106 protein-coding genes and 1 tRNA gene (2 of these 107 cut by a window edge) are annotated in these 112,520 nt (G+C 70.2%); 59 read left to right on the forward strand and 48 right to left on the reverse strand.

All coding sequences use genetic code 11. The features are described 5' to 3' along the window. Both ACFY1L_RS39580 and sodN read right to left on the reverse strand, forming a co-directional pair. Positions 1–446, reverse strand: the 5' portion of a protein-coding gene (locus ACFY1L_RS39580; RefSeq protein WP_388835882.1) for a patatin-like phospholipase family protein. The gene continues 397 nt to the left of window position 1, outside the view; only the first 446 of its 843 coding nucleotides appear in the window; the start codon lies at positions 444–446; the stop codon falls past the left edge of the window. 189 nt (positions 447–635) lie between these two features. Beyond that, positions 636–1,031, reverse strand: a complete 396-nt coding sequence (gene sodN, locus ACFY1L_RS39585; protein ID WP_023546844.1) for a superoxide dismutase, Ni — start codon at positions 1,029–1,031, stop codon at positions 636–638. Between the two features lie 145 nt (positions 1,032–1,176). On the opposite strand from sodN, the gene sodX reads away from it, so the two are divergent. Next, complete coding sequence (gene sodX / locus ACFY1L_RS39590) at positions 1,177–1,611, forward strand: nickel-type superoxide dismutase maturation protease (protein ID WP_388836315.1); 435 nt, start codon at positions 1,177–1,179, stop codon at positions 1,609–1,611. On the opposite strand, the gene ACFY1L_RS39595 is transcribed toward sodX, so the two are convergent. Next, entirely contained in the window at positions 1,515–2,144 is a 630-nt protein-coding gene (locus ACFY1L_RS39595; protein ID WP_388835886.1) for a CGNR zinc finger domain-containing protein, read from the reverse strand. The two genes, sodX and ACFY1L_RS39595, sit on opposite strands and share 97 nt — an antisense overlap. Positions 2,145–2,244: 100 nt before the next feature. On the opposite strand from ACFY1L_RS39595, the gene ACFY1L_RS39600 reads away from it, so the two are divergent. Beyond that, complete coding sequence (locus ACFY1L_RS39600; protein ID WP_388835889.1) at positions 2,245–3,003, forward strand: class I SAM-dependent methyltransferase; 759 nt, start codon at positions 2,245–2,247, stop codon at positions 3,001–3,003. 69 nt (positions 3,004–3,072) lie between these two features. Here the strand turns inward: ACFY1L_RS39600 and ACFY1L_RS39605 are convergent, their stop codons facing one another. Genes ACFY1L_RS39605 through ACFY1L_RS39615 form a run of 3 tightly spaced genes read right to left on the reverse strand, consistent with a single transcriptional unit; the run spans position 3,073 to position 5,803 of the window. Further along, positions 3,073–3,879, reverse strand: coding sequence for an amino acid ABC transporter ATP-binding protein (locus tag ACFY1L_RS39605; protein ID WP_388835892.1), 807 nt, complete (start codon positions 3,877–3,879; stop codon positions 3,073–3,075). Further along, the gene (locus ACFY1L_RS39610) at positions 3,876–4,814 is read right to left on the reverse strand and encodes an amino acid ABC transporter permease (RefSeq protein WP_388835895.1); all 939 of its coding nucleotides are present in this window, start codon (positions 4,812–4,814) and stop codon (positions 3,876–3,878) included. The genes ACFY1L_RS39605 and ACFY1L_RS39610 overlap by 4 nt, the downstream gene beginning before the upstream one ends. A gap of 32 nt (positions 4,815–4,846) precedes the next feature. Then, positions 4,847–5,803 (reverse strand): ABC transporter substrate-binding protein, encoded by a 957-nt coding sequence (locus ACFY1L_RS39615; protein WP_388835898.1) that lies wholly within the window; start codon positions 5,801–5,803, stop codon positions 4,847–4,849. Positions 5,804–6,373: 570 nt separating this feature from the next. On the opposite strand from ACFY1L_RS39615, the gene ACFY1L_RS39620 reads away from it, so the two are divergent. The 4 genes from ACFY1L_RS39620 to ACFY1L_RS39635 all read left to right on the forward strand — a co-directional run bounded on the left by ACFY1L_RS39620 (position 6,374) and on the right by ACFY1L_RS39635 (position 9,744). Then, positions 6,374–7,594, forward strand: a complete 1,221-nt coding sequence (locus ACFY1L_RS39620) for an NADP-dependent malic enzyme (protein WP_388835901.1) — start codon at positions 6,374–6,376, stop codon at positions 7,592–7,594. Positions 7,595–7,875: 281 nt separating this feature from the next. Further along, positions 7,876–8,841 carry a zinc-binding dehydrogenase gene (locus tag ACFY1L_RS39625; protein WP_388835904.1) on the forward strand — a complete coding sequence of 322 codons (966 nt, stop codon included), beginning with the start codon at positions 7,876–7,878 and terminating at the stop codon, positions 8,839–8,841. A 127-nt stretch (positions 8,842–8,968) separates the two neighbouring features. Beyond that, entirely contained in the window at positions 8,969–9,178 is a 210-nt protein-coding gene (locus tag ACFY1L_RS39630) for a helix-turn-helix domain-containing protein (RefSeq protein WP_016437953.1), read from the forward strand. Next, positions 9,178–9,744 carry a Clp protease N-terminal domain-containing protein gene (locus ACFY1L_RS39635; RefSeq protein ID WP_388835907.1) on the forward strand — a complete coding sequence of 189 codons (567 nt, stop codon included), beginning with the start codon at positions 9,178–9,180 and terminating at the stop codon, positions 9,742–9,744. Before ACFY1L_RS39630 ends, ACFY1L_RS39635 begins: the two co-directional genes overlap by 1 nt. A gap of 20 nt (positions 9,745–9,764) precedes the next feature. Here ACFY1L_RS39635 and ACFY1L_RS39640 read toward each other — a convergent pair whose 3' ends face one another. The 7 genes from ACFY1L_RS39640 to ACFY1L_RS39670 form a co-directional block, all read right to left on the reverse strand. Then, complete coding sequence (locus tag ACFY1L_RS39640) at positions 9,765–10,823, reverse strand: helix-turn-helix transcriptional regulator (RefSeq protein WP_388835910.1); 1,059 nt, start codon at positions 10,821–10,823, stop codon at positions 9,765–9,767. Position 10,824: 1 nt separating this feature from the next. Beyond that, a complete protein-coding gene (locus ACFY1L_RS39645) occupies positions 10,825–11,850 on the reverse strand; it encodes a DUF4097 domain-containing protein (protein WP_388835913.1) in 1,026 nt (341 codons plus the stop codon). A gap of 142 nt (positions 11,851–11,992) precedes the next feature. Then, the gene (locus ACFY1L_RS39650) at positions 11,993–12,172 is read right to left on the reverse strand and encodes a DUF6104 family protein (protein ID WP_028420339.1); all 180 of its coding nucleotides are present in this window, start codon (positions 12,170–12,172) and stop codon (positions 11,993–11,995) included. Between the two features lie 84 nt (positions 12,173–12,256). After that, a complete protein-coding gene (locus tag ACFY1L_RS39655) occupies positions 12,257–16,039 on the reverse strand; it encodes a multifunctional oxoglutarate decarboxylase/oxoglutarate dehydrogenase thiamine pyrophosphate-binding subunit/dihydrolipoyllysine-residue succinyltransferase subunit (protein ID WP_388835916.1) in 3,783 nt (1,260 codons plus the stop codon). Positions 16,040–16,331: 292 nt separating this feature from the next. Next, on the reverse strand, positions 16,332–17,444 hold the full coding sequence (locus tag ACFY1L_RS39660; protein WP_388835919.1) for an ATP-binding protein: 1,113 nt from the start codon (positions 17,442–17,444) through the stop codon (positions 16,332–16,334). Beyond that, positions 17,441–18,178, reverse strand: a complete 738-nt coding sequence (locus ACFY1L_RS39665) for a response regulator transcription factor (RefSeq protein ID WP_208785792.1) — start codon at positions 18,176–18,178, stop codon at positions 17,441–17,443. The genes ACFY1L_RS39660 and ACFY1L_RS39665 overlap by 4 nt, the downstream gene beginning before the upstream one ends. A gap of 133 nt (positions 18,179–18,311) precedes the next feature. Then, positions 18,312–18,989: a spermidine synthase gene (locus tag ACFY1L_RS39670; RefSeq protein ID WP_388835923.1), complete on the reverse strand. Its 678-nt coding sequence runs from the start codon at positions 18,987–18,989 to the stop codon at positions 18,312–18,314. A gap of 204 nt (positions 18,990–19,193) precedes the next feature. Between ACFY1L_RS39670 and ACFY1L_RS39675 the strand changes: the two genes are divergently transcribed. The 4 genes from ACFY1L_RS39675 (at position 19,194) to ACFY1L_RS39690 (ending at position 24,175) form a co-directional block, all read left to right on the forward strand. Further along, on the forward strand, positions 19,194–22,394 hold the full coding sequence (locus ACFY1L_RS39675; RefSeq protein WP_388835926.1) for an ATP-binding protein: 3,201 nt from the start codon (positions 19,194–19,196) through the stop codon (positions 22,392–22,394). Positions 22,395–22,477: 83 nt separating this feature from the next. Continuing rightward, the gene (locus tag ACFY1L_RS39680; protein WP_388835930.1) at positions 22,478–22,852 is read left to right on the forward strand and encodes a hypothetical protein; all 375 of its coding nucleotides are present in this window, start codon (positions 22,478–22,480) and stop codon (positions 22,850–22,852) included. Further along, a complete protein-coding gene (locus ACFY1L_RS39685; protein WP_388835933.1) occupies positions 22,849–23,262 on the forward strand; it encodes a hypothetical protein in 414 nt (137 codons plus the stop codon). The genes ACFY1L_RS39680 and ACFY1L_RS39685 overlap by 4 nt, the downstream gene beginning before the upstream one ends. A gap of 145 nt (positions 23,263–23,407) precedes the next feature. Next, a complete protein-coding gene (locus ACFY1L_RS39690; protein ID WP_388835936.1) occupies positions 23,408–24,175 on the forward strand; it encodes a rhomboid-like protein in 768 nt (255 codons plus the stop codon). Positions 24,176–24,193: 18 nt separating this feature from the next. On the opposite strand, the gene ACFY1L_RS39695 is transcribed toward ACFY1L_RS39690, so the two are convergent. Continuing rightward, positions 24,194–25,711 carry a sulfatase gene (locus ACFY1L_RS39695; RefSeq protein WP_388835939.1) on the reverse strand — a complete coding sequence of 506 codons (1,518 nt, stop codon included), beginning with the start codon at positions 25,709–25,711 and terminating at the stop codon, positions 24,194–24,196. A 215-nt stretch (positions 25,712–25,926) separates the two neighbouring features. Here ACFY1L_RS39695 and lon point away from each other — a divergent pair, with 215 nt between their 5' ends. After that, on the forward strand, positions 25,927–28,341 hold the full coding sequence (gene lon, locus ACFY1L_RS39700; protein ID WP_388835941.1) for an endopeptidase La: 2,415 nt from the start codon (positions 25,927–25,929) through the stop codon (positions 28,339–28,341). Positions 28,342–28,411: 70 nt separating this feature from the next. On the opposite strand, the gene ACFY1L_RS39705 is transcribed toward lon, so the two are convergent. Beyond that, positions 28,412–29,236, reverse strand: coding sequence for a lysozyme (locus tag ACFY1L_RS39705; RefSeq protein ID WP_388835944.1), 825 nt, complete (start codon positions 29,234–29,236; stop codon positions 28,412–28,414). A 228-nt stretch (positions 29,237–29,464) separates the two neighbouring features. Here ACFY1L_RS39705 and ACFY1L_RS39710 point away from each other — a divergent pair, with 228 nt between their 5' ends. Continuing rightward, positions 29,465–29,956 (forward strand): MarR family winged helix-turn-helix transcriptional regulator, encoded by a 492-nt coding sequence (locus tag ACFY1L_RS39710; RefSeq protein ID WP_388835947.1) that lies wholly within the window; start codon positions 29,465–29,467, stop codon positions 29,954–29,956. Positions 29,957–29,974: 18 nt separating this feature from the next. On the opposite strand, the gene ACFY1L_RS39715 is transcribed toward ACFY1L_RS39710, so the two are convergent. Then, the gene (locus tag ACFY1L_RS39715; protein WP_388835950.1) at positions 29,975–30,763 is read right to left on the reverse strand and encodes a protein phosphatase 2C domain-containing protein; all 789 of its coding nucleotides are present in this window, start codon (positions 30,761–30,763) and stop codon (positions 29,975–29,977) included. 415 nt (positions 30,764–31,178) lie between these two features. On the opposite strand from ACFY1L_RS39715, the gene ACFY1L_RS39720 reads away from it, so the two are divergent. Genes ACFY1L_RS39720 through ACFY1L_RS39740 form a run of 5 tightly spaced genes read left to right on the forward strand, consistent with a single transcriptional unit; the run spans position 31,179 to position 36,688 of the window. Beyond that, positions 31,179–33,896, forward strand: a complete 2,718-nt coding sequence (locus tag ACFY1L_RS39720) for a nitrate- and nitrite sensing domain-containing protein (RefSeq protein ID WP_388835953.1) — start codon at positions 31,179–31,181, stop codon at positions 33,894–33,896. Further along, the gene (locus tag ACFY1L_RS39725; RefSeq protein ID WP_388835955.1) at positions 33,893–34,396 is read left to right on the forward strand and encodes a roadblock/LC7 domain-containing protein; all 504 of its coding nucleotides are present in this window, start codon (positions 33,893–33,895) and stop codon (positions 34,394–34,396) included. Before ACFY1L_RS39720 ends, ACFY1L_RS39725 begins: the two co-directional genes overlap by 4 nt. Beyond that, on the forward strand, positions 34,393–34,800 hold the full coding sequence (locus ACFY1L_RS39730) for a DUF742 domain-containing protein (protein WP_388835958.1): 408 nt from the start codon (positions 34,393–34,395) through the stop codon (positions 34,798–34,800). The genes ACFY1L_RS39725 and ACFY1L_RS39730 overlap by 4 nt, the downstream gene beginning before the upstream one ends. Continuing rightward, positions 34,781–35,419, forward strand: a complete 639-nt coding sequence (locus ACFY1L_RS39735) for an ATP/GTP-binding protein (RefSeq protein ID WP_388835961.1) — start codon at positions 34,781–34,783, stop codon at positions 35,417–35,419. Before ACFY1L_RS39730 ends, ACFY1L_RS39735 begins: the two co-directional genes overlap by 20 nt. A 15-nt stretch (positions 35,420–35,434) precedes the next feature. After that, positions 35,435–36,688 (forward strand): styrene monooxygenase/indole monooxygenase family protein, encoded by a 1,254-nt coding sequence (locus ACFY1L_RS39740; protein WP_388835964.1) that lies wholly within the window; start codon positions 35,435–35,437, stop codon positions 36,686–36,688. On the opposite strand, the gene ACFY1L_RS39745 is transcribed toward ACFY1L_RS39740, so the two are convergent. From ACFY1L_RS39745 to ACFY1L_RS39760, 4 genes are all read right to left on the reverse strand, one after another. Next, positions 36,661–37,734 (reverse strand): NlpC/P60 family protein, encoded by a 1,074-nt coding sequence (locus ACFY1L_RS39745; RefSeq protein WP_388835967.1) that lies wholly within the window; start codon positions 37,732–37,734, stop codon positions 36,661–36,663. The genes ACFY1L_RS39740 and ACFY1L_RS39745 overlap by 28 nt on opposite strands. 101 nt (positions 37,735–37,835) lie before the next feature. Beyond that, positions 37,836–38,147, reverse strand: coding sequence for a hypothetical protein (locus ACFY1L_RS39750; protein WP_388835970.1), 312 nt, complete (start codon positions 38,145–38,147; stop codon positions 37,836–37,838). 10 nt (positions 38,148–38,157) lie between these two features. After that, positions 38,158–38,805, reverse strand: coding sequence for a TetR/AcrR family transcriptional regulator (locus tag ACFY1L_RS39755; protein ID WP_388835973.1), 648 nt, complete (start codon positions 38,803–38,805; stop codon positions 38,158–38,160). Positions 38,806–38,865: 60 nt separating this feature from the next. Further along, a complete protein-coding gene (locus tag ACFY1L_RS39760) occupies positions 38,866–39,804 on the reverse strand; it encodes a diiron oxygenase (protein ID WP_388835976.1) in 939 nt (312 codons plus the stop codon). Positions 39,805–39,930: 126 nt separating this feature from the next. On the opposite strand from ACFY1L_RS39760, the gene ACFY1L_RS39765 reads away from it, so the two are divergent. Continuing rightward, the gene (locus ACFY1L_RS39765; protein WP_388835980.1) at positions 39,931–41,040 is read left to right on the forward strand and encodes a ferritin-like domain-containing protein; all 1,110 of its coding nucleotides are present in this window, start codon (positions 39,931–39,933) and stop codon (positions 41,038–41,040) included. Between the two features lie 64 nt (positions 41,041–41,104). Beyond that, positions 41,105–41,959, forward strand: a complete 855-nt coding sequence (locus ACFY1L_RS39770; RefSeq protein ID WP_388835983.1) for a hypothetical protein — start codon at positions 41,105–41,107, stop codon at positions 41,957–41,959. A 19-nt stretch (positions 41,960–41,978) separates the two neighbouring features. Here ACFY1L_RS39770 and ACFY1L_RS39775 read toward each other — a convergent pair whose 3' ends face one another. The 7 genes from ACFY1L_RS39775 to ACFY1L_RS39805 all read right to left on the reverse strand — a co-directional run bounded on the left by ACFY1L_RS39775 (position 41,979) and on the right by ACFY1L_RS39805 (position 48,536). Next, positions 41,979–42,494 carry a DUF3291 domain-containing protein gene (locus ACFY1L_RS39775; protein WP_388835986.1) on the reverse strand — a complete coding sequence of 172 codons (516 nt, stop codon included), beginning with the start codon at positions 42,492–42,494 and terminating at the stop codon, positions 41,979–41,981. 67 nt (positions 42,495–42,561) lie between these two features. After that, on the reverse strand, positions 42,562–44,037 hold the full coding sequence (locus ACFY1L_RS39780) for a penicillin-binding transpeptidase domain-containing protein (RefSeq protein ID WP_388835988.1): 1,476 nt from the start codon (positions 44,035–44,037) through the stop codon (positions 42,562–42,564). After that, positions 44,034–45,395, reverse strand: a complete 1,362-nt coding sequence (locus tag ACFY1L_RS39785; protein WP_388835991.1) for an FtsW/RodA/SpoVE family cell cycle protein — start codon at positions 45,393–45,395, stop codon at positions 44,034–44,036. The genes ACFY1L_RS39780 and ACFY1L_RS39785 overlap by 4 nt, the downstream gene beginning before the upstream one ends. A gap of 44 nt (positions 45,396–45,439) precedes the next feature. Next, the gene (locus ACFY1L_RS39790) at positions 45,440–45,898 is read right to left on the reverse strand and encodes an SH3 domain-containing protein (RefSeq protein WP_388835994.1); all 459 of its coding nucleotides are present in this window, start codon (positions 45,896–45,898) and stop codon (positions 45,440–45,442) included. Positions 45,899–45,996: 98 nt separating this feature from the next. Then, a complete protein-coding gene (locus ACFY1L_RS39795) occupies positions 45,997–47,232 on the reverse strand; it encodes an ATP-binding protein (RefSeq protein ID WP_388835997.1) in 1,236 nt (411 codons plus the stop codon). Next, positions 47,232–47,960, reverse strand: coding sequence for a hypothetical protein (locus ACFY1L_RS39800; protein ID WP_388836000.1), 729 nt, complete (start codon positions 47,958–47,960; stop codon positions 47,232–47,234). Before ACFY1L_RS39800 ends, ACFY1L_RS39795 begins: the two co-directional genes overlap by 1 nt. A 69-nt stretch (positions 47,961–48,029) precedes the next feature. Beyond that, positions 48,030–48,536, reverse strand: a complete 507-nt coding sequence (locus ACFY1L_RS39805; protein ID WP_388836003.1) for a dual specificity protein phosphatase family protein — start codon at positions 48,534–48,536, stop codon at positions 48,030–48,032. Positions 48,537–48,636: 100 nt separating this feature from the next. Here ACFY1L_RS39805 and ACFY1L_RS39810 point away from each other — a divergent pair, with 100 nt between their 5' ends. Continuing rightward, positions 48,637–49,440 (forward strand): nuclease-related domain-containing protein, encoded by an 804-nt coding sequence (locus tag ACFY1L_RS39810; protein ID WP_388836006.1) that lies wholly within the window; start codon positions 48,637–48,639, stop codon positions 49,438–49,440. A gap of 3 nt (positions 49,441–49,443) precedes the next feature. On the opposite strand, the gene ACFY1L_RS39815 is transcribed toward ACFY1L_RS39810, so the two are convergent. The 3 genes from ACFY1L_RS39815 to ligD form a co-directional block, all read right to left on the reverse strand. Continuing rightward, positions 49,444–50,754, reverse strand: a complete 1,311-nt coding sequence (locus tag ACFY1L_RS39815; RefSeq protein WP_388836009.1) for a vanadium-dependent haloperoxidase — start codon at positions 50,752–50,754, stop codon at positions 49,444–49,446. Between the two features lie 102 nt (positions 50,755–50,856). Next, on the reverse strand, positions 50,857–52,149 hold the full coding sequence (locus tag ACFY1L_RS39820; RefSeq protein ID WP_388836012.1) for a vanadium-dependent haloperoxidase: 1,293 nt from the start codon (positions 52,147–52,149) through the stop codon (positions 50,857–50,859). Between the two features lie 151 nt (positions 52,150–52,300). Beyond that, positions 52,301–53,182 (reverse strand): non-homologous end-joining DNA ligase, encoded by an 882-nt coding sequence (gene ligD / locus ACFY1L_RS39825; protein ID WP_388836016.1) that lies wholly within the window; start codon positions 53,180–53,182, stop codon positions 52,301–52,303. Positions 53,183–53,244: 62 nt separating this feature from the next. Between ligD and ACFY1L_RS39830 the strand changes: the two genes are divergently transcribed. Continuing rightward, on the forward strand, positions 53,245–54,297 hold the full coding sequence (locus ACFY1L_RS39830; RefSeq protein WP_388836019.1) for a Ku protein: 1,053 nt from the start codon (positions 53,245–53,247) through the stop codon (positions 54,295–54,297). A 314-nt stretch (positions 54,298–54,611) separates the two neighbouring features. Here ACFY1L_RS39830 and ACFY1L_RS39835 read toward each other — a convergent pair whose 3' ends face one another. The 3 genes from ACFY1L_RS39835 to ACFY1L_RS39845 form a co-directional block, all read right to left on the reverse strand. Continuing rightward, a complete protein-coding gene (locus tag ACFY1L_RS39835) occupies positions 54,612–55,730 on the reverse strand; it encodes a hypothetical protein (RefSeq protein ID WP_388836021.1) in 1,119 nt (372 codons plus the stop codon). Between the two features lie 755 nt (positions 55,731–56,485). After that, on the reverse strand, positions 56,486–57,355 hold the full coding sequence (locus tag ACFY1L_RS39840) for a hypothetical protein (RefSeq protein ID WP_388836024.1): 870 nt from the start codon (positions 57,353–57,355) through the stop codon (positions 56,486–56,488). Positions 57,356–57,548: 193 nt separating this feature from the next. After that, positions 57,549–57,620: transfer RNA gene (locus tag ACFY1L_RS39845), tRNA-Arg, on the reverse strand. Between the two features lie 454 nt (positions 57,621–58,074). Here ACFY1L_RS39845 and ACFY1L_RS39850 point away from each other — a divergent pair. The 26 genes from ACFY1L_RS39850 (at position 58,075) to ACFY1L_RS39975 (ending at position 85,917) form a co-directional block, all read left to right on the forward strand. Next, entirely contained in the window at positions 58,075–58,542 is a 468-nt protein-coding gene (locus ACFY1L_RS39850; RefSeq protein ID WP_388836026.1) for a response regulator, read from the forward strand. 155 nt (positions 58,543–58,697) lie between these two features. Beyond that, positions 58,698–59,684 (forward strand): ArgS-related anticodon-binding protein NrtL, encoded by a 987-nt coding sequence (gene nrtL / locus ACFY1L_RS39855; protein ID WP_388836028.1) that lies wholly within the window; start codon positions 58,698–58,700, stop codon positions 59,682–59,684. Positions 59,685–59,700: 16 nt separating this feature from the next. Next, positions 59,701–61,092: a diaminopimelate decarboxylase gene (lysA, locus tag ACFY1L_RS39860; RefSeq protein ID WP_388836031.1), complete on the forward strand. Its 1,392-nt coding sequence runs from the start codon at positions 59,701–59,703 to the stop codon at positions 61,090–61,092. Positions 61,093–61,244: 152 nt separating this feature from the next. Next, the gene (locus ACFY1L_RS39865) at positions 61,245–62,537 is read left to right on the forward strand and encodes a homoserine dehydrogenase (protein WP_388836034.1); all 1,293 of its coding nucleotides are present in this window, start codon (positions 61,245–61,247) and stop codon (positions 62,535–62,537) included. 6 nt (positions 62,538–62,543) lie between these two features. Further along, positions 62,544–63,602: a threonine synthase gene (gene thrC / locus ACFY1L_RS39870; RefSeq protein WP_388836037.1), complete on the forward strand. Its 1,059-nt coding sequence runs from the start codon at positions 62,544–62,546 to the stop codon at positions 63,600–63,602. A gap of 284 nt (positions 63,603–63,886) precedes the next feature. Next, a complete protein-coding gene (gene thrB / locus ACFY1L_RS39875; protein WP_388836040.1) occupies positions 63,887–64,804 on the forward strand; it encodes a homoserine kinase in 918 nt (305 codons plus the stop codon). Positions 64,805–65,220: 416 nt separating this feature from the next. Further along, positions 65,221–67,230 (forward strand): transcription termination factor Rho, encoded by a 2,010-nt coding sequence (gene rho / locus ACFY1L_RS39880; RefSeq protein WP_388836043.1) that lies wholly within the window; start codon positions 65,221–65,223, stop codon positions 67,228–67,230. Between the two features lie 123 nt (positions 67,231–67,353). Next, the gene (locus ACFY1L_RS39885) at positions 67,354–69,198 is read left to right on the forward strand and encodes a trypsin-like serine protease (protein WP_388836047.1); all 1,845 of its coding nucleotides are present in this window, start codon (positions 67,354–67,356) and stop codon (positions 69,196–69,198) included. A 203-nt stretch (positions 69,199–69,401) separates the two neighbouring features. Beyond that, positions 69,402–70,541 (forward strand): LCP family protein, encoded by a 1,140-nt coding sequence (locus ACFY1L_RS39890; RefSeq protein ID WP_388836050.1) that lies wholly within the window; start codon positions 69,402–69,404, stop codon positions 70,539–70,541. A gap of 249 nt (positions 70,542–70,790) precedes the next feature. Further along, positions 70,791–71,015: a 50S ribosomal protein L31 gene (gene rpmE, locus ACFY1L_RS39895; protein WP_019753312.1), complete on the forward strand. Its 225-nt coding sequence runs from the start codon at positions 70,791–70,793 to the stop codon at positions 71,013–71,015. Between the two features lie 105 nt (positions 71,016–71,120). Continuing rightward, entirely contained in the window at positions 71,121–72,197 is a 1,077-nt protein-coding gene (prfA, locus tag ACFY1L_RS39900) for a peptide chain release factor 1 (protein ID WP_388836055.1), read from the forward strand. 38 nt (positions 72,198–72,235) lie between these two features. Then, the gene (gene prmC / locus ACFY1L_RS39905; RefSeq protein ID WP_388836058.1) at positions 72,236–73,081 is read left to right on the forward strand and encodes a peptide chain release factor N(5)-glutamine methyltransferase; all 846 of its coding nucleotides are present in this window, start codon (positions 72,236–72,238) and stop codon (positions 73,079–73,081) included. A gap of 52 nt (positions 73,082–73,133) precedes the next feature. Continuing rightward, entirely contained in the window at positions 73,134–73,781 is a 648-nt protein-coding gene (locus ACFY1L_RS39910; protein WP_388836061.1) for an L-threonylcarbamoyladenylate synthase, read from the forward strand. Then, a complete protein-coding gene (locus ACFY1L_RS39915; protein ID WP_388836064.1) occupies positions 73,778–74,458 on the forward strand; it encodes a protein-tyrosine-phosphatase in 681 nt (226 codons plus the stop codon). The genes ACFY1L_RS39910 and ACFY1L_RS39915 overlap by 4 nt, the downstream gene beginning before the upstream one ends. 70 nt (positions 74,459–74,528) lie before the next feature. Beyond that, positions 74,529–75,767 (forward strand): serine hydroxymethyltransferase, encoded by a 1,239-nt coding sequence (gene glyA, locus ACFY1L_RS39920; protein WP_388836066.1) that lies wholly within the window; start codon positions 74,529–74,531, stop codon positions 75,765–75,767. A 139-nt stretch (positions 75,768–75,906) separates the two neighbouring features. Next, positions 75,907–77,232, forward strand: coding sequence for an MraY family glycosyltransferase (locus tag ACFY1L_RS39925; RefSeq protein WP_388836069.1), 1,326 nt, complete (start codon positions 75,907–75,909; stop codon positions 77,230–77,232). Between the two features lie 303 nt (positions 77,233–77,535). Continuing rightward, positions 77,536–77,973, forward strand: a complete 438-nt coding sequence (locus tag ACFY1L_RS39930; RefSeq protein ID WP_388836072.1) for a hypothetical protein — start codon at positions 77,536–77,538, stop codon at positions 77,971–77,973. A gap of 273 nt (positions 77,974–78,246) precedes the next feature. After that, positions 78,247–79,017, forward strand: a complete 771-nt coding sequence (atpB, locus tag ACFY1L_RS39935; RefSeq protein ID WP_388836319.1) for a F0F1 ATP synthase subunit A — start codon at positions 78,247–78,249, stop codon at positions 79,015–79,017. A 72-nt stretch (positions 79,018–79,089) separates the two neighbouring features. Then, positions 79,090–79,326: a F0F1 ATP synthase subunit C gene (locus ACFY1L_RS39940; protein ID WP_266799537.1), complete on the forward strand. Its 237-nt coding sequence runs from the start codon at positions 79,090–79,092 to the stop codon at positions 79,324–79,326. A 39-nt stretch (positions 79,327–79,365) separates the two neighbouring features. Beyond that, on the forward strand, positions 79,366–79,914 hold the full coding sequence (locus ACFY1L_RS39945; RefSeq protein ID WP_388836075.1) for a F0F1 ATP synthase subunit B: 549 nt from the start codon (positions 79,366–79,368) through the stop codon (positions 79,912–79,914). Next, positions 79,911–80,726: a F0F1 ATP synthase subunit delta gene (locus ACFY1L_RS39950; protein WP_388836078.1), complete on the forward strand. Its 816-nt coding sequence runs from the start codon at positions 79,911–79,913 to the stop codon at positions 80,724–80,726. The genes ACFY1L_RS39945 and ACFY1L_RS39950 overlap by 4 nt, the downstream gene beginning before the upstream one ends. A gap of 128 nt (positions 80,727–80,854) precedes the next feature. Next, positions 80,855–82,447: a F0F1 ATP synthase subunit alpha gene (atpA, locus tag ACFY1L_RS39955; RefSeq protein ID WP_388836081.1), complete on the forward strand. Its 1,593-nt coding sequence runs from the start codon at positions 80,855–80,857 to the stop codon at positions 82,445–82,447. 20 nt (positions 82,448–82,467) lie between these two features. Beyond that, positions 82,468–83,385 (forward strand): F0F1 ATP synthase subunit gamma, encoded by a 918-nt coding sequence (locus ACFY1L_RS39960; RefSeq protein WP_388836085.1) that lies wholly within the window; start codon positions 82,468–82,470, stop codon positions 83,383–83,385. Then, entirely contained in the window at positions 83,385–84,821 is a 1,437-nt protein-coding gene (gene atpD / locus ACFY1L_RS39965) for a F0F1 ATP synthase subunit beta (RefSeq protein WP_388836088.1), read from the forward strand. The genes ACFY1L_RS39960 and atpD overlap by 1 nt, the downstream gene beginning before the upstream one ends. 132 nt (positions 84,822–84,953) lie before the next feature. Beyond that, positions 84,954–85,328 (forward strand): F0F1 ATP synthase subunit epsilon, encoded by a 375-nt coding sequence (locus tag ACFY1L_RS39970; RefSeq protein WP_232026824.1) that lies wholly within the window; start codon positions 84,954–84,956, stop codon positions 85,326–85,328. A 142-nt stretch (positions 85,329–85,470) separates the two neighbouring features. Then, the gene (locus ACFY1L_RS39975; protein ID WP_388836091.1) at positions 85,471–85,917 is read left to right on the forward strand and encodes a DUF2550 domain-containing protein; all 447 of its coding nucleotides are present in this window, start codon (positions 85,471–85,473) and stop codon (positions 85,915–85,917) included. 356 nt (positions 85,918–86,273) lie between these two features. Here the strand turns inward: ACFY1L_RS39975 and ACFY1L_RS39980 are convergent, their stop codons facing one another. From ACFY1L_RS39980 to ACFY1L_RS39990, 3 genes are all read right to left on the reverse strand, one after another. Further along, the gene (locus ACFY1L_RS39980; RefSeq protein ID WP_388836094.1) at positions 86,274–88,100 is read right to left on the reverse strand and encodes a glycosyl hydrolase family 18 protein; all 1,827 of its coding nucleotides are present in this window, start codon (positions 88,098–88,100) and stop codon (positions 86,274–86,276) included. 148 nt (positions 88,101–88,248) lie between these two features. Further along, positions 88,249–88,890, reverse strand: coding sequence for a response regulator (locus ACFY1L_RS39985; protein ID WP_388836097.1), 642 nt, complete (start codon positions 88,888–88,890; stop codon positions 88,249–88,251). Beyond that, a complete protein-coding gene (locus ACFY1L_RS39990) occupies positions 88,887–90,059 on the reverse strand; it encodes a sensor histidine kinase (protein WP_388836101.1) in 1,173 nt (390 codons plus the stop codon). Before ACFY1L_RS39990 ends, ACFY1L_RS39985 begins: the two co-directional genes overlap by 4 nt. A 152-nt stretch (positions 90,060–90,211) precedes the next feature. Here ACFY1L_RS39990 and ACFY1L_RS39995 point away from each other — a divergent pair, with 152 nt between their 5' ends. Genes ACFY1L_RS39995 through ACFY1L_RS40015 form a run of 5 tightly spaced genes read left to right on the forward strand, consistent with a single transcriptional unit; the run spans position 90,212 to position 93,614 of the window. After that, positions 90,212–90,790 (forward strand): hypothetical protein, encoded by a 579-nt coding sequence (locus ACFY1L_RS39995; protein ID WP_388836104.1) that lies wholly within the window; start codon positions 90,212–90,214, stop codon positions 90,788–90,790. 12 nt (positions 90,791–90,802) lie between these two features. Further along, the gene (locus tag ACFY1L_RS40000; protein ID WP_388836107.1) at positions 90,803–91,498 is read left to right on the forward strand and encodes a response regulator transcription factor; all 696 of its coding nucleotides are present in this window, start codon (positions 90,803–90,805) and stop codon (positions 91,496–91,498) included. Beyond that, positions 91,495–92,958, forward strand: a complete 1,464-nt coding sequence (locus ACFY1L_RS40005; protein ID WP_388836110.1) for an ATP-binding protein — start codon at positions 91,495–91,497, stop codon at positions 92,956–92,958. Before ACFY1L_RS40000 ends, ACFY1L_RS40005 begins: the two co-directional genes overlap by 4 nt. 54 nt (positions 92,959–93,012) lie before the next feature. Then, positions 93,013–93,420: a hypothetical protein gene (locus ACFY1L_RS40010; protein ID WP_388836113.1), complete on the forward strand. Its 408-nt coding sequence runs from the start codon at positions 93,013–93,015 to the stop codon at positions 93,418–93,420. After that, the gene (locus ACFY1L_RS40015; protein ID WP_388836116.1) at positions 93,420–93,614 is read left to right on the forward strand and encodes a hypothetical protein; all 195 of its coding nucleotides are present in this window, start codon (positions 93,420–93,422) and stop codon (positions 93,612–93,614) included. Before ACFY1L_RS40010 ends, ACFY1L_RS40015 begins: the two co-directional genes overlap by 1 nt. On the opposite strand, the gene ACFY1L_RS40020 is transcribed toward ACFY1L_RS40015, so the two are convergent. The 3 genes from ACFY1L_RS40020 to ACFY1L_RS40030 are packed head-to-tail and all read right to left on the reverse strand — an operon-like array spanning position 93,611 to position 95,754. Then, positions 93,611–94,198, reverse strand: a complete 588-nt coding sequence (locus tag ACFY1L_RS40020) for a cob(I)yrinic acid a,c-diamide adenosyltransferase (protein WP_388836119.1) — start codon at positions 94,196–94,198, stop codon at positions 93,611–93,613. The genes ACFY1L_RS40015 and ACFY1L_RS40020 overlap by 4 nt on opposite strands. A gap of 13 nt (positions 94,199–94,211) precedes the next feature. Next, positions 94,212–94,961 (reverse strand): ABC transporter permease, encoded by a 750-nt coding sequence (locus ACFY1L_RS40025; protein WP_388836122.1) that lies wholly within the window; start codon positions 94,959–94,961, stop codon positions 94,212–94,214. A gap of 7 nt (positions 94,962–94,968) precedes the next feature. Next, complete coding sequence (locus ACFY1L_RS40030) at positions 94,969–95,754, reverse strand: ABC transporter ATP-binding protein (RefSeq protein ID WP_388836125.1); 786 nt, start codon at positions 95,752–95,754, stop codon at positions 94,969–94,971. 81 nt (positions 95,755–95,835) lie between these two features. On the opposite strand from ACFY1L_RS40030, the gene ACFY1L_RS40035 reads away from it, so the two are divergent. The 4 genes from ACFY1L_RS40035 to ACFY1L_RS40050 all read left to right on the forward strand — a co-directional run bounded on the left by ACFY1L_RS40035 (position 95,836) and on the right by ACFY1L_RS40050 (position 100,744). Beyond that, complete coding sequence (locus tag ACFY1L_RS40035) at positions 95,836–96,477, forward strand: TetR/AcrR family transcriptional regulator (protein ID WP_388836128.1); 642 nt, start codon at positions 95,836–95,838, stop codon at positions 96,475–96,477. A gap of 137 nt (positions 96,478–96,614) precedes the next feature. Next, on the forward strand, positions 96,615–97,463 hold the full coding sequence (locus ACFY1L_RS40040) for a 3-hydroxyacyl-CoA dehydrogenase family protein (RefSeq protein WP_388836131.1): 849 nt from the start codon (positions 96,615–96,617) through the stop codon (positions 97,461–97,463). Positions 97,464–97,632: 169 nt separating this feature from the next. Beyond that, positions 97,633–97,956 carry an STAS domain-containing protein gene (locus tag ACFY1L_RS40045; RefSeq protein WP_123997713.1) on the forward strand — a complete coding sequence of 108 codons (324 nt, stop codon included), beginning with the start codon at positions 97,633–97,635 and terminating at the stop codon, positions 97,954–97,956. A 259-nt stretch (positions 97,957–98,215) separates the two neighbouring features. Beyond that, a complete protein-coding gene (locus ACFY1L_RS40050; protein WP_388836135.1) occupies positions 98,216–100,744 on the forward strand; it encodes an ATP-binding protein in 2,529 nt (842 codons plus the stop codon). 77 nt (positions 100,745–100,821) lie between these two features. On the opposite strand, the gene nucS is transcribed toward ACFY1L_RS40050, so the two are convergent. Then, a complete protein-coding gene (gene nucS, locus ACFY1L_RS40055; RefSeq protein ID WP_388836138.1) occupies positions 100,822–101,493 on the reverse strand; it encodes an endonuclease NucS in 672 nt (223 codons plus the stop codon). Between the two features lie 255 nt (positions 101,494–101,748). Between nucS and ACFY1L_RS40060 the strand changes: the two genes are divergently transcribed. Beyond that, positions 101,749–102,141: an SCO5389 family protein gene (locus ACFY1L_RS40060; protein WP_059192310.1), complete on the forward strand. Its 393-nt coding sequence runs from the start codon at positions 101,749–101,751 to the stop codon at positions 102,139–102,141. A gap of 100 nt (positions 102,142–102,241) precedes the next feature. On the opposite strand, the gene ACFY1L_RS40065 is transcribed toward ACFY1L_RS40060, so the two are convergent. Then, positions 102,242–103,270, reverse strand: a complete 1,029-nt coding sequence (locus tag ACFY1L_RS40065; protein ID WP_388836141.1) for an LLM class flavin-dependent oxidoreductase — start codon at positions 103,268–103,270, stop codon at positions 102,242–102,244. Between the two features lie 221 nt (positions 103,271–103,491). Between ACFY1L_RS40065 and ACFY1L_RS40070 the strand changes: the two genes are divergently transcribed. Next, on the forward strand, positions 103,492–103,833 hold the full coding sequence (locus ACFY1L_RS40070; protein ID WP_388836144.1) for an ATP/GTP-binding protein: 342 nt from the start codon (positions 103,492–103,494) through the stop codon (positions 103,831–103,833). A 7-nt stretch (positions 103,834–103,840) separates the two neighbouring features. On the opposite strand, the gene ACFY1L_RS40075 is transcribed toward ACFY1L_RS40070, so the two are convergent. From ACFY1L_RS40075 to ACFY1L_RS40095, 5 genes are all read right to left on the reverse strand, one after another. Continuing rightward, positions 103,841–104,716: an ABC transporter permease gene (locus ACFY1L_RS40075; protein WP_388836147.1), complete on the reverse strand. Its 876-nt coding sequence runs from the start codon at positions 104,714–104,716 to the stop codon at positions 103,841–103,843. After that, the gene (locus tag ACFY1L_RS40080) at positions 104,713–105,984 is read right to left on the reverse strand and encodes an ABC transporter ATP-binding protein (protein WP_388836150.1); all 1,272 of its coding nucleotides are present in this window, start codon (positions 105,982–105,984) and stop codon (positions 104,713–104,715) included. Before ACFY1L_RS40080 ends, ACFY1L_RS40075 begins: the two co-directional genes overlap by 4 nt. Positions 105,985–106,097: 113 nt before the next feature. Then, on the reverse strand, positions 106,098–106,868 hold the full coding sequence (locus ACFY1L_RS40085) for an ABC transporter permease (protein WP_388836152.1): 771 nt from the start codon (positions 106,866–106,868) through the stop codon (positions 106,098–106,100). A gap of 2 nt (positions 106,869–106,870) precedes the next feature. Then, positions 106,871–107,836 carry an ABC transporter ATP-binding protein gene (locus ACFY1L_RS40090; RefSeq protein WP_388836155.1) on the reverse strand — a complete coding sequence of 322 codons (966 nt, stop codon included), beginning with the start codon at positions 107,834–107,836 and terminating at the stop codon, positions 106,871–106,873. A 9-nt stretch (positions 107,837–107,845) separates the two neighbouring features. Further along, positions 107,846–109,234: a DHA2 family efflux MFS transporter permease subunit gene (locus ACFY1L_RS40095; RefSeq protein ID WP_388836158.1), complete on the reverse strand. Its 1,389-nt coding sequence runs from the start codon at positions 109,232–109,234 to the stop codon at positions 107,846–107,848. Positions 109,235–109,336: 102 nt separating this feature from the next. Between ACFY1L_RS40095 and ACFY1L_RS40100 the strand changes: the two genes are divergently transcribed. Continuing rightward, complete coding sequence (locus ACFY1L_RS40100) at positions 109,337–109,897, forward strand: TetR/AcrR family transcriptional regulator (RefSeq protein WP_388836161.1); 561 nt, start codon at positions 109,337–109,339, stop codon at positions 109,895–109,897. A 63-nt stretch (positions 109,898–109,960) separates the two neighbouring features. On the opposite strand, the gene ACFY1L_RS40105 is transcribed toward ACFY1L_RS40100, so the two are convergent. Then, positions 109,961–110,896, reverse strand: a complete 936-nt coding sequence (locus ACFY1L_RS40105) for a cellulose-binding protein (RefSeq protein ID WP_361264817.1) — start codon at positions 110,894–110,896, stop codon at positions 109,961–109,963. Positions 110,897–111,091: 195 nt separating this feature from the next. Continuing rightward, a protein-coding gene (scy, locus tag ACFY1L_RS40110; protein ID WP_388836165.1) for a polarized growth protein Scy crosses the window boundary here: on the reverse strand, positions 111,092–112,520 show its 3' portion. Its footprint extends 2,450 nt past the window's final position; the window shows 1,429 of its 3,879 coding nt (coding positions 2,451–3,879); the start codon falls outside the window, past its right edge; it ends in the stop codon at positions 111,092–111,094.

Consider the following 112,520-nt stretch of genomic DNA (forward strand, 5'->3'; position numbering starts at 1 on the left):
GTGGCGGCGTTCACGGCGACCACGGCCAGCGCGCGCTCCGGCCAGCTGTGGGACGGCAGCCGCCCCTCGATGACGGGACGCCGCTCGGCCTCGGCCACCGTCTCGGCGGCCAGCGCCATCTCGCCCATCCGGCGCAGCCGTTCCACCGGGTCGGTGACCTCGGCGTTCAGCTTCTCGGCGAACTCGAAGACGGCGGCGAGGGCACCCTCCCGCGGCTTCAGCTCCTCCTTCTGCAGCGCGGGGTCCACCTGGGCCCGCAACAGTGCGGACAGCGCCGTACCGCTGCCGATCTGCGCGGCCACGACGGACCCGGCCGAGGTGCCGAGCAGGAAGTCCGCGTCGGTGACGTCGACCCCGCCGTCGGCGAGCCCCGCCAGCACGCCCGTCGCCCAGGCGATGCCCGCCACCCCGCCCCCACCGATGACCAGCGCGCGCCCGTCCTTCATCCCCGCCCCCAGTGCTCGACCACGGTGCAACATCACTGCCAAGTCGCCGCCGGGCGGCGGTATTCCCGCTGCGGGAACGCCGAAGGGGCCCGCCCGGCAACCCGGTCGGACCCCTTCGGGAAACCCTCGGACCCGCGATGGTGCACCGATCGCCGGTCCCCGCGAACCTTCTCGCGAACGGGGCGTTCGTCAGGCCTTCTTGGTCTCCCAGAAGATCTTGTCGATCTGGGCGATGTAGTCCAGAGCCTTCTGGCCCGTGGCCGGGTCGGTGGACGCCTTGGCGGCCGAGAGGGCCTTCAGGGCGTCGTTGACCAGCTGGTGCAGCTCCGGGTACTTCTCGAAGTGCGGGGGCTTGAAGTAGTCGCTCCAGAGCACGGAGACGTGGTGCTTCGCGAGCTCGGCGCGCTGCTCCTTGATGACGGTGGCGCGAGCCTGGAAGTGCGGGTCGTCGTTGCCGGCCATCTTTTCCTGGACGGCCTTCACCGACTCCGCCTCGATGCGGGCCTGGGCCGGGTCGTACACACCGCAGGGCAGGTCGCAGTGTGCGCTGACCTTGACCTTGGGGGCAAACAGGCGGGAAAGCATGGAGCATTCCTTCCTCGTGATCGTCTTCTCAGGTGCGACATTACTCCCTGGGAGAGGCGATTTCGCGAGTGCCCCCATGGGCTTAGGACAAAAGTCCAGGGTCAGACTGAGACTGGTGGAGGAACGGACCGGGGAGGTGCCGGGGATGCCGGAGCTGTCGCAGGACATCGAGCGCGGGAGGGCTCTGCTGCCCTTCGGGGCGGCCGAGGTGACCGGGCCGTCCATGGTGCCCACGCTCCACCACGGGGACCGTCTCGTGGTCCAGTACGGCGCCCGGATCCGCCCGGGTGACGTCGTCGTCCTGCGCCATCCCTTCCAGCAGGACCTGCTGGTCGTCAAGCGTGCGGCGGAGCGCCGCGAGGGCGGCTGGTGGGTGCTCGGCGACAACGCCTACGCGGGCGGTGACAGCACGGACTACGGGACCGTCCCGGAGGACCTGGTCCTGGGCAAGGTGCGCTTCCGCTACCGGCCGCTGCGGCCGGATCAGCGCTCGCCGTTCGCGGTCGCGCGCTGGGCGCTGTCGGCCGCCAGGCCCGTCCTGTCCGACCGGTCGGCCTCCAGGCGCTTGCGGGCACGGTAGGCGGCCACGTTGGCGCGGGTCGCGCACCGGTCGGAGCAGTAGCGCCGGGAGCGGTTGGTCGAGGTGTCCAGGTAGGCGTTGCGGCACGGGGGCGCCTCGCACAGGCCCAGACGGTCGACGCCGTACTCCGTGAGGTGGAACGCCAGGCCCATCGCGGCGATGGCCGCGTAGCCGGCGGTCGCGTTCGACGGGTGGTCCGCCAGGTGCATGTGCCACAGCGGGCGGCCGTCGTCGTCCCGGAAGTCGTGCCCGGAGATCTGCGGGCTCACCGGGAACTCCAGCAGCAGAGAGTTCAGCAGGTCCACCGCGAGCGTCTCGTCGCCCTTGTCCGCCGCCTCGAAGACGGCCCGCAGCCGGGCCCGGACCGAGCGGAAGCGGGTGACGTCGGCGTCGGTGGCGCGCCGGGCCGCCGACTGGTTGCCGCCGAACAGGTCGCGGACGGCCTCGACGGAGGTCAGCAAGTCCTTGCCCCGGGCCGGTTCCTCGCTGTTGACGAGTCGTACGGCGTAGTCCGAGTAATAGGCCAGTTCCACTTGTAGTCCTTACGCATGCGCTCTATGGTCGTGTGCGGGAGCAGGTAACGACTGCCTGTCCTCCCAGGGTATTACGCGGGCGCGGAGAAAAGGGGACTCCATGACCATCACGGCCGGAACCGACTGGCAGGCCTGGCAGGAGAGCTGGGACCGGCAGCAGGAGTGGTACATGCCGGACCGGGAGGAACGCTTCCGGATCATGCTGGACATGGTCGAGGCGCTCGTCGGCACCGCCCCGCGCGTCCTGGACCTCGCTTGCGGCACCGGCAGCATCACGGCCCGGCTGCTCGCCCGTTTCCCGGAGGCGACGAGCACCGGAGTCGACCTCGACCCCGCGCTGCTCGCCATCGCCCAGGGCACCTTCGAGGGCGACGACCGGGTCGCCTTCGTCGAGGCCGACCTCAAGGACGCCGAGTGGCGGGCGAAACTGCCGTACGACTCCTACGACGCCGTCCTCACCGCCACGGCCCTGCACTGGCTGCACAGCGAACCCCTCGCGGCTCTATACGGTCAGGTCGCGGAACTCGTCCGCGACGGCGGTGTCTTCATGAACGCGGACCACATGATCGACGACGCGACGCCACGGATCAACGCGGCCGAGCGTGCACAGCGGCACACCCGCATGGATCAGGCCAAGCGGGACGGGGCGCTGGACTGGGCGGAGTGGTGGCAGGTGGCCGCCGAGGACCCGGCCCTCGCCGGGCCGACCGCCCGCCGCTACGAGATCTACGGGGAGCATGCGGACGGGGACATGCCGTCCGCGGCCTGGCATGCGCGGGTACTGCGGGAGAAGGGGTTCGGGGAGGCTCGGGCGGTTTGGTGCTCGCCGTCGGACACGTTGTTGCTGGCGCTCAAGTAACGGCCTGTCAACGGCCCATGAGGAAGGGGCGGTACGGGAATCCCGTACCGCCCCTGGCCGTCGAATCGCTTACAGAACCTTCGACAGGAACGACTGCGTCCGCTCGTGCTGAGGGTTCGTCAGGACGTCGCGCGGGTGGCCGGACTCGACCACCACGCCGCCGTCCATGAAGACCAGGCTGTCGCCGACTTCGCGGGCGAAGCCCATCTCGTGGGTGACGACGATCATCGTCATACCGGACTCGGCCAGGTCGCGCATGACGTCGAGGACGTCGCCGACCAGCTCCGGGTCGAGCGCCGAGGTCGGCTCGTCGAAGAGCATCAGCTTCGGGTCCATGGCGAGGGCCCGGGCGATGGCGACGCGCTGCTGCTGGCCGCCGGAGAGCTGCGAGGGGTAGCTGTCGGCCTTGTCGGCGAGGCCGACCCGGTCCAGGAGCTGCCGTGCGCGCTCTCGCGCTTCGGCCTTGTTCTTGCCCTTGACCTGGACCGGCGCCTCGATGATGTTCTCCAGCGCGGTCATGTGCGGGAACAGGTTGAAGCGCTGGAAGACCATGCCGATGTCGCGGCGCTTCAGCGAGACCTCGTTGTCCTTGAGCTCGTACAGCTTGTCGCCCTTCTGGCGGTAGCCGACCAGCTCCCCGTCGACGTACAGCCGCCCGGCGTTGATCTTCTCCAGGTGGTTGATGCACCGCAGGAAGGTCGACTTGCCGGAGCCCGAAGGGCCGATGAGACAGAAGACCTCGCCGGACCTCACCTCCAGGTCGATGCCCTGGAGGACCTCGAGGGGGCCGAAGGACTTGTGGACACCCTCGGCCTTGACCATCGGGATGCTGGAGTCGCGCACGGTCGTGTCCGACTTGCTGAGCTTGTCTGTCATGCCGTGACCCCCTTCCGGTTGAACAGGGGCACGAGGTTGGCCTTGATCCGCTGCAAAGGCGTCGGCGGCAGCGCGCGGCTCGAGCCGCGCGCGTAGTACCGCTCGATGTAGTACTGCCCGACGCTGAGGACCGAGGTGAGGATCAGGTACCAGGCGGCGGCCAGGAACAGCATCTCCACCGGGGCGCCGGAGGTCTGGCCGATGTCCTGGGCGTAGCGCAGGAGCTCGTAGTACTGCACCGCCGAGACCAGCGAGGTGGTCTTCAGCATGTTGATGACCTCGTTGCCCGTGGGCGGCACGATCACGCGCATGGCCTGCGGGATGACGATGCGCCGCAGGGTCTTGCCGTGGCTCATGCCGAGGGCGTGCGACGCCTCCGTCTGCCCTTCGTCGACCGAGAGCAGACCGGCACGGCAGATCTCCGCCATGTACGCGGCCTCGTTCAGGCCGAGGCCGAGCAGCGCCGTCAGGAACGGCGTCATGAAGTCCGACCAGTAGTTCTTGTAGATCGGACCGAGGTTGATGTACTCGAAGACCAGACCCAGGTTGAACCAGACGAACAGCTGGACCAGGACCGGGGTACCGCGGAAGAACCAGATGTAGAACCACGCGATGGACGAGGTCACCGGGTTCTTCGACAGGCGCATGACGGCGAGCAGGATGCCGCCGGCGATGCCGATCACCATCGACACCACCGTCAGGAGCATCGTCTGGCCGACGCCCTTGAGGATGCGGTGGTCGAAGAAGTAGTCCGGAACGGCACCCCAGTTGATCTTGCCCTGGGCGAACGCGTAGATGATCGCGACCAGGACCCCGATCGCGATCACGGCGGAGACGTACCGCCCGTAGTGCCGGACCGGGATGGCCTTGATGGCCTCCGGTCCGGCCGGGGGAGTGTCCTCGGGACCCGCCGTCTTTTCGATGTCAGCAGTCACGGGAATTGCCTTTCAGTGGCCGCGGACCGCGGTCACTTGCCGCCGTTGACGGTGGCTTCCTTGACGGCGCCGTCGGCGACGCCCCACTTCTGGATGATCTTGTCGTACTCGCCGTTCTTGATGACCGCGTCGAGCGCGGCCTGCAGGGCGTCCCGCAGCTGGGTGTTGCTCTTGGCGACCGCGATGCCGTACGGGGCGGCCTCGACCTGGTCGCCGACGATCTGGAAGTCCTTGCCGCCGCCGGAGGTCTTCACGGCGTAGGCGGCGACCGGGAAGTCGGAGGAGCCTGCCTGGGCACCGCCCGCGCGGACGCGGGTCTGGGCCTGCTGGTCGTTGTCGAAGGACTCGATGGCCAGCTTCTTGCCGCTCGGGCACTTCTTGGCCTCGGCCTTGGCGAGGTCCTCGGAGACCGTGCCGCGCTGCACCGCGATCTTCTTGCCGCACAGGTCGGACCAGCTCTTGATGCCCTGGTCGTTGCCCTTCTTGGTGTAGATCGAGACACCGGCGTTGAAGTAGTCGACGAAGTCGACGCCCTCGCCGACCTTCTTGCCGGTCTCGGAGTCGATGCCCTCCTGGCGGTCCTTGGTGTCGGTCATCGCGGACATGGCGATGTCGTACCGCTTGGAGCGCAGACCCGTGATCAGGGTGTCGAAGGTACCGTTCTCGAACTCGAACTTCACGCCGAGCTGCTTGCCCATGGCGGCCGCGAGGTCGGGGTCGATGCCGACCGTCTGGCCGGAGCTGTCCTTGAACTCGACCGGCGCGTACGCGATGTCGGAACCGACCTTGACGACGCCCTTGTCCCGGATCGACGCCGGCAGCTTGCCGGCCAGCGGCGCCGTGCTCGCGGATGCGCTGCCGCCGGTGTCCTTGTCCTTCGTCTGGTCACCGCAACCGGTGAGGATCAGCGCGCCTGCGACCGCGATCGCACCGACCGCTGCCAAACGGTGGTGCGCGGCGGTCGTACGACGGGTGGAGCTTGCGGTCATTTTGGGTTCCTCCGGCGGATGGGTGGAGTTGCCGATGGGTCGACGAGAACACACACCTTCGGGTGTCGCGACCTCGTGGGTTTACGGCATCTTGCCATTCGGACTGAGCCGTTCAGGGGACCCGTGATGTCAAAATCGGATAACGGGCGACCCCCGAACCGCACCACTTCGGTACAACATGTCCGGACCATCTACGGGAATCATCCGTTCCGGCCGGAAGATCTTCGGTACATCTCATGATACGGACCAGGGCTCCGAGGTGTTGATCACTGTTTGAGTGCTGGTCAGGCGATCGTCGAGGACGTGTCCCCATATTTCGTGACGATTTGTTGTCACCGAGACGTGACCTTCGGGCCCCGGGATGTGACCTTGCACTTAATGGACTCGTCCTCGTGCGGTCCGTCCGGTAAGAAGGTTCTTTACACCCCTCATCCGGGGCTCGGGGCGCGTGTGCGGCGCGCCCGTCGCGTATGACCCGTACGCATCAACAGATCGGGCATGCGCGGTCCCGCCCACCCCTCACCAGGAGTGGCCACCCTCAACCAATGAAGACTTAAGGGGTAAAACAAAGTGGCAGCGGAGATCGTCAATCCTCGCAGCGACAGCAATACGGATCAGGACGGGGCCGAGCCCCTCGATTCCTTCGATCCGGCGTTCGCGCTGCACCGCGGCGGCAAGATGGCCGTGCAGGCCACCGTGCCGGTCCGTGACAAGGACGACCTGTCCCTGGCGTACACGCCCGGCGTCGCGAAGGTGTGCAGCGCGATCGCCGAGCAGCCGGAACTCGTCCACGACTACACGTGGAAGTCGTCCGTCGTGGCCGTGGTCACCGACGGCACGGCGGTGCTCGGACTCGGGGACATCGGCCCCGAAGCCTCCCTCCCGGTGATGGAGGGCAAGGCGATTCTGTTCAAGCAGTTCGGCGGCGTCGACGCCGTCCCGATCGCGCTCGACTGCACGGGCGTCGACGAGATCATCGAGACCGTGGTGCGGCTCGCGCCGTCCTTCGGCGGCGTCAATCTGGAGGACATCTCGGCACCGCGGTGCTTCGAGATCGAGCGGAAGCTGCAGGAGCGGCTCGACATCCCGGTCTTCCACGACGACCAGCACGGTACGGCCGTCGTGACGCTGGCGGCCCTGCGGAACGCCGCGCGGCTCAGCGGGCGGTCGATCGCGGATCTGCGGGCCGTCATCTCCGGCGCGGGTGCGGCCGGTGTCGCCATCGCCAAGATGCTGGTCGAGGCCGGCATCGGTGACGTCGCCGTCGCGGACCGCAAGGGCATCGTGTCGGCCGACCGGGACGACCTGACGGACGTCAAGCGGGAGCTCGCCTCCTTCACCAACAAGGCCGGCATCACGGGGTCGCTGGAGGCGGCTCTGGAGGGTGCGGACGTCTTCATCGGCGTCTCCGGCGGTACGGTCGCGGAGGAGGCCGTCGCCTCGATGGCCGAGGGCGCGTTCGTGTTCGCCATGGCCAACCCGAACCCCGAGGTCCACCCCGACGTCGCGCACAAGTACGCGGCCGTCGTGGCCACCGGGCGGTCCGACTTCCCGAACCAGATCAACAACGTGCTGGCGTTCCCGGGCATCTTCGCGGGTGCGCTGCAGGTGCGGGCGTCCCGGATCACCGAGGGCATGAAGATCGCGGCGGCCGAGGCGCTGGCGGGGGTTGTCGGGGACGACCTTGCCGCGGACTACGTGATTCCGTCGCCGTTCGATGAGCGGGTTGCTCCGGCGGTGACGGCGGCTGTTGCGGCGGCCGCGCGTGCGGAGGGTGTTGCTCGGCGCTGACGTGTGCGTCGGCTGAATGGCCCCGTCCGTTTGGGCGGGGCCATTTCTTTACCCGCTCGCCCGCCCGTTCGGGTGGTTGAGAGGCGGACGTTGCCCGTGGGTGGGGGTTGCGGCCCTGGGGGCGCAGCCCCCAGACCCCCTTCGGCCCGAAAGGCCTCGTCCTCAAACGCCGGACGGCTGATCGGTGCTGACTGGCATCGGCATGTGGCCGGTGACAAGAGGGCGTGTGTCACAGGGCCTCGTGGTTCCGTCGGCTCGAGTCGCCGCCTATCGTCAAGGTCATGTTCGCCGTCTACGCCGCTCGAATCGACCGCGACCAGCCCCTCGACGGCCTCGAGTTGGGGGACCGTCCGGCTCCCGAGGCCCGTCCCGGCTGGAGCACCGTCAACGTCAAGGCCGCCTCCCTCAACCACCACGACCTCTGGTCTCTCAGGGGCGTGGGCCTGTCCGAGGACAAACTGCCGATGATCCTCGGTTGCGACGCCGCCGGTGTCGACGAGGACGGCAACGAGGTCGTCCTGCACTCCGTGATCGGGCAGAGCGGTCACGGCGTGGGGCCCAAGGAGCCCCGGTCCATCCTCACCGAGCACTACCAGGGCACCTTCGCCGAGCAGGTCGCCGTCCCGACCTGGAACATCCTGCCCAAGCCCAAGGAGCTCTCCTTCGCGGAGGCCGCCTGTCTGCCGACCGCCTGGCTGACGGCGTACCGCATGCTCTTCACCAACGCGGGTGTACGGCCCGGCGACTCGGTCCTCGTGCAGGGCGCCGGTGGCGGGGTCGCCACGGCCGCGATCGTGCTCGGCAAGGCGGCGGGGCTGCGTGTCTTCGCCACCAGCCGTGACGAGGCCAAGCGGAAGCGGGCCGTCGAACTCGGTGCCGTCGAGGCGGTGGAATCGGGGGCGCGGCTGCCGCAGCGCGTCGACGCCGTCATCGAGACCGTCGGCGCGGCGACGTGGTCGCACTCGATCAAGTCCCTGCGCCCCGGCGGCACACTGGTCATCTCCGGTGCCACGAGCGGCGATCGCCCCTCGCACGCCGAACTGACCCGCATCTTCTTCCTCGAACTCAAGGTCGTCGGCTCCACGATGGGCACCAAGGACGAACTCGAGGACCTGCTCTCCTTCTGCGCCGCCACCGGTGTACGCCCCGTCATCGACGAGGTGCTGCCGATGGACCGGGCCCGCGAGGGCTTCCAACGGATGGCGTCCGGGGAGCAGTTCGGCAAGATCGTGCTCACCAACGACTGACGGTTTCTGACTGCTCCTTTCGCCGTGCGGCGGGCTCGGTTCCCCGGGCCCGCCGTTCGCGTTTCCGCACGACCACTCTTGTCAACCGTGGTTGACACTCCTCTTCGTGTCAACGTAAGTTGACATCATGACCGAAGCAACGGATCTCGCCGAGCGCGCGGGCGACCGCGATCCGCGGGTCGGACTGCGCGCCGTCGCCGCGCTGCGCAGGCTGCTGGAGCAGCTGGAGGCGGTGCAGGTGCGCAGTGCGCGCAATCAGGGCTGGTCGTGGCAGGAGATCGCCGCGGAACTAGGAGTCAGCAGGCAGGCCGTGCACAAGAAGTACGGGAGGCATTGATGTTCGAGCGGTTCACGCAGGACGCCCGCGCGGTGGTGCAGGGCGCGGTGGGGCATGTGGAACGGTCCGGGGCGCAGTCCGTGGACGCCGAGCACCTGCTGCTGGCGGTGCTCGACCGCGAGGCGAGCCGCGCCTCGTTCGCGCTGGCCTCGCTCGGGCTGGCCGGCGGGCGCAAGGAGTCGGTGCGGGAGGCCGTGGTCGAGGCTCGGCGGCATGCCGGCCTTTCCAGGGCCGACGCCGATGCGCTGGCCGGACTGGGGATCGACGTCTCGGAGATCGTCGCCCGGGTCGAGGAGGTGCACGGCGTCGGGGCGATGTCCGGCGACCGCAAGGACAAGGGCTGGTGGACCGGGCGCCGCACCTTCAGCCGGGCCGCCAAGAGCATCCTGGAACAGTCCCTGCGCACCGCCGTGTCCCGCGGCGACCGCCACATCGGCGACGAGCACCTCCTCCTGGCCCTGACCCTCCGCCCGGGCGTCGCCGCCGAGGTCCTCGCCGACCACGGGGTGACGTACGAGTCGCTGATCCGCGTCCTGTACGGCGGGGGAGAGGCGAAGGCGGGCTAGGCGGCGCAGGCCGGGGCCCCTCAGACCCTCGGCGCCCGCAGTATCGCCCCGATGTGTGCCGCCGCCGTCGACAAGTGGCGGCGGGCGTCGCGGAGTTGGTCGTCCGTGACCCCGTGGTCCCGGGCCGCGTCGCGGATGTCGTCCCGGAAGCGGTCGAGCAGGCGGTCGAGGTCGCGGGCAGCGTCGCCGCTGGGGGCCTCGTGCGCCCAGGCCGGTTCGTACTTGGCGGGGAAGTCCTCCGGGGTGTGCGAGTAGTCGGGCTGCGGTGCCGCCGTACCGCTGCTGCCCCGGCCGAATCCGAAGTCCTTCCCGAACTCCTTGCCGAAGTCCTTCCCGAAGTCGCCGAACTCCTTGGCCAGTTCGGTCAGGCCTTCCCGCACGCCCGTCGGCCAGTCGCCCCGCGCGAAATGGTCCTGCACCTGATCCTGGACCCGCTTGGCGATGCGCTGCAGCTCCTCCTGTGCCTGGGCCCGGGCCCGCTCCTGCGCCTCCTTGGCCTGGCGCCTGGCCCGCTGGGCCTCCTCGCGGGCCCGGCGGCTCTCGTCCTTGGCGCGCCGGGCCTGCTCCTTCCACTCCTGCTTGACGCGTCGCATCTCCTCCTTGGCGACCCGCCACGACTCCTTGTCGGCATACTCCCCGAAGTCCCCCAGAGCGCCTGTCTGTTCGCCGCGCACCTTGGCTCCGGAGCCGTGCCGGGCCTCGGTGGCCGCCGCCCGCATCTCGCGCCGCAGATCGCCCGCCGCGCCGCGCACATCGGCCCGGATCTCGGCGGCGAGCTCCGCGACGGACTCGCGGATCTCCAGCTCCAGGTCGGCCAGCTCGCCGCTGCGGTCGGCCAGTTCGGCGCGGCCTGCGTCCGTGATGGCGTACACCTTGCGGCCGCCCTCGGTGGTGTGGGTGACCAGGCCCTCGGCCTCCAGCTTGGCCAGGCGGGGGTAGACGGTGCCGGCCGAGGGGGCGTACAGCCCCTGGAAGCGCTCTTCCAGGAGGCGGATCACCTCGTAGCCGTGACGCGGGGCCTCGTCCAGCAGCTTCAGCAGGTAGAGGCGGAGGCGGCCGTGGGCGAAGACGGGAGGCATGTCAGAGCACCTTCTTGTCGGTCGTGCCGTCGGCCGGGGCGCTGCTCGCGCTGTCGCCCCCACCGGAAACGGAATTGTCCCCCGAGTCGCTGTGTGGTTCGGCCGCCGGGGTGCTCGTCGGGTCGGCCTCCGCCGCCGCGTCCGGGGTCGCCGGACGGATGTCCTCCTGCCGTATGTCCTCCGGGCCGATGTCCTCCGGATCCACGTCCCAGGGCTCGTCCTCGGCCAGTGGGCGGCGCAGCAGGGCGATGGAGCCCGAGACGGTCGTCGCCTTCAGGTTGCCGTTGCCCGCGCCGAGCCGGCCGGTGATCCGCTTGGCGCCCCACTGGCCGCTGACCCGCAGGTCCTCGAAGGCGTTGGAGACCGTGCCGCTCGCGGTGTTCGCCTCCACCTCCGCGTCCGCCGGGTGGGGCAGCCGGATGGCGATCTCGCCCGAGACGCTCGTCAGGCTGATGTCGGTCGGGCGGCTCGCGGGATCGAGGTCGACGATCATCGAGCCGCTCACCGAGTCCGCCTTGACGGACGAGCCCGCCTCGACGACGGTCAGATCGCCCGAGACGGAGTTGAAGCGCAGGTCTCCGCGGAGGGCCTGGGCCTCCAGGTTCCCCGAAACGGTGTCGGCGCGGACCGGGCCGGTGAGCCCCACCAGGGTGGTGTCCCCGGTGACGCCCTTCACCTCGGTGCGCCCGTCGACTCCGGAGACAACGGCCGCGGCGCCGACCACGCCCACCTCGACGCGGGTGTCGGCCGGGACGGCGAGGGAGACGACGGCGCTGCGGCGCCAGCCCTTGCGGTCGAGCCACTTGAGGAAGCCCTTCCAGGGCAGGTCGTCGTACGCCACTGTGAGCGTGCCGCCCTGCTGGGACACGGCCAAGGGGGGTCCCTCGATCCGGGTCACCTCCAGGCGGGCGGAACCTTCGTCCGTCCCCACCACGTTCACCGTTCCGTTGACGATGCGTACGTGGAGCTCGCGCACGGGCTCGTCGAACGTGAGCTTCCTCGGTTCCGTGACGGACCACTCGGACATGGTGCAGACCTCCCCGTCGCAACGCGCCATATCGCGTCTCCTGCAATTCACGATATATCGCGGACACGGAAAGTCAAGAAGTTCCTGGAGCCGTACATGCGAAAGGGGCGCCCGAAGGCGCCCCGTTGACGTTCCCTGTGGCCTACTCGTCGTCCTCGTCGTCCAGGCGGGCCAGCCACGTCGCCAGACGTTCCACCGGGACCTCGAAGTCCGGGTTCAGGTCGACGAACGTTCGCAGTTGTTCGGCGAGCCACTCGAAGGTGATCTCTTCCTCGCCGCGCCGCTTCTCCAGTTCTTCGATGCCACGGTCCGTGAAGTACATGGGTCAAGGATAAGTGCGCGGAAACGGCCGGGCCGCACCCCCTGGAGTGGGGGTGCGGCCCGGTCACATGTGCCGCGAGGGCGGTTACGCCTCGTACACCTCACGCACCAGCTGCTCCTGCTCCGCCTGGTGCCGCTTCGCCGAACCCACCGCCGGGGACGAGCTGTGCGGGCGGGAGATGCGGCGCAGGCGCTCGCCGTGCGGGACGTCCGCGCCGACCGCCAGGTCCAGGTGGTCGATCAGGTTGAGCGCGATGAACGGCCAGGCACCCTGGTTCGCCGGCTCCTCCTGGGCCCACAGGTACTTCTCGGCGTTCGGGTACTTCGCGATCTCCGCCTGGAGCTCGGCACCCGGCAGCGGGTACAGCCGCTCGATGCGGATGATCGCCGTGTCCGTGATGCCGCGCTTCTGACGCTCGGCCTCGAGGTCGTAGTACAGCTTGCCCGCCACGAAGACGACCTTGCGGACCGCGGCCGGGTCGACCGTGGAGTCGCCGATGACCGGGCGGAACTGACCCGACGTGAACTCCTCCGTCTTCGACGCGGCGGCCTTCAGACGCAGCATCGACTTCGGGGTGAAGACCACCAGCGGCTTGTGGTGCGGGTTGTGCACCTGCCACCGCAGGAGGTGGAAGTAGTTCGACGGCAGGGTCGGCATCGCGACCGTCATGTTGTTCTGCGCGCACAGCTGCAGGAAGCGCTCGACCCGGGCCGAGGAGTGGTCCGGGCCCTGGCCCTCGTAGCCGTGGGGGAGCAGCAGGGTGACGCCGGACGTCTGGCCCCACTTCTGCTCCGCCGCCGAGATGTACTCGTCGACCACCGTCTGCGCGCCGTTGACGAAGTCGCCGAACTGCGCCTCCCACATCACGAGCGCGTCGGGGCGGGCGAGCGAGTAGCCGTACTCGAAGCCCATGACCGCGTACTCGGACAGCAGGGAGTTGTAGACGTTGTAGCGCGCCTGCTCCTCGGCGAGGTACTGGAGCGGGGTGTGCTCCTCGCCCGTCTCGCGGTTGATGAGGACCGCGTGGCGCTGGCCGAAGGTGCCGCGCTGGGAGTCCTGGCCGGACAGACGGACCGGGGTGCCCTCCAGGAGGAGGGAGCCGACGGCGAGGGTCTCGCCCATGCCCCAGTCGATCGTGCCGTCCTCGACCATCGTCGCCCGGCGCTGCAGCTGCGGCAGCAGACGCGGGTGGACGTGGAAGTGGTCGGGGATGTTGACCTGGGACTCGGCGATCCGCTTCACGACCTCCGAGGTGATCGCGGTGTTCACGGCGACCGGGAACTCCGCCTGCGGGTCCGAGGTCGGAGCCGCGGCCGGCTGCGAGACCGCCTCACGGACCTCCGTGAAGACCTTCTCCAGCTGGCCCTGGTAGTCCTGCAGCGCCTGCTCGGCCTCTTCCAGGGTGATGTCGCCGCGACCGATCAGGGACTCGGTGTACAGCTTGCGCACCGAGCGCTTCTTGTCGATCAGGTCGTACATCAGCGGCTGGGTGAAGGCCGGGTTGTCCGACTCGTTGTGACCGCGGCGGCGGTAGCAGATGAGGTCGATCACGACGTCCTTGTTGAACGCCTGGCGGAACTCGAAGGCCAGGCGGGCAACGCGGACGACGGCCTCGGGGTCGTCGCCGTTCACGTGGAAGATCGGCGCCTCGATCATGCGGGCCACGTCGGTGGCGTACATCGAGGAACGCGACGACTCGGGAGCCGCCGTGAAGCCGACCTGGTTGTTGATGACGATGTGGACCGTGCCGCCGGTGCGGTAGCCGCGCAGCTGCGACATGTTCAGGGTCTCGGCCACCACGCCCTGGCCCGCGAAGGCCGCGTCACCGTGCAGGGCGACCGGCAGGACCGTGAAGTCCGTGCCGCCCTTGTTGATGATGTCCTGCTTGGCGCGGACGATGCCCTCGATGACCGGGTCGACCGTCTCCAGGTGGGACGGGTTGGCGGCCAGCGAGACCTTGATCTGCTCGCCGTCCAGGCCGGTGAACGTGCCCTGGGCGCCCAGGTGGTACTTCACGTCGCCTGAGCCGTGCATCGACTTCGGGTCGAGGTTGCCCTCGAACTCGCGGAAGATCTGGGCGTACGACTTGCCGACGATGTTGGCGAGGACGTTCAGGCGGCCGCGGTGGGCCATGCCGATGACGACCTCGTCCAGGCGCGACTCGGCGGCGGAGTCGATGACCGCGTCGAGCAGCGGGATGACCGACTCGCCGCCCTCGAGGGAGAAGCGCTTCTGGCCGACGTACTTGGTCTGCAGGAAGGTCTCGAAGGCCTCCGCGGCGTTCAGCCGGCGCAGGATGCGCAGCTGCTCCTCGCGCTCCGGCTTGGTGTGCGGGCGCTCGATGCGGTCCTGGATCCAGCGGCGCTGCTTCGGGTCCTGGATGTGCATGAACTCGATGCCGGTGGTGCGGCAGTACGAGTCGCGCAGCACGCCGAGGATGTCGCGCAGCTTCATCAGGGACTTGCCCGAGAAGCCGCCGACCGCGAACTCGCGCTCCAGGTCCCAGAGCGTGAGGCCGTGCTCGGTGATGTCCAGGTCGGGGTGCTTGCGCTGGCGGTACTCCAGCGGGTCGGTGTCGGCCATGACGTGGCCGCGGACCCGGTAGGAGTGGATCAGCTCGAAGACGCGGGCGGCCTTGGTGACGTCGTCGTCGTGCGAGGCGTCGATGTCCTTGAGCCAGCGGACCGGCTCGTAGGGGATGCGCAGCGCCTCGAAGATCTCGTCGTAGAAGCCGCTCTCGCCGAGCAGGAGGTTGGCGACGATCCGCAGGAACTCGCCGGAGGCGGCGCCCTGGATGACCCGGTGGTCGTAGGTCGACGTGAGCGTCATGACCTTCGAGATGCCGAGCTTGTTCAGGGTGTCCTGGGAGGTGCCCTGGAACTCCGCCGGGTAGTCCATGGAGCCGACGCCCATGATGACCGACTGGCCGGGCATCAGACGCGGGACCGAGTGGACCGTGCCGAGGCCGCCCGGGTTGGTCAGGGAGACCGTGACACCCGAGAAGTCGTCCATCGTCAGCTTGCCGTCGCGGGCGCGCCGGACGATGTCCTCGTAGGCCTGCCAGAACTCGAAGAAGTTCAGCGTCTCGGCCTTCTTGATGCCGGCGACGACCAGCTGGCGGTCGCCGTTGGGCTTCACCAGGTCGATCGCCAGGCCGAAGTTGACGTGCGGCGGCTTGACGAGGGTGGGCTTCCCGTCCTTCTCCGCGTAGTGCCAGTTCATCGACGGCATCGTCTTGATGGCCTGCACCATCGCGTAGCCGATCAGGTGCGTGAAGGAGATCTTCCCGCCCCGGGCGCGCTTGAGGTGGTTGTTGATGACGATGCGGTTGTCGAAGAGCAGCTTCACCGGGACCGCGCGCACGGACGTGGCCGTGGGCAGCTCCAGCGAGGCGTTCATGTTCTTCGCGACGGCGGCCGCGGGGCCGCGCAGGGTCACCAGCTCCGGGCCGTCGGCGGCCGCGGTAGCGGGCTCGGCCTTCGGCTTGGCGGCGGCAGCGGGCTTCGCCGGCGCGGGAGCCGGAGCCGCGGCGGGCTTCGCGGGAGCGGGCGCCGCAGCGGCGGCCGCGGGCTTCGGGGCCGCGGGGGCCGGCGCGGGCACCGCAGGAGCCGCCGGGGCGGGCGCGGCCTGAGCCGGAGCGGCCGCCGGGGCCGGAGCAGCCGCCGCAGCGGGGGCGGCGGCCGCTCCCGGCTTGTAGTCGGCGAAGAAGTCCCACCAGGCTCGGTCTACCGAATTCGGGTCCTGGAGGTACTGCTGATAGATCTCGTCGACGAGCCACTCGTTGGGGCCGAACGCCGCAGCGGGGTTCTTGCCCGCTTGGTCGGTGTCGGTCGAGATGCTCGAGTTACTGGGGGACTGTGGCGACACGGCGGCAACCGCCCTCTTCCGCTTCACAAGGTGATGGACAGCGGGAATAAAGGCTACGCCTCCATGGCCGGGAAGGTCAGGCCGAGCAAGGTCATCGTCGCGTAAGTCACATCGGAAAGCGTGTTTCGGGCCGGGAAATGGCGGGAAACAAGCGTGGTTCCGCTAAGAAGTGAGCGTGGTCGGGATACGTCGACGCAAGCCCTGCAGGCACGGCCTGCGGGCGTGTTCCTGATCACACGTGTCCGTCAGTGCGGACGCCGGTGGATCTTGTGGCTCCGCTTCGGACTTTACGTCAACTTTGAACGGATGTCTCTCCCGGAAGGGTGACGAGAATCCGGCAGCCACGCTCGGATTCGGCCACTCCGATCCGGCCTCCGTGCAGATCGACGGCCCAGCGGGCGATCGCGAGCCCCAGGCCCGTACCGCCGTCGCCGCCCTGCCCGTTGGGCGAGCCCGCGCCGCCGCGGTTGAAGCGCTCGAAGACGCGGTGCCACTCCGAGCGGGGGATGCCGGGACCCTCGTCCAGCACCTCCAGCTCCAGCGACTCGGCATGCAGACCGCGCCGTGCCTTCACGATCACGCGGCCGTGCGGGGGGCTGTGCTTGACCGCGTTGTCGATGAGATTTGCCACTACCTGGTGGATGCGCTCGGGGTCCGCGTGGGCGGTCAGCTCCGGCGGGGAGACGTCGAGGTGCAGATGGACGTCCGTGCGGGTGTGGCTGCCGGAGCCCGAGGCGATGCCCGCGCGCGCGGGCACGGCCATGTTGGCCTCCTTCAGCACGCCCGACAGGTACGGCCACACCTCGAAACGCCGCTGCCGCAGTGGTACGACGCCGTTGTCCAGCCTCGACAGGTCCAGCAGCGTCTCCACCAGCCGGCCGAGACGCTCGGTCTGCTTCAGGGCCGTGCGCATGGTCTCGGGGTCGGCGGTCGTGACGCCGTCCACGATGTTCTCCAGGACCGCCCTGAGGCCCGCGATGGGCGTGCGCAGCTCGTGCGAGACGTTCGCGACGAGCTCCTTGCGCTGGCGGTCCTGGGCCTCCAGGTCGTCGGCCATGCGGTTGATCGTCTGGGCCAGGTCGCCCAGCTCGTCCCGGCGGTTCTCGCGCACCCGGCGGGTGTAGTCGCCGTGCGAGATGGCGCCGGCGACCGCGTTCATGTCGTCCAGCGGTGCGGTGAGCGAATGCGCCACGAACTGCGTGATCAGCAGTGTGGCGATCATCGAGAAGACCGTGATGAAGCGCAGCTCCGTCGCGGTGCGCATCGCGATCATCATCAACCCGGTGGTGATGAGGACCGCGATGACGACCAGCGCGCCCAGCTTGGTCTTGATCGAGAACGGGCGCAGCCCACCCCAGGGCTCGGACTCCCCGGGGCCTCTTCGTGCGGCCGGACCGCCGCTCATGGCGTCGGGGTCTCCAGCGCATAGCCCACGCCGTGCACCGTGCGGATCCGCTCGGCGCCGATCTTCCGGCGCAGCGCCTTGATGTGGCTGTCGACGGTCCGGGTGCCGGAGGCGTCCGCCCAGTCCCACACCTCGGCCAGCAGCTGCTCACGGGAGAGCACCGCGCGCGGGGTGTTGGCCAGGCAGACCAGGAGGTCGAACTCGGTGGGTGTGAGGTGGACGTCCTCACTGCGCACCCGCACCCGCCGCTGCGCGTGGTCGATCTCCAGCTCGCCGAGCCGCAGGATGCCGCTCCTCGGCGTCGCGGCGGCCAGCGCGGCCCGCTCCACCCGGCGCAGCAGCACATGCACGCGTGCGGCCAGCTCCCGCATGGAGAAAGGCTTCGTCATGTAGTCGTCCGCGCCCACGCCGAGCCCGACCAGCATGTCGGTCTCGTCGTCGCGCGCGGTGAGCATCAGCACCGGCACCGGACGGGCGGCCTGCACACGGCGGCAGACCTCCAGACCGTCGAAGCCGGGCAGCATGATGTCGAGGATCAGCAGGTCGGGCTGCCAGGCCTCGGCGGTGTCGACGGCGGCCGGGCCGTCACCCGCGGTCTGCACGAGGAAACCCTCGGCGCGCAGGCGGGCCGCGATGGCGTCCACGATGGTCGCGTCGTCCTCGACCACCAGGACCCGGCGCTGTGCGCCCGGGGTCGCCGTCGTGCCGTTGTGGGATGTGTGGGTCTGCTCCATCGCCCGCCCCTGAGTTGCTTTCCGGAATGCGTGGGGTCATTCCTTCTGACTGGCTATGCCTGCGCATGCTTGCGATTGACGCTTGAATGATCTGCGCCAGGGAAGCAGAGTACGGGGAGTAACCGCCCTTCGGCTATCCAGGCCGGACGGCGAGGTGCACGGCGTCGGGAACGCCCCGGGCAACCGGGATCTCTTCGGTACGCACCCGTTGGAACCCGGCATTCCACAGTGTTCCTTCAAATTCCGGAGAGGGCTTGGCCGACCATACGGCGAGCACTCCGCCCGGCTTCAACACCCTTGCGCAGCTTGTCAGTCCGGCCGGCGAGTACAACCCGTCGTTGCCTTCCGTGACAGTCCAGTCGGGGCCGTTGTCGATGTCCAGGCACAGGGCGTCGTACGTGGCGGATGTCTCATCGACGTAGTCGATCAGGTCCGCCTCCACGATCTCGGTGCGCGGGTCGGCGAGAGCCTGCGCGGAGAGTGCGCCGAGGGGGCCGTTCAGGTGCCAGTCGACGATGGCCCGCTCGCGCTCCACGACCGTGATCGCACCCCAGCTCGGGTCGGCCGCCGCGTGTGCGAGCGAGAACCCCACGCCGAGGCCTCCGATCAGCACGTTCGGCTGCGCGCGGCCGTCCAGGGCGTCGCGGGCGGCGTCGACGAGAACGCGCTCCGAGCGGCCGTCCGAGGTGTCCATCAGGAAGCAGCCGTTGGCGATGATCTGCAGCAACTCGCCGTGCCGGCGCAGCACGACCTCGCCGTACGGGCCCTCGCGACGGTCCAGGACAACAGGGGTGTCGTAAGTGGCAGCCATGGCTCCATCCTGCACGAACTCGGCTTTACGACCACGAGAATTAAGGGTGGCGGAGAGGTGTGCGCGGGAGCGTCCGCCGTGGGTCGCTCCGTGCGCCTCGCGTCCGCCGTCGCCCGTGCCTACGCTCGAAGCACCGACGGAGGACCCGCGCGGCTCTGGGCCCGCGAGACCCGCGAAGCCTGCGAGAAGTGCGTGGTGGCTGCCATGGCCGCGAATTACCCGTTCGTGGGACGCGAGGACGTGCTGGAGGAGTTCCGGGCCGCCCTGGAGCGGGCCGCGGCCGGGCGGGGCGGGCTCGTCACACTGACCGGTCCTGCGGGTGCGGGCAAGACCCGTACGGCCGAGGAGGCCGCCGGACAGGCCGACGCCTTCCGCACCCTGTGGACCTGGTGCCCTCCGGAGACCGCCGGGCGCGCCTTCCGGCCCTGGTCACGGCTGCTGCGCGAGCTGGTTGCGGACGACGTGGGCTGCGGTCGTCTCGTGGCCGCCTCGCCGCCGCTCAGGGCCCTGGTGTCCGGCGCGGCCCCGGGCACGCTGCGCGGAGCCGACCCGGAGGCGGCGCGGCTGCGGCTCGCGGGAGACGTCGGCGAGGTGTTGGCCACGGCCGCGCGGCGCCGGCCGCTGCTGCTGGTCCTGGACGACGTGCACGCCGCCGACGCCTCCTCGCTGCGGTTGCTGCTGGAGACGGCGGACGCGGCGCGTACGGCACCGGTGCTGCTGGTGGCGACGGCCCGGGACGACGACGCGGCCTGGCGGGACCGGGCCTGGGCGCGGGCCCAACTCCTGCGGCGGGGGCGGTCGTCGGCGCTCGGGCCGCTGCCCGTGCGGGACGTCGCCGCGCTGGTCGAGGCGGTGACCGGGGCGGCACCGGACGCGGAGGCCGTGCGGTCCCTGGTGCGTCGTACCGGAGGCGAGGCGTTCTTCGTCACCGAGCTGCTGCGGGCCGGGAGTTGGGGCGCGGCGCCGGACGGGAACGGCGCCGGTGTCTCCTCGGTCGCCGTCCGGGCCGCCGTACAGGAACGGCTGGGCGACCTGACACCGCGGGCCGCGCGCGTGCTGGACGTGGCCGCCGTGCTCGGCACCCGGTTCCGGCTCGACGTGCTCGCCGAGGCCGCGGAGGTGCCGCTGGGCGAGGTGCGGACGCTGCTGGGGGAGGCCGCGGGGGCGGGGCTGCTCGCCGAGGCCGGGGCGGACCGCGGGGCCTTCCGGCACGACCTGCTCCGGGACGCGGTGTACGACACGCTCACCCCTGCCGAGCGCGCCGCACTGCACCGCACCGCCGCCGACGTCCTGGCCGGCTATGCCCGCCGCGGCCGCGACACCGGGCCCGCGGAGGTCGCCCACCACCTGCTGCAGTCCGGCCCGGAGCACGCGGCGGAGGCCGCCCGGTACGCCCGCGAGGCGGCGGTGCGGGCGGAGGGGCTGTTCGCGTTCGAGGACGCCGCGCGGTGGTACGAGCGGGCGGTGGAGGTGTGGGGTGCGGCTGCGGAGGGTGCTGACGAGAACCGTGGCCCCGGGCAAGGGCCGGCTTCCTCCACCCACCGCGTAGAGCTCGTGGAAGCCCTCCTCGGCCTGGGTTCCGCGCGGCTCGGGGCCGGTGAGCCGGGGGCCGCCCGGGACGCGCTGCTCAGGGCCGCCGGGCTTGCGCGGGAAGCAGGGCGGGCGGATCTGCTGGCGCGGGCGGCGCTCGGGCTCGGTACCGGGCCCGTCGGGTTCGAGGTCGATCTCGAGGACCGGGAGCAGCTCGACCTGCTCACCGAGGCACGCACCGCGCTCGCCGCCGAGCCCGCGCACGCCGCTCTGCGCGCCGCCGTCACCGCACGGCTCTCGCTGGCCGCCGGGCTGGTCGAACCGGAGAAGCACCGGCTCGCCCTCGCCGAGGAGGCCGTCCGCACCGCCCGCGAGGCCGGCGACCCCGCCACCCTCGGACCCGCCCTCGCCGCTCTGTGCGACGCCCGGCCCGGCCCCGACCACTGCCGGGACCGGCTCGGCTGGTCCGCGCAGATCGTGACGACCGCCCGCGACCAGCGCGACCCGGTGCTCGAACTGCTCGGCCGGCGGCTGCGGTTGGTCGCGCTGATGGAGACGGGCGCGTTCGCGCAGGCCGACGCCGAGGCGGCCGCGTACGAGACCCTCGTACGACCGCTGCGGCGCCCCCTGTACGCCTGGTACGTGCCGCTGTGGCGAGGCACGCGGGCGCTCATGGAGGGCCGCCACGAGGACTGCGCGGCCGCGCTCGACGAGGTCGAGGAGCTGGGCCGCAGGTCCGGCAGTGCGAACGCCGCCATGCTCGCCGTCACCCAGCGCTGGTGCCTGTACGCCGAGACGGGCGACCTGGACGGGCTGGCGCGGGTGCGGGCGGAGGCCACCCTGCTGGAACGCTCCCCGATGCTCTGGCCCCGCGTCTCACTCGCGCTCGTGGCGGCGCAGTTCGGCCGCCTCGACGAGGCCGCGCGCCGCCTGTCGGCCGCGGCACCCCGGCTCGGCGGGGCGACCCGCGACAGCGAGTGGCTGCCGATGCTGGCGCAGGCGGCGGAGACGGTGGCGGCCGTGGGCTCCCACCCCTGTGCGCCCGCTCTCTACGACCTCCTCGCCCCGTACGCCGAGTTGTTCGCGGTGGAGGGCATCGGCGCGGCCGTACGCGGCCCCGTCGACCGCCATCTGGCGCTGCTCGCAACGGCCATGGGGGACCGGGAGCGGGCCCGGGAGCACCGGGAGAGGGCGTTGCGGGCGGCGGAGGCGGCCGGGGCGGTGGCGCTGGTCGAGCGGATCGGGGGCGAGACGGCCGGGGCGGAGGTGAGCCCTCGGTCGGAGCAGGCGGGCGCCGCCCTCTTCCGGCGCGACGGCTCCCTCTGGCACCTCCGTTACGCCGGCCGGGACGTCCGGGTCCCCGACAGCAAGGGGCTGCGCGACATCGCCGTACTCCTGGCCAGACCGGGTACGCCCGTGCCGGCCGTCGAGCTGGCCGCGGCGGGTACGAAGGGCGACGGCCTGCATCTCCGGGGCGACACCGACGAGCACGCCGACGGCCTGCACCCCGAGGGCGACGCCGGCGAGGTCGTCGACGCCGTCGCGCGGGCCGCCTACCGGCGCAGGCTGCGGGAGTTGGAGGAGGAGGCCGAGGACGCCGACGCCGCCGGGGACGCCGTGCGGTCCGCGCGGGTGGCCGTCGAGCGGGACGCGCTCGTCAGGCAGCTCTCTGCGGCGTACGGCATCGGGGGACGGGTGCGGCGCACCGGGTCGCCCGTCGAGCGCGCGCGGACCGCCGTCACCGCCCGCATCCGGGCCGCGGTGCGGCGGATCGCCGAGGTGCACCCCGAACTCGGCCGCCATCTGGAGACGTCGGTGCGCACCGGCACCCTCTGCGTCTACCAGCCGGAACAGCCCCCGCCCTGGAGTCTGTGAGACCCGGTCTCACACCGTGCCGCCCGACCTCACGCCTCCTTCGTGAAGCAGTCCGAAGCAGCGACGAGGGAAGGCAGGACACCATGCCGCGCACCACCAAGGCCGAGGCCGAACTCAAGGTCGACGAGCCGGTCATCGAGGGGCGCTACGCCGAGATCGGCCCGTACACCGTCTCGTACGAGTCCATGAAGGAGGACATGGACCCCGCCCCGCTCTTCCGGGGTCTGCCCGACGACCGCTGCCAGTGCCCGCACTGGGGCCAGGTCGTCTCCGGGAAGATCGTGTTCCGGTACGCCGACCACGACGAGGTCTTCCACGCCGGCGACGCCTACTACGGCGCGCCCGGCCACCTGCCCCTGGTCTTCGCCGGCACCGAGATCGTCGAGTTCAGCCCCACCGCCGAGCTGAACGCCACGATGGAGGTCGTCGGCCGCAACCTCGCCGAGGTGCAGTCATGACCGCGGCGACCGACACCCGCGTCAAGGAACTCGCCGATCTCTTCGTCCGGTTCCTGGAGACCAACACCGCGCCCGACGGCCTCTTCACCGAGGACGTCTTCCTCGATCTGACCCTGCCCCAGTGGCGGCTGCAGACTGCGGGCCGCGAGGCCCTCGTCGCCGCACGCCGCCGCAGCCATCCCGCCCTCGGCACCGTCCCGCGCCACCGCGTCGACGCGACGCCCACCGGGCTCGTCCTCGAGTTCGAGGAGCAGTGGGAGGACGAGCAGGGCGGCTGGTACTGCCGGGAGTTGATGCGCGCCGAGATCCGCGACGGAGCCATCAGCGAGGCGTCCGTCTACTGCACCGGCGACTGGGACCCGGCCACGCAGGCCGCCCACGCGGGGGAGGTGACCCTCCTGCGGCCGTAGCGGGGCCAGGACGGCTGTAAGAAAAGCAGTTGGACGCAGGAAAAGCATTAAAGGTTGCTGTGAATCGCGTCGCGCGTGGCGTCGGTCATAGACAGCGACCTGTGGGGCCACGAAGGCTGGGGTGGAACGGAAGGAGCACCTCACCGTGGAACCCACCGCGACGGCCGACGCCAGGCCCTCGGCCGCGCCGCTTCCCGAGGTCTCCGACCTGCTGGACGCGATGCCGCGCCAGCGCGGCCCGGTGGCCGCCGCGGCGCCTCCGGCGCCGGTCGTCGCCGTCCCCCCGGCCCGCACGCTCCGCCCCTGGCGCATTCTGCCGACGCCGGCCGGGACGCCGTTCACCTTCGGCTACGCGGCCGTCCTCGCCGTCACCTCGCTGATCGCCGCATACGCCTCGCCGTCCCTCATGTACACCCTGTACCAGGCCTCCAGCACCGACGTGGCGCACCTCGTGCGCACGCCTGTGCTGGTCCTGGTCGCCAGCGCGCTGTGGATCGCGGGCGGGCTGCTGTCGCCGTACGTGATCTGCTTCCTGCTCGTCCTCACGGCGCTGGAGCGGCGGATAGGCGGCCTGCGGACGGCCGGTGTGTTCCTGCTGGGGCATGTCCTGGCCACCCTCGCGACCGAGGGCACGGTGGGCCTCGCGGTTCTGGTCGGCCACCTTCCCGACAGCTCCCTGCACCGCCTCGACTACGGCATCAGCTTCGGCGTCGCCGCCAGCGTCGGCGCGCTGGCCGGGCTGCTCACGCCGTGGCTGCGCTGGCCGGTGCTGGCCCTCTTCGGCGGCATGCTGGTCCAGGACCTGATCGCGTTCACGGACCCGATGACCAACTGGGGCCACCTGATCTCCCTCGCGATAGGCGTTTCGATCTGGCCGGTGATCCGTCGCTGGTACCGGACGGCGACGGCCTAGGACCGGCCCCCGGCCGCCCTATCCGTTCGCCCGCCGGGCAGCCGCCAACTCCTTTGCCAGCCGCGGCACCCCGAGCCTGCGCTCCTGTTCCGCGCTCGCCCCGTGGAGCCGGTTGCTGAGCTGGTACGGGTCCTTCGCGAGGTCGTAGTACTCCCGGAAGAGCACCTCTCCGCTGCCTCTCGGGCGGCCGCCCTTGCCGAGCCGTGTCCGGTAGTACTCGGTGTACTGCTCCGTCTTGCCGATGTACGTCGCCCAGGTGTGGATCGGCTGCTTGTCCTCCTGGTTCCACCACCACTCGGCGAGCAGGTGGGAGCGGTCGTTGTGCCGGTCCAGCAGCGAGTGGCCGTCGTGCGGGGTGTCCGGCTCGATGCCGGCCGCGGCCAGGAACGTGGGCGCGATGTCGACATGACCGGTGAGCCGGTCGTCGGTGCCCGCCCTGCCGAGGCCGCCCGCCGGCCAGGACAGGTGGAACGGCACCTCCAGGCTCGGCCGGTACGGCACCGACTTGCGCAGCCAGCCGTGGTCGCCCCAGCACAGGCCGTGGTCGCTGGTGAACAGCACCAGGGTGTTCTCCAGCTGGCCGAGCTCGCGCAGCCTGTCCCGGAAGTCGCGCATCGCGTCGTCCACGGAGAGCAGGGTGCGGAGCTGGCGTTCGCGCAGGGCCTTGCCCTGGGTGAAGGAGTGGTGCGCCCTGCGCAGGAACGGCGGCTTGTCGGCCTTGTCGGTCTCGAAGACGGACGGCCGCCCGTCCCAGTCCGGCACGCGCGCGTGTGCGTACCGCTTCTCCGGGATGTTCAGCTCGTGCGCGCTGCGGGTGGCGACGTACGCGAACCAGGGCCGTTCGTCGGTGCGGGACTGCTCGATGAAGGCGAGGGCGCGGTCCTTGATGACGGTGGTGTTGTACCCGGGGATGTTCCGGACGGTGCCGTTGTCGTTGTAGTGGCCGTTGTAGTAGGCCACGGGTTCTTGGAGCAGCCACTCGTCGAAGTGGGGCGGGGCGTCGCCGGTGTGCCAGTAGTTGAGGTACTTGCCGAACAGGCCCGTGCGGTAGCCCGCCTCGTGCAACCGGCGCTGGACCGTGGTGCGTTGGTCCAGGTGGTACGGGTGCCGGGTGTCGAGGACGCCGTGGTTGTGGGCGTAGCGGCCCGACATGATCGAGGCGCGGGAGGGCGCGCACAGGGGTGTGTTGGCGTGCGCGCGGGCGAAGGTGACGCCGTTTCCGCCGAGCCAGTCGAGGGTCTGGGGGAGGGCCCAGCCGGTCTCCTTCGGCTGGTCGTCGGTGAGGACGAACAGGATGTTCGGGCGGTGATCGGAGCGGGGGCGGCGGTACGGGGTGGGGGAGGCCGTCCGGCCGGCTGCCGGGGCGGCGGTCCGGGCCCGGTCGGCGGGGGGTTTGCTGCCGCTCGCCGGGGCGGCCGGTGCCTCGTCGTGGCCGGCGGCCCGCACCACGAGCGGCACGGCGGTCCCTGCGGCCACCACGGCGGCCCCCGCGATCACCGCACGCCGGGCCGGCCCCCGCCGCTGCTCCTCGGACATTCGCTTCCCGCCCTCACAACCTGTGAATGAGCTTGCAGTGTGCGGGCCGTTCCTGTGAATGCCGTTGCGGGTTCAATGGCGACGGCCTTGCGGTCCTCTTGCGGCAATGCCCACGTCACCGCCCGATCGCTGACAGCGAACGGTGTCCCGGGAACATCCGCGAAGCGCCATGCATTGAGTCGGCATAACTCAACTTGGCTGCCGGAAGGAAAATCATGGCTTCGACGTCCACAACGCTCACCCTGCCCGTGCTGCCGCTCGACGACGAGGTCGTGCTGCCCGGCATGGTGGTCCCGCTGGACCTGAACGACGCCGACGTACGCGCCGCGGTGGAGGCCGCCCAGGCCGCCGCCCGCTCAGAGCCGGGAAAGCCCAAGGTCCTGTTGGTCCCACGCATCGACGGCACATACCCGGGCACGGGCGTGCTCGGCACCGTCGAGCAGGTGGGCCGGCTGGCCGACGGTGACCCGGGCGCCCTGATCCGCGGCCGCGGCCGTGTGCGGATCGGCGCCGGGACCACCGGGCCGGGCGCGGCGCTGTGGGTCGAGGGGACGAGGATCGACGAGAGTGTGCCCGAGCCACAGCCCGGTCACGTCACCGAACTGGTCAAGGAGTACAAGGCCCTGGCCACCGCCTGGCTGCGCAAGCGTGGCGCCTGGCAGGTCGTGGACCGTGTCCAGGCGATCGAGGACGTGTCCGCGCTCGCCGACAACTCCGGTTACTCGCCCTTCCTGAGCACCGACCAGAAGATCGAACTGCTCGAGACCGCCGACCCGGTCGCGCGTCTCAAGCTCGCCACCCAGCAGCTGCGCGACCACCTCGCCGAGCAGGACGTCGCCGAGACCATCGCCAAGGACGTCCAGGAGGGCGTCGACAAGCAGCAGCGCGAGTTCCTGCTCCGCCGTCAGCTGGAAGCCGTACGCAAGGAACTGCGCGAGCTGAACGGCGAGCAGGACGGCGAGGAGTCCGACGACTACCGCGCCCGCGTCGAGGCCGCCGACCTGCCCGAGAAGGTCCGCGAGGCGGCCCTCAAGGAGGTCGACAAGCTGGAGCGGTCCTCCGACCAGTCGCCCGAGGGCTCCTGGATCCGCACCTGGCTGGACACCGTCCTCGAACTGCCGTGGAACGAACGGACCGAGGACTCCTACGACATCCAGGGCGCCAAGGCGATCCTCGACGCCGAGCACTCCGGTCTGGAGGACGTGAAGGAGCGGATCACCGAGTACCTGGCAGTGCGCAAGCGCCGCAGCGAGCGGGGCCTCGGTGTCGTGGGCGGCCGGCGCGGCGGTGCCGTACTGGCCCTCGTCGGCCCGCCCGGCGTCGGCAAGACCTCGCTCGGCGAGTCCGTCGCCCACGCCATGGGCCGCAAGTTCGTCCGCGTGGCGCTCGGCGGCGTACGGGACGAGGCGGAGATCCGCGGCCACCGGCGCACGTACGTCGGCGCGCTGCCCGGCCGTGTCGTCCGCGCGATCAAGGAGGCCGGTTCGATGAACCCGGTCGTCCTGCTGGACGAGATCGACAAGGTGGGCTCGGACTTCCGCGGCGACCCCGCGGCCGCCCTCCTCGAGGTCCTGGACCCGGCGCAGAACCACACCTTCCGTGACCACTACCTGGAGGTCGAACTCGACCTGTCGGACGTGGTGTTCCTCGCCACGGCCAACGTCCTGGAGGCCATCCCGGAGGCCCTGCTCGACCGTATGGAACTGGTCCGCCTCGACGGCTACACCGAGGACGAGAAGGTCGTCATCGCCCGGGACCACCTGCTTCCGCGTCAGCTGGAGCGGGCGGGCCTCAAGTCGGACGAGGTCGCCATCGACGAGGGCGCGCTGCGCAAGCTCGCCGGCGAGTACACGCGCGAGGCGGGCGTCCGCACCCTCGAGCGGTCCATCGCCCGGCTGCTGCGCAAGGTCGCGGCCGAGCACGAACTGGGCGAGCGGAAGCTGCCGTTCACCATCACGGACGGCGACCTGCGCGGCCTGATCGGACGGCCGCACCACGTCCCGGAGTCGGCGCAGGACCCGGCGGAGCGCCGTACGGCGGTGCCGGGCGTGGCGACGGGCCTGGCTGTGACGGGCGCGGGCGGCGACGTGTTGTTCGTGGAGGCGTCGCTCTCCGACCCGGAGACGGGCGCGGCGGGCCTGACCCTCACCGGTCAACTCGGCGACGTGATGAAGGAGTCGGCGCAGATCGCCCTGTCCTTCCTGCGGTCGCGCGGTGCGGAGCTGGAGCTCCCCGTCGCCGACCTGAAGGACCGGGGAGTGCACATCCACTTCCCGGCGGGCGCGGTCCCGAAGGACGGCCCGAGCGCGGGCATCACGATGACGACGGCACTGGCGTCGCTGCTCTCCGGCCGGCTTGTCCGTACGGATGTGGCGATGACCGGCGAGGTCTCGCTGACCGGCCGGGTCCTCCCGATCGGCGGCGTGAAGCAGAAGCTGCTGGCCGCGCACCGCGCAGGGGTGACGACCGTGATCATCCCCAAGCGCAACGAACCCGACCTGGACGACGTCCCCGCGGAGGTGCTGGACAAGCTCGACGTCCACGCCGTCACGGACGTCCGCCAGGTCCTGGAACTGGCCCTCGCGCCCGCCACGAGCGACGCGAAGCCGGAGGTTCCGGTGGCGGCGTGACGGACGCCACCGGACAAGGCAAGGCCCGGGTCCCGTGAGGGAGGCCCGGGCCTTCGCCCTGCTCGGCCTGTCAGCCGTTGGCGAGGGCGACGACGCGGTCCAGCGCCCCGTTGAATCTGTCGTGGTCGCCGACGGTCGGGCCGGACGAGGTGTACTGCCACATCGTGTAGTACGACCAGCCCGCCGGCAGTGTGCCCGGATCGGAGGCGTACCGCGCGATCCACAGCGGGTTGGCCGACGCGAAGCCGCCGTAGTTGCCGGTGCAGTCCGTCCACCAGCTCGTCGCCGTGTAGATCACGGCGTCGCGGCCCGTGCGGGCCTTGTACGTGTTCAGGAAGTCGGCGATCCAGCTGACCATCGCGCTCTGCGACTTGCCGTAGCAGGAGGCGCCGTAGGGGTTCCACTCGATGTCGAGGGCGCCGGGCAGGGTCCTGCCGTCCTTGGACCAGCCGCCGCCGTGGTCGACGAAGTAGTTGGCCTGGGTCGCGCCGCTGGTGGTGTCGGGGGTCGCGAAGTGGTACGCGCCGCGGATCATGCCGACGCCGTAGGAGCCGTTGTACTGCTGGGTGAAGTAGGGGTTCGTGTAGTACGTCCCTTCCGTCGCCTTGGTGTAGGCCCACTTGACCCCGCTGTTCCACAGGGTCGACCAGGCGACGTTGCCCTGATGGCTGGAGACGTCGACGCCCTCGGTCTGGGTGGCGGCGGTGGGGCTGGGGGTGCCGCTGCGGCCGTCGTGAGCGAGGACGCCCATGCCCATGTAGGCGGAGCCCCGGGCCGGAGTGTCGGCCGCGGAGGCCGGGACGGCGAGGGGCAGGGCGAGGGACAGGGCTGCGAGCAGGAGCCCGGCGAGAACGAGGCGCCGGGGGCGTACCGATCCAGGTCTGTGCACGGGCATAGCGTGCCTCCGAAAGGCTCGGTGATGCTCGGTGGAGGGGGCCGTATGAGGCTGGCGTGGGCATGCCAGCCGTTGCCTGGTAAAGGAAGCTACGCACGTCGCGCAGCCCGTGGGAAGAGGGGCCGGGGGCTGCCGTTGGTCTAGCCCTGCGAAATACTGACGGAGCTGCGGCAATGACGTGGTTCGGCGGAAACTTTCAGGACCGGGAAGACCGAGGCAGGGGCTGACGTGCACGAAGGCGGAAACGGCGACGAGGGCAGACTCTCGTCGGGTACGACACCGGGTGGTGCGGACCAGGAGTACCTGTCCCTGGAGCGCGAACTCACGGTGCTGCTGCGGCGTGCCCGCGCCAACCAGGGTGAGATGGCCCGCGAGGTCCACCCCGACCTGGAGTCGGCGGCGTACGGCCTCCTGATCCGCCTCGACGAGTGCGGCCGTCAGCGGGCGACGGAGCTCGCGGCCTACATCGGCGTCGGCAAGGCCACCATGTCCCGCCAGCTCCGCGCCCTGGAGGACCTGGGCCTGGTCGCCCGCGAGCCCGACCCGGCGGACGGCCGCGCCTGGCTGGTCCACCTCACCGACGAGGGCCACAACCGTGTCAGCAAGGTGCGCGAGGCCCGGCGGGCCCGGTACGTCAGTCAGCTGTCCCACTGGGACCGCCGGGAAGTGGCGGAGCTGGCGCGGCTGCTGGCGCAGTTGAACCGGGGGATGGAGAGGTAGGAGGCCCGGGGGCGGGCGTCACAGCTCCACGTACACCACCGTCGCGTCGTCGTGTGTCTTGCTCCGGCGCAGATACGTCCGCTCCTCCGCGTCCGCCCGCTCCAGCGCCCGCACCCGCTGCACCAGCGCCCTCGCCCCCTCCTTCCGGACGAGGCGGAAGCAGTCCTCCCAGTCGCCCTCCCGGAACTTCTCCACCCACCGCGTGGCCCCGTCCGTCAGCGCCGCCAGCGCACGGACCCCGGCCCGCGGCAGCGCCCCCGTGACCGCCCGTTCCGCCACGGCCGGATCCGCGGCCGCCGTGAAGAAGCCGCCCTCCTTGTTGCGGACCGTCGAGTCCACGATCGCGTCCGTCGCCAGGGCCGAGCGGGGCAGCCGGGACAGCCGGTCGTCGAGCACCGCCGTCACCGACCCCTCCGACGACTCCACCAGCAGGGCCGAGTCCGACAGGACCAGGTACTCGACCGTCTCCGGCGACCACCGCGCCACGACCACCGTTGCCTGCGGGGTGCGTGGGTGAGAAAGGTCACAGGTGTCGGCGTGGGCCGCAGCGGTGCGGGAGATGGCGCGGGACAGGGCCTCCGACAGCGGAACATCCGGTAGGGAAACGGTCAGTTCGGTCAGGGCGCCGCCCAGGCGTGCGGTGTACCAGTCGACGGAATGCAGACAGCCGGTCCCGCCGCGCGGCGGTGTCACTCCGTCCAGGGCCACCACCGCACCTCCCCGTCCGGAAGCGGGCAGGACCACGGCGGCGAAGTCCTCGTTGGGGCGGGCGGGATCACCGGGCTCCGAAACAAGTTCCGTACGCATTCGGCCAGTCTGCACGACGTCTTCACAAGGTTCGCCAAAGGCTGGCATTGGTTGCCGAATTGGCGCACTTACGCAGGTCAGGCGCCGGGTTTGGGACGGAATTCGCCGTTCCGGGAATGCGTGGCGGCACATACTGCCATCGGTCGTCGTGGACGTCCAACCGGCCCGCCCGGAAAGGCCGCTGCAATCGTCGGAGGAACTTGCCCGCCAACTCCCCTCCGATGTTCACTCCTTCGGGTGGCGGGTCAGTTGATGCGCGGCCACTGCCCACCGGCACTGGGAGGGTCGGGGACCGGTGGGGGTACCTCCCGCTCGAGCGGAGTCGAGAGCGGGAGAGGGTGCACGTACGGTCTGCGGCAGTTGACGGACCGTCACCCGGGCCCATGAGTATCACGAGTCAGGAATGCGAGCACCGGTGCAGAAGACGCGGCCTCGTCGCACAGGCAAGCAGACGGACCCCGCAGCGGGCGCGGAGGGCACGCCCGGCACCACAGGCACCGGCACCACCACAGGCAAGGGCCGGCCCACCCACGTCCGCAACCGGCTCGTCGTCGCCGTGGCCGTCGTGGCCGCCGCCATCGTCGGCGCCGGAGCCCCTGCCGTCCTCGCGGCCTCCGGGCAGCTGAAGGACTCCCAGGACCTGGTGACGCTCGCCGAGCAGACCCAGGACGCCCTGGCCCTGGCCCATTCGCTCGCCGACGAGCGGGACGAGGTCACCTCGTACATCGCGGCCGGCCGCGCCAAGTCCAAGGCGCCCTCCGAGCAGCGCAGCGCCCGCGTCGACCGGCAGGTCGAGGATCTGCGGGAGAACACCGACACCCCTGCCTCGCTGCTCGGTGACCTCGACGGCATCGCCACCGTGCGGCGCGCCGCGCTCACCGGCAAGAGCAGTGCCCTCGAGACGCACAACGCCTACTCGGCGGCCATCACCGAACTGCACGCGCTCGCCGAGCAGTTGGCGCAGCAGATGCCGCCCCGGGCTGGTTCGGGCGCATACGCGCTCGCCGAGCTGGACTCGGCCGTGCAGCAGTCCGCGGCCGCCCGCGGGCTCCTCCTCGCGGCGCTCAGCGTGCCGACGACCACCCAGACGGTCATCAGCCCCACCACCGGCCTGCCGATCAGGACCACCGTCTCCTCGGCCGCCGACACCAAGCAGCGCGACGCCCTGTCCGCGGCCGCCCAGCAGGCCCGGCTGCGCTCCGACGCCGCGCTCGCCGACTTCCGCGACACCGCGCCCAAGGCGGCCCGGGCGTCGTACGACTCCACGGTCACCGGGCCCGAGGTCAACTCGGCCGAGAAGTACCTCGCGCTCCTCACCGACCAGCCGACGCTGAGCTCCGCCGAACTCGGCACCAGTGCCACGAAGGTGGACGCGGCGCTCTCCGCCCGTATCGACGCCATGCGCGGGGCGGAGTCCGCGCTCTACGACCACCGCACCAAGGACCTGGCCCAGCTGCGCGACGACGACGTCACCGCGCTGGAGATCCGCATCGCCGTCCTCGGCGCCCTGATGCTGGTCGCCGTCGGCGTCGCCACGGCCATGGCGCGCAGCCTCACGCGTCCGCTCTCCGTCCTGCGCCGCGGCTCGGCCCGGCTCGCCGAGGCGGAGAACCCGGCCGCCGAGGAACCGGTCACCTTCACCGGCCGCAACGACGAGTTCGCCCAGGTCGTCCGCTCGGTCAACGCCCTGCACGCGCACGCGGCGGCCCTGCACGAGCGCATCGCCACCCTGGAGTCCGACCGCAAGCACCTGGTCGGCCAGCGCCAGAAGATGGCGGACGCCCGCGAGGACCTGCGCGCCGAACTCGCCGACTCCGCGGCCCAGTTGGAGCGCCTGCGGGAGAGCATCGGCGGCACGTTCGTCAACCTCGCGCTGCGCACCCTCGGCCTCGTCGAGCGCCAACTGGCCGTCATCGAGGGCCTGGAGGAGCGCGAGCACGACCCCGACCGCCTCGCCACCCTCTTCAAACTCGACCACTTCGCCACGGTCATGCGCCGCCACAGCGAGAACCTCCTCGTCCTCGCCGGCACCGAGCACGTCCAGCAGAGCGCCCACCCCGTCCCGCTGGTGGACGTCGTACGGGCCGCGGTCAGCGAGATCGAGCGCTACGAGCGCGTCCGCATCGCGGCCCTCCCGCCGCACGGGCACGTTGCCGGCTTCGCCGCGGACGACCTCTCCCACCTGCTGGCCGAACTGATGGAGAACGCAACCTCGTTCTCCCCGCCCGACCTGCCGGTCGAGATCTCCGGCTGGCTCCTGGAGAACGGCGAGGTCATGCTCTCCGTCCAGGACGAGGGCATCGGCATGACCGCCGAGCGCATGACCCGCCTCAACGCCCGCCTGGCCGAGTTCGACCCCGAGTCCCCCTACGACCAGGAGGGCGAGGAGGGCCTGGGCCTCGGCCTCTACGTCGTGGCCCGCCTCGCCCACCGCCACGACGTCCGCGTCCAGCTGCGCGAGCAGAAGCAGGGCGGCGTGGCAGCGGTCGTGGTCCTGCCGAAGGGCCTGCTGGCCCCGGCCCCGTCCGCCGCGGTCCCGTCGTCCGCCGCACCGGTGGCGGGCGCCACCCACGCCTTCTCCCTGCCGGGCGCGGACGCGGAGGCCAACTCCAACGTCCTGCCCGGCCGCCCGAAGCCGACCGCCGACCCACTGGTCGCGCTGGCGGAGAAGGCGCTGAGCGAGTCCACACCGCCCGCGGCACCGGTCGAGACGACGATGGAACTCCTGATCCCGGCCCAGGCGGGGGAGACGGACCCGATCCACACACAGCCCGCGGCCGCCGACGGCGAGGAACCCCCACAGGGCCCACCCGGTGGGAACGAACCCGCCGAAGCCGAAGCCGAGGCGGAACACACGCGCACACCGGACGAGGAACCGGTCACCGCAAAGGGCCTCCCCAAGCGCACCCCGAAGATCACCGCCCCCACGCCACCGCCCCGCCAGCGCAACGCATCCGTGGACGCGGAAGCACTGCGCAGGAGACTCGGCGGCTTCCGTACCGGCGCGCAGGCCGGCTACCGCGCCGTAGAGGCGGAGATCGCGGAACAGACGGCCCAGAACCAGGTGCCGGCCACCGAAACAGCCGTATCCGAAGAAGCCACGGGGGGCACTGTCGAGGAGGCAAGCAGTTGACCGCGCCCAGTACCTTCGGACTGAGCAGTGAAGCCCGCAACCTGCACTGGCTGTTGACGAACCTGGTCGAGGAGGTGCCGGGCATCCAGTCGGTGGCGGTGGTTTCCTCCGACGGCCTGCTCCTGCTCTCCTCGGACCCGGGCCGCAACGACGAGGCCCGCCAGGCAGGGGCACGTACGGCGAAGGGCCCCCGAGGCTCCTCCGCCGACCTGGCGACCATCGTCTCCGGCATCGGCAGCCTCACCATCGGCGCCGCCAAGCTGATGGACTCCGGCGGCGTGAAGCACACAATGATCGCGATGGACGAGGGCAGCCTGTTCGTGATGTCGATCAGCGACGGCTCGCTGCTCGGCGTGCACGGCTCCGCGGACTGCGACATGAGCGTGGTGGCATATCACATGGCACTGTTCGTCGGCCGCGCCGGTCATGTCCTCACCCCCGAACTCCGCAGCGAGCTACGAAAATCCCTGGAGTCGGAGTCCGCGGGGAGTGCACGATGACCGACCGGCCGAACCTCCCCGTGCGCGGCGGCGACCGCAAGCCCGCGCGCGTCCGCCCCTACTCGCTCACCGGCGGCCGTACCCGCTTCGGCCACGTCCTCCTGGTGGAGACGTTCGTGGCCGCGCTGGAGGCGCCGGAGGAGCGCAAGGAGCTGACGAAGGGTTCGCTCAGCACCCGGGTCATGCCGGAGATGCTGGCCATCGTCGAACTGTGCCGCCGTATGCGCACGGTGGCCGAGATAGCCGCGCTGCTGAAGATGCCGCTCGGCGTGGTCCGCGTGCTGCTCAGCGACCTCGCGGACCAGGGAAAGATCCGTGTGTACGGAACAGGTACCGGGCACGGGACGGGCCGCCCGGACCGCGCTCTGCTGGAAAGGGTGCTGAGTGGACTCCGTCGTCTCTGACGCCGCTCGCGGTGTCTCCCCGCTCCTCGACGAAGAGGGGCCCGAACAGCCCTGGCAGACGGACCGCACCCGCGCCCCCATCGCGACGAAGATAGTCGTGGCGGGCGGTTTCGGCGTCGGCAAGACCACCCTGGTCACCGCGGTCTCGGAGATCACGCCCCTGCAGACCGAGGCGCTGATGACCGAGGCCAGCGAGGAGACCGACGACCTCACCGCCACGCCCGGCAAGCTCACCACCACCGTGGCCATGGACTTCGGCCGCCTCACGCTCGACGACGACCTGGTGCTCTACCTGTTCGGCACGCCGGGCCAGCAGCGGTTCTGGTTCATGTGGGACGACCTGGTGCGCGGCGCGATCGGCGCGGTTGTCCTCGCGGACACCAGGCGGCTGAAGGACTGCTTCCCGGCGCTGGACTACTTCGAGAGCTGCGGAATGCCGTACGTCGTCGCGGTCAACCACTTCGACGGCAGCGAGCGCTTCGAACCGGAGGACGTGCGAGAGGCGTTGACGGTCCCCGCGCACATACCTGTAATGATCATGGATGCGCGCCGCCGGATCTCCGTGATCGAGACTCTGCTGTCCCTCGTCGGCCACGCGCTGGACGTCACCCCCGAGTAGGAGAACCACACCCGCATGCGGAAGATACTCGTCGTCGGAGCCGGCCAGTCCGGTCTCCAGATAGCCCTCGGACTCCAGTCGCACGGGTACGAGGTCACCCTGATGTCGAACCGGACGGCGGACGAGATCCGCTCCGGCCGCGTCATGTCGACGCAGTGCATGTTCCACACGGCACTGCAGCACGAGCGCGATCTCCAGCTGAACTTCTGGGAGTCCCAGGCCCCGAAGATCGAAGGACTCGGCGCCTCCGTCGCGGCCCCGGGCTCCTGGAGCGAGGGTCCCGCGGCACGTGCGATCGACTGGGTGGGCAAGCTCGACGGGTACGCGCAGTCGGTCGACCAGCGGGTGAAGATGGCCGGCTGGATGGAGACCTTCGCGCAGCGCGGCGGCCAGCTGGTCATCCACGGTGCGGCGGTCTCCGACCTCGACTACTTCTCCCGTACGTACGACCTGGTGCTCGTCTCGGCGGGCAAGGGCGAGCTGGTGTCCATGTTCGGCCGGGACGCGTCGCGTTCCCCGTACAGCGAGCCGCAGCGGTCCCTCGCGGTGTCGTACGTCCACGGGCTCGGCCCGCGGCCCGAGCACCCGGACTTCGAGGCGGTCCGCTGCAACCTGGTCCCGGGTGTGGGCGAGCTGTTCGTCATGCCGACGCTCACCACCTCCGGCCGTGCGGACATCCTCTTCTGGGAGGGCATACCCGGCGGCCCGCTCGACGTCTTCAACGGCGTCAAGGACCCGGCGGAGCACCTCTCCCTGACCCTGGAACTCATGGAGCGGTTCACGCCCTGGGAGTACGCGCGGGCCACCAAGGTCGAACTGACCGACGCGGGCGGTGTGCTGGCGGGCCGTTACGCCCCGACCGTCCGCAACCCCATCGGCCGTCTGCCCGGCGGCGGCCTGGTCCTCGGCGTCGCGGACGTCGTCGTCGCCAACGACCCGATCACCGGCCAGGGCTCCAACTCCGCCTCCAAGTGCGCGGCGTCGTACCTCGCGTCGATCCTGGAGAACGGCGAGAAGGAGTTCGACGAGTCCTGGATGCAGGCGACGTTCGACCGCTACTGGGAGACGGCGCAGCACGTCACCAAGTGGACCAACGCGATGCTTGCTCCGCCGCCGGAGCACATCCTCAACCTGATCGGCGCGGCCGGCCAACTCCAGCCGGTCGCCGACCGGTTCGCCAACGGCTTCAACGACCCGGCCGACTTCGAGAACTTCTTCTACGAGCCGGAGAAGACCGGGGCCTACCTGGCGTCGGTGGCCGGGGCCTGAGGACCTCCGTCCGGACGCACGGCTCCGAGGATCGGGTACGTCGCGATCGGGGACACCTTGATCGTTTCTCCCGTTCTCGGGGCCTGGAGGACCATTCCTTCCCCCAGGTACATCGCCACGTGCGTGGCCTCGGGGAAGTAGAGGACCAGGTCACCCGGGCGCAGCTTCTTCAGGGGGATTCTCGGCAGGTGGGCCCACTGTTCCTCGCTGGTGCGGGGGATGGGGGTGCCCGCGTGGTCCCAGGCCTGTGAGGTCAGGCCCGAGCAGTCGTACGACTTCGGGCCCTCGGCGCCCCATTCGTACGGCTTCCCGAGCTGCTGCACGGCATACCGCAGAGCCCGGTCGCCCGCCCGTGACGGCGGGCGGTTGTCCTCGCCCAGCGCGCCCGAGGTGATCAGCCGCTTCTGTGCCTTGTCGACGTCGCTCTTCTCCAACTCGGCCATTGTCGCGAGCTGTTTAGGGGTGAGGGAGGCGAGGAGTTCCTCGACGTCCTCGAGGCGCCCCCGTACGTCGTCGCGGTCCTTCTTCTGGCGCTGTGCGAGGGTGAGCCGGTCGTCGAGGGCCTTGCGGGCCCTGCGGGCCAGGTCGGCGGCCTTCTTCTCGTTCCCGGTCAGCCGGCCGATCGTCTCGGCGCGCTCCCGCGCCACCTGCCCGATGACATGGCCCTCGTCGAGCGCCTGCTGGGGATTGCGGGCGAGCAGCAGTCGTACGTACGGCGAGATGTCGGTGCTGTTCTGGTACTGCTGCCTGGCCAGGCGGCCGGCCGCACCGCGGCTGTCGTGCAGGGAGAGCCGGGCTCGGGCGAGTTCGGTGTCCAGCCGGGCCACCTCCGCGCGCTGCTTCTTCAGCTTCTCCTCGGTGGCGTTGTAGGTCTCGGTGGCCTTCTCGGCCTGCCGGTACAGCTGCTGAAGATCCGTCAGCCGACGGGCGACGGACATCCCGTCGGGGTCCGGTGGCATGGGTACGGCCGCGACGGGCAGCGGTGCGAGGACGGTGGCGGCCGCGAGCGCCGCCGTACACACCAGACGCAGAAGCCTTCCTGACACGTCATCACCTCCGGCGCGGGCAGCCTCTCTGCTCCGCACCGTGAGGTGTTGACGCCCGGGCGGCGAGCCACGCGCCGTGTGTGCGGTTCGGCGCAACCTCGTCACCCGTCGGTGTCGTCCGGCTTGCCGCCCGGCGTGGCGTCTGGAACGGTGTCCGGCTTCGACCAGGGCCACTTCAGCTTGTCGGGCCTGCCCTCGGGGTCGTACGCGTACTTCCACCCCTGCGGCAGACCCAGCCGCTTGCTGTGACCGCGCGGCACGCGGCGGTAGACGAACACCGTGGGCGGGCCGCCGGCGGCGTCCGGGACGGGGATGCGGTACGTCTTCGGGGGGTGCCCGGTGGGTCCCACGAGGACCGGCAGCACCCGGCCGTCCATGGGCCCGCCCTCGAAGGGTGTGTTTTCGCTCTTCACGGCACCAGTCTCAGACATCCTCGGCCAGCGCCTGCACCAGCGCGGCGGTCTGCGGGTCCCGGGCCGCGGTCACCGAGAGCACGGCCACGAACTGCTCCACCAGCCAGTCCCGCAGCTCGTCGACCGGCGGCTGCTTGTCCTCGTCGAGCCAGATCAGGGAGGCCGCCTCGACCGCGGTGATCCACATCCGCACGGTCATGCGCAGCAGCAGCCCGGGGTCGGTGACCTCCAGGTGCCTCAGGATGTGCTCGGCGGCGGCCCGCCGCACGCCGTCCACGATGGCGGTCGTCCGCGACGTCTCGACCACGCTGCCGCCCTGGAGCAGCGCGCTGAACCCGGCGTCATGCTGATCGACGAAGGCCAGATACCGGTCGAGGGCGCGGGCGAGCCGGGGGAGGAGAGGCCCTTCGCGGGCTTCGTCGAAGCACTGCTGCAACTCGTCGGCCGCGGACCTCAGTGCGGCCTCGTAGAGCTGCTGCTTGCCGCCCGGGAAGTACCGGTACACCAGGGGGCGGGAGACTCCGGCCGCCTCCGCCACGTCGTCGAGGGAGACGTCCTCGGGCGCGCGGTGTGCGAAGAGGTTCAGCGCGGCTTCGAGAAGTTGGCTGCGACGCTCTTCGACACTCAGACGACGGTAGGCGGGGGCGGAGGGGGTCATGCCTCGCAGGGTAGTCGGCCGGGTGCGGGTTCGTTGTGGCTGGTCGCGCCCATCCTGCACCTAAGCCAAGAGGCCCGAGGACCGCCACAGTCGCCGCCCGACCCCCCGCAGCACCCCAATGTCATCCAGAAAGTCGGTCAACCGCTTCGCCCCGGTCTGCATGACCTCCCGCCGATGCCCACTGGCCCTCACCTGCGCCACGGCCTCCCGGCGATCCAGCCCCACATTCGTGTACACCTCGGGGTTCACGAAGGCGACCGAGAACACCCGGGCGAACTCACCGGAGGTGACCCGCGTGAACTCCTGCGACCACTTCGGAGCCGTCACCATCTGCCGCCGCAGCTCCTCACGCGCGTACCGCACATGACGGGCCTCCTCCACGACGTGGATCCGCGTGACCCCCCGGATCAGCGGCTGCACCCGCTCGTCCGGGAACGTCAGCCGCTGCATCCAGTCCAGGACCTCCTCACCGAGCAGCGTGGCCGTGAAAGAGCCCGGAGTCGTGGAGATCGTCTTGAACAGCCGCCCCAGGTTCTGGTGCACACGCGCCACCGGGTACCACGGCGCGTCCCCGCGCGAGATCAGCCGCGCGAACATCTTGGAGTGCCGGCACTCGTCCTCAATCTCGGTGAGCGCGTACCGCACATGGGCGCTCGTCGCCGCCTTGTCGTAGATGTGCCGGACGAGCAGCTGCATGAGGATCAGCTCGAACCAGATGCCGAGCGAGGCGAGCGCCGCCGACTCGTGCTGGGAGAGCAGAATCCGCTGCTCCTCGCTCATCCGCTTCCACATCGGGGTGTCGTACAGCGACACCAGCTCCGGCGGCCAGAACCACTTGCCCTCCTCGAAGGGCGCGTCCCAGTCCAGCTCCTTGTCCGGGTCGAAGGAGTGCTTGGCGGAGGAGGCCAGCAGCCGTTCGGCCACCTGTTCCCGGTCCTTGAGCAGGCCGAGCGCGTCGCGCAGACCCTCCAGCGCGTCGGCTTCCGTCAGGGTCGTCATGGTTCTCCCACCTTGTTACCCGGGGTCACATCCTCCACGTCTTATGAGACTGCCTGTCAGCAAGCTCGTCAATCCCCCGCGCGCGACTTGTTGACCCCGCGTCTACCACGTGTGAGCCTGCGAGACATGCCGACTTACGACCTGTACGCCAAGGACGCGGGAAACCCTCTCTGGCAGGTGCCGGCGACCGGCGCGGCGCGCTTCAGCTGGGAGTACGACGACGGCCGCGACCGCCTGCTCGCCCTGTACCAGAAGGGCAAGGACAAGCAGTGGGACGGACAGCGGCGCATCGACTGGGATCTCGAGGTCGATCCGTACGACCCCCTCGGCACCCCCGACGAGTCGATGTCCCTGTACGGCACCAAGTACTGGGCGAAGATGACGGACAAGGACAAGGGCGAGCTGCGCAAGCACTACGCCTCCTGGCAGTTCAGCCAGTTCCTGCACGGCGAGCAGGGCGCGATGATCTGCGCGGCGCGGATCGTCGAGTCCGTCCCCGACCTGGACGCCAAGTTCTACTCGGCGACCCAGGCGATGGACGAGGCACGGCACGCGGAGATCTACGGCCGCTTCCTGCACGAGAAGGTCGGGATGCTCTACCCGATCAACGACAACCTCCAGTCCCTGCTGGGCGACACCCTCCGCGACAGCCGCTGGGACATGCCCTACCTCGGTATGCAGGTCCTGATCGAGGGCCTGGCGCTGGCGGCCTTCGGCATGATCCGCGACACGACGGACAAGCCCCTCCCCAAACAGATCCTCGCCTACGTCATGCAGGACGAGGCCCGGCACGTGGCCTTCGGCCGGATGGCCCTGCGCGACTACTACAAGCAGCTCAGCGACGCCGAGCTGCGCGAGCGCGAGGAATTCGTCATCGAGGGCTGCTACTTGATGCGCGACCGGCTGCGGGGTGTGGAGGTCCTGGAGAACTTCGGCATCCCCACGGCGGAGGCGGAGGAGTACAGCGAGCAGTCCGAATTCCTGGCCCTGTTCCGGCAGTTGCTGTTCTCCCGCATCGTCCCGTGCGTCAAGGACATCGGCCTGTGGGGCAAGCGGCTGCAGCAGGCGTACGTCGACATGGGCGTCTTCGAGATGGGCGACTCCAACCTGGACCTGCTGATGGCCCAGGACGAGGAGATCGCCGAGCAGTTGGACGCGGAACGCTTCGCTGCGGAGGAGCGGGAGCGGGTGGCGGAGGTGACGGGGGCGATCGAGGCGGGTGCCGCAGAGGGCTGACGGTTACTGAGCCGTGGCGGTTACTGAGGGGTGGTGGATCACCCCCATGCAGTAACGTGCTGACGTGTCCACGCCTCCACCGCCCCAGGGTCCCTACGGGCCGCAGAACCCCTACGGCCAACAGCAGCCGCAGGGGCCGTACGCCCCCGGTCCCCACGGTCAGCAGCAGCCGTACGGGCAGCAACAGCCCTACGGACAGCAGCCGTTCGGGCAGCCGCCCGCGCCGCCGTACGGCGCCCCCTACCCGCAGCAGCCCTACGGCTGGGGCCCGCCCCCGAAGAAACGGCGGGTCGGGCTCGTGCTCGGCATCGTGGGCGGGGTCGTCGGGCTGGTCGTGGCGGCCCTCGTCGGGCTCGCGGTGATCGGTGCGAAGGTCGAAAGCGGCTTCCCCGACGCCGAGTTCACGCTGACCCTGCCCAAGACGCTGCTGGACGACCGCTACAAGCTCGCCCAGGACCTCTCCGACACCCAGGGCAAGAAGATCGAGGACGAGATGGACGGCGCCTGGGACGCCAAGGTCACCGAGGCCAAGGTCGGGCAGTACAGCCTGAACGGCAACAGCACCAAGGGCCAGCTGGTGATCTCGGGCATGTACGGCCGCTTCCAGCACGTCGACCAGGGCCGCGACAGCATGCTCAAGGGCGTCGGCGAGGCCGACGGCGCGACGGTGGCAGTCAAGCCGAAGGACTTCCGGCCGGGCGGCTCCGGTCTCACGGTCACCTGCGAGGTGGTCACCCAGAAGCAGCTCGGCCAGACGCTGACCTACCCGGTCTGCGCCTGGGCGGACGGCAACACGGCGGCCGTGGTCGCCGAGGTGACCGAGGAGACGATCACGCAGTCCCCGTCCGACGTCGACCTCGCGGCGGCCGCCGAGACCACCCTCCAGGTCCGCTCCGAGACCCGGAAGGCGATCAAGTGACGGCCGCCGGGCAGAGGGGCTAGACCGGGCAGCCCAGGTCCTCCGGCACCGCGGCCGCGACCGGCTCCTCGGCCCCCGGCGGGAACGACGTCCGCAGCGTGAAGGCGTACGGCGTGGGGCCGTTCGTCCGCAGGTGCAGCAGTCGCTCCTCCGCCTCCGCGACCGTCGGGCGGTGTCCCGCCGGCACCCACCACAGCACCGCCATCGCCTCCTGCACCCGCTCGAACCACTCCCTGCGGCGGGCCAGCATCTCGCGGTGGCGGCCCTGGTACATGAACGCGGTCAGGGCGTCGGTGTCCCGCCACACCGACATGTTGATGATCAGCCACTGGTCGCCGAAGACGGCCACGTCCGTCGCGTTGCCGGACTCGTCCTCCAGCCGCCAGACGAAACCGTCCGCGGCGTCCGCGTCGGCGTTCACGGGATCGAGACTGTCGACGAAGTCCTTCAACTGCGGGGAGTCCAGCGGGGCTTTGAGGCGGGCGATGTTCACCTGGGCGAGTTCGTGGGCGGCTGCTGCTCCGGAGGTCGTCATCTACCGAACGATAGGTCGGGAGCATGCGCTGCTCCAGCCCCCGTCTCAGTACGTGAGCATGGCGCCCTCAACCACCGTCGTCGGGCGATGAGTTGAGCACCGACTCCATCACCGCCCGGGCGATCGGCGCCGCCACCCCGCCGCCGGAGATGTCCCCTCGGTTCGCCGACGCGTCCTCCACCACCACGGCCACAGCGACCTTCGGTGCGATGTCCCGGTCGCGCTGCGCCCAGGACACGAACCAGGCGTACGGCACCCCTGCGTTGCCGAGGCCGTGCTGCGCGGTGCCGGTCTTGCCGCCGACGACGGCGCCGGGGATCGCGGCGTTGGTGCCGGTGCCCTCCGTCACGACGTCCTCCATCAGCTCCTTCACGCGGTCGGCGGTCTCCGGGCGCATCGCCTGGCGCACGGGCCGCGAGCCCGCCGTGGCCACCGTGGTGCCGTGTTTCGTCGTCGTCCGCTCCACCAGGTACGGCGAGCGCAGCTGCCCCTCGTTGGCCACGGCCGCCGCGACCATCGCCATCTGCAGCGGTGTGGCCCGCGTGTTGTACTGCCCGATCGAGGACAGCGCGAGCTGCGCCCGGTCGAGCGTGGTGTCGAAGGTGCTCGGCGCGACGGAGAAGGGGATCCGCAGCCCCGCGTCGTTGAAGCCGAAGCCCTTCGCCGTCGCCGACATGCGCCTCTGGCCCACGTCCACGCCCAGCTTCGCGAACACCGTGTTGCAGGACCACTCGAAGGCGGCCCGCAGCGGGGCGTCCTCGCACCCCTCGCCCTCGTTCATCAGCGAGGTCGTCGTGCCCGGCAGCCGGTACGGGTCCGGCGAACGGGTCGGCTCGTCCAGGTCCGTGACGACACCCGCGTCGAGTGCCGCCGCGGCGGTGACCACCTTGAACGTCGAACCCGGCGGATACGTCTGCCGCACCGCCCGGTTGAGCATCGGCTTGTCCGGATCGGAGTTCAGCCGGGCCCAGGACCGCGCCGTCGCCGCGGCGTTCCCCGACAGCGCCGAGGGGTCGTACGAGGGACTCGACACCAGCGCCAGCACCCGCCCGGTCGCCGGCTCGATCGCCGCCACCGCACCCTTGCGGCCGTCCAGCCCCTCGTAGGCCGCCTGCTGCGCCGCCGGGTCGAGGGTCGTCACAATGTTGCCGCCCGGGCTCTGGGCGCGCGTGAGGTCGTTCCAGATGGGGAGCGGCGCGAGCATCGGGTCCGTGCCGGACAGCACCGTGTCCCCGGTGTGCTCCAGGAGCGTGGTGCCGTACACCTGCGAGGCGAAGCCGGTGACGGGGGCGTACAACGGGCCGTCGCGGTACGTCCGTTCGTAGCGGAGCTGCTCGCCGCTGTCCCGGGAGCCGGTGACGCTCTCGCCGCCGACCATGATGTCGCCGCGCGGCTGGTCGTAACGGGCGATGGTGGTACGGCGGTTGGCCGGATTGGCGTCGTAGGAACGGGTGTTGACGAGCTGGATACGGGTGGCGCCGACGAGGAGCGCGACGAGGAGGAGGGCGCAGAAGAAGCCGGCGTGCTTGATGTGCCGTGTCATGGGGCGGCCTCTCTGTCGTACTGACGGCGTGCCGAATCGCTCACCTTGATCAGCAGCGCCACGATCGCCCAGTTGGTGACGACCGACGAGCCGCCCTGCGCGAGGAACGGCATCGCCATGCCCGTCAGCGGGATCAGCCCGGTCACCCCGCCCGCGATCACGAAGACCTGCAGCGCCACGATCGAGGCCAGTCCGACGGCCAGCAGCCGGCCGAAGGGGTCGCGCAGCGCGAGGCCGACGCGGTAGCCGCGGTGCACGAGGAGGCCGTAGAGGAGGAAGATCGCGGAGAGGCCCGCGAGGCCCAGTTCCTCGCCGGCCGTCGCGAGGATGAAGTCGGACTTGGCGGCGAAGCCGATGAGGATCGAGTGGCCGAGGCCCAGGCCCGTGCCGAGGACGCCGCCCGCCGAGAAGGCGAACAGGGACTGGGCCAGCTGGTTGGGGCCCTGGCCCGCCTCGATCGACGCGAAGGGGTGCAGCCAGTCCTGGACGCGGCTGTGCACATGCGGCTCCAGCCAGCCGACGGCCACCGCACCGAGGGCCGCCAGCAGCAGCCCGACCGCGATCCAGCCGGTGCGGCCGGTGGCGACGTACAACAGGACGACGAACAGCCCGAAGAACAGCAGCGAAGTACCGAGGTCGCGCTCCAGGACCAGAACACCGACACTCACCAGCCAGATGGCGAGGATCGGCCCGAGCGCCCGGCCGGTGGGCAGCTGCATGAACCAGATCCGACGGCCCGTGTACGCCAGCGCGTTGCGGTTGGCCGCCAGGTACGCGGCGAAGGAGACGGCCAGCAGCACCTTCGCGAACTCGCCCGGCTGGATGGAGAATCCGGCGATCCGGACCCAGATGCGGGCGCCGTTCACGGCCGGGAAGAGGATCGGGAGCAGCAGCAGGGCGAGCGCGGCGACGACCCAGACGTATGTGTAGTCCTGCAGCGCACGGTGGTCGCGGAGCATCAGGACGATGACGGTGAACAGGGTCACGCCCAGTGTGGACCACACGAGTTGGGTGGGGGCCGCATGGTCGTGGGGGGTCTCCAGGTCGAGCCGGTAGATCAGCACCAGACCGAGGCCGTTGAGCAGGACGCCGATGGGCAGCAGCAGCGGGTCGGCGTACGGGGCCCGCAGCCGCACCGCGACATGCGCGAGCAGCGCGAGCACGCCGAGCCCGGCGCCGTAACCGGCGGCGCCGGGCGGGAGAGTGCCGTTCTTCGCGAGGCCGACCGCGCAGTAGCCGTACACGGAGAGCAGTACGGCCACGACGACGAGGGCGAGTTCGATGCCACGGCGCCGGGGCAGGCGTACCGCGGAAGCGGGCGGATCCGCCTGTGCCACAGTGGTACCGGCGTTCGTCATGTCCGGAAACCTACCCAAATAGCGGGAGTTGTGATCTCACGGTCTCAGCACCAGCGCGGGGGAGTCCCGATGGTGTCGATGTAGCGGGCCGAACCCCACGCCCAGGTGCCGTCCGTGAGGAGGTACCAGACGTTGTTGCCCTGCACGCTCTGCCCGGGGGTCTGGCAGAAGATCGAGACCCGCTGGCCCCGGTGGACCACCCGGATCACCTGGCTGCCGCGGTTCGGCGCGCTGCGCAGGTTCAGCGTGTTCGCGGTGACGACCCCGCGGGCCAGGCGCGAGTTGTTGTTGCCGCCCTGCCCCCAGTCGCCGTCTCCACCCTGGCCCCCGTTCCCGCCCGGATCCCCGTCCCCGCCCTGGTCCCAGCCGTCCTGAACGCTGACACCGGGATCACCTCCGTCGTCCCCGTCGTCCGCGAGGGCAGGAGCGGCAACGACGGAACTGAGCAGAGCACCGGCGGCGCCGGCTATGGCCACACGGCCGAGGAGGGAGCGCAGGGACATGGGGGGTACCTCCATGAATGCGGGCGAAGCTGACTATTCGCCACGTTAGGAGTCGGCCCCGGGGCGCGCCCGTCACATTGGGCCATAGGAGCGCCCCGCTAACCGAGCGTCAGAGTCGCCACGGCCCCGCCGTCCAACGCGTTCGTGAACTCCAGCCGCGCGCCCAACACCTCCGCCTGCCCCACCGCAATGGTCAGCCCCAGCCCGTGCCCCTTCACGCCCCCCTCGGTACGGAACCGCTGCGGCCCGTGCTCCACGAGATAGTCCGGGTACCCGTCCCCGTGATCCCGCACGGTCACCACCGCACCTTCGACCGTCAGGGACACCGGCCCCCGCCCGTGCTTGTGCGCGTTGGCGACGAGGTTCCCCAGCACCCGCTCGAGCCGCCGCCGGTCGGTCTCGACCCGTGCGTCCCGCAGGACGACGACCTCCGTGTCGGCCCCCGACGCCCGCACCACCCGCTCGGCCAGCGCCCCCAGCTCCTCGGTGTCCAGCTCCAGCTGCTCCCGCCCGGTGTCCAGGCGGGAGATCTCCAGCAGGTCCTCGGTCAGCGTGCGCAACGCCGCCACCCGGTCCCGCACCAGCTCGGTCGGCCGCCCCGGCGGCAGCAGCTCGGCCGCCGCGTGCAGTCCGGTCAGCGGGGTGCGCAGCTCGTGCGCGACGTCCGCCGTGAACCGCTGCTCGCTCAGCAGCTTGCCCTGCAGCGAAGCCGCCATGGAGTCCAGCGCGGCCGCCACCGCGGCCACCTCGTCCTGGGGGCGCGTCGGATCCTTCGTGCGGGGATCGCCGACGCGCGCGTCGAGGTCACCCGCGCTGATCCGCCGGGCCACCGTCGCCGTGGCGTGCAGCCGCCGCGTCACGCGGGTCACCGCGAACGCGCCCACCAGCAGCGTCGCCGTGATCGCCAGCCCCGAGGACCACAGGATCGCCCGGTCGAGCCCGGCGATGGTGCGGGACTGCTGCGCATAGTCGACCTCGACTGCCAGCGCCCGGTGGCGGTCGGCCGGCCCCGCCGCCCACATCGTGGGGTGCCCGTGCCGGTCGGAGACCATCGTGCCGCGGTCCCCGTCCACCGCCAGCGCGCGCAGCGCCGACGGCAGCCCCGGTGGGTCGACGCCCGCGCCCGGCAGCAGCGTGTCCCCGGCCTCGTACGCCTTCGTCGCGTCGTCCAGGCGCGACAGCGCGAGGTCGCGGGCCTGGCCGACGGTCTGGTTCGTCACCGAGACGTGCACGAGCACGCCGAGCAGCGCGGCGAGCGCGCAGCACATCACCGTGATGAACACCGCCGCCTTCACGGCGAGCGTGCCCGCCCAGTGCGGGAGCGCGAGCCTCATCACGGGCTCGCCGAGGGGGAGGCGGAGGGCGTGGGGGACGGGCTCGAGGAGTGCTCGCGCTTGCCGATACGGAGCATCTCGTCGTGGGTGAGCAGCATGACGCGCTGGTCCGGGTCCCAGGTCCACTGGAAGCGGTACTCGTAGTCCGCGAGGTCGGACGGCGCATGGATGATCACGGAGCGCCCGGCCAGCTCGACCCCGCTCACGGCGTCGTCGTTGGACATCACCTGGACCACCCGGTCGCCGGCCTCCACGGTGTAGACGCGCACGGCCGTCTGATGGCCGGGCAGCAGCCGGAAGCCCAGGGTCAGGTCGGCCTTCCCGTCGCCGGTGATGTCGCGGTAGTACGCCTTGAGCAGCGGGCACCGCGCGTCCGCCGGCTCCTTGCCGCAGTAGGCCATCCGGCGGGCCGTCTCGCGGTACGGCGCCTTGGAGCCGGAGTAGTCGTCCGGGTGCTGGGCCATCTCGGCCCGCACGAGGGACACCGGCTCGACCTTGCGGATGTCGCCGCCCGGGGCCGTGACGCCCTTCATGGCCTCGGCGTCGCCGTTGTCGTAGTTCCAGGCGGGGCTGGAGGCGGGCGCCAGGTTCGGCCACAGCTTCGCCGGGCTGGTCGCGGTCGGCGTCGACCCCGCGCCCTGCAGCCCGCCCGCGTCGCCGCAGCCCGCCGCCAGCAGGGCGAGAGCGGCGGCGGCGAGCGCTGCGCGTGCGGCGCGGGTGCGGGGCACGGGACTCCTGTGGCTCATAACGATCGGTGACCCGGTACACCCTATTCGTCCGGCGAAACGATTACCTCGTTACTCGGTCAGCTCCTCCAGCAGCCGGGCCGTCGCCAGCCCCGCCCGCAGATAGTCGACGAACAGCTCGTTGTGCAGCGCCCACGGCGAGCGACGGGACCGTATCAGCCGTATCGCGTCCTCCGTGGAGTGCCCCCGCCGGACCAGGGCGTGCGCGACGACCAGCCCCGAGCGGTTGTACCCGTGGTAACAGCGGACGAGGACCTTGCGGCCCTCGTCCAGTGCGTCGCTCGCGGCCTGCGCGAGGCGGATGACGCCCGCGAGCTGTGTGCCGTCCAGCGGCCCGTCCGGTATCGCCCACACATGGTGCTCGACACCGGGGTCGGGCCCGTGCCCCGGAAGTCTCAACAGGGTCTGCACGAGATCGAACTCGTCCCGTACGACAGCGAATTCGAGTTGTCCGGAGCGGCCCCTGAACTCGTGCCCGCCCATCCACAGGCCGGGCACGACCTCGCTCCACGGGGCGTCCGGAGCCGGTACGTCGGGTTGCTTCCTGCGGGTACGCAATAACGCCTCCCCAAGTCCCCCTCCCAACTCCTGTCAAAGGTAACCGGGTTCTTGCCGCAGGAGCACCCCGCCTGTTCCCATGGTCAAGGGGTGATGGTTCATGACCGGACTGCGCGTCGTACCTACCTGGAGGCATGGTCAGGAACGGCTCTACGTGTGCTTCACGGACGGGCGGAACGTCGCCTGGTACGACCGTGAGGCAGCCAGGGTCAACCTGCTCAGCGAGGACGAGAGGGACGGAGTGCTGGAGGCCCTCGGCCCCTTCATCACCGGCCGAGTGACGGTCGGCCCGCCGCCGGTCCCGACCCCGGCCGAGCTGGCCCGGCTCTCCCTCCACCCGGACGACGACCTGGCGCCCAACCGCCCCGGCGAGGCGCTGCTGGTCGCCCTGGAGCGGGAACCCGCCTCCTCCCACCGTCTGCGACCGGACCCGCGCCGGCGGGCCCTGGCGGCGGAACAGGCGGTCGGCGAGGCCCTGGACCGCCTGGACGGCGCGGGCTGGCACGCCCTGCACTCGATCCCGCTGCCCGGCGGCGACCGCGTCCACCACCTGGTGATCGGCCCGGGCGGCCTGTTCGCCCTGCACACCGTCCACGCCCGCAAGCAGCGGGTGACGGTCGCCGACCCCATGGTCGCCCTGGGCCGCCGCGACCCGCAGCCCCTGCTGCGCCGCGTCCGCGCCGACGCCGACCGGGCGTCGTACGCACTGACGGCGGAGGTCCACCCGGTCCTGGCCCTCGCGGGCCCCGCGGACGTCTCGATCACGGCGCCCCTCCGCGAGGTCCGCGTCCTGCAGGACACGGACCTCCCGGACCTGGCCCGCCTCGGCGGCGTGCTCAAGCCGGCCGATGTGGAGGCGCTGCACGCGATGGCACGGGACAGGGAGACGTGGTCGCGGGTGTGAGCCCTACCTGACCGGTTCGAAGTAGTGGTCGAGCGTGAAGGCACCGATATGGGTGCCGACGCGGTTGGCCACGATGTCACTGGTCCGGAAGTGGATGCCGTCCCAGACCCGGGCGTTGATCACGTCCCGGTTGTAGTCGCGCGCACTGGTGTACGTACGCGTGGTGCCCGTAACGGCCGACGAGATACGAAGATCGATGTCCCCGCCGGTCAGGCGGGACAGGACCGCCACCGCGGCGCCGTCGAAGCTGCAGTGACCGCTCATGTAGTCCGGGTAGGCGGGCGTGTCGATGAGCGGCAGCCAGGACGGGTCCGACGTGGTGGCCGGGTTGCCGTCGGTGTCGGCCAGCTGGACGGCGGTGATCGGCCGCCACTGGCCGTAGGTCAGCTTGGTGTTCCAGGCGGTGATCTGGGCGTCGGCGGTCGCGGTCCAGGTGGCGGCGGACAGCCGGGCGGCCTCGACGATGTCCAGCCCGTGCCGCTGGGCGTACCCGCGCAGGGCGGCCTGGAACTGCACCGGCAGCACGTCGCTGAAGAAGCGCGCGGTGTCGGTCTGCGCGTCGGTCCGGGAGGATCCGGTCCTCGCGCCCATCGCCTTCACCTCGTTGAAGTCCTTGGTGTAGGTCTTCGAGGTCAGTTTCGGCGGGGGACCGGGCCGGAACTGGTCGGACGACCGGAGCAGCATCGGCCGCAGCTTCGCGAGCCACGGGTCGACCATGGGCGCGTTGGCGGGCGGGGTGGGCCGCCAGATGCCGGGCGCGGGCGGCTTGTCGAAGGTGATCGGGGCGCCGCGCCCGTCGTTCTCGCGGAGCTGGACGATCCGCGCGGCCGCCCGCTCCCCGAAGGCGACGCCCTGGTCCTCCGCCTTCCCGTCCGGGATCTTGGCGAGCGAGGCGGCGTAGGCGGCGTCGACACGGGCCTGGGAGGCCGGGAAGTACGTCAGCAGGATGCGGTGGGCGGCGGCAGCGGCGGCCGCTTCCGAGGAGGCGTGGCGCGGGCCGCGCGCATGCCACTTGTACTCGGCGTACCGCCCCTCGATCCCGACCACCGCGTTGTAGACGGCGGCGCCCATGAAGCCGTACCAGATGGCCTGCTCGGCCCCTGGCCGCTTGGCGTCGCCGTTCACGACGGCCACGGCGGTCTCGCTCCAGTCGTTGATGACACCGGGGCCGGGGGCCGCCTTGGCCGGGGCCGAGGCGACCGCCGAGGACGCCCACGGCACGGCGCCGAGGGCGAGCACCGTCAGGCCGACGACAAGCGTGCGGCGGACGGTGCGGACGGGTGGTGCTAATGATCCATGCCGATCCTTTGTCACGGGGTGCCCCCCTTGCTGGTTCTGGTTGGAGCCAGGGTGCACCCGGGGTGGGGGCGGACTGGGGGATTCCTCTGATTGGCCAGCCCGCTGAACGCGAAGGCGCTACCGCAGGGGCTGGAAGTGGTGCGTGAGCGTCCAGTGCCCGATGCGCCGTCCGACCCGGTTCCCCACGACGTCGGCGGTGCGGAAGTGGATCCCGCTCCAGATCCGGGCGTTGATCACGTCACGGTTGTAGTCGGCGGACCGGGTGTACCTGCGGCTGGTGTCCGTGACGGCCGAGTACAGCCGCAGGTCGATGCTGCCACCGGTCAGTGCGTCCAGTACGGCCATGACGGCGCCGTCGTTGGTGCAGTGCCCGCCGATGTATTCGGGGTACGGCGGTGTCCGCAGCAGCGGCTCCCAGGCCGGGTCGGCCTCGGTGGCGGGGTTGCCGTCGGTGTCGGCGAGCCGGATGGCGTGGATCGGCCGCCAGAAGGCGTAGGTGAACTTGGCGTTCCACGTGGTGATCGTCGCGTCGGCCGCGGCGGCGTTGAGGGCCGCGAAGAACCGGGCGGCCTCGACGATGTCCAGTCCGTGGCGCGTGGTGTGGTCGCGGTAGCCGGCCTGGAGCTGCTGGGGCAGCGGGTCGGAGAAGAAGAGCGCGGTCTCGGTGCCGTACGGGGTCCGTGCCGTGCTGTTCTTCCCGCCCACCGCCTTCGTCTCGGCCAGATCCCGGGCGTACGTCTTCGAGGTCAGCGCGGGCGGCGGCCCCGGCATGAACCTGTCCGGCGAGTCGAAGGTCATGGGCCGCACCTTGCCGAGCCACGGGTCGACGGCGGGGCTGTAGCCGGGCGGAGCGGGGCGCCAGACGCCGGGCGCGGGCGCCGGGTTGAAGATCACCTCGGCATCACGGCCGTCGTTCTCGCGCAGCCGGATGACGCGGTCGGCGGCCCGCTCCCCGAACCGGACGCCCTGCTCCTCGGCGGCCCCGTCGGGGATCTTGGCGAGGGAGGCGGCGTAGGCGGCGTCGACGCGGGCCTTGGAGGCCGGGAAATACGTGAGCAGAATCCGGTGGGCGGCGGCCGCGGCGGCCGCTTCGGAGGAGGCGCGACGGGGTCCCCGTACGTCCCACTTGTACTCGGCGTACCGCCCCTCGATCCCTACGACCGCGTTGTACACGGCCGCATGGACGAAGCCGTACCAGAGGAAGGGCTCGGCGGACGGGCGCTGGGCGTCACCGGCGATGACGTCGACGGCGGTCTTGTTCCAGTCGGTGACGACGCCGGGGCCGGGGGCGGCACGGGGCGGGGTGTCCCGGGCGCTCGCGGAGGAGGTCCAGGGGAGGGCGGTGAGGGCGAGGGCGGTCAGGCCGATGAGGAGGGTGCGGCGGGCGCGAGAGGGGGGTCGTACTGCCATGCTGCTCCTTGACGCCGAAGTGCCCCCTGCTTCATGAAGTGCCCTCTGAACGCCGTGCGCGGTGCACCCGTTGGAGGGGTTTGCCGCGACGTGGCTGCCGATTGGGGGTGCCGATTGTGGGCTGTGAACTGTGGCCTTGTGAGCTGTGAGCTCAGGGCAGCGGGGCGGCGCCGTCGGGGTCGAGCAGCGGAGCGAGCAGATCGCCGTAGTCCTGGAGGCGGGGCGCGATGTCGGGCGCCCGGAAGGCGAGCTGCGCGGGCGCCCCGCACTCCTCGACCTCGCTCCAGGTGACCGGCGCGGAGACGGTGGGCTCCGGCCGGGCGCGCAGGGTGTAGGGCGTGGCGGTGGTCTTCCGGGCGGCGTTCTGGCTCCAGTCGACGAACACCTTCCCGGGCCGCAGACTCCGGGTCATCCGGTGCAGGGCGAGCCGCGGCATGGCCCGCTCGGCCTCGACGGCCAGCTGCTTGGCGTACTCGCTGACCTGCTCGGACGGAGTCGGCCGTACGGCGGCGAGCAGATGCAGCCCCTTGGACCCGGAGGTCTTGGCGAAGGCGTCGACACCGTCGGCGGCGAGCCGCTCCCGCAGCCACAGCGCGACCTGGCAGCACTCGACGATGGTGGCGGGCGCCCCGGGATCGAGATCGAAGACGATCCGGTCGGCGACGCCGGGATCCTGGACGAGCCACTGCGGCGTATGGAATTCGGTGACGAGATTCGAGGCCCACATGAGGCTGGCCAGATCCTGTACGAGCACCATCCGGGCCGGCCCCTCCACCCGCGGCACCTCGGCGGTGGTGACCCAGTCGGGCGTACCGGGAGGCACGTTCTTGGCGAAGAAGACCTGCCCGCCCGGCCCGTCGGGATACCGCAGAAAGGAGACGGGCCGGTCGCGGAGATGGGGGAGAAGATGCTCGGCGGTGGTGGCGTAGTAGTGCAGCACCTCCCCCTTGGTGAACCCACTCCCCGGATACAGCACCTTTTCGAGGTTGCTGAGCGCGAGCCGTCTCCCCTCCACCTCTGTGATCGGCGTCATACGATGAGAATCTCACGCAAACGCCACCAGAACGGCGTGAATGACGTAAACAGACCGAAAGGGTGCTGCACGTGCGATCCATATGGAACGGGGCCATCTCGTTCGGCCTGGTCAGCATCCCGATCAAGCTGGTGAACGCCACCGAGACCCACTCGATCTCCTTCCGCCAGATCCACACGGAGGACGGCGGCCGCATCCGCTACCGCAAGGTGTGCGAACTGGACGACAAGGAGGTGAGCGGGTCGGAGATCGGCAAGGGCTACGAGGACGCGGACGGCACGATCATCCCGATCACGGACGAGGACCTGTCGCACCTGCCGCTCCCGACGGCGAAGACGATCGAGATCGTGGCCTTCGTGCCGGCGGACAGGATCGACCCGCTGCAGATGGACGCGGCGTACTACTTGGCGGCGGGCGGCGCCCCCGCGGCCAAGCCGTACACGCTGCTCCGTGAGGCCCTGAAGCGCAGCAACAAGGTGGCGATCGCCAAGTTCGCCCTCCGCGGCAAGGAACGCCTGGGGATGCTCCGGGTGGTGGAGGACGCCATCGCCATGCACGGGCTGCTGTGGCCGGACGAGGTCCGCGCCCCGGAGGGCGTCGCCCCCGACACGAACGTCAGGGTCAACGACAAGGAACTCGACCTGGCGGACGCCCTGATGGACACCCTGGGCGAGATCGACCTCACCGAACTTCACGACGAGTACCGCGAGGCCTTGGAGGAGGTCGTAGCGGCAAAGGCGGCCGGCGAGGCACCCCCTGAGGCCCCGGAGCCGGCACGGGGCGGCAAGGTGCTGGACCTGATGGCGGCACTGGAGAACAGCGTGAAGGCGGCCAAGGAATCCCGGGGCGAGGAGCCGGAGTCGGCACCGGAGGGGGCGGAGGTGCGACGCCTACCCGCCCGCAAGTCGGCCCGCGCGACCCCGAAACAGACGACAGGCAAGAAGTCGACGTCGACGGCGAAGAAGACGACCGCGAAGAAGACGACAGCTGCCGCAAAGAAGTCGACGGCAAAGACGGCGAAATCGACGCAGGGGACGAAGAAGACGGCGGCGAAGAAGAGCACGGCGAAGACGACGCCGCCGAAGAAGACGGCATCCCGCAAACGCACGGCCTGACGCGCGCGTCGGTTGTGCACATGCGCTACACTGCGCCGTCCCGCTACATACGTTCGTCCTGCTTTTCCCGCTCGTCCTCGTCATCCATGACAGACAGACCCAACGAGCCAGCCCACCCACGGCGAGAGACACGACGATGGCGCGCTCACTTCGTGATGTTGTGACACTGACTCGCACGCCGCACCCCGCTGACGTAGAGGCGGGCGCACGCTCTGCCATAACGAGGCAGCGTCTGCGAAGAGTTGTTGCGCATGGGGTCGTTCTTGCGTCCGCTGCCTACGAGTGGCCCGCCTGCCCCCCTCGACAGCACCCACCTAACGCTGGAGCACGGGAAACTGCCGACGAACCTCTGCGAACAGGCGTGGATAGGCGCTGCCGTAGGTGGACGCCCCGGCGAAGAGTGCGTCAAGTGCCGCGCGTAGAGGGTCGGTTCCGGTTGCGGCGAACAGCGCGTGTATGGCCATGGCCTGTTGCAGGAAGTCGTCCCGGCTGCCGTCGGTGGTGTCCACACGGGTGCGGGGAATGCGCCGGTCGGCGAAGAAGCGGTCCCAGGTGCGCTGTTCGTCGTCGAACGGCGCAGGAAGCTCGTCTCCCCGGTCCAACGCCGCAAGCGCCGGCGCGATCCAGTCGACGTCGCTCAGCCCGGCGTGCGCGAAGGCGCGACGGGCGGTCCAACGGGCGATGATCCTCTGCCCGGTGGCCCCTGCCGCCTCGACGGCGTCGATGAGCTCGCGATCCAGCCGTACGAGCCCTCTCACGTTGCCGCCGACTTCGCGAAGACGCGGACTGGGCAACAGCCCACCCCAGACCTCCGCTTCTGCCCTCTCCTGCGCGAGCCGTTCGGCCTGCTCCTCTTCCTCCCGCCGACGTCTCTCGGCCTCGGCCCACTCCTCCGGTGAGGGCGGCGGCGGTTGGCGACGAGCCGCTTCGTGCCAGTAGGCGGCACTCTCCGACGTCTGCCGGACGATCCGGTCCGCGCCGGGCGGAGCCGGCCAGAACTGCAGCAGATAGTGATCGAACGGCTCCCCGCCCTCGAGGACTGCGATCTCGTCGTCCGGCGTGTGATCCATACCGCGTCCGCAGTACCGCACCCGGTAGTCCGTCCTGGCCAGACCCACGTCGCACAAGGGCCCATCACCCCACGGCAGCAAGACGGTTGAGGAAGAGTTCGGCCGGAACGAGACCTCCACCACCTCCTCCCACTCATCGTCGAGCGGAGGCGCGGTGTCGTGCACTTCGACGGTCAGGCCCACATCCCCGGTGTGCAGACCGGTGGTCAGAAAAAGGTGGCCGGGGACAGCGGCACCGCACAGCCCGTTGCTCTGCCCGGCACGGGGATCCCAAGGATGATCCGCGCCACGCTCATCGGCCCGGCTCTCCACGTAGAACTGCCTGTAACTGACCGGCAGTTCACCGCTGTACACAGTCCGCACGGATCCCCCTCGCCCCAGCGGTCGGCCACCCCTCGTGATCCAGTATGCGGACGAGCACTGACAACGCGGCACGTCCTCTCCCCGCGGCACGTCCTCGCCCCGCGGGGAGAGGACGTGCACGAGGACGGTCCGAGGCCCTCGTGCACGTCCTCACACGGATGGGCTCAGCCGCCGTACCCTCCGAACGTCGTCGCCGTCGGCGTCGCCATCGCCGCCGCGCGCCGACGACCGGCCCGGCCGATCAGCACGGCGCCCACGACCATCAGCAGCCCCACACCCGCCGCACCCCCACCGATGGTGACCAGGTCCGTCTCCAGCGTCGGCCCGAATCGGAGCTTCGGGCAGCGGCGGAGAAGGCGAACCCCAAACTGGATCCGTCATGGTGGGAGTTCTCTCGCGAGTACATGGCAATGCGTTGGCGCACTGCCGCAGCGAAGACGTGTGAGGGGCTGGCGGACAGCCTCGCTACCGCAGCTCTAGGCATGATGGGGAAGAGCCCTGGAACACCGGATCTGGAAGACGTACGGCGCGCTGTACGGTGGACCGTCGTACCGGCTCACAAGGATGAAGAACCCCCGCCGGACCTGAAGAAAGTCTGTGCGTGGCTGGCGAGCCATTCGCTTCCTCTGTCGGCTCTTCGGGACTCCAAGGCTGAGCGGACTCCTCTGGGGCCGCTCACCTTCTCTGTATCGGCTGGCGCACTTCGCTGTTCGCTCAGGCTTCTTCACTCTGAAGACGCGGGCGGCAGGGAAACTTCATATAGTAAATTGGCCATGTAGCTCCACCTTCGCGGCTCGAACGAAGGCCACTTCTTCTGCGTCAAATTGACGAATGGCTTGGGAGTACCGTTCGCTGAGCATTGGAGGGTAGGGCGAGTGTCCCTCAAGGAGTGCTTCGAACTCATCGTATTCAAGCGAGTTGGGTGGTAGCGCTCTTCCTGCCTCACGGCAGGACAGTTTCGCGGCGTTGACTTCGTGAGCCTCGTGTTCATCCAGCGCAGCTGAATCGGGAGAGGCTGTCCAGTGGAGACGGCGCAGATCTGAAAACGCCTCAATTAGTCTTTCGGCAGGGGCACTCACGCTCGGCGGTTGATCATCCATCAATCTGTGAAGCTTTCCCAACGCTCTCTCAAAAGTGGCCTGGTAGCCAAAGTGGATCGCCATCACCTTAACGGCATTGGTCATCACTGCGGCAGACGCAGCTACGTCTTCGGGTCCCTCTAGCTCGATGATTGTTTGAGTCGCCTTGAGGGCAGCGAGAGCATCGTCAATAGCGGCCTTCCCGGCCCTAATGCTCTCTATTGGGAGTTCTTCCGTGTTGTCCTCGGCGAATCTCTCACCCACTTCCCTTACGCGATGGGCGGCGAGGAGGAACGAGGCGTAGGCTTCCCGCTTGATGCCGCGATGCCACTGCAAGTGCGTTGCGTGTGTCTCAGCCCGGACAGCGTCCAATGCTGCACGGTATGAAGATTCGGCTTGAGCTATCCCCGCCTCGCTGGTGGCTTCTGCCGTGCGCAATGCGGCTTTGGTCTGCCATCGGCCTATGATCACGGTAGCGGGTATCCCGATGAACGCCACTACGGCCGTGGCGACCGCACCTATCCCCTCAAGGTCCATGCCTGTCATGGTGCCGCACTCCAGGGACGCAACCGGACCAGGAAGCCCAGCCTGCAAGCGGCGGCCGTAGCACCCACACGCTCCTTACACGCGAATCGCGAGAGAGAGTGAGAAAGGGCGGGAGTCAGTGAGACTGACTCCCGCCCTTTTCTGTCGGCATCCGCCCTGGTCAGAACGTGGTTTTGGGTATCTGACCGGCGAGTGCCCCCGGCAGGATTCGAACCTGCGCACACGGCTCCGGAGGCCGTTGCTCTATCCCCTGAGCTACGGGGGCGTGTCCGCTGCGCTGTGTGCGCGGCGACGGGTAGAACCCTACCAGCTGTCCCGGGGTGTTCATGAACGGGTTTTCCGACGTCGCCCCCGCCGTCACCCCTCGCCGCAGGGCCCGCCGTTACCCCGCCACCCGGGCACAGAGTTCCCCCTCGCACGTGCACCGATTGCCCGGCCGCCCCCTGCACAGACCACCCCGCCCCCCACTCCGACGTAGCCCCCTGTCGCCACCCCACAAGCCCCCGCACCGCCACCCCGACCTCGCCCCCTGCCGCCACCGCCACAAGCCCACGCCCCCCACCCCGACTCGCCACCTACCGCCACCGCCACAAGCCCCCGCACCCCCACCCGGCACAGCCCCCCACCCCCGCCCTCCCGACCCACACCCCCGTCCCCCACCCGAGCCAGAAGTAGAGAAAACCCGGACGCGATGGCCGGTCCCGACCTACTCTCGAGTTGTGCCAGGCGCGTCGGGCCGGGTGCTTGTTGTGGACGACAACAAGGTCATCCGGCAGCTGATCAGGGTCAATCTCGAGCTGGAGGGTTTCGAGGTGGTGACCGCGGCCGATGGTGCCGAGTGTCTGGATGTCGTTCATCAGGTGAGGCCCGACGTCGTCACCCTCGATGTCGTTATGCCCCGCTTGGACGGACTCCGTACCGCCGCCCGCCTCCGCTCCGATCCGCGTACCCGTGACCTCCCTCTCGCCATCGTCAGTGCCTGCACCTCCTACGAGGTCGAGGCCGGCCTCGACGTCGGCGTCGACGCCTTCCTCGCCAAGCCCTTCGAACCCGCCGAACTCGTGCGCCTCGTACAGCAGTTGATCGAGCGGAAGAGGAACGGGCGGAGCGGGAGGGGTGGGGGAGAGGACGCGTCGTCCGTGCTCGGCGTCGGTGAGGCCGAGCGGGCCGGACGTGCCGGCGCCTGAGCCCGCCCCATCGCGCACCCTTTTCCCCGTCTCCCGCCCTCGCGCCGTGTCCGCAGGTCACCCCCGTCGTCCGCAGGTCACCCTCCGTCCCACATCCCGGACCCTCGCCCAAACCGGCTCGCCTACCCACCCCCCTCCTCCCATACGCTTGACCCGTGACCCCCGTCGAGCTCTCCCGCACCGTGCTGCGCGCGGTGCGTTGTGCTGTCGACGAGGGGGAGCTGAGCGTGGCCGTGCCGCAACGGGCCGTTGTGGCGCCGCCCGGCCCCGGCGGCTGTGGCGACTACGCCACCAACATCGCCCTGCAGCTCGCCCGCCCCGCCGGGCAGCCGCCCCGGCGCGTCGCCGAGATCCTGCGGCAGCGCCTCGCCCGGACGGACGGTGTCGCCGACGTCGTCGTCACCGGGCCGGGGTTCATCAACATCAGCCTGCAGGGGGCAGTGGCATCGGCATCCGCGGCCTCGCTCATCGGCGAGATCCTTCATGCGGGAACGGCCTACGGGCACGGCGACGCTCTCGCCGGGCAGGTCGTCGAACTGCGCATTCCGTACGACGTCCGGGCCGAAGCCGTCGCCGACGCCCTCGTGCGCATCGTCGGCTCCCAGGGCGGCCGCGCCGAGGTCGACCACCGCGAGCCCGTGAACCTCCGGCCCGTGCCCGCCCCCGAGGACCCCGCCCCCCTCGGCCCCGACGCCGCCCGCTGGGCCCTGCTCCATCCCGCCGCCCACGACCGGCCCCGTATCACCGCCGACCACCTGGTCCAGCGCGAGAGCAACCCTCTCTTCCGCGTCCGTTACGTCTGCGCCCGCACCCGGGCCCTCAGCCGCAACGCCGCCGACCTGGGCTTCACCCCCGAGCCCGGAGACGTACAAGAGGACACGGCCATTCCTCTTCTCGCCGTCCTCGCCGACCACCCACGCGTCCTCGCCCGTGCCGCCGAACACCGCGCGCCCGACCGTCTCGCCCGGCACCTCGTCACCGTCGCCGATGCCGTCCTCCCTCTCCTCCCCGCCGTTCTTCCGCGCGGTGACGAGAAACCCTCGGCCGCCCACCGTGCCCGGCTCGCGCTCGCCGAAGCCGCCGGGGCGGTGCTGGCCGGCGGCCTGTCCCTGCTCGGCATCGACGCACCCCAACACCTCTAGAGAGCCAGCCAAGAAGATGAGCCGTTCCGCACACCCCGCCGGGCCCCGTCACGCCGACGTCCTTCCCGAGGGCCACTACTCCGCCCCGCCCACCGACCTCAACGTCCTCGACCCCAAGGTCTGGGCCCAGACGGTCACGCGTGACGAGGACGGTGTGGCCACCGTCGGCGGTATCGACGTGAAGACCCTCGCCGAGCAGCACGGCACCCCCGCCTACATCCTCGACGAGGCCGACTTCCGGGCACGCGCGCGTGCCTGGCGCACCGCCTTCGGGCACGACGCCGACGTCTTCTACGCCGGGAAGGCGTTCCTGTCCCGTGCCGTCGTGCGGTGGCTGCATGAGGAAGGACTCAACCTCGACGTCTGTTCCGGCGGCGAGCTCGCCACCGCCCTCTCCGCCGGGATGCCCGCCGACCGCATCGCCTTCCACGGCAACAACAAGTCCACGGAGGAGATCGAGAGGGCCGTCCGCGCCGGGGTCGGCCGTATCGTCCTCGACTCCTTCCAGGAGATCGTCCGCGTCGCCCACATCGCCCAGTCCCTCGGCAAGCGGCAGCGCGTGCAGATCCGTGTCACCGTCGGCGTGGAAGCCCACACGCACGAGTTCATCGCCACCGCCCACGAGGACCAGAAGTTCGGGATTCCGCTCGCCGGCGGGCAGGCCGCCGAGGCCGTACGGCGTGCCCTTCAGCTCGACGGGCTCGAACTCGTCGGGATTCACAGCCACATCGGGTCGCAGATCTTCGACATGTCCGGCTTCGAGGTCGCCGCGCACCGGGTGGTCGGGCTGCTCAAGGACGTCCGGGACGAACACGGTGTCGAGCTGCCCGAGATCGACCTCGGGGGCGGGCTCGGGATCGCGTACACGAGTGACGACGACCCCCGCGAACCCCACGAGATCGCCAAGGCACTGACCGAGATCGTCACCCGCGAGTGCGAGGGCGCCAGGCTGCGCACCCCGCGCATCTCCGTCGAGCCCGGGCGCGCCATCGTCGGGCCCACCGCCTTCACGCTCTACGAGGTCGGTACGGTCAAGCCCCTCGACGGGCTGCGTACCTACGTCTCCGTCGACGGCGGCATGTCGGACAACATCCGCACCGCGCTGTACGACGCCGAGTACAGCGTCGCCCTGGTATCCCGCACCTCCGACGCCGAGCCCATGCTCGCCCGGGTCGTCGGCAAGCACTGCGAGAGCGGGGACATCGTGGTCAAGGACGCGTTCCTGCCCGCCGACCTGGCACCGGGTGACCTCGTCGCCGTGCCCGCCACGGGTGCGTACTGCCGGTCCATGGCCAGCAACTACAACCACGTGCTCCGGCCGCCCGTCGTCGCCGTGAACGACGGCGAGGCCCGTGTCATCGTCCGCCGCGAGACGGAGGAGGACCTCCTGCGTCTCGACGTCGGGTGAACCACCCAATAAGAAGGAGGGGGTGGAAGATCTCCTGTCTTCCACCCCCGTACAAATGAAATAGATGTCTCACGATCCGGACATGGGATAGAAAGTCCCGTCCGGTGAGTGAGACTGGTCGAACCGTAGACGGTATGAGGAAACGAGGTCGGATGATGCGTACGCGTCCGCTGAAGGTGGCGCTGCTGGGCTGTGGGGTTGTCGGCTCAGAGGTGGCGCGCATCATGACGACGCACGCCGACGACCTCGCCGCCCGGATCGGGGCGCCCGTCGAGCTCGCCGGAGTCGCCGTACGACGCCCCTCCAAGGTCCGCGAGGGCATCCCCGCCGAGCTCATCACCACCGACGCCACCGCCCTCGTCAAACGCGGCGACATCGACGTCGTGGTCGAGGTCATCGGCGGCATCGAGCCCGCCCGCTCCCTCATCACCACCGCCTTCGAGCACGGCGCGTCCGTCGTCTCCGCGAACAAGGCGCTGCTCGCCCAGGACGGCGCCGCCCTGCACGCCGCCGCCGAGGAGCACGACAAGGACCTCTACTACGAGGCCGCGGTCGCCGGTGCCATCCCGCTGATCCGGCCGCTGCGCGAGTCCCTCGCCGGCGACAAGGTCAACCGGGTGCTGGGGATCGTCAACGGCACCACCAACTTCATCCTCGACAAGATGGACAGCACGGGGGCCGGCTACCAGGAGGCCCTCGACGAGGCCACCGCCCTCGGGTACGCCGAGGCCGACCCCACCGCCGACGTCGAAGGCTTCGACGCCGCCGCCAAGGCCGCCATCCTCGCCGGGATCGCCTTCCACTCGCGCGTACGTCTCGACGACGTCTACCGCGAGGGGATGACGGAGGTCACCGCCGCGGACTTCGCCTCCGCCAAGAACATGGGCTGCACCATCAAGCTGCTCGCCATCTGCGAGCGTGCGGAGGACGGGGGGTCCGTGACGGCGCGCGTGCACCCGGCGATGATCCCCCTGACCCACCCCCTCGCCTCCGTGCGCGGCGCGTACAACGCCGTGTTCGTGGAGTCCGACGCATCCGGCCAGCTCATGTTCTACGGGCCGGGAGCCGGCGGCGCGCCCACCGCCTCCGCCGTGCTCGGCGACCTCGTCGCCGTCTGCCGCAACCGACTCAGCGGGGCAACGGGGCCCGGCGAGTCGGCGTATGCCGCGCTGCCCGTGTCGGGGATGGGTGACGTCGTCACCCGGTACCACATCAGCCTCGACGTCGCGGACAAACCGGGTGTTCTCGCCCAGGTCGCGACCGTGTTCGCCGAGCACGGTGTCTCGATCGATACGGTTCGGCAGCAGGGCAAGGACGGCGAGGCCTCCCTCGTCGTCGTCACCCACCGCGCGTCCGACGCCTCCCTCTCGGGGACCGTCGAGGCGCTGCGCAAGCTCGACACCGTGCGGGGTGTCGCCAGCATCATGCGGGTTGAAGGAGAGTAACCAGCAATGACCCACCAGTGGCGCGGAATCATCGAGGAGTACCGGGACAGGCTGCCGGTATCCGACACCACGCCGGTCGTGACGCTCCGTGAGGGCGGCACGCCCCTCGTGCCCGCGCAGGTGCTCTCCGAGCGCACGGGCTGCGAGGTCCACCTGAAGGTGGAGGGTGCGAACCCCACCGGGTCCTTCAAGGACCGCGGCATGACCATGGCCATCAGCAAGGCCAAGGAGGAGGGCGCGAAGGCTGTGATCTGCGCCTCCACCGGCAACACGTCGGCCTCCGCCGCCGCGTACGCCGTGCGCGCCGGCATGGTTTCGGCGGTTCTCGTGCCGCAGGGCAAGATCGCGCTCGGCAAGATGGGGCAGGCGCTCGTGCACGGCGCCAAGATCCTCCAGGTCGACGGCAACTTCGACGACTGCCTCACCCTCGCCCGCGCGCTGAGCGACAACTACCCCGTGGCGCTGGTGAATTCGGTCAACCCGGTGCGCATCGAGGGCCAGAAGACGGCCGCCTTCGAGATCGTGGACATGCTGGGCGACGCGCCCGACATCCACGTCCTGCCGGTCGGCAACGCGGGCAACATCACGGCCTATTGGAAGGGCTACAAGGAGTACGCCGGTGACGGCGTCGCCTCCAGGACCCCCCGAATGTGGGGTTTCCAGGCCTCCGGCAGCGCCCCGATCGTGCGCGGCGAGGTCGTCAAGGACCCCTCGACCATCGCCACCGCCATCCGCATCGGCAACCCGGCCTCGTGGCAGTACGCGCTCGCCGCGCGCGACGAGTCCGGCGGTCTCATCGACGAGGTGACGGACCGTGAAATCCTGCGCGCCTACCGGCTGTTGGCCGCTCAGGAGGGCGTTTTCGTGGAGCCCGCGTCGGCCGCTTCCGTGGCCGGTCTGCTGAAGGCGGCCGAGCAGGGCAAGGTCGACCCGGGCCAGAAGATCGTGTGCACCGTCACCGGCAACGGCCTCAAGGACCCCGACTGGGCCGTGGCCGGCGCCCCGCAGCCGGTGACCGTCCCGGTCGACGCCGCGACGGCGGCCGACCGCCTCGGCCTCGCCTGACGGAGCAACCCCGCACCTCCCCGGGGCGTCCTCATTCGGGGATTCCCTGGGAGGGGTGCACAGGGGGCTTACGGTACGCATCGTGCGCCTCCTGTGCGCCCTATGTCGCCACAGAACCTTCCTTCGATAGGCTGTACTGAACCCGCCCGCCGCATATGCCTCGCATCCGGCTGGGTGCCGCGCCGTCCCCGCGGCCCGGAAGCGGTTCCCACGGGCCCCCGGGGTCCTCCCGTACGTATCGAATGTCTTCGACAATCACGCAGCTCAAGGAGAGTCATCGAGCGATGGCCGGTCCAGCGTTCCGCGCCGCCGCCGTCAGGGTGCGCGTCCCCGCCACCAGCGCCAACCTCGGCCCGGGCTTCGACGCCCTCGGCCTGTCGCTGGGGCTGTACGACGACGTCGTCGTGCGGGTCGCCGACTCCGGGCTGCACATCGACATCGCGGGTGAGGGCAGCGAGACGCTGCCGCGTGACGAACAGCACCTTCTCGTACGTTCCCTGCGCACCGCCTTCGACCTGCTCGGCGGGCAGCCGCGCGGCCTCGAGATCGTGTGCGCCAACCGCATTCCGCACGGCCGTGGCCTGGGCTCCTCCTCGGCCGCCATCTGCGCCGGCATCGTCGCCGCGCGAGCCGTGACCATAGGCGGCGAGTCGAAGCTCGACGACACGGCCCTGCTCGAGCTCGCGACCGAGATCGAGGGCCATCCCGACAACGTGGCGGCGTGTCTGCTCGGCGGTTTCACCCTCTCCTGGATGGAGGCGGGCGCCGCGCGGGCGATCAGGATGGATGCCGCCGATTCCATCGTTCCGGTGGTTTTCGTGCCCGGAAAGCCGGTCCTGACCGAGACCTCGCGCGGCCTGCTGCCGCGCTCCGTGCCGCACGTCGACGCCGCCGCCAACGCAGGCCGTGCAGCCCTGCTCGTCGAGGCCCTCACCAGGCGCCCCGAGCTGCTGCTGCCCGCCACCGAGGACCGTCTCCACCAGGAGTACCGCGCTCCGGCCATGCCGGAGAGCGCCGCCCTTGTGGAGCGACTGCGGGCCGACGGAGTCCCGGCAGTCATTTCAGGAGCAGGGCCCACCGTGCTCGCGCTGGCGGATGCCGACAGTGCCGACAAGGTGGCCCATCTGGCAGGCGAGGGCTGGGCCGCGAACCGGCTGGACCTCGACGCGCAGGGAGCGAGCGTGTTGCCGCTTGCCGCCTGACACGCGCGGTTGCCGGATTTCGAGAGGGGGAATGTTTGTTGGATCCGGTAGTGTTAACCTCAAGTCTGCACCCGACCCCACCATGGCGAGGTGCTTCGTGTCCCCGTCCGGGACAGACATTCTTCCGGGAGCCTCCCAAGCCGCACTGTGTTCCGTACGACGTACGCGGGCAGTACCTCGTACGCGGGCACTGAGCGACTTGCCGGGCACGCTCCGGAATCGGTGCGACCAAGCCACGTGACACTGACACCCGGTGCCACGGCCCAGGCTTTGGGAAGCGCCATCCCAGATATTCCCTCCGCCATCTTTGGCGGACCACCGCCCCGGCACGGTCCACACAGCAAGGACCGAAGCCGGACAGCACAACCGGTCGCCGAGCCAGACAGGCCGACGTCCGCTCCAGGGAAGGACCCTTCGTGAGCGACACCACCGATCTGATGGGCGCACGTGTCGAGGAGACCGCTGCCGCGCCCGCCACGGACGCCTCCGCGCCTGCCACCGGTGCCGGCTCCCGGCGGCGCCGCGGTACCGGCCTCGAGGGCATGGTGCTGGCCGAGCTGCAGCAGGTCGCATCCGGCCTCGGCATCAGGGGCACGGCGCGTATGCGCAAGAGCCAGCTGATCGAGGTCATCAAGGAGGCGCAGGCTGGTGGAGGCGCCTCGGCGAAGGCCGAGCCCGCCGCCGAGACCAAGCCCAAGCGCCGCGCCACCTCCAAGGCCCGTACCGGCGAGGACGCCGAGAAGAAGGCGGAGAAGGCGGCCGAGGCCCCCGCCGAGAAGGCCGTGGCCCAGCAGCAGATCGAGATCCCCGGCCAGCCGGCCAGCGAGGACGCTCCCGCGGAGCGCCGCCGTCGCCGTGCCACGGCCGAGGCGGGCAGCCCCGAGACGGTCACCGCCGAGGCGAAGAGCGAGCCGAAGGCCGAGACGCCCGCCCCGCAGGCGCAGGGCGAGGCCAAGGGCGACGCCGCTGACGGCGACGGCCGCCAGGGCCGCCGCGACCGGGGCCGCGACCGCGACCGCGACCGTGGTGGCCGTGACCGCGGCGACCGTGGTGACCGTGGTGACCGCGGTGACCGCCGCAAGAGCGACGACCAGCAGGGTCAGGGCGGTCAGCGCCAGCAGCAGAACCAGCAGCAGGGCGGCGGCCGTCAGGACCGTAACGCCGGTCCGCAGGACGACGACGACTTCGAGGGCGGCCGTCGTGGCCGTCGGGGCCGTTACCGCGACCGTCGTGGCCGTCGTGGCCGTGACGAGATGGGCGGTCCGGAGCCGCAGATCGCCGAGGACGACGTCCTGATCCCGGTCGCGGGCATCCTGGACATCCTCGACAACTACGCCTTCATCCGTACGTCGGGTTACCTGCCGGGTCCGAACGACGTGTACGTCTCCCTCGCCCAGGTCCGCAAGAACGGCCTGCGCAAGGGCGACCACATCACCGGTGCGGTCCGTCAGCCCAAGGAAGGCGAGCGGCGCGAGAAGTTCAACGCGCTGGTGCGTCTGGACTCCGTCAACGGCATGGCGCCCGAACACGGCCGCGGCCGCCCGGAGTTCAACAAGCTCACCCCGCTCTACCCGCAGGACCGCCTCCGCCTGGAGACGGACCCGGGTGTCCTCACCACCCGCATCATCGACCTCGTCGCGCCGATCGGTAAGGGCCAGCGCGGTCTGATCGTGGCCCCGCCGAAGACCGGCAAGACCATGATCATGCAGGCGATCGCCAACGCGATCACGCACAACAACCCCGAGTGCCACCTGATGGTCGTCCTCGTCGACGAGCGTCCGGAAGAGGTCACCGACATGCAGCGGTCGGTCAAGGGCGAGGTCATCTCCTCGACCTTCGACCGCCCGGCCGAGGACCACACCACGGTCGCCGAGCTCGCCATCGAGCGCGCCAAGCGTCTGGTGGAGCTGGGCCACGACGTGGTCGTGCTGCTCGACTCGATCACGCGTCTTGGCCGTGCGTACAACCTGGCCGCGCCGGCCTCCGGCCGCATCCTGTCCGGTGGTGTCGACTCGACCGCCCTGTACCCGCCGAAGCGCTTCTTCGGTGCGGCCCGCAACATCGAGGACGGCGGTTCGCTGACCATCCTCGCCACCGCCCTGGTGGACACCGGGTCCCGCATGGACGAGGTGATCTTCGAGGAGTTCAAGGGCACCGGCAACGCGGAGCTCAAGCTCGACCGGAAGCTCGCCGACAAGCGCATCTTCCCGGCGGTGGACGTCGACGCGTCCGGCACCCGTAAGGAAGAGATCCTGCTCGGCTCCGACGAGCTCGCCATCGTCTGGAAGCTGCGCCGGGTGCTGCACGCGCTCGACCAGCAGCAGGCGATCGAGCTGCTCCTCGACAAGATGAAGCAGACCAAGTCGAACGCCGAGTTCCTGCTGCAGATCCAGAAGACGACGCCGATGCCGGGCAACGGCGACTGAGGCACAGCCTTCTCAAAGGGGCGTTTTCCGTCACACCGGTGACGGAAAACGCCCCTTTGGCGCTGATAGGAACGGGTGCACTCTCGCGCCCCTCCCATCACCTGTGTCCCGGGGGGAACACCCTTGTCCACACCCTTGTCCGGCAGCGGTCGTCACAGACGCCGGATTCGTTTCGCGCTGCCCGTTGCCGCCGCCGGTGTCGCCGCGGCCGTCGCCGCCGCGCTGCTGACCTCCTCGGCGAACGCCGCGACCTCCGTGCCGACGCCGACCACCAAGCCGGCCACCAGCTCCGTGTCCACCGCCGCGCTGAAGAAGCGCATCGCGGGCGCGCTCGCCACCGACGGCACCGCGGGGAAGTCGACGCCGAAGTCGTCCTACAGCGCCGGCACCACGACGTCCTCCGGTTCCGACTCCACCGTGAGCCCGTACGTCATCGGCGGCACCGACACCGCCATCACCTCGGCGCCCTGGATGGCGCAGCTCTGGTACTACGACGACCAGGGCACCACCGACGAGAGCGACGACCTCGGCTTCTTCTGCGGCGGCACGGTCGTCTCGCCGACGAAGATCCTCACCGCCGCGCACTGCGTCAAGGACGAGGACGGCAAGAGCTACAACTGGAAGGCGTACGGCGCCGTCCTGACCGGCACCTCCCAGCTGCCGACCACCGACAGCTCCGGCAACACCGACCTGCACGGCGGCACGGTCTCGCTGCCCCTGCGGCAGTGGAACCACCCGTCCTACAGCCCGACGACGATCAACAACGACATCGCTGTCATCACCCTGGCCTCCCCGGTCACCGCGACGCCGATCAGGATGACGACCTCGGGCGACACCGCGTCGTACGCGGGCGGCACCAGCGCCAAGCTGTACGGCTGGGGGCGCACCAGCTCCAGCAGCCAGGACATCTCCGAGACGCTGAAGTCGGCCACGCTGACCATCCACACCGACACCACCTGCTCCGGTGTGTACGGCTCCGAGTACGTCAAGGGCCACATGATCTGCGCCGGCACGCAGAGCGGCAGCGACACCGGTACGAAGGCGGCCTGCAACGGTGACTCCGGTGGGCCGCTGGTCGTCAACAACCGGATCGTCGGCGTCGTTTCGTGGGGCGTGGCGAACTGCGTGAGCAAGGGCTACTACAGCGTCTTCTCGAAGGTCAGCACCTACATCGGCGCCGCCTACGCGAACGTCGACGACACCAACCTCAGCCGCACCGACGGCAAGGCCGACCTGTGGGTGCGCAACTCCTCCACCAAGGAGGCGTACGAGAAGGACTCCACGGGCAGCGCGTTCGCGGCGCGTGTGTCGGTCGGGTCGTACGACGGTGTCAACCTCGTCCTGCAGACCGACCTGAACCGGGACGGCTTCCAGGACCTGGTGGTCCGTCAGAGCTCGGGCGGCGACGTCTACTGGCTGCACTACGTGCCGGCCAGCGACTCCTGGTCCAAGACGAAGATCTACAGCGACTGGTCGACCCGGACCCGCATCGTCGCCCCGGGCGACGTCACCGGCGACTACCTGCCCGACCTGCTCTCGGTCGACTCCGGCGGCACCCTGTGGATCTACCCCGGCAAGGGCAACGGGACCTTCGCCTCGCGCGTGAAGGTCGGCACCGGCTGGAACCAGTACAACTCCCTGCGCGGCAAGGGCGACTTCACCGGTGACGGCAAGGCCGACCTGCTCGCCCGCAGCAAGAGCACCGGCGACCTGTACCTGTACAAGGGCACCGGCAAGTCCGGCACGGGCGCCTTCTCGGCCCGTATCAAGGTGCGCAGCGCCTGGACCGGCTACAACGCCTTCGACGCGATCGGCGACGTCAACGGCGACGGCAAGGCCGACTTCCTGGCCCGTACGACCGGCGGCACCCTGTACCTCTACAAGGGCACCGGTAAGGCCACGAGCGAGATCTTTGCCACAAGGATCTCGGTCGGTACCGGTTTCCAGCAGTACGACCTCTTCGGCTGAAGCCGCTGGTGAGCGTGGTGCAGCCGTAAACATCGGTGACGCTCTGTGCCCAATCCTCCACGGGTTGGGCACAGAGCGTTGTGCAACCCTTTCCCGGGTTTCTCCGTCTGACCGGACGGAGCGACGATGGTGCGGTAAGTGCCGTATTGACAGGCCTGTCCCTCACAGCAGGGGGTAACCGACCGGACGAGAACGAGGAGCACATGACCGCCGAGAGCACGCCGGATCCCGGCATACCGGGGGAGCCCGGCACCAGCGGCCCGCGCAACCGCGCCAAGGGTCGTCGCCGCAAGCCCCGCAGCAAGCGCCGCAAGGGCCTTGTGATCACGGCCTGGACCGCCGCGGGCATCGTCGTGTTGGGTGGGACCGGAGCCGGATACCTGTACTTCAAGCTCAACGGCAACATCAAGAGCGTCGACATCGACTCGGCCCTCGGCACCGACCGGCCGACGAAGGTCGACAACGGCTCCGAGAACATCCTCGTGCTCGGCTCGGACTCCCGCTCCGGCAAGAACAAGAAGCTCGGCGGCGGCACCGACGACGGCAGCGCCCGCTCCGACACCGCGATGGTCGTGCACGTCTACAAGGGCCACAAGAAGGCCAGCGTGGTCTCCATGCCGCGCGACACCCTCATCGACCGCCCCGAGTGCACCGACACCGACGGCAAGACGTATCCCGCCGCGTCCGGCGTCATGTTCAACACCGCGTACTCCACGGGCGGCGCCGCCTGCGCCGTCAAGACCGTGGAGTCGATCACCGGGCTGCGCATGGACCACTACCTCGAGGTCGACTTCAGCGGCTTCGAGAAGCTCATCGACGAGCTCGGGGGTGTCCAGGTCACCACGACCAAGGACATCAAGGACTCCGAGAGCCACCTCAACCTCAAGGCCGGCACCCACAAGCTCGACGGCGAGCAGGCCCTCGGCCTGGTCCGCACCCGGCACGGCGTCGGCGACGGCTCCGACCTCGGCCGCATCCAGCTCCAGCAGGCCTTCATCAAGGCCCTGGTCGACCAGGTCAAGCACGTCGGCATCTTCACCAACCCGAAGAAGCTCTACGACCTCGCCGACACCGCCACCAGCGCCGTGACGACCGACTCCGACCTCGGCTCGGTCAACTCGCTCATGTCCTTCGCGAACGGCCTCAAGGGCATCAGCTCGAAGAACATGCACATGGTCACGATGCCGGTCCAGTACGACCCCGCGAACCCCAACCGCGTGATCGTCCAGAAGACCAAGGCCGAGCAGGTGTGGACGGCCCTGAAGAACGACCGGGCGATCCCGGCAAGCGCCACGAAGGGCACGGCAACGGGCGAAGCCAAGGGCGTGGTGAGCGCCGGATAGGGGCGCGGGGCTGTATCGATTTGCGGCTCCGCCGCGTGGGCGCGACCAGCCACATCCGGCCTGCACACGCCAACGGCGACAACGCGGCACCCCCTCTCGCGAACCGACCCCAGGCCGCACGGAATAGATCACCGCAACCCCCGGTTTGGGTGGATGGCCCCAGTCCTGGCAGACTGGTACGTCGGCTCCGGTTCACGCGCCCGCATCCCGCGGCTGCGACCCGGCGCCCTCCCGAAACTAGGAGACACCTTGAAGCGCGACATCCACCCCGAGTACGTCGAGACGCAGGTCAGCTGCACCTGTGGCGCGTCGTTCACCACCCGTAGCACGATCTCCAGCGGCACCATCCGTGCCGAGGTCTGCTCCGAGTGCCACCCGTTCTACACGGGCAAGCAGAAGATCCTCGACACCGGTGGCCGTGTGGCCCGCTTCGAGGCCCGCTTCGGCAAGGCTGCAGCCGGCTCCAAGAAGTAGCGAGCTCCAATCCGCCGGTCCACGGCCGCGCCCTTGACAGGCGCGCCGGGACCGGCGTTTTTGGTCGCCCGCCTTCCCTCTCTTTTCGCATTTCAGGAGCCCAAGATGTTCGAGGCCGTCGAGGAACTCGTCGGTGAGCACGCCGACCTGGAGACGAAGCTCGCCGACCCGTCGGTCCACGCCGACCAGGCCAACGCGCGCAAGCTGAACAAGCGTTACGCCGAGCTCACCCCGATCGTCGCCACGTACCGCTCCTGGAAGCAGACCGGCGACGACATCGAGACGGCGAAGGAATTCGCCGCCGACGACCCGGACTTCGTCGCCGAGGTCAAGGAGCTGGAGAAGCAGCGCGAGGAGCTGACGGAGAAGCTGCGCCTGCTGCTCGTCCCGCGCGACCCCAGCGACGACAAGGACGTGATCCTCGAGATCAAGGCGGGCGCCGGCGGCGACGAGTCCGCCCTCTTCGCCGGTGACCTGCTGCGCATGTACCTCCGGTACGCCGAGCGCGTCGGCTGGAAGACCGAGATCATCGACGCCACCGAGTCCGAGCTGGGCGGCTACAAGGACGTCCAGGTCGCCGTGAAGACCAAGGGCGGCCAGGGCGCCACCGAGCCCGGGCAGGGCGTGTGGGCCCGGCTGAAGTACGAGGGCGGTGTGCACCGCGTGCAGCGCGTGCCGGCGACCGAGTCCCAGGGCCGTATCCACACCTCCGCGGCCGGTGTGCTCGTGACTCCCGAGGCGGAGGAGGTCGACGTCGAGATCAACCCGAACGACCTCCGCATCGACGTCTACCGCTCCTCCGGGCCCGGCGGCCAGTCCGTCAACACGACCGACTCCGCGGTGCGCATCACGCACATTCCGACCGGAGTCGTCGCCTCCTGCCAGAACGAGAAGAGCCAGCTGCAGAACAAGGAGCAGGCACTGCGTATCCTGCGCTCCAGGCTGCTCGCAGCGGCGCAGGAGGAGGCGGAGAGGGAAGCCGCCGACGCCCGCCGCAGCCAGGTCCGCACCGTCGACCGCTCCGAGAAGATCCGTACGTACAACTTCCCGGAGAATCGTATTTCGGACCACCGCGTCGGCTTCAAGGCGTACAACCTGGACCAGGTCCTGGACGGCGACCTCGACTCGGTGATCCAGGCCTGTGTCGACGCGGACTCGGCGGCCAAGCTGGCGGCCGCGTAAGGCACGTACGCACGACCCAGTACGACACGGAGGAATGCGTGAACCTGCTGCTCGCAGAGGTGGCACAGGCCACCCAGCGGCTGGCCGACGCCGGCGTGCCCTCGCCGCGCAACGACGCGGAGGAGCTCGCCGCGTTCGTGCACGGCGTGAAGCGGGGCGCGCTGCACTCCGTGAAGGACTCCGACTTCGACGCCCGCTACTGGGAGGTCATCGCCCGGCGCGAGCAGCGCGAGCCGCTGCAGCACATCACCGGGCGGGCGTACTTCCGTTATCTCGAACTCCAAGTCGGGCCGGGGGTGTTCGTGCCGCGGCCCGAGACCGAGTCCGTGGTCGGCTGGGCCATAGACGCCGTACGCGCCATGGACGTCGTGGAACCCTGCATCGTCGACCTGTGCACCGGCTCCGGCGCCATCGCGCTCGCCCTCGCCCAGGAGGTCCCGCGCTCGCGCGTGCACGCCGTGGAGCTGTCCGAGGAAGCGCTCCAGTGGACCCGTAAGAACGTCGAAGGATCCAGGGTCGACCTGCGCCAGGGGAACGCCCTCGACGCCTTCCACGACCTCGACGGCCATGTCGACCTGGTCGTCTCCAACCCGCCCTACATCCCGCTGACCGAGTGGGAGTACGTCGCTCCCGAGGCGCGGGACTACGATCCCGAACTCGCCCTGTTCTCGGGGGAGGACGGCCTCGATCTCATCCGCGGTCTCGAGCGGACCGCACACCGGCTCCTGCGCCCCGGCGGCGTCGTCGTCATCGAGCACGCCGACACCCAGGGCGGCCAGGTGCCGTGGATCTTCACCGAGGAGCGGGGCTGGGCCGACGCGGCCGACCACCCGGACCTCAACAACCGTCCACGGTTCGCCACGGCCCGCAAGGCACTGCCGTGAGCACCGCCCCGACTTCCATCAGGCAGTACGTGTACGAGGAGGCCCGCTAGATATGGCACGGCGATACGACACCAACGACGCGACCGACCGCCAGACCGGTCTGCGCGAAGCCGCGTCCGCCGTCCGCCGTGGCGAGCTGGTCGTCCTCCCGACCGACACGGTGTACGGCATCGGGGCGGACGCGTTCTCCTCGGAGGCCGTCGCCGACCTGCTGGACGCCAAGGGCCGGGGCCGCAACATGCCCACCCCTGTGCTGATCGGCTCCCCGAACACCCTTCACGGTCTCGTCACCGACTTCTCCGAGCTGGCCTGGGAGCTGGTCGACGCCTTCTGGCCGGGTGCGCTCACGCTCGTCGCCAAGCACCAGCCGTCCCTGCAGTGGGACCTGGGGGACACCCGGGGCACGGTTGCCGTGCGCATGCCGCTCCACCCGGTGGCGATCGAGCTGCTGACCGAGGTCGGCCCCATGGCCGTCTCCTCCGCCAACCTCACCGGCCACCCGGCGCCGGAGGACTGTGACGCCGCGCAGGAGATGCTCGGCGACTCGGTCTCCGTCTACCTCGACGGCGGCCCGACCCCGGGCAACGTCCCGTCCTCCATCGTCGACGTCACCGGCCGGGTACCGGTGCTGCTGCGCGAGGGCGCGCTGTCGCCGGACGAGCTGCGGAAGGTCGTACCAGACCTCGAGGTGGCCAATTGACGGCCCCTGACGCGGGGCGTGGCATAGGCAACGGGGAAAACGCCGCGGAGATCACGACGACGTTCGTGGGGCTTCCGCGCGACTGCTTCCGCATCCTCCACGTCAGCACCGGCAACGTGTGCCGCTCACCCATGACCGAGCGGCTGACCCGGCATTACGTGCACCAGCGGCTCGGTGTCCTGGGCGGCGCGCTGATCGTGGAGAGCGCGGGTACCTGGGGCCACGAGGGCGCGCCCATGGAGGCCAACGCGGAGGCCGTGCTGGCCGACTTCGGCGCGGACGCCTCCGGCTTCGTCGGGCGCGAACTGCTCGACGAGCACGTGATCATGGCCGACCTGGTCCTGACCGCGACCCGCGACCACCGCGCCCAGGTCATCTCCATGGGCCACTCCGCGGGCCTGCGCACCTTCACCCTGAAGGAGTTCACCCGCCTGGTCCGCGCGATCGACCCCGCCACCCTGCCGCCCCTGGAGGAGGGCGTGGTGGCACGCGCGCGTGCGCTGGTCCGGGCTGCGGCGGCTCTACGCGGGTGGCTCCTGGCCCCGACCGCCGAGGCGGACGAGGTCTACGACCCGTACGGCGCCCCGCTGCCTTTCTTCAGGTCGATCGGGGACGAGATACATCTGGCGCTGGATCCGGTCGTCACAGCGCTCACGGGTGTACCTGCGAGGGCGTAACAACCGAGCACCCCACCGGCACCGGGCCTACATTGGTCGTACGTCACCGTCGACGCCCCCGGAGCCCACCATGCCGGTCACCCATACCCTCGAGGCCGATGTCCTGCGCCGGCAGGACCCTGAGCTGGCCGAGATCCTGCTCGGTGAGCTCGACCGGCAGTCGACGACGCTGCAGCTCATCGCCGCGGAGAACTTCTCCTCGCCGGCCGTGCTGAGCGCCCTCGGCTCACCGCTCGCCAACAAGTACGCCGAGGGCTATCCCGGCGCCCGGTACCACGGCGGCTGCGAGATCGTCGACGTCGCCGAGCGCCTCGCCGTCGACCGCGCGAAGGCCCTGTTCGGCGCCGAGCACGCCAACGTGCAGTCGCACTCGGGCTCGTCGGCCGTCCTCGCCGCGTATGCGGCACTCCTGCGACCGGGCGACACCGTCCTCGCCCTCGGCCTCCCCTACGGCGGCCACCTCACGCACGGTTCGCCGGCCAACTTCTCCGGCCGCTGGTTCGACTTCGTCGGCTACGGCGTCGACGCGGAGACCGGCCTCATGGACTACGACCAGGTGCGCACCCTGGCCCGTACGCACCGCCCCAAGGCGATCGTGTGCGGTTCCATCGCCTATCCGCGGCACATCGACTACACCCTCTTCCGTGAGGTCGCCGACGAGGTGGGCGCCTATCTGATCGCCGACGCCGCCCATCCCATCGGGCTCGTCGCCGGGGGAGCGGCGCCCAGCCCGGTGCCGTACGCCGATGTCGTCTGCGCGACCACGCACAAGGTGCTGCGCGGGCCGCGCGGCGGGATGGTCCTGTGCGGGGCGGACCTGGCCGAGCGCGTCGACCGGGCCGTCTTCCCCTTCACCCAGGGCGGCGCACAGATGCACGCCATCGCCGCCAAGGCCGTCGCGTTCGGCGAGGCGGCAACACCGGAGTTCAAGACGTACGCCCATCAGGTGGTCGCCAACGCCAGGGCGCTCGCGGCCGCGCTGGCCGCCGAGGGTCTGGTCGTCACCACCGGCGGCACGGACACGCACCTGATCACCGCCGACCCGGCACCGCTCGGCATCGACGGACGCACCGCGCGCGGGCGGCTCGCGGCGGCGGGAATGGTGCTGGACTGCTGCGCCCTGCCGCACGGGGACGCCCGCGGCCTGCGGCTCGGCACGGCGGCCGTGACCACGCAGGGCATGGGAGAGGAGGAAATGGCGCAGATCGCCGTTCTGTTCGGCGCTGTGCTGCGGGGCGGGACCGAGACCCAGAAGGCGCGTGATCAGGTGCGCGAGCTGACCGGTAGATTTCAGCCGTACACCGGCTGAGCGGGGGTACCCGCACCTGGTGCAACCTTCGCGCACAGCCACGCATGCAACCATCGTCGCTACCCGGAAGTCCCCACTCATATGCGTCCGTCGCTAGGGTGTGGGGCTGAGATGGCCAGCGAGACCTGTGGGGAAGCCTGTGCGTGAATACCTGCTGACGCTCTGCATCACGGCCGCGGTGACGTATCTGCTGACAGGGCCGGTACGGAAGTTCGCGATCGTGGCCGGAGCCATGCCGGAGATCAGGGCCCGTGACGTGCACCGGGAGCCCACTCCGCGCCTCGGCGGGATCGCCATGTTCTTCGGCCTGTGCGCGGGCCTGCTGGTCGCGGACCATCTCACCAACCTCAGTGAGGTCTTCGAGAAGTCCAACGAACCGCGGGCGCTGCTCTCCGGAGCGGCGCTGATCTGGCTGATCGGCGTCCTGGACGACAAGTTCGAGATCGACGCCCTGATCAAGCTGGGCGGCCAGATGATCGCCGCCGGCGTCATGGTCATGCAGGGTCTGACGATCCTGTGGCTGCCGATCCCGAAGGTCGGCACCGTCGCGCTGACCCAGTGGCAGGGCACCCTGCTGACGGTGGCGCTGGTCGTCATCACCATCAACGCGGTCAACTTCGTGGACGGCCTCGACGGCCTCGCCTCCGGCATGGTGTGCATCGCCGCCGCCGCGTTCTTCATGTACGCCTACCGCATCTGGTACTCGTACGGCATCGAGGCCGCCGCCCCGGCGACGCTGTTCGCGGCGATCCTGATGGGCATGTGCATCGGGTTCCTGCCGCACAACATGCACCCCGCGCGGATCTTCATGGGCGACTCGGGCTCGATGCTGATCGGGCTGGTGCTGGCCGCGGGTGCGATCTCGATCACGGGCCAGGTCGACCCCGACGTCATGAAGCTGTTCGCGGGGTCGGAGCGCAACACCGTCCACCAGATGGTGCCGGTCTACATCCCCCTGGTGATGCCGCTGACGATCATCGCGATCCCGGCCGCCGACCTGATCCTGGCCATCGTGCGCCGCACCTGGCGCGGCCAGTCGCCGTTCGCCGCGGACCGCGGGCACCTGCACCACCGCCTGCTGGAGATCGGCCACTCGCACAGCCGGGCCGTCCTCATCATGTACTTCTGGTCGGCGCTGATCGCCTTCGGCGCCCTCGCCTACTCGGTGAACTCGGCGTCCATGTGGATCGTCCTGGGCGTCGTGGCCCTCAGCGCGATCGGGCTGCTGCTGCTTCTGCTGCCGCGCTTCACGCCGCGTGCCCCGCGCTGGGCCGAGGCCTTCGTGCCGCCGCGCTACCGCCGCCGCAGGGCCGTGGCCGAGTCCGCGTCGACGCCGGTGCAGACGGCCTCGGCCGAGGAGGAGCGCGCTCCGGTCGCCGCCGGTGTGGCGGGAGTCAACGGAGCGACGGCGCTCGGCGTCCGTTCGCGCTTCCTGGACAGGCGGAAGGCCGGATCGTCGCGCTGACGGCGGCAAGGTAAGAATCTGACTAGAGCATTGCCAAGTCGTGGGGGAGCAAAGCCCCCTAATACCAGACAGAACCACCGCGTTTCTGCACAGACGCGCGCTGTCACTCTCATGTGTGACAGCGAGCACACCTACTAGGTAAAGACCGCATCAAATAGTTTGTGATACGGTTCACGAGAACCCCGGACAGAGCCGAAGGACCGTAGTGCGACGGTCCATTGGCCGTGAATTCCCCTCTCAGTCCGGGACTACGCTCGTCCATGACGACACCCCCCCGCCCCCTGTGAAAGCGGAGTTGCCGCCATGCCGTCCAATGACGCCCGGAACCTCTTGCAGACCGCTGTGCCCACAGCGGCTGTCGGCGCGATCACCGTCGCCGTCAGCGCTGCGGTGGCCGGCGGCAAGGGCGCGCTCGGTGCGACGGTCGGCACACTGCTGGCGATCCTGTTCATGGGCATCGGCCTGTACGTGCTGCAGTGGACGGCAAAAACGCTCCCGCAGTTGTTCCAGGCCATGGGGCTGATGCTCTACGTCGCCCAGCTCCTGCTGCTCCTGATCTTCGTGGCCGTCTTCAAGGACACCACCCTCTTCAACGCGAAGACGTTCGCCGTCTCGCTCGTGGTCGCGACCGTCGTGTGGATGGCTGCGCAGGCTCGTGCGCACATGAAAGCCAAGCTTTTCTACATCGACCCCGACTCGGAGAAGAGTGGCAAGTCCGAGAAGACAGGGTCGTCGTCGTGAGGGGTAGGGGCGGGATAAAGGCTTGTGAGATCTCCTGCTATCGTCCGGTGCCAACTGCGGCATCGCGGGCGCAGGCATCCGAGCTGACGCCTGCTCAAGCGCGAGGCTCGATGCCCCTCCGCCGCCCCCACATCCGTAACACCAGTCCGGTGCCGACTCGCGGCTGCGCGCCGCGCCGACACAACGAGGTTGCCGAACCCATGCGTCACGCCGAAGGAGCCCGCGGTGAGTGCTGACCCGACCCAGCTCGCCTTTGAGTGGGATTGCCGCATCCTGTCCGACAACGGCTGTGGCTTCCCGGCTCCGGGCCTGCACTCGTTCCTGTTCAAGCCGATCGTCACGGTCGGCGGGTTCGAGTTCAACAAGGTCATGTTGCTCGCCCTCCTGACCACTCTCGTCGTCATCACTTTCTTCGCGGCAGCCTTCGGCAAGGCCAAGGTGGTCCCGGGCAAGCTGCAGATGGTCGCCGAGGCCGGCTACGACTTCGTCCGCCGCGGCATCGTCTACGAGACGCTCGGCAAGCGCGAGGGCGAGAAGTGGGTGCCGCTCATGGTGTCCCTCTTCTTCTTCATCTGGATCATGAACATCTGGTCCGTGATCCCGCTGGCACAGTTCCCGGTGTCGTCGGTCTTCGCCTTCCCGGTCGTCCTGGCCGCGGTCGTCTGGCTCCTCTGGGTCGGACTCACCTTCAAGCGCCACGGCTTCGTCGGGTTCTTCAAGAACATCACCGGCTACGACAAGTCGCTCGGCGCCGTGCTGCCGCTCGTCATGGTCATCGAGTTCTTCTCGAACCTGCTCGTCCGCCCGTTCACGCACGCGGTGCGACTCTTCGCCAACATGTTCGCGGGTCACCTGATGCTGGTGATGTTCACCGTCGCCTCCTGGTACCTGCTGAACAGCTACATGATCCCGGCCGCCGGCGTCTCGTTCGTGATGACCGTGATCATGATCCTCTTCGAGCTTTTCGTGCAGGCCGTCCAGGCGTACGTGTTCGTGCTGCTGGCCTGCTCGTACATTCAGGGCGCTCTCGCCGAGCACCACTGAGCCCCCCGTCACCACCCCCGGTCGTCCGGTGGTCAACCCCCACCGGGTCCGTAAAGAGAAGGAAGAATCAGCATGGCTGCCACTGAGACCCTTGCCGCCGTCACCGGCTCGATCGGCTCCGTCGGTTACGGCCTCGCCGCCATCGGCCCCGGCGTCGGCGTCGGCATCATCTTCGGCAACGGCACCCAGGCCCTGGCCCGTCAGCCCGAGGCCGCCGGTCTGATCCGTGCCAACCAGATCCTCGGCTTCGCCTTCTGTGAGGCGCTCGCCCTCATCGGCATCGTTATGCCGTTCGTGTTCGGTCAGTAATTCGGTCCTGACCCACACGTATCGACGAAAGGCACTGATGTGATCGCCAACCTGGTACAGCTGGCGGCCGAGGAGAAGCAGAACCCGCTTGTCCCGGCCGGTCCCGAGCTGCTCGTCGGCGCCATCGCCTTCGCCATCGTGTTCTTCTTCTTCTGGAAGAAGCTGCTCCCGAACATCAACAAGGTTCTGGAGGAGCGCCGCGAGGCGATCGAAGGTGGCATCGAGAAGGCGGAGGCCGCTCAGGTCGAAGCCCAGAGCGTGCTCGAGCAGTACAAGGCCCAGCTCGCCGAGGCCCGGCACGAAGCCGCGCGTCTGCGCCAGGAGGCGCAGGAGCAGGGTGCCGTGCTCATCGCCGAGATGCGCGCCGAGGGCCAGCGGCAGCGCGAGGAGATCGTCGCCGCCGGTCACGCGCAGATCGAGGCCGACCGCAAGGCCGCCGCGTCCGCGCTGCGGCAGGACGTCGGTCACCTCGCAACCGAGCTGGCCGGCAAGCTCGTCGGTGAGTCCCTCGAGGACCACGCCCGGCAGAGCCGTGTCATCGACCGCTTCCTCGACGAGCTCGAGGAGAAGGCCGAGGCCACCCGATGAACGGAGCGAGCCGCGAGGCCCTGGCAGCCGCACGCGAGCGTCTCGACGCGCTGACGGACTCCACGTCCGTCGACGCGGGCACGCTCGCCGACGAGCTGGCCGCCGTCACCGCGCTGCTCGACCGCGAGGTGTCGCTGCGTCGGGTCCTGACCGACCCGGCGCAGGCCGGTGAGGCCAAGGCCGAGCTGGCCCAGCGCCTGCTCGGCTCGCAGGTCGGCGGCCCGACCGCGGACCTGGTGTCCGGCATGGTGCGCTCCCGCTGGTCGCAGTCGCGCGACCTGGTGGACGCGCTGGAGCAGCTGGCGAACACCGCCGAGCTCACCGCCGCCCAGCAGGCGGGCAAGCTCGACGACGTCGAGGACGAGCTGTTCCGGTTCGGCCGGATCGTCTCCTCGAACACCGAGCTGCGCTCCGCGCTGACCGACCGCAAGGCCACCACCGCCGCCAAGATCGAGCTGCTGCACCGGCTGCTCGGCGGCCGGGCCGCTGCGGCGACCGAGCGTCTTGTGACGCGCCTTGTGACCGCGCCGCGGGGACGTAGCCTGGAGTCGGGACTGGAGTCCCTGTCCAAGCTCGCCGCCGAGCGCCGGGACCGGCTGGTCGCCGTCGTCACCTCGGCGGTGCCGCTGAGCGACGCGCAGAAGCAGCGCCTGGGCGCCGCTCTCGCGAAGCTCTACGGCCACAGGATGCATCTCAACATCGACGTGGACCCCGAGGTCCTCGGCGGGATCCGGGTGCAGGTCGGCGACGAGGTCATCAACGGCTCGATCGCGGACCGCATCGAGGACGCCGGCCGCCGACTGGCGGGCTAGCAGCAACTTCATAAGCAGTAAGCAGTACGTACCTACGGCCCGGTTGGGTCGTGCAGAGGATTCCTGGGGGTCGCCCCCAGACCCCCAAGTTGAAACTTCGGGCCCAACAAGGAGAGCAGGGAACCCAGATGGCGGAGCTCACGATCCGGCCGGAGGAGATCCGGGACGCGCTGGAGAACTTCGTCCAGTCGTACAAGCCGGACGCGGCCTCGCGCGAGGAGGTCGGTACGGTCACCCTTGCCGGCGACGGCATCGCGAAGGTCGAGGGTCTGCCCTCGGCCATGGCCAACGAACTGCTGAAGTTCGAGGACGGCACCCTCGGCCTCGCCCTCAACCTCGAGGAGCGCGAGATCGGTGTCGTCATCCTCGGCGAGTTCAGCGGCGTCGAAGAGGGCCAGCCGGTCACCCGCACCGGTGAGGTCCTGTCCGTCGCCGTCGGCGAGGGCTACCTCGGCCGCGTCGTCGACCCGCTCGGCAACCCGATCGACGGCCTCGGCGAGATCGAGACCACCGGTCGTCGCGCCCTTGAGCTGCAGGCTCCGGGCGTCATGGCCCGTAAGTCGGTGCACGAGCCGATGGAGACCGGCTACAAGGCCGTCGACGCGATGACCCCGATCGGCCGTGGCCAGCGTCAGCTGATCATCGGTGACCGTCAGACCGGCAAGACCGCCCTGGCCGTCGACACGATCATCAACCAGCGTGACAACTGGCGCTCCGGCGACCCGAAGAAGCAGGTCCGCTGCGTCTACGTCGCCATCGGCCAGAAGGGCTCGACCATCGCCTCCGTGCGTGGCGCCCTCGACGAGGCCGGCGCGCTGGAGTACACGACCATCGTCGCCGCCCCGGCGTCCGACCCGGCCGGCTTCAAGTACCTGGCGCCGTACACCGGTTCGGCCATCGGCCAGCAGTGGATGTACGAGGGCAAGCACGTCCTCATCATCTTCGACGACCTTTCGAAGCAGGCCGACGCCTACCGCGCCGTGTCCCTGCTGCTGCGCCGCCCGCCGGGCCGCGAGGCCTACCCGGGTGACGTCTTCTACCTGCACTCCCGTCTGCTGGAGCGCTGCGCGAAGCTCTCCGACGAGCTGGGCGCCGGTTCGATGACGGGTCTGCCGATCGTCGAGACCAAGGCGAACGACGTGTCGGCGTTCATCCCGACCAACGTCATCTCCATCACCGACGGCCAGTGCTTCCTGGAGTCGGACCTGTTCAACGCCGGTCAGCGCCCCGCGCTGAACGTCGGTATCTCCGTCTCCCGAGTCGGTGGTTCCGCGCAGCACAAGGCGATGAAGCAGGTTTCGGGTCGTCTCCGTCTGGACCTCGCCCAGTACCGCGAGCTGGAGGCGTTCGCCGCCTTCGGTTCCGACCTGGACGCCGCGTCGAAGTCGCAGCTGGAGCGCGGTCAGCGTCTGGTCGAGCTGCTCAAGCAGCCTCAGTACCAGCCGATGCCGACCGAGGACCAGGTCGTCTCCGTGTGGGCCGGTACCACCGGCAAGATGGACGACGTCCCGGTCGCCGACATCCGCCGCTTCGAGAAGGAGCTCCTGGAGTACCTGCACCGCAAGGAGCAGGGCCTCATGACCTCCATCAAGGAGGGCGGCAAGATGTCGGACGACACGCTCACCGCCATCGCCGACGGCATCGCGGAGTTCAAGAAGCAGTTCGAGACCTCGGACGGCAAGCTTCTCGGCGAAGACACGCCGGCCGCCGCGGCCAAGTGACGACGGAAGGGACCTGACTCATGGGAGCCCAGCTCCGGGTCTACAAGCGTCGCATCCGATCCGTCACAGCGACCAAGAAGATCACGAAGGCGATGGAGATGATCGCCGCCTCGCGTGTCGTCAAGGCGCAGCGCAAGGTGGCGGCCTCCACGCCGTACGCGACCGAGCTCACCCGCGCGGTCACGGCGGTCGGTACCGGCTCGAACACGAAGCACCCGCTGACCACGCAGGCCGAGACGGTCGTGCGGTCCGCGGTGCTGCTCCTGACGAGCGACCGTGGTCTCGCGGGCGCCTTCAACTCCAACGCCATCAAGGTGGCGGAGCGGCTGACCGAGCGTCTCGAGGCCGAGGGCAAGGAGGTCGACACGTACATCGTCGGCCGCCGTGGTCTGGCCCACTACAACTTCCGCGAGCGCAAGGTCGTGGAGTCGTGGTCGGGCTTCACCGACGAGCCCACGTACGCGGACGCGAAGAAGGTCGCGGGTCCGCTGATCGAGGCCATCGAGAAGGACACGGCCGAGGGTGGTGTGGATGAACTCCACATCGTCTTCACCGAGTTCGTGTCGATGATGACGCAGACGGCGCTCGACGACCGTCTGCTGCCGCTCAGCCTCGAAGAGGTGGCGAAGGAAGCAGCCCCCAAGGGCGAGATCCTTCCGCTGTACGACTTCGAGCCCTCGGCGGAGGACGTCCTCGACGCCCTGCTGCCGCGCTACGTGGAGAGCCGTATCTACAACGCGCTGCTCCAGTCGGCCGCTTCGAAGCACGCCGCCACGCGGCGCGCGATGAAGTCGGCGACCGACAACGCGGGAGAGCTCATCACCACGCTCTCCCGTCTTGCCAACGCGGCCCGCCAGGCCGAAATCACCCAGGAAATCAGCGAGATCGTCGGTGGCTCCGCAGCCCTGGCCGACGCGACCGCGGGGAGTGACAGGTAATGACGACGACAGTTGAGACGGCCGCTGCCACGGGCCGCGTCGCCCGGGTCATCGGCCCGGTCGTCGACGTGGAGTTCCCCGTCGACGCCATGCCGGACATCTACAACGCCCTTCATGTCGAGGTGGCCGACCCGGCCCAGGACGGCGCGAAGAAGACGCTGACCCTGGAGGTCGCCCAGCACCTGGGTGACGGCCTGGTCCGCACCATCTCCATGCAGCCCACCGACGGTCTGGTCCGCCAGGCCGCGGTCACCGACACCGGCACCTCCATCACCGTGCCGGTCGGCGACTTCACCAAGGGCAAGGTGTTCAACACCCTCGGTGAGGTGCTGAACGTCGACGAGAAGTACGAGGGCGAGCGCTGGGGCATCCACCGCAAGGCCCCGAACTTCGACGAGCTCGAGTCGAAGACCGAGATGTTCGAGACCGGCGTCAAGGTCATCGACCTTCTCACCCCGTACGTCAAGGGTGGAAAGATCGGTCTGTTCGGTGGTGCCGGCGTCGGCAAGACGGTGCTCATCCAGGAGATGATCTACCGCGTCGCCAACAACCACGACGGTGTCTCCGTGTTCGCCGGTGTCGGCGAGCGCACCCGTGAGGGCAACGACCTCATCGAGGAGATGGCCGACTCGGGCGTCATCGACAAGACCGCCCTGGTCTTCGGTCAGATGGACGAGCCCCCGGGCACCCGTCTGCGCGTGGCCCTCGCGGGTCTGACCATGGCGGAGTACTTCCGCGATGTGCAGAAGCAGGACGTGCTGTTCTTCATCGACAACATCTTCCGCTTCACGCAGGCCGGTTCCGAGGTCTCGACCCTGCTCGGCCGTATGCCCTCCGCGGTGGGCTACCAGCCGAACCTGGCCGACGAGATGGGTCTCCTCCAGGAGCGCATCACCTCGACCCGTGGTCACTCGATCACCTCGATGCAGGCGATCTACGTCCCCGCGGACGACCTGACCGACCCGGCCCCGGCCACCACCTTCGCCCACCTCGACGCGACGACGGTTCTGTCCCGTCCGATCTCCGAGAAGGGCATCTACCCGGCCGTGGACCCGCTGGACTCCACGTCCCGCATCCTGGACCCGCGCTACATCGCGGCGGACCACTACAACACGGCCATGCGTGTCAAGACGGTCCTCCAGAAGTACAAGGACCTCCAGGACATCATCGCGATCCTCGGTATCGACGAGCTGGGCGAAGAGGACAAGCTCGTCGTCCACCGCGCCCGTCGTGTGGAGCGCTTCCTGTCCCAGAACACCCACGTCGCCAAGCAGTTCACCGGCGTCGACGGGTCGGACGTCCCGCTGGACGAGTCGATCGCGGCCTTCAACGCGATCTGCGACGGCGAGTACGACCACTTCCCGGAGCAGGCGTTCTTCCTGTGCGGTGGCATCGAGGACCTCAAGGCCAACGCCAAGGAGCTGGGCGTCTCCTGAACTCGGAACTGAGCAGTTCTGAGCTCTGAGTTCGTGTGAGGGGGCGGGGCTCGTCCCGCCCCCTCTTCCACGCCCACTAGACTTGTAACCAACACCCGGCCGAACCGCCGGGTGGTGACCCGAGGAGCCACCTTGGCTGCTGAGCTGCACGTCGCGCTGGTCGCGGCCGACCGAGAGGTCTGGTCCGGCGAGGCCACCCTGGTCGTCGCGCGCACCACGTCCGGCGACATCGGCGTCATGCCCGGTCACCAGCCGCTGCTCGGTGTGCTGGAGTCGGGCCCGGTGACCATCCGTACGAGTGATGGTGGAACGGTCGTCGCTGCGGTGCACGGCGGTTTCATCTCGTTCGCGGACAACAAGCTGTCGCTGCTGGCCGAGATCGCCGAGCTGTCGGACGAGATCGACGTCCAGCGCGCGGAGCGCGAGCTGGAGCGCGCGAAGGCGGAGGGCGACGCCTCTGCCGAGCGCCGTGCGGACGTTCGACTGCGTGCGGCGACGGGGCGCTGATCGAGCGCACCGTGTGATGACGTCTCTCAGCCGCGGCCGGCACCGGAGCAATCCGGAGCCGACCGCGGCTGAGGCAGATTTGGATGTTTTTTCCGTTCCGTTACCTATTTTCGGTACCTAGGAGACGAGGAGGTCGGTGTCGATGGTCCTCGCTCTGACTGTGTGCGGAATCGTCGTGGCCCTGGTGGTGGTGGGGCTGTTCGTCTTCGGCCTGCGCCGCAGACTGATCCAGCGCTCCGGGGGCACCTTCGACTGTTCCCTGCGCTGGGACGTCCCGGAGAAACCGGACACCTCCGGCAAAGGCTGGAGCTACGGCGTAGCCCGCTACAACGGCGACCGCATCGAGTGGTACCGCGTCTTCTCCTACGCCTACCGCCCCCGCCGCGTTCTGGAGCGCGCCGCGATCGAGGTCGCCGGCCGCCGCCTCCCCGAGGGCGAGGAGGAACTGGCGCTCCTCTCCGACGCCGTGGTCCTCACCTGCCTCCACCGGGGTACGCGTCTCGAACTCGCCATGAGCGACGACGCGCTGACCGGTTTCCTGGCGTGGCTGGAGGCGGCTCCCCCCGGTCAGCGCGTCAACGTGGCCTGACAGACGGCGACGGTATGGGGTTCCGGCGCGAGTGACACCGTCACGTTCACCGGCCAGGTGGCCAGTAAGGCCGCGACCGTCGTCCCCGTGAACACCCCGACGGACGCCACCCTGGACTTGCGCGGCCGATCGACCGCCGCACCGGACCTGCTGCGCCTCCGCTTCATTGCTGCCCCCCGATTCATTTCTTCCCCCTGAACAAGGCATTCCGCTTACTGGTTGAGATATCGATTGTCCCAGGTCAGGGGATCTGTCCTACGGGCCGAGCGGCCCGGCCGGAAGGGCCGAACGGCCCCTGGCGCGCACGCCGGGGGCGCGCGGCATACACCGCGCGCCCCCGGTTGATGACAAGGCCGTCAGCTCAGCCCGCTGTTGATCGCGCTCACCAGCTCTCCGTTGCTCGTGTCGCCGCTGAACTCCCAGAAGAACGCGCCGCCGAGGCCCTGGGACTTGGCCCAGGTCATCTTTCCGGCGATCGTCGTCGGGGTGTCGTAGGACCACCAGTTGCTGCCGCAGTGTGCGTAGGCCGTGCCCGCGACGGTGCCGGTGACCGGGCAGGACGTCTTGAGGACCTTGTAGTCCTCGATGCCCTGCTCGTAGGTGCCGGCCGCCGCGCCCGTGGCCGTGCCGCCCGGGGCGTCCTGGGTGACGCCGGTCCAGCCGCGGCCGTAGAAGCCGATGCCGAGGAGCAGCTTGCTCGCGGGGACGCCGATCGACTTGTACTTGGCGATCGCGTCGGCCGTGGTGAAGCCCGCCTTCGGGATGCCGGAGTACGAGGTCAGCGGGGAGTGCGGGGCGGTCGGGCCCTGGGCGTCCCAGGCGCCGAAGAAGTCGTACGTCATCACGTTGTACCAGTCGACGTACTGTGCGGCGCCCGCGTAGTCGGCGGCCTCGATCTTGCCGCCGGAGGAGCCGTCCGCGGTGACCGCCGCGGTGACCAGGTTGTTCGAGCCGAACTTGGCGCGCAGCGCGGACATCAGGTTCTTGTACGCCGCCGCGCCGCTGCTGTCGCAGGACAGACCGCAGGCGTTCGGGTACTCCCAGTCGATGTCGATGCCGTCGAACACGTCGGCCCAGCGCGGGTCCTCGACCAGGTTGTAGCAGGACTGGGCGAAGGCGGCCGGGTTGGCCGCGGCCTGGGCGAAGCCGCCGGACCAGGTCCAGCCGCCGAAGGACCAGAGGACCTTGATGTTCGGGTACTTGGCCTTCAGCTCGCGCAGCTGGTTGAAGTTGCCGCGCAGCGGCTGGTCCCAGGTGTCGGCCACACCGCTCACCGACTGGTCGGCGGTGAACGCCTTGTCGTAGTCGGCGTAGGAGTCGCCGATCGCGCACTGGCCGTTGGTGACGTTGCCGAAGGCGTAGTTGATGTGCGTGATCTTCGCCGCGGAGCCGGACGTCACCAGGTTCTTGACGTTGTAGTTGCGGCCGTAGATGCCCCACTCGGTGAAGTACCCGAGCTTGACCTTGCCGCCGGTGGTCGGCGGCGGGTCGGTCGTGCCGCCGGTGGTGTGCACGGCGACCGCGCCGCTGACCGGGCCGGTCTGGTCGGCGGTGTCACGGGCCTGGACGGTGTACGAGTAGTCGGTGCCGGCGGTCAGGCCGGTGTCCGTGTAGCTCGTGGTGGTGACGGTCGAGACGACCTTGCCGTCGCGCAGGACGTCGTAGTTCTTGATGCCCTTGTCGTCGGTGGCCGCGCTCCAGGCGAGCTTCACCGAGGTGTCGGTGACGGAGGAGGCGGTGGGGGTGCCCGGCGCGGAGGGTGCCGCGTCGCCGGGGACGGTGGTCCCGTCGCAACTGTCGCCGTTCAGCTTGCAGTTGGAGGGGGAGCCGGAGCCGGCGCCGTTGAAGCCGAACGAGACGGAGGCACCCGGCGCTATGGAGCCGTTGTAGGACTTGTTCTTGGCGGTCCAGTGAGTCCCGGAGGACGTGACGTCCGCGTCCCAGGCCGAGGTGACGGACGTACCGGAGGGGAAGTCCCACGCGATCGTCCAGGAGCTGATGGCCGTGGTGCCGGTGTTCTTCACCGTCCACTTGCCCTCGAAGCCGGTGCCCCAGTCCTGGGTCTTGGCGTACGTCGCCGTCGCGGTCGTCGCGGCCTGGGCCGGGCTCGCGAGACCGACCAGACCGGCCAGGGGGAGCAACAGGGTCGCGAACCCTGCCGCGGCTCTGTGTCTGAAGCGCATCCTGCGCCTCCTCTTCAAGGAGACTCCGTGAGGAGCGGGGTGGGGGCGCGACTGAGCCTTCACGCCCACGGTGCCGCGAGAATAGAAAGGTCTGGACCATCGGTCAATAGGTCTGGACCACTCTTGTATACGGCGGATGCGACGGCTTCTAGATCCCCAACTCCTGTGCCAGTACGGCCGCTTGGACCCGGCTGCGCAGCTCCAGCTTGCCGAGGAGTCGGCTGACGTGGGTCTTCACCGTCGCCTCGGCCATCTCGAGCCGGACGGCGATGTCCGCGTTGGACAGACCCTCGCCGAGGCACGACAGCACCTCGCGCTCGCGCCGGGTGAGCGCGTCGAGGACGGCGGGGTCGGCGCTCGGCTGCCGTACGGGCCCCGCGGCGAACTCGGCGATCAGGCGGCGGGTGACCGCCGGAGCGATCAGGCCCTCCCCGCGCGCGACCGTCCGTACCGCCTCCAACAGGTCCTTCGCGTCGGTGTTCTTGAGCAGGAAACCGGCGGCGCCCGCGCGCAGCGCCCCGAAGACGTACTCGTCGAGGTCGAAGGTGGTGAGGACGAGGACGTCCGCGAGGCCCTCCTCGACCACCTGCCGGGTCGCCGACACCCCGTCCAGGCGCGGCATCTGCACGTCCATCAGGACCAGGTCCGGCCCCAACTCCCTTGCCAGCGCCACCGCCTGCTCCCCGTCCGCCGCCTCGCCGACCACCTCGATGTCCGGTGCGCTGCGCAGGATGAGGACGAGTCCGGCGCGCACGGCGGACTGGTCCTCGGCGACGAGGACGCGAATCATGCGGGGTCTCCTTCCGTCACGGGGAGCGTTGCGTGTACGGCCCACAGCGCGCCGTCGGGTCCCGCCTCGAACGTGCCGCCCAGCAGGCCCGCCCGCTCCCGCATGCCGACCAGCCCGGCGCCGGAACCGGGAGCGCGCGGGCCGTCCCGATGGCCGTAGGGGCTGGTCACCCGGACGTCGAGGACGCCGTCCCGGCGTGCGAGCGCGACGGTGACGCGGCCGGGGCAGGCGTGCTTGAGGGCGTTGGTCAGGGACTCCTGGACGATGCGGTAGGCGGCGAGTTCGACCGGGGCGGGGACCTTGCCGTGGTCGGTGTCGAGGCTGATGTCGAGGCCGTTGGCGCGGGCTCCGTCGACGAGGGCGGCGAGGCCCTCGAGGGTGGGTGCGGCGGCGGGCTCGCTGCCGGCGCCCGCGTCCCGCAGGATGCCGATGAGGCGGCGCATCTCGGCGAGGCCGGCCACGCTGTTCTCCCGGATGACGGACAGGGCCTCCTTCGAGGTGGCCGGGTCGTCGATCGACAGCGCGGCGGTGGAGTGGATGGCGATCGCCGAGAGATGGTTGGCGACCATGTCGTGCAACTCCCGTGCCATCCGCGCCCGTTCGGCGGAGACCGCCTGGCTGCGGTCCATCTCGGCCAGCAGCGCGGTCTGTTCGGCGCGCAGCCGGGCGGCCGCTGCGGCGTCACGGTGGTCACGGACGATCCAGCCGGTGGCCGCGGGGCCGAACGCCACGAGGCCGATGACCACACCGATCAGCAGCGCCTCCGGCACCCGCCACACCGCGAACGGCACCAGGGTTCCGGCGACCGTGAGCAGCCCGGTGATCCACGGGATACGGCGGGCCGAGGCGGGCGGCCCGTACAGGACGGCCGCGTAGACGAGGTCGGTGAACATCAGGATCGTGGCCACGTTGCCCTGGGTCACCAGGTCCGCGGTGATCGCGGCCGTGCCGGTCAGCAGGGCCGTGCGCGGTGCGGTGCGGCGCAGCAGCTCGCAGGCGGCCATCACGCCGAGCGGCACCAGGACCGGCCAGGGGCCGTCGAAGAGCGTGATCGGGTCGTCGGACTGCCGGGTGCCGAGGCCCAGGCCCACCAGCAGCAGGCCGCCGAGCAGCCCGCCGACCGCGACGTACACGTCGAAGCGGTGCGGGCGGGGGAGTCGCAGGGCCATGACTCCATCCAACACGGCCCGCACGCCGCCCGCCTGATCCCCGGGAAGGGTTCGGAACTGCATCTTTCGATGTAGGGCGACCTCGTCACCGCCGACGACGAAAGCGGCGCACCCCACCGGGAGCCTGGGAGGACGAGGGAAGGGAGTGTGCCGTGATCGTCGCGCTGATCGTCGCCTGCGAGGTCGGCTTCTGGGTGCTGCTGGCCGCCGGCCTGGCCGTCCGCTATCTGCTGAGGTGGCGCCGCACCAGCGTGGCGCTGCTGCTGTGCGAGCCGTTGCTGGAGCTCGTGCTCTTCGTGGTGACGGCGGTCGACCTGAAGAACGGCGCGCAGCCGGGCTGGGAACACGGCCTCGCGGCGCTCTACATCGGCTTCACCGTCGCCTACGGCCCCTACACGATCCGGTGGCTCGACGGGCACGCGGCACATCGGCTGACCGGCGCGCCGAAGCCCGTGGGGCCACCTCGCCACGGGCTGGCCCGGGCCCGGCACGAGGGCCGGCTGTGGCTGCGTACCGTCATCGCCGCGGCCGTCGCCTCCGCGCTGCTCCAGGCCGCGATCCGGTACGTCGGCGACGGCGACACCTCGTCCCTGCGGGCCTTCCAGTGGGCGGCGCTCAGGGCCCTGGTCATCCACGGGCTGATCGCGCTGACGTATCTGATCTGGCCGAAGAAGCGTCCGGCGACTGCTGCCGCCCGCCCGGAGGAGGACCGTACTCTGACCAGACGCTGAGGGGAGGGGCGCATGGGCGAGACGGGTGGTCCCGGGGCGGTACTGGTCGTCGACGACGACGCGGCGATCCGGCGGTCGCTGGAACGCGGGCTGCGGCTGAGCGGCTTCCGGGTGCGCACGGCTCAGGGCGGCCGTGAGGCGCTCGCGGTGATTCGAGAAGCGCCACCGGACGTGCTCGTCCTCGACGTGTCGATGCCCGGCATGAGCGGCATCGAGGTCTGCGAACGGCTCCGCGACGACGGCCGGGACCTCCCCGTCCTGATGCTCTCGGCGCTCGACGAGACCGCCGACCGCATCGCCGGGCTCCAGGCGGGTGGCGACGACTACCTGGTCAAGCCGTTCGCGCTGCAGGAACTGGTGCTGCGGCTGCGCGCCCTGCTGCGCCGCCGGCCGCCCTCCGGCCGGGAGGTGCTGCGGGTGGCGGGCCTGGTGATCGACCCGGCGGCCCGCACCGCCGAGCGGGACGGCCACCCGCTGGAGCTGACCCGGCGCGAGTTCGAACTCCTCGAAGTCCTCGCCCGCAACGCCGGGTTGGTCCTCACCCGCGACCAGCTGCTGGAACGGGTGTGGGGCTACGACTTCGACGTGCGCACCGACGCCGTCGACACGTTCGTCAGCTATCTGCGGCGCAAGCTGGAGGCGGACGGGCGGCCACGGCTGGTCCACACCGTGCGCGGGGTGGGCTTCGTACTCAGGGAAGAACCATGAGGCTCTCGACGCGCATCGGGCTCGCCGTCGGCGTCACCGTGCCGCTGCTCGTGCTGGCCTCCGGCTGGCTGCTGCTCCAGCTGGTCAACCGCGATCTGCACAGCGCCGAGGACGACCATCTGCGGGCCCGGGCCAGCGCCGTCGCCCAGGACGCCCGTGCTCTCCTGAGGGCCAGCGCCAACAACCGACCCAAGGCCGCCGACAATCGCGAGCGTCAGCTCTACAGCGCCGCCCTCGACGTCGGCGTCCGCGTCATAGGACCCGACGGCAGCTTCAGCGGCGGCCCGCAGCCGGACGCCTCGGTGCCGCTGCCCGCGCGGGCGACGACCCCGGTCACCGTCCGGGACGGCGGCACCAGCTGGCGTGCGCTGTCCGTGCCGATCACCACCGCCCGCGGCTCGGGCACCCTGTGGGTCTTCTCGCCCAACGCCGCCGACCAGGCCCAACTCCGGCTCGTACGGCGCCGCGTGGCGGTGACCTCCCTGCTCGCGGCACCCCTGGCCGGCCTGCTCGCGTGGGGTGTCGCCACCGGTGCGAGCGGCCCCCTGCGGCGCCTGGGCCGCCGTACCGCCGGACTCGACCCGCGCACCAGCTCGGCCCGGCTGCCCGAGGAGCCGAGCGGGGTCACCGAGGTCGACGAACTGGCCGTCACCCTGCGCACGGTCCTGGCCCGCTACGACGAACAGGCCGCCCGCACCGCGGAGGCCCTGGACACGGCCCGCTCCTTCTCCGCGGCCGCCTCGCACGAACTGCGCACCCCGCTGATGAGCATGGGCACCAACCTCGACATCCTCGCCGCCCACCCCGACCTCCCCGAGCCCGACCGCACCGAGGTCCTCACCGACCTGCGCCATGAACACGCCCGGCTGCTCGGCCTGTTGGTGATGCTGCGGGAGCTGGGGCGTGGGGACCTGGTCGAGGCGGAGGCGCTGCGGACGGTGGACCTCGCCGAGGTCGCCGACGCGGCGGTCGCCGAGGCCCGCCGCCGCGCGCCCGACGCCCGGATCACCCTGGCCGCGGCGCCGGGGCTCACCGTCCACGGCTGGGAACCCGGTCTGCGGCTCCTCCTCGACAACCTGCTGGCCAACGCGCTCGCCCATGGCCGGGACAAGGACGGCCGGGCGGGTGTGGAAGTCGGGGTGCGGGGAGCGGACGAGCAGGTCGTGATCACCGTCGACGACCGCGGACCGGGCGTGCCGCTCGGGGAACGCGGCCGGATCTTCGAGCGGTTCGCACGCGGATCCGGCAGCTCGGGCTCCGGTCTCGGCCTGACGCTGGTCGCCCAGCAGACGGCGCTCCACCAGGGCACGGTCACGGTCGCCAACAGCCCGGCCGGCGTCGGCACCCGTTTCGAGGTGCGGCTGCCGAGGGCCGCCGGCACCCTGCCCGTCCACCGCGACTGGCTGATCGGCACAGCCGGGACAAACCGGTCACAGAGTTTCCCCAAAGACGCTCCCTAGCCTCCACGGCGTGCGGACGGACGAAGGGGGCCGTCCGCGGAACGGAGGCTCAAGATGTACGTACGACGAAGGCGGCGCACCCTCCTCGTGGGGCTGGCCGCGGCGGCACTGCTGACGACCGGCACGGGCGCGGCGTCGGCCGACAGCACGACCACACCCGCGCCCGCCGCCACGCCGACGGGTGATGGTGCGAAGGCGCTCTGCAAGCGGGCGCCGAAGATCGACCACCGCATCGACCGCGCCCTGAAGCGGCTGAACGCCGGTGCCGACAAGCGCGGTTCGATCGCCCGGCTCCAGCAGCGCGTCGACAACGCGAAGTCGGCCGGCCACGACGAGATCGCCACGTATCTCCAGGACCGGCTGACCTTCCGCAAGTCCCTGCTGACGACGTTGCAGCAGCGGCAGAAGGACCTCGCGGACGTCCGGACCTGGTGCAAGGACAACAACGAGGGCGCGAGCTGATGCACCTGAGAAGCACGGCCGCCGCGCTCGTCGTCCTCGCGGCACTCACCGCGGGCTGCACCCACGAGGGCGGTACGGCGGAGAAGGCGCCGGCCACCCCCTCCGGTTACCCGGAGATGCAGAAGAAGGTGGCCGCGGCCGAGTCCGCGCTCGCGCAGGCGGACAGGGACGCGGCCCAGGACGCGAAGCGCTAGCGCTCTCCGCCCGGCACCCACAGCACGTCCCCGACGTCCTTGTTGGCGGTGCGGGCCAGGATGAACAGGAGGTCCGACAGGCGGTTCAGGTAGGTCGCGGTGAGGGGATTCATGCTGCCCTCTTTTCCTTGGGCACCGTGCACCTCCAGCGCCGCCCACGTGGACCGCTCGGCCCGTCGTACGACCGTGCAGGCCTGGTGCAGCAGGGCCGCGCCCGGAGTGCCGCCCGGCAGGATGAAGGAGCGCAGCTTCTCCAGCCGCTCGTTGAAGCGGTCGCAGTCCGCCTCCAGCTTGTCGACGTAGAACTGCTCGACCCTGAGGGGCGGGAACTCCGGCTTCTCCACCACCGGCGTCGACAGGTCCGCACCCACGTCGAACAGGTCGTTCTGTACGCGGGTGAGGACCGCGACGATCTCCTCGTCGAGCCCGCCCAGCGCGATCGCCGTGCCGATCGCCGCGTTCGCCTCGTTGGCGTCGGCGTACGCGGAGATCCGCAGATCGGTCTTGGCGACCCGGCTCATGTCGCCGAGGGCGGTGGTGCCCTGGTCGCCGGTCCTGGTGTAGATGCGCGTCAGATTGACCATGTGACCAGCGTAGTTACGCCCCGGCCGTCCGGAACACACGTGTGCCCACTGTCACGGCGAGCATGGCGAAGCCCAGGGCGACGAGCACCCCGTACACCATGTGATCCGTCGCATACGAGCCGACGTAGGCGTCCCGCACCGCGTCCACCAGATAGCGGAACGGCATGAAGTGCGAGAGCACGTCCAGCCAGGCCGGCGCCAGGGCCATGGGGAGCATCAGGCCCGACAGCAGCATCGACGGCATGGTCATGGCATTGACCAGCGGCCCGAACTCCTGCGGCGTGTGGACCTTCATCGCCGTGGCGTACGACAGCGAGCCCAGCGAAACCGTGAGCAGACCGACGAACGCGAAGCCGATCAGGACCCCGGCGAGAGGTGCGCGCAGCCCCATCGCCACCGCCGCCAGCACCAGCAGCACCGCCTGGAAGACGAAGACCGTGGCGTCGCGCAGAACGCGGCCGAGGAGCAGGGCCAGCCGGCTGACGGGGGTCACCCGCATCCGTTCCAGCACCCCCTGGCTCTTCTCGATGATGATCGAGAACCCCGCGAACGAGGCCCCGAACAACCCGAGTTGAAGCAGCAGCCCCGGCACCAGCACCTGCCAGGAACTGCCCCGCCCGCCCAGCGGCAGGCCTGTCAGCAGCGGGCCGAAGAAGAGGAGATAGAGCAGCGGCATCAGCAGGCCGAAGAGCAGCGCGAAGCGGGAGCGGAGGGACTGGCGGAGGTAGCGGCCGTAGATGAGGGCCGTGTCGTGAAGAAGCATCGGATTCCTATACGGCTACGGGGGCGGCGTCGGCCGGAGCGGGGCCCCGGCCGGTGATCGCGAGGAACGTGTCCTGGAGCGAGGCGTCGATCGAGCCGCCGTGCCGCAGTTTCAGCGCGCTCGGCGTGCCCTCCGCCACGACCACGCCCTTGTCGACGATCACCAGGCGGTCGGCGAGGGCGTCGGCCTCGTCCAGGTAGTGGGTGGTCAGGAAGACCGTCGTGCCGTGCTCGTCGCGCAGGCCGCGGATCAGGTCCCACAGGTCGGCGCGGCTGCCGGGGTCGAGACCGGTCGTCGGCTCGTCGAGGAACAGGACCTTCGGCCGGTGGGTGAGCGCCATCGCGATGTCGAGGCGGCGGCGCTGTCCGCCGGAGAGCGCGCCCGCCCTGCGGTCGAGGAGGTCGGCGAAGCCCAGGTCGCGGGCCAACTGCTCGGCCCGCGCGGCTGCTTGGTCCTTGGTCAGGCGGTACATGCGGCCCTGGGTGACGAGTTCCTCCCGTACGGAGACCTGAGGGTCGACGCCGCCCGACTGGGCCACGTATCCGCAGGCCCGCCGTACTCCCACCGGATCGGTCGTCAGATCGCAGCCGGCGACCGAGGCCGTGCCCCCGGTCGGTGCGAGCAGCGTCGTGAGCATCCGCAGGGTGGTGGTCTTCCCGGCGCCGTTCGGGCCCAGGAAGCCGAGGATCTCGCCCTCGCGGACGGTGAGGTCGATGCCGCGGACCGCCTCGACCGGGCCGCGTTTGGTCTGGAAGGTGCGGGCCAGTGCGGCCGCGCTGATGACTGGTGGCATGCCGTCCAGAAAAACAGAGTCCCTGAAATTTTGCAATGACTCCAAGTTTTCAGTGGACCCAGCGAAAGTTAGGATTCGGTCATGGCAGAGGGGCTCAGGGAGCGGAAGAAGCGGCAGACCCGGCAGTACATCTCGGACGTCGCCACGGGCCTGTTCGTGGAGCGGGGCTTCGACGCGGTGACCGTCGCGGAGATCGCCGACGCCGCGAACGTCTCCGTCAACACCGTCTACAACTACTTCCCGGCGAAGGAGGACCTCTTCTTCGACCGCTCCGCCGGGCTCGTCGAGCGGATGGGCCGCTGGGTGCGCGGCCGGAACAAGGGGGAGTCGGCCGCGGCGGCGGTGCTGCGGGAGTTGCGCGAGGAGGTCGAGGCGGTCTCGCCGCGCGTCGGGCTGATCCCCGGCTACGCCAGGTTCATGCGGGTCATCGAGGACGCGCCCGCGCTGCGCTCCCGGCTGTGGGCGATCGCGCAGGAGGTTCAGGCCAACCTCGAGGAGGTCCTGCGGGAGGAGGGCGGCGCCGATGCCGACGACCCGATGCCGCACCTGATCGCCGGTCAGCTCGGCTGGGTGCACAGCACCGTGATGGGCGTCATCGGCCGTGAGATGGTCAAGGGGAACAATCCGCGCGAAGTGTCACGAGAGGTACTCGTCCTCCTCGACGACATCGAGGACCTGTTGAGCGAGAAGGTGCTCAACTACGCCGTCCGAGGGGCCGAATGACCCGAGCCGGTGTGATGTCCGTCAGATGAGACGTGACGCGCATTACTTACCGGTCACACAGCACCTCACGAGCGCTAAGGTCCGCCGAAGAGGCAACGTAAACAGGGTGTAAGGCGTTTCAAAGGGGAGTCGTAACAGTGGCACGGAAGCTTGCCGTCATCGGCGCCGGCTTGATGGGTTCCGGGATCGCCCAGGTCTCCGCTCAGGCGGGCTGGGACGTCGTCCTTCGTGACGTCACCGACGAAGCGCTGAAGCGTGGCACCGACGGTATCAAGGCCTCGTACGACAAGTTCGTGAGCAAGGGGAAGCTGGAGGCGCACGACGCCGACGCCGCCCTCGGCCGCATCACCGCGACCACCGACCTGGACGCCGCCGCGGACGCGGACATCGTCGTCGAGGCGGTCTTCGAGAAGCTCGAGGTCAAGCACGAGATCTTCCGCACGCTCGACAAGATCGTGCGCGAGGACACCGTGCTCGCCTCCAACACCTCCGCGATCCCGATCACCAAGATCGCGGCGGCCACCGAGCGCCCCGAGCGCGTCGTCGGCGTCCACTTCTTCTCGCCGGTGCCGATGATGCAGCTCGTCGAGCTGGTCCGCGGGTACAAGACGAGCGACGAAACCCTCGCCACCGCGCGGGAGTTCGCCGAGTCCGTGGGCAAGACCTGCATCGTCGTCAACCGCGACGTCGCAGGCTTCGTGACGACCCGTCTCATCTCGGCGCTCGTCGTCGAGGCCACCAAGCTCTACGAGTCGGGCGTCGCGACCGCCGAGGACATCGACCTCGCCTGCAAGCTGGGCTTCGGCCACGCGATGGGCCCGCTGGCCACGGCGGACCTGACCGGCGTCGACATCCTGCTGCACGCCACCAGCAACATCTACACCGAGTCGCAGGACGAGAAGTTCGCGCCGCCGGAGCTGATGCGCCGGATGGTTGACGCCGGTGACATCGGACGCAAGAGCGGGCAGGGCTTCTACACGTACTGAAAGATCGGTACGTACAGTCACTGAAACCGCACAGTTCCCAGGGGTTTCACCCCCTCGGGTGAATTCGGTATCGGTTCGCTTACAGACGGCAACCTCGTTGCCGCTGAAGCAGTCAGACGTTGCACAGCCACCGTCACGGAGTACGCCACCGCACTCACGGGGAGCGCATATGCACATCAGGGGCGACCACGCCGAGCTGGTCGTCGGGGGCCGCCTCGACGTCCGCAGCGCGGCGGACGCCCGTACGGTCCTGCACTCGGCCGTCGACGACGGAGTCGGCGACCTGGTGCTCGACCTGTCCGAACTGGACTCCTGGGACGCCACCGGACTCGGGGTGATCATGGGCGTCCACCGGCGGGCCGGCCGCTGCGGCCGGCGCCTGGTGCTGCGCGACGTTCCGCCGCAGATGCAGCGCCTGCTGGTGGCCACCCGGCTGCACCGGATCCTGGCGATCGAGGGGGGCATCGGGGTGGAGTCACTGCCCCGCGTGTGACCACCGGCGCGGATGGGGCGGGGCAGTCGCACGTTCCGGTCGCGAAACACACGACGCGCGCAATCCTCATGAGACTGTGACGTCTCGGTCGGCGCGGTACCCCGGCCTGTCGTAGATACTGTGCGAAGGTTTAGGGTTCGGTCGCCCGCCACCCAGAACCACCCTCGAGCGGGCACCGGACCAGAAGCGACAGCGAAGTGTGCGGCAAGGCCGGGAGGGGCTGTATCGGCACACGAGCGCTTTTGGGGGGCTTGAACCTATGGACCCGAACAACCGGGGACCCGAGGAGTACGGCCATGACGGCGACGGCACAGCGCCGCGTCAGCGCCCGCCCAGGGATCCCCTCACACCCGACTTCGGTCAGCACTCGCCCGCGCTCGCGCGCACGGTGCAACTCGTCACGGGCGACTACCTGCTGACCGTCAACCCCGTCGACGGCAGCGAGATAGAGGCCTGCCCGCCGGGCGAACGCCCGAGGCGTCCCGAGAAGCTCACGGCCGCCGAGCGCGCCGAGACGGACCGCGCGGCCAAGCCGCCGGTCCCGCCCGGCCAGGCCCGGCCGTCGCTGCCGCTCCTGGAGCGCCAGGACGAGCGCGAGCGCCTGGTCCGGCTGCTGGCCCGCGGCCGTTCCGTGCGCCTCACCGGCCCAGCGGGCTCCGGCCGCACCGCCCTCCTCGACCTCGTCGCCGAGGACTGCGGGGACCTCGCCCCCGACGGTGTCGTCCGCCTCAGCGGCTTCCACCGCACCACCGACGACCTGCTCCACGACCTCTTCTACGCCGTCTACAACGCGCCCCTGCACCGCCCGGAACGGGACGAACTGCTCCAGTACGTCCGGGACATCGGCGCCGTCGTCGTCCTTGACGACATCGAGTTCGGCGGCGCCGGGCTGGACGAGCTGCTGGACGCGACGCCCGAGTGCGCCTTCGTGATCGGCGCGACGCCCGACGTGCCCGCGCCCTCCGCCGACTCCGCCATCGAGGAGGTCTTCCTCGGCGGCCTCGACCGCGCGGGCGGCGTGGACCTCATCGAGCGCGTCGTCGGCCGTGTCCTCACCGAGGAGGAGGCCAACTGGGCCGGCGACCTCTGGTTCGAGTCCGAGGGCCTGCCGCTGCGCTTCGTCCAGGCCGGCGCCCTGCTGCGCCAGCGCGACCAGCAGCGGGCCGGCACCGACGCGGTCGACGAGTTCGGCGTCTTCCAGGACGCGCTGCCCGTCGACGCGCCCTTCGACATGCCGTTCGGCGCCGAGGACGGCAACGACGTACCGCTGCCCTCGCTCGGCGAGGCCGCCGCGCCCGCGCCGCTGCTCGCCTCCCGGCTGAGCGCCTCGGCGCGCGCCACGCTGCGGTTCGCCGTCGCGCTCGGCGGCGAGGTGCCGCACCAGGCGCATCTGCCCGCGCTGGTCGGCGACACCCACGCGGACGCCGCCCTCGGTGAACTGGCCGCCTGCGGACTGGTCTCGCCGGTCGGCTCCCGCTACCGACTTGCGGCCGGGGTGCTCACCCAGCTGGAGGCCGCCGGGTACGGCGACGACATCGGGCCCCGGGCCCTGACCGCCGCCCAGCACTACGCCTGGTGGGCCGGACATCCGTCGGTCACCCCGGAGCGGGTGTGCGCGGAGGCCGACGCCCTGCTCGCCGCGCTCGGTCTCCTGGTGCCGGGCACGACCGCGCCGGCCGAGGGCGAGGAGAGCGTCACCGTGCAGCTGGCCCGCACGGCGGCGCCCGCGTTCGCCGCGGGGCTGCACTGGAGCGCCTGGGAGCGGGCCCTGCGATCCGGTTCCGAGGCCGCCCGGCTCGCCGGTGAGGTGTCGGAACAGGCCTATTTCCACCATGAGTTGGGCATCCTCGCGCTCTGCGGCGGACAGTTCGACCGGGCCCGTACCGAGCTGGAGACGTCCGTCGGCCTGCGGGGCGCGACCGCCGACAAGCGTGGGGGTGTGGCCGGCCGCCGCGCCCTCGCCCTGCTCGCCGACCGCACCGGCACCACGCCGGGGCTCGGCTCGACCGCGGGCGAGGAGGTGCCGGACGCGCGCTACGAGGAGTCGCAGTCGCCGCCGGGCGGTGTGCCCGCGGCCTTCCCGCCGCTCCAGCCGTCGTCCGGTGACACCGCCACCATCGTCGTGAACCGTGCCCCGTCCGGCCCGCCGCCCAAGGCGCACCGGGCCGGCATCCGCGGCCTCGCCCGGCGCAACCTCGTCGCGGCCGGCGCGGGCGCGCTGCTCGTGGCCGTGCTCGGCACGGTGGTGACGCTCGGCGCGACGTCCAACAACGACGCCAACAACCCGTCCGACAATGTGGGCGTCAACCCGTCCGCCAGCCAGGGCGCCGACGACGGCAGCCTGGGCGCCGACAAGCCGAAGAGCGACAACGGCAAGGGCGACACGGGCACCGCGACCAGCCGCCCGACCGACCCGGGCCCCGACGGCACGTACGGCACCTCCGACGACCCGACCCCGCCGTCCTCCGGTACGGGCGAGCCGTCGGACGACCCGAGCGGCACCAAGGGCACGGGCGGCGGTTCGACCAGCTCGCCCACGAAGTCGCCGACGACGAAGCCGCCGTCGACGAGTCCTACGACGAAGCCGCCGACGACGCCTCCGACGTCCTCGTCCCCGACGCCGACTCCGACGCCGACGGAGACCACGCCGACCGACCCGCCGTCGACGACCCCGTCGACCTCGGACTCGGCGAGCGCGCCGATCACGTCCTCCGCCCCGGTCACCAGCGCCCCGGCGAGCACTTCGGCGAGCGCGCCGGACAGCAGCAGCTCCAGCGCGGTGATGTGAGGCCGAGCGCACACAAGAGGGCCGGGTCCGTCGAACGGACCCGGCCCTCTTCGTCGTAGAACCGCCTGTACTGCCGCTCAGAACAGCCGCAGCTTGTCGTCCTCGATGCCGCGCAGGGCGTCGTAGTCCAGCACGGTGCAGCCGATGCCGCGGTCCGTGGCGAGGACGCGGGCCTGGGGCTTGATCTCCTGGGCCGCGAAGATGCCGCGGACCGGGGCGAGATGGGGGTCGCGGTTCAACAGCTCCAGGTAGCGGGTGAGCTGCTCCACGCCGTCGATCTCACCGCGCCTCTTGATCTCGATCGCGACCGTCTGTCCTTCGGCGTCACGGCAGAGGATGTCGACGGGGCCGATGGCGGTCATGTACTCGCGGCGGATGAGTGTGTAGCCGTCGCCGAGGGTCTCGATGCGGTCGGCGAGGAGCTCCTGAAGGTGTGCTTCCACGCCGTCCTTGATCAGGCCCGGATCCACGCCGAGTTCGTGCGAGGAATCGTGGAGGACCTCCTCCATCGTGATGATCAGCTTCTCGCCCGCCTTGTTGACGACGGTCCAGACGCCTTCCTCCTCGCCGGCACCCTCCTTCAGTGTGCAGGGCGGGGACATCCAGTTCAGGGGCTTGTAGGCGCGGTCGTCCGCGTGGATCGACACACTCCCGTCCGCCTTCACCAGGATCAGGCGGGGCGCCGAGGGGAGATGGGCGGTGAGCCGGCCCGCGTAGTCGACGGAGCATCGGGCAATGACGAGACGCATGGTCGGCAACGCTACTCGACGGGTGTGGGTGCACGCGATTCGCCCCAGAAAACCCGGGTCAACCCTTGTTCATTTGTGGCCGATTGTGTGCCCAAAGAGGGCCCCTCATGTACGCATTCTCCTGGTGCCGTCACCGTCCGTTGCTTACCGTAGTAAACGGGAGGTCGCGAGACGTGTACACACCGTATCCGGTTCGCGAACTCCCTTATCTGTCCGGCAACCCCTGTCGACCACGGGGGTGCGAGAGGAGTACCCATGTCGCTCGACGTCTCACCGGCCCTACTCGAAAAGGCCGAGCGAGGCGAGGTCGACGAAGCAGAATTCGTCGACTGCGTCCGGACCTCCCTGCCCTACGCATGGGAGATGATCAGCTCCCTGGTGGCTCAGCTGAAGGTCGACGGCGGAGCGTTCGCCGACAACCAGACGCCCCCGCCGGACGAGCAGGCACGCGGTCAGCTGCTGCGTGCGCTCGCGAGTGACGCGATACGCGGCGCGCTGCAAAGGCACTTCGGCGTACGGCTGGCCTTCCAGAACTGCCACCGGGTGGCGGTGTTCCCGCTGGACGCCTCGGTCGACGAGACGCTGGCCCGCTTCACCTCGGTCCGCAGTCAGCTGCTCAACCAGTCCCCGGAGTTCCGGGACTGCTGAGCGGCACGCCGCTTGCTTGCCGCTCCGTACGCGGGAGGTGTTTGAGTACTGGGGCGGCAAGCTCCGTGCCGGACAGGGCAGTTGAGGTTCGGTCTCCTTTTCAGGCGAGGTGCGGGAGCACTTCGGCGCCCAGGCGCCGTACGTTCTCCTCGGTGGCCGCCAGGTCTCCCGAGCCCTCCACCAGCAGGGCGAAGCGGGAGATGCCGGTGCGCTCGCTGGTCGCCGCGAGCCGGTCGGCGCACAGCCGCGGGGTGCCCACCGGGTGCAGCCCGCAGAGCAGTTCGGTGTACGCCAGCGGGTCGCGCATCTGCCGGGTCCGGCCGTCCACGGTGACATGCGCGTCGAGCCCCTGCCTCAGCCAGCCCGGCATCGCCTTCGTCAGCGCCTCCACCGCGTCCGTACGCCGGTCCGCGATCTGGCAGACTCCGGCCGAGACATGACCCGCCTGGAGCACCTGCTCCGACGGATGCCCGGCCGCGCGCGCCGACTGCCGCCACAGGGCGACCATCTCGGCCTTCTCCTCGTCCCCGACATGCATCCCGAGGAGCATCGGCAGCCCGCGCTCGGCGGCCGTCCGCACACTCGACGGCGAGGTGCACGCGACGACGACCTCGGGACCCGGCGCCTCCGACAGGGACTCCGACGGCCTTGGTACGACGGGGACTTCACGGAAGGCGAAGCGCTCGCCCGCGGCCGCGACCGACGGCTCGCGCAGCCAGCGCAGCAGCAGATCGAGCGATTCCGGGAACCCCTCCTCGTACGCCTTGATGCCCGAGCCGAACACCTCCAGGTCGACCCACGGCCCGCCGCGCCCCACGCCGAGCGAGAAGCGCCCGCCGGACGTGATGTGCAGCAGCGCGGCCTGCTCGCCTACCGAGACCGGGTGGGCGGTGGGCAGCACGGTGACCGCCGTGCCGACCCTCAGGCGCTGGGTGCGGCCGAGCAGTAAGGCCGCGAGGGTGATCGCCGACGGGCATGTTCCGTACGGCACGAAGTGGTGCTCGGCCAGCCAGACCGAGTCCAGGCCGGCCTCCTCGGCGATTTCGGCCGAGCGGACCGCGCGGTGCAGCGCCTCCCCCTGGCCCTGCCCCGGGAACTGGGCCGCCAACACGAAACTTCCTACGCGCATGTGCTTTTCCTGCTTCCTTGGCTCCGACGCGGAGCTCCCCCACCCGGCATAACCGTCTGACACGTGCCGAGGACACGGCCTGGCGAAGAGATTTGCGGATTGTCTGCAGAATGGGCGGTCGCGGCGGGGCCGGCGACGGCCGGTGCTCTACGCGTACCCCCGTCCGCGCCCCGTAGGCTGGACACGATCCGTGCTTCCTGTATAGCCCCGTGAGGTGTCCTGTGTCCCCGCGTCGCAACCGACCCAAGGGAGCTGATCCGTCGGGCTCGTCCGGCCGGAGCGCCGAGGACGACCGGCCGGGCCGCTACGGCGGCTGGCAGTCCACCGAGAACTGGCAGGGCGAGGACTGGAACGTCCGGCACGTCGCGGGTGCGAGCGCGCAGGGCAAGACGTACCGCTGCCCGGGCTGCGACCAGATGATCCCCTCCGGTGTGCCGCACGTCGTGGCCTGGCCGGAGCACTCGGGCGTCGACGACCGCCGGCACTGGCACAAGGCGTGCTGGAACGCGAAGGACCGCCGCACCACGAGGGTGCAGCGGTCCCGGAACGCGCCGAAGTTCTGAGGCCCGGTTACACGTCGCGCTGCTGCAGCAGGGCGACCGCGCCGGCGAACACGGCGGCCGTGACGCCGATGGCGATCCACAGCGGGTCCCAGCCCGTCGGGCCGGAGTCGCTGAGGGAGTTGGAGTAGAAGACGCTGAGCTGGTTCGGGATCGAGTACTCGAACAGGGCCTGGCGCACGCCCTCCAGCGCCTCCGAGAACATGAACAGCGCGATCACCAGCGGGGCCAGCACGACGCCGATCATGATGGTGATCGCGCCCGCCGAGTGCCGGATGATCGAGCCGATGACGAGCGAGAGCAGTCCGAGCAGCGCGATGTAGAGCGAGATGCCGACCGTGCCCTTGAGCCACTCACTGCCGGACGGGTCCCTGGCGGTGTCCAGCATGGCCACGTCCGCGAGGGCCACGAGGAGCACCGACACGAACGTGACGGTGAACGCCACCGCGAAGAACACGATCGCCTTCGCCGTCAGCACGCGGGCCCGGGACGGGCAGGCGGTCATCGTGGTGCGGATCATGCCGGTGCCGTACTCGGAGGCGGTGGTCAGCACGCCGAGCGTGATGATGCAGATGCTGCCGAGGAGCAGCCCGAACACACCGAAGGACAGCGGGTTCTCGCCCGCCAGGCCCGCGTCGGACTCGTTGGCGGCGATCAGCGCGGCGGTCAGCAGCCCGATGCCGATGACGAGGAGCACGAACACGCCGAGCGTCCACATCGTGGAGCGCACCGACCTGATCTTCGTCCACTCCGAGGCGATCGCGTGCCCGAGGTGCGTGCGTACGACGGGGATCGGCGAGGTGTAGCCGGCCTGTGGCGAACCGGGCGCCGCCGCCTGCCAGTTGGGGGCGGCGGCCTGCGGCATCGGGGGCTGGGGCGTGCTCATCGGGCGTCCTCGGGCTTGGTCAGGTCGGCGGGGGCGGCGGAGGCGGGCGGCTGCGCGGACGCGGCAGGCGCGGCGGGCTGGGCCGGAGGCGGTCCCTGGGGCGCCTGGGGCGCCGACCCGGCGTACGGGTTGGGCTCACCCGCGCCGGGGGCGCCCGGAGCGCCGTACGGGCCCGCCGGGGGCTGCACGGCGCCGCCGTAGGGACCCGGCTGCGCCTGCGGCATCGCGAAGGGCTGGCCGCCCTGCTGGGGCGGCGGCGGGGCGTACCAGCCCGGCTGGCCCTGACCGGGCACCGGCATCGGGGGCTGGGCACCGGGCGGAAGCGGCTGCATGAGCCCTTCCTTCTGGTCGATGGTCGAGCGGTAGTCGACGGCACCCTGCGTCATCCGCATGTACGCCTCCTCCAGCGAGGCCTGGTGCGGAGACAGCTCCCACAGGCGTACGTCGGAGTCGTGCGCGATGTCGCTGATGCGGGGGAGGGGCAGTCCCGTGACGCGCAGGGCGCCGTCCTGCTCGGGCAGCACGTGCCCGCCGGCCTCGGTCAGCGCGGACGTCAGCTTCTCGCGCAGCTGCGGCTCCGTGTCGGGCGTACGGACGCGTGCGAAGTCGGCGGAGTTCGCCGAGATGAAGTCCTTCACGCTCATGTCGGCGAGGAGCTGTCCGCGACCGATGACGATGAGGTGGTCGGCGGTCAGGGCCATCTCGCTCATCAGGTGCGAGGAGACGAAGACCGTACGGCCCTCCGCGGCGAGCGCCTTCATCAGGTTGCGGACCCAGAGGATGCCCTCGGGGTCGAGGCCGTTGACCGGCTCGTCGAACAGCAGCACCTGGGGGTCACCGAGGAGCGCGGCGGCGATGCCCAGGCGCTGGCCCATGCCGAGGGAGAAGCCCTTGGAGCGCTTCCTGGCCACTTCCTGCAGTCCGACCACGCCCAGCACCTCGTCGACCCGGCGGGCCGGGATGCCGGACAGCTGCGCCAGGCACAGCAGGTGGCTGCGGGCCGAGCGGCCGCCGTGCACGGCCTTGGCGTCGAGCAGTGCGCCCACCTGGCGGGGGGCGTTCGGCAGCTTGGGGTAGGGGTAGCCACCGATCGTCACATGACCCGCGGTGGGGTTGTCCAGGCCGAGGATCATCCGCATCGTCGTCGACTTGCCGGAGCCGTTGGGTCCGAGGAAGCCGGTGACGGCACCGGGCCGCACCTGGAAGGAAAGGTTGTAGACGGCGGTCTTGTCGCCGTAGCGCTTGGTCAGGCCGACAGCCTCGATCATGCTCCGCACCCATCGAAAGGTCAGGACAGCAGGGCACACGCCCCCGTAAGGGTTAGGAGGGTATCGAAGCGCTGACGGTTCCGCTCAAGAGCAGGTAAAAGGTCTGCCCCCGCTCATGCATCCCGCTTCTTCAGCAACACGTACCCCCCGAGCAGCGCGGCGAGTGCCCACAGCACCATGATGCCGAGGCCGCCCCAGGGGCCGTACGGGGTGTCGTCGTCGATGCGCGGGACCACCTGCATGATCTTGCTGCCGGCCTGGTCGGGCAGGAACCGGCCGATCTTCTTCGTCGCGTCGACGTTGCCGAGGATGTTGGAGATCAGGAAGAAGAACGGCATCAGGATGCCCAGCGACAGCATCGGCGAGCGAAGCATCGCGGCGACGCCCATCGAGAACACCGCGATGAGGGTCATGTAGATGCCGCCGCCGATCACGGCGCGCAGCACGTGCTGGTCGCCGATCGACGCCCGGTGCGAGCCGAGCATCGCCTGCCCGAGGAAGAAGGCGACGAAGCTCGTGGCCATGCCGACGACCAGCGCGAGGCCGGTCGCGACGGCGATCTTGCTGAACAGGAAGGTGCCGCGCTGCGGCACGGCGGCCAGCGAGGTGCGGATCATGCCGGTGCTGTACTCGTTGGACACCACCAGCACTCCGAACACGATCATCGCCAGCTGCCCGAGGCTCATGCCCGCGAAGCTGATGAACGTCGGGTCGAAGGAGAGCCGGTCCTTGGCGCTCATGTTGTCGAACTCGTGCCGCGACAGCGCCGAGATCAGCATGCCGAGGGCGATCGTGACGACCACGGCGAGCGAGAGCGTCCACACCGTCGAGGCCACCGACCGGATCTTGGTCCACTCGGACCGTACGACCTGGATCGCCGCCATGCTCAGCTCCTGTTCCAGTCGTCGCCCCACTGCGGCCGCACGGGGGGCGGGTCGTGGGGTGTGTCGGAGTGCGCGTGGTACTCCACCGACTCCGCGGTCAGCTGCATGAACGCCTCCTCCAGGGAGGCCTGTTGGGGGCTCAGCTCGTGCAGCACGATCTGGTGCAGCGCGGCCAGCTCGCCGATGTGCTCGGCCTTGCCGCCGTCCACCTCCAGCGTCCCGCTGCCGGACTCGACGACGGTGACCCCGGCCTCGTGCAGCACGTCGAGCAGCCGCTCGCGCTGCGGGGTGCGGACACGGACGTAGGACCGCGAGTTCTGCTCGATGAAGCCGGACATCGAGGTGTCCGCGAGGAGCCGGCCCTGGCCGATGACGACCAGGTGGTCGGCGGTCAGCGCCATCTCGCTCATCAGATGGGAGGAGACGAAGACCGTACGGCCCTGGGCGGCGAGCGCCTTCATCAGGTTGCGGATCCAGTGGATGCCCTCCGGGTCGAGGCCGTTGACCGGCTCGTCGAACATCAGGATCCGCGGGTCGCCGAGCAGCGCGCCCGCGATGCCGAGCCGCTGTCCCATGCCGAGCGAGAACCCCTTGGCCTTCTTCTTCGCGACCGCCGTGAGTCCCACGGTGTCGAGGACCTCGGCCACCCTGCTCTTCGGGATGCCGTTGCTCTGCGCCAGACAGAGCAGGTGGTTGAAGGCGCTGCGGCCGCCGTGCATGGCCTTGGCGTCCAGCAGGGCGCCGATGTACTTCAGGGGGTCCTTGAGATGGTCGTAGTGCTTGCCGTCGATGCGGACGTCGCCCGCGGTGGGGCGGTCGAGCCCGAGCATCATCCGCATCGTCGTCGACTTGCCGGCGCCGTTCGGCCCGAGGAAGCCGGTGACGATGCCGGGTCTGACGGCGAAGGTGAGGTTGTTGACCGCCACCTTTTCGCCGTACCGCTTGGTCAGCCCCTCGAGCTCGATCATGCGGCCACGCTAAGACGGGCGTACGGGCGCTGCCACTTGAGCGGGCTCGGGCCGGCGCGCCGGGAGCAGCAGGGCGACGCCGGCCGCGAGGAGGGTGAAGAGGGCGGTCCAGAGGAAGGTGTGGGCGAAGGCGGTGTTCGTCGCGCCGCCGCGCTGGACGAGGACCGCCAGGATCGCGGTGCCGAAGGAGCCGCCGAGCTGCTGCACGATCCGGGTCGTGGAGCTGGCGTGCGGGATGCGCTCGGGGGCCAGGCCCTGGAAGGCACCGACCAGCAGGGCGAGGTTGGCCGCGCTCATGCCGAAGCCGCGGATCAGGAGGGCGGCTGCGAGGAGGAGGCCGTTCCGGGCGTCGAGGGCGAAGGGCAGCGTGCCGAGGGCGGTCAGGAGCAGGCCCGCCACCGCGACGGGGCGGGGACCGAGGCGGTCGGTGAGGCCGCCCGTCGCCCGGGCCAGCAGTGCGCCGACGCCCTGCGGGACGAGCAGCAGCCCGGCGGCGATCACGCTCTCGTGGCGCACCTGCTGGTAGTACAGCGGCAGCAGGAACATCCCGCCGAACAGCGTCAGCCCGCCCGTGAAGGTCAGCGCCGAGGCCGCCGAGAACGACCGCACCCGGAACAGCCGCAGGTCGACGAGGGGTTGGGCGCTGTGCAGGGCGTGGCGGGCGAAGGCGGCGACCAGGACCGCCCCGGCGCACAGCGGCACCAGTACGCGCGCGTGCCCGAAGCCGCCCTGGTCGCCGACCTGGGAGAGGCCGTAGACCAGCGCGGCGAGCCCGGGGGAGACCAGGGCGAGGCCGGTCAGGTCGAGGCGGGCGCCGGCCCTGCCCGCGTCCCTCGGCACGCCCCGCCATGCGAGCGCGACGGCGAGCAGACAGATCGGCAGGTTGACGTAGAAGATCCAGCGCCAGCTGAGGTGACCGACCATCAGGCCGCCGAGGACGGGGCCGAGGATCGGGCCGACGAGGGCGGGCAGTGATACGACGGCCATGAGGCGGCCGAGTCGTTGTCCCCCGGCGGCCCTCAGGATCAGGGTCTGCAGCACCGGCAGCATCAGCCCGCCGCCCACGCCCTGCACCACCCGGAAGACGATCAGCGGCCCGATGTTCCAGGACACCCCGCACAGCAGTGATCCGGCGAGGAACAGCGTCAGCGCGGCCAGCCAGACCTGTCGGCCCCCGAACCGCTCGGCGGCCCACCCGCTCACCGGCACGACCATGGCGAGGGCCAGCAGATAGGCCGTACTCACCCACTGCACGGTCGCCGTCGAGGCGTGCAGGTCGTGGCCGAGGGTGTGGATCGCGATCGACACGATGGTGCTGTCCAGGAGTGGCGCGAGGGCGCCGAGGACGAGGATTCCGGCCAGTTTGAGGACGGCCGGGTCGAGGCGTTCTTCGGGCATACGGGTCCCCCATGAAGTCATTAAGAGACGTCTCGTCTCTTACGTCGACGATAGGCTGACCCCGGTTGGAGACGCAAGGTCTCTTAAAGGGGAGGTGGGTCAGTGCCCGCGGAGACCACCCGGCGGCGCGGTGCCGCCCTGGAGGCCGACCTCCTGGACGCGGCCTGGGAAGAGCTCAAGGCCGTCGGCTACGCGAAGTTGACGATGGAGGGCGTCGCGGCCCGGGCGCGCACGGGCAAGCAGGTCCTCTACCGGCGCTGGGGCAACCGGGCGCAAATGGTGGTCGCGGCCCTGCGCCGGCGTCAGGGCGGATCCATGGCGGACCGGGTCCCGGACACCGGATCGCTGCGCGAGGACGTCCTGGCCGTCCTGCGGATGATGGCCGAGCGGCAGCGCGACATCGGTCAGGACGTCGTGCACGGGGTGCTGGCGGAGATCGGCGAACAGCGGGCCGAGGTCTTCGAGATCATGCGTGACGTGATGACGACGCTGCTCGAACGGGCCGCCGACCGGGGCGAGATCCCCACGGCCGACATCTCGCCGCGGATCATGACCCTGCCCACGGACCTGGTGCGCAACGAGATCGTGATGCGCAGCGAGCCGCTGACGGAGGCCACCTTGGTGGAGATCGTCGACGACGTCTTTCTCCCCCTGGTCAGGTAGCCGGGCACGCCGAAGGCCCGCACCTTCGGGGGAGACGGTGCGGGCCCTGGGTCGTGCTACTGGTTACCGGGACTGCTGAGCCGGAACCCCACGGGAGATGGGCTCGTCCTCGGCCGGCGAACCGGCGGCGGCCACCGCGGCGCCCGTGAGCGTCGCGAGCATCTCGCGGACGTTCGTCAGCTGGGCGTTGATGCTGTCGCGGCGGTTGGTGAGGGCGGCCAGCTCGCGCTCGGATTCCGAACGGATCCGGTCGGCCTTGGCGTTGGCGTCGGCCACGATGTCCTCGGCCTGGCGCTGCGCGGTCTCCACCGTCTGGCGGGCGCGGCGCTCGGCGTCGGTGCGCAGCTTCTCGGCCTCCAGGCGCAGCTGCTCCGCGCGGTGCTCGATCTCCGCGAGGCGCTTCTCGGCCTTGGCCTGACGGGACGCCAGGTCGCGCTCGGACTGCTCGCGGCGCTTGGCGAGGTTCGTCTCGAAGTCGGCGGCGGCCTGCGCGGCCTTGGCGCGGGTCTCCTCGAAGAGGGCGTCGGCCTCCTCGCGCTTCGACTGAGCGTCCTTCTGGGCTTCGGAACGCAGCTGCGAGGCGTCGCTCTTGGCCTTCTCGACGATCCGGACGCCTTCGTCCTCGGCCTTGGCCTTGCGCTCCGCCGCGAACGATTCTGCGTCGTTGCGGACCTGCTGGGCCGCCGACTCCGCAAGCTCGCGGTGCTGCTCGGCCGCGCGTCGGGCCTCCTCGCGCAGATCCTTGGCCTCTTCCTCGGCGAGGCGGAGGATCTTCTCGACGCGCGCGCCGAGGCCGGCGTACGACGGCTCCGCGTCGCTTACCTGCGCCTGGGCGTTCTGCGTCTCGAGGTGGAGCTCCTCGATGCGCTTTTCCAGAGCGGTGATGCGGGCGAGAGCGCTGTCACGGTCGGAGACGAGCTTGGAGATCCGTTCGTCCACCTGAGCGCGGTCGTACCCACGCCGCACAAGCTCGAAGCCGTAGGGGGAAGTGTCGCTCATGGGGTTCCTGTCAAATGAGACCGGTGAGGTGATAGGGGGAATCCTAGGGGCCGAAGCGGTGTGTCATCGAGCGGATACGTGTTTGATCTGGAGAATGACACCCCTTTTGAGTGGCTAACCCTGGGACCACTTGCCAAAAACTTGGTCAAAGGCCCCAGACGACACCGCTTTTGGACCTGTCGATCAGCTGTCCGACTAGCTGTCCGACGGCTTACCCGAACGAGGGGCGCCGACCGTGGCGCCGGCCTTGACGCCGTTGTCCTTGCCCGCCGTCGGGGCCTCAAAGGATTCCAACGCCTCCAGGACGTCCTGGACACGGGAGATCTCGGCGTTGATGTCCTCGCGCCGCCGCACCAGGATCTCCAGCTCGCGCTTTCCTTCCTCGACCGTGCGCTTGGCCTCGCGGATCGCCTCGGCCTTGAGCTCCTCGGCCTCCCGCACGAGCGCCGCCTTCTTCTGCTCGGCCTCCTTCAGGAGCCCCTCGGCCTTCTTCACGGCGGCGATACGGACCTTGCCCGCCTCGGAGTTGGCCTCCGAGACCAGCTCCTTGGCCTTCGCCTGCGCCTTGGCCAGCTGCTCCTCGGCGGCCTTGATGAGCGCGTCGCAGCGATCGCCGGTGGACTTCATCGTCTCGGCGGCCTCGCGGCGGGCCCGCTCGTGCAGCGCCTCGATCTCGCCGGTGATGCGGTCGCGCAGCTCCTCGGCGCGCTCCCGGATCGAGGTGGCGTCACGGCGGGCGCCGACGAGCAGCTCGTCCGCGTCCGTACGGGACTTCTCCACCCGGGCGTTGCCCTCGACCGTCGCCTCCGACACCAGCCGGTCGGCCTCCTTGCGGGCCGCGCCCACCATGGTGTCGGCCTGCGACTCCGCCTCGGCGGTGGTCTTGTGCGCCTGCTGCTGCGCCTCGGTGAGCAGCTTGTCGGCCTCGGCCGTGGTCTCCGTGATGAGCGTGTCGACCTGCTCGGCCACGTCCTGGCGCCGCTTGTTGGCGTCCCTGCGCGCCTCGTCGAGGGTCCGCTCGGCCTCCTCGCGCGCGGAGTTGACGAGCCGTTCGGCCTCCGCCGCGGCCTCGGCCTTGACGCGCTCGGACTCGCTGCGCACCCGCTCGGCGTGCTGCTGCGCGGAGCCGACCGTGTCGGCGGCCTCGGCGCGCAGCCGCTCGGCGTCCCCGGTGGCGTCCGCGATGAGCTTCTCGGCCTTGGCGACCGCCTCGGCCCGCACCCGCTCGGCCTCGGCGACCGTCTCCGTGCGCAGCCGGTCGGTGTCGGTGATCGTCTCGGTGGTGAGCCGCTCGGCCTCGTTGCGCGCCTCGGTGATGAGGGTGTCGGCCTGCGTGGCCGCGTCCGACCGGATGCGGTTGGCGTCGTCGCGGGCGTCCGCCCGGGTGCGTGCGGCGGCCTGGTCGGCCTCGGCGAGCGCGTCGGAGGCCTCCGTACGCACCCGCTGGGCGTGCTCGGCCGTCTCCGACCGCAGCCGCTCCGCCTCCTCGATCGCCTCCGAGACGGTGCGCTCGGCAAGGGACTTGGCGGCGTCCGTCTCCACGGCGGCCTCGCGCCGGATGCGGTTGGCGTCCTCGGTGGCGCGCTCCCGCTCGGAGTACGCGTCGGCGCGGACCCGGTCCGCC

The organism is Streptomyces sp. NPDC001663, assembly GCF_042893105.1.
In the GTDB taxonomy this organism is placed as follows: Bacteria; Actinomycetota; Actinomycetes; order Streptomycetales; family Streptomycetaceae; genus Streptomyces.

What these genes read in the sequence shown, in the direction of transcription:
- sodN (WP_023546844.1), bottom strand. Translation starts at nt 1,031, where the DNA reads ATGCTTTCCCGCCTGTTTGCCCCCAAGGTCAAGGTCAGCGCACACTGC.
- sodX (WP_388836315.1), top strand. Translation starts at nt 1,177, where the DNA reads ATGCCGGAGCTGTCGCAGGACATCGAGCGCGGGAGGGCTCTGCTGCCC.
- ACFY1L_RS39600 (WP_388835889.1), top strand. Translation starts at nt 2,245, where the DNA reads ATGACCATCACGGCCGGAACCGACTGGCAGGCCTGGCAGGAGAGCTGG.
- ACFY1L_RS39605 (WP_388835892.1), bottom strand. Translation starts at nt 3,879, where the DNA reads ATGACAGACAAGCTCAGCAAGTCGGACACGACCGTGCGCGACTCCAGC.
- ACFY1L_RS39615 (WP_388835898.1), bottom strand. Translation starts at nt 5,803, where the DNA reads ATGACCGCAAGCTCCACCCGTCGTACGACCGCCGCGCACCACCGTTTG.
- ACFY1L_RS39625 (WP_388835904.1), top strand. Translation starts at nt 7,876, where the DNA reads ATGTTCGCCGTCTACGCCGCTCGAATCGACCGCGACCAGCCCCTCGAC.
- ACFY1L_RS39630 (WP_016437953.1), top strand. Translation starts at nt 8,969, where the DNA reads ATGACCGAAGCAACGGATCTCGCCGAGCGCGCGGGCGACCGCGATCCG.
- ACFY1L_RS39635 (WP_388835907.1), top strand. Translation starts at nt 9,178, where the DNA reads ATGTTCGAGCGGTTCACGCAGGACGCCCGCGCGGTGGTGCAGGGCGCG.
- ACFY1L_RS39640 (WP_388835910.1), bottom strand. Translation starts at nt 10,823, where the DNA reads ATGCCTCCCGTCTTCGCCCACGGCCGCCTCCGCCTCTACCTGCTGAAG.
- ACFY1L_RS39645 (WP_388835913.1), bottom strand. Translation starts at nt 11,850, where the DNA reads ATGTCCGAGTGGTCCGTCACGGAACCGAGGAAGCTCACGTTCGACGAG.
- ACFY1L_RS39650 (WP_028420339.1), bottom strand. Translation starts at nt 12,172, where the DNA reads ATGTACTTCACGGACCGTGGCATCGAAGAACTGGAGAAGCGGCGCGGC.
- ACFY1L_RS39660 (WP_388835919.1), bottom strand. Translation starts at nt 17,444, where the DNA reads ATGAGCGGCGGTCCGGCCGCACGAAGAGGCCCCGGGGAGTCCGAGCCC.
- ACFY1L_RS39665 (WP_208785792.1), bottom strand. Translation starts at nt 18,178, where the DNA reads ATGGAGCAGACCCACACATCCCACAACGGCACGACGGCGACCCCGGGC.
- ACFY1L_RS39670 (WP_388835923.1), bottom strand. Translation starts at nt 18,989, where the DNA reads ATGGCTGCCACTTACGACACCCCTGTTGTCCTGGACCGTCGCGAGGGC.
- ACFY1L_RS39675 (WP_388835926.1), top strand. Translation starts at nt 19,194, where the DNA reads ATGGCCGCGAATTACCCGTTCGTGGGACGCGAGGACGTGCTGGAGGAG.
- ACFY1L_RS39680 (WP_388835930.1), top strand. Translation starts at nt 22,478, where the DNA reads ATGCCGCGCACCACCAAGGCCGAGGCCGAACTCAAGGTCGACGAGCCG.
- ACFY1L_RS39685 (WP_388835933.1), top strand. Translation starts at nt 22,849, where the DNA reads ATGACCGCGGCGACCGACACCCGCGTCAAGGAACTCGCCGATCTCTTC.
- ACFY1L_RS39695 (WP_388835939.1), bottom strand. Translation starts at nt 25,711, where the DNA reads ATGTCCGAGGAGCAGCGGCGGGGGCCGGCCCGGCGTGCGGTGATCGCG.
- lon (WP_388835941.1), top strand. Translation starts at nt 25,927, where the DNA reads ATGGCTTCGACGTCCACAACGCTCACCCTGCCCGTGCTGCCGCTCGAC.
- ACFY1L_RS39705 (WP_388835944.1), bottom strand. Translation starts at nt 29,236, where the DNA reads ATGCCCGTGCACAGACCTGGATCGGTACGCCCCCGGCGCCTCGTTCTC.
- ACFY1L_RS39715 (WP_388835950.1), bottom strand. Translation starts at nt 30,763, where the DNA reads ATGCGTACGGAACTTGTTTCGGAGCCCGGTGATCCCGCCCGCCCCAAC.
- ACFY1L_RS39730 (WP_388835958.1), top strand. Translation starts at nt 34,393, where the DNA reads ATGACCGACCGGCCGAACCTCCCCGTGCGCGGCGGCGACCGCAAGCCC.
- ACFY1L_RS39740 (WP_388835964.1), top strand. Translation starts at nt 35,435, where the DNA reads ATGCGGAAGATACTCGTCGTCGGAGCCGGCCAGTCCGGTCTCCAGATA.
- ACFY1L_RS39755 (WP_388835973.1), bottom strand. Translation starts at nt 38,805, where the DNA reads ATGACCCCCTCCGCCCCCGCCTACCGTCGTCTGAGTGTCGAAGAGCGT.
- ACFY1L_RS39760 (WP_388835976.1), bottom strand. Translation starts at nt 39,804, where the DNA reads ATGACGACCCTGACGGAAGCCGACGCGCTGGAGGGTCTGCGCGACGCG.
- ACFY1L_RS39765 (WP_388835980.1), top strand. Translation starts at nt 39,931, where the DNA reads ATGCCGACTTACGACCTGTACGCCAAGGACGCGGGAAACCCTCTCTGG.
- ACFY1L_RS39775 (WP_388835986.1), bottom strand. Translation starts at nt 42,494, where the DNA reads ATGACGACCTCCGGAGCAGCAGCCGCCCACGAACTCGCCCAGGTGAAC.
- ACFY1L_RS39780 (WP_388835988.1), bottom strand. Translation starts at nt 44,037, where the DNA reads ATGACACGGCACATCAAGCACGCCGGCTTCTTCTGCGCCCTCCTCCTC.
- ACFY1L_RS39785 (WP_388835991.1), bottom strand. Translation starts at nt 45,395, where the DNA reads ATGACGAACGCCGGTACCACTGTGGCACAGGCGGATCCGCCCGCTTCC.
- ACFY1L_RS39790 (WP_388835994.1), bottom strand. Translation starts at nt 45,898, where the DNA reads ATGTCCCTGCGCTCCCTCCTCGGCCGTGTGGCCATAGCCGGCGCCGCC.
- ACFY1L_RS39795 (WP_388835997.1), bottom strand. Translation starts at nt 47,232, where the DNA reads ATGAGGCTCGCGCTCCCGCACTGGGCGGGCACGCTCGCCGTGAAGGCG.
- ACFY1L_RS39810 (WP_388836006.1), top strand. Translation starts at nt 48,637, where the DNA reads ATGACCGGACTGCGCGTCGTACCTACCTGGAGGCATGGTCAGGAACGG.
- ACFY1L_RS39820 (WP_388836012.1), bottom strand. Translation starts at nt 52,149, where the DNA reads ATGGCAGTACGACCCCCCTCTCGCGCCCGCCGCACCCTCCTCATCGGC.
- ligD (WP_388836016.1), bottom strand. Translation starts at nt 53,182, where the DNA reads ATGACGCCGATCACAGAGGTGGAGGGGAGACGGCTCGCGCTCAGCAAC.
- ACFY1L_RS39840 (WP_388836024.1), bottom strand. Translation starts at nt 57,355, where the DNA reads ATGACAGGCATGGACCTTGAGGGGATAGGTGCGGTCGCCACGGCCGTA.
- lysA (WP_388836031.1), top strand. Translation starts at nt 59,701, where the DNA reads ATGAGCCGTTCCGCACACCCCGCCGGGCCCCGTCACGCCGACGTCCTT.
- ACFY1L_RS39865 (WP_388836034.1), top strand. Translation starts at nt 61,245, where the DNA reads ATGATGCGTACGCGTCCGCTGAAGGTGGCGCTGCTGGGCTGTGGGGTT.
- thrC (WP_388836037.1), top strand. Translation starts at nt 62,544, where the DNA reads ATGACCCACCAGTGGCGCGGAATCATCGAGGAGTACCGGGACAGGCTG.
- thrB (WP_388836040.1), top strand. Translation starts at nt 63,887, where the DNA reads ATGGCCGGTCCAGCGTTCCGCGCCGCCGCCGTCAGGGTGCGCGTCCCC.
- ACFY1L_RS39890 (WP_388836050.1), top strand. Translation starts at nt 69,402, where the DNA reads ATGACCGCCGAGAGCACGCCGGATCCCGGCATACCGGGGGAGCCCGGC.
- prfA (WP_388836055.1), top strand. Translation starts at nt 71,121, where the DNA reads ATGTTCGAGGCCGTCGAGGAACTCGTCGGTGAGCACGCCGACCTGGAG.
- ACFY1L_RS39910 (WP_388836061.1), top strand. Translation starts at nt 73,134, where the DNA reads ATGGCACGGCGATACGACACCAACGACGCGACCGACCGCCAGACCGGT.
- glyA (WP_388836066.1), top strand. Translation starts at nt 74,529, where the DNA reads ATGCCGGTCACCCATACCCTCGAGGCCGATGTCCTGCGCCGGCAGGAC.
- ACFY1L_RS39930 (WP_388836072.1), top strand. Translation starts at nt 77,536, where the DNA reads ATGCCGTCCAATGACGCCCGGAACCTCTTGCAGACCGCTGTGCCCACA.
- ACFY1L_RS39940 (WP_266799537.1), top strand. Translation starts at nt 79,090, where the DNA reads ATGGCTGCCACTGAGACCCTTGCCGCCGTCACCGGCTCGATCGGCTCC.
- ACFY1L_RS39950 (WP_388836078.1), top strand. Translation starts at nt 79,911, where the DNA reads ATGAACGGAGCGAGCCGCGAGGCCCTGGCAGCCGCACGCGAGCGTCTC.
- atpA (WP_388836081.1), top strand. Translation starts at nt 80,855, where the DNA reads ATGGCGGAGCTCACGATCCGGCCGGAGGAGATCCGGGACGCGCTGGAG.
- ACFY1L_RS39960 (WP_388836085.1), top strand. Translation starts at nt 82,468, where the DNA reads ATGGGAGCCCAGCTCCGGGTCTACAAGCGTCGCATCCGATCCGTCACA.
- atpD (WP_388836088.1), top strand. Translation starts at nt 83,385, where the DNA reads ATGACGACGACAGTTGAGACGGCCGCTGCCACGGGCCGCGTCGCCCGG.
- ACFY1L_RS39975 (WP_388836091.1), top strand. Translation starts at nt 85,471, where the DNA reads ATGGTCCTCGCTCTGACTGTGTGCGGAATCGTCGTGGCCCTGGTGGTG.
- ACFY1L_RS39980 (WP_388836094.1), bottom strand. Translation starts at nt 88,100, where the DNA reads ATGCGCTTCAGACACAGAGCCGCGGCAGGGTTCGCGACCCTGTTGCTC.
- ACFY1L_RS39985 (WP_388836097.1), bottom strand. Translation starts at nt 88,890, where the DNA reads ATGATTCGCGTCCTCGTCGCCGAGGACCAGTCCGCCGTGCGCGCCGGA.
- ACFY1L_RS39990 (WP_388836101.1), bottom strand. Translation starts at nt 90,059, where the DNA reads ATGGCCCTGCGACTCCCCCGCCCGCACCGCTTCGACGTGTACGTCGCG.
- ACFY1L_RS40000 (WP_388836107.1), top strand. Translation starts at nt 90,803, where the DNA reads ATGGGCGAGACGGGTGGTCCCGGGGCGGTACTGGTCGTCGACGACGAC.
- ACFY1L_RS40005 (WP_388836110.1), top strand. Translation starts at nt 91,495, where the DNA reads ATGAGGCTCTCGACGCGCATCGGGCTCGCCGTCGGCGTCACCGTGCCG.
- ACFY1L_RS40010 (WP_388836113.1), top strand. Translation starts at nt 93,013, where the DNA reads ATGTACGTACGACGAAGGCGGCGCACCCTCCTCGTGGGGCTGGCCGCG.
- ACFY1L_RS40015 (WP_388836116.1), top strand. Translation starts at nt 93,420, where the DNA reads ATGCACCTGAGAAGCACGGCCGCCGCGCTCGTCGTCCTCGCGGCACTC.
- ACFY1L_RS40020 (WP_388836119.1), bottom strand. Translation starts at nt 94,198, where the DNA reads ATGGTCAATCTGACGCGCATCTACACCAGGACCGGCGACCAGGGCACC.
- ACFY1L_RS40025 (WP_388836122.1), bottom strand. Translation starts at nt 94,961, where the DNA reads ATGCTTCTTCACGACACGGCCCTCATCTACGGCCGCTACCTCCGCCAG.
- ACFY1L_RS40030 (WP_388836125.1), bottom strand. Translation starts at nt 95,754, where the DNA reads ATGCCACCAGTCATCAGCGCGGCCGCACTGGCCCGCACCTTCCAGACC.
- ACFY1L_RS40035 (WP_388836128.1), top strand. Translation starts at nt 95,836, where the DNA reads ATGGCAGAGGGGCTCAGGGAGCGGAAGAAGCGGCAGACCCGGCAGTAC.
- ACFY1L_RS40045 (WP_123997713.1), top strand. Translation starts at nt 97,633, where the DNA reads ATGCACATCAGGGGCGACCACGCCGAGCTGGTCGTCGGGGGCCGCCTC.
- ACFY1L_RS40050 (WP_388836135.1), top strand. Translation starts at nt 98,216, where the DNA reads ATGGACCCGAACAACCGGGGACCCGAGGAGTACGGCCATGACGGCGAC.
- nucS (WP_388836138.1), bottom strand. Translation starts at nt 101,493, where the DNA reads ATGCGTCTCGTCATTGCCCGATGCTCCGTCGACTACGCGGGCCGGCTC.
- ACFY1L_RS40060 (WP_059192310.1), top strand. Translation starts at nt 101,749, where the DNA reads ATGTCGCTCGACGTCTCACCGGCCCTACTCGAAAAGGCCGAGCGAGGC.
- ACFY1L_RS40065 (WP_388836141.1), bottom strand. Translation starts at nt 103,270, where the DNA reads ATGCGCGTAGGAAGTTTCGTGTTGGCGGCCCAGTTCCCGGGGCAGGGC.
- ACFY1L_RS40075 (WP_388836147.1), bottom strand. Translation starts at nt 104,716, where the DNA reads ATGAGCACGCCCCAGCCCCCGATGCCGCAGGCCGCCGCCCCCAACTGG.
- ACFY1L_RS40080 (WP_388836150.1), bottom strand. Translation starts at nt 105,984, where the DNA reads ATGATCGAGGCTGTCGGCCTGACCAAGCGCTACGGCGACAAGACCGCC.
- ACFY1L_RS40085 (WP_388836152.1), bottom strand. Translation starts at nt 106,868, where the DNA reads ATGGCGGCGATCCAGGTCGTACGGTCCGAGTGGACCAAGATCCGGTCG.
- ACFY1L_RS40090 (WP_388836155.1), bottom strand. Translation starts at nt 107,836, where the DNA reads ATGATCGAGCTCGAGGGGCTGACCAAGCGGTACGGCGAAAAGGTGGCG.
- ACFY1L_RS40095 (WP_388836158.1), bottom strand. Translation starts at nt 109,234, where the DNA reads ATGCCCGAAGAACGCCTCGACCCGGCCGTCCTCAAACTGGCCGGAATC.
- ACFY1L_RS40105 (WP_361264817.1), bottom strand. Translation starts at nt 110,896, where the DNA reads ATGAGCGACACTTCCCCCTACGGCTTCGAGCTTGTGCGGCGTGGGTAC.